The 115,343-nt window shown below is 63.5% G+C and carries 97 protein-coding genes, 1 tRNA gene, 1 pseudogene and 4 riboswitches (2 of these 103 only partly in view); of the genes and pseudogenes, 60 read left to right on the forward strand and 39 right to left on the reverse strand.

The features are described from left to right. A protein-coding gene (locus tag QEH68_RS05055; RefSeq protein WP_280627023.1) for a hypothetical protein crosses the window boundary here: on the forward strand, positions 1-165 show its final stretch. The gene continues 381 nt to the left of window position 1, outside the view; the window shows 165 of its 546 coding nt (coding positions 382-546); its start codon lies off the left edge, out of view; its stop codon occupies positions 163-165. 93 nt (positions 166-258) lie between these two features. Here the strand turns inward: QEH68_RS05055 and QEH68_RS05060 are convergent, their stop codons facing one another. Continuing rightward, positions 259-1,797, reverse strand: a complete 1,539-nt coding sequence (locus tag QEH68_RS05060) for an APC family permease (protein ID WP_280627025.1) — start codon at positions 1,795-1,797, stop codon at positions 259-261. A 12-nt stretch (positions 1,798-1,809) separates the two neighbouring features. Beyond that, positions 1,810-1,959: pseudogene (locus QEH68_RS05065) on the reverse strand (agmatine deiminase family protein); the annotation flags it as partial. Between the two features lie 281 nt (positions 1,960-2,240). On the opposite strand from QEH68_RS05065, the gene QEH68_RS05070 reads away from it, so the two are divergent. Further along, on the forward strand, positions 2,241-3,581 hold the full coding sequence (locus QEH68_RS05070; RefSeq protein WP_280627027.1) for an HNH endonuclease signature motif containing protein: 1,341 nt from the start codon (positions 2,241-2,243) through the stop codon (positions 3,579-3,581). Positions 3,582-3,650: 69 nt separating this feature from the next. Here QEH68_RS05070 and map read toward each other — a convergent pair whose 3' ends face one another. Beyond that, a complete protein-coding gene (gene map / locus QEH68_RS05075) occupies positions 3,651-4,430 on the reverse strand; it encodes a type I methionyl aminopeptidase (protein ID WP_280627029.1) in 780 nt (259 codons plus the stop codon). A gap of 68 nt (positions 4,431-4,498) precedes the next feature. Between map and QEH68_RS05080 the strand changes: the two genes are divergently transcribed. After that, a complete protein-coding gene (locus tag QEH68_RS05080) occupies positions 4,499-4,801 on the forward strand; it encodes a helix-turn-helix transcriptional regulator (RefSeq protein WP_280627031.1) in 303 nt (100 codons plus the stop codon). 18 nt (positions 4,802-4,819) lie between these two features. Here the strand turns inward: QEH68_RS05080 and QEH68_RS05085 are convergent, their stop codons facing one another. Further along, a complete protein-coding gene (locus tag QEH68_RS05085; RefSeq protein WP_280627033.1) occupies positions 4,820-5,401 on the reverse strand; it encodes an XRE family transcriptional regulator in 582 nt (193 codons plus the stop codon). A 129-nt stretch (positions 5,402-5,530) separates the two neighbouring features. Here QEH68_RS05085 and QEH68_RS05090 point away from each other — a divergent pair, with 129 nt between their 5' ends. Then, positions 5,531-6,511, forward strand: a complete 981-nt coding sequence (locus tag QEH68_RS05090; RefSeq protein WP_280627977.1) for an NAD(P)/FAD-dependent oxidoreductase — start codon at positions 5,531-5,533, stop codon at positions 6,509-6,511. Between the two features lie 113 nt (positions 6,512-6,624). Beyond that, positions 6,625-6,849, forward strand: coding sequence for a hypothetical protein (locus QEH68_RS05095; RefSeq protein ID WP_280627035.1), 225 nt, complete (start codon positions 6,625-6,627; stop codon positions 6,847-6,849). A 109-nt stretch (positions 6,850-6,958) separates the two neighbouring features. Here QEH68_RS05095 and QEH68_RS05100 read toward each other — a convergent pair whose 3' ends face one another. Continuing rightward, the gene (locus QEH68_RS05100; RefSeq protein WP_280627037.1) at positions 6,959-8,182 is read right to left on the reverse strand and encodes an amidohydrolase; all 1,224 of its coding nucleotides are present in this window, start codon (positions 8,180-8,182) and stop codon (positions 6,959-6,961) included. A gap of 90 nt (positions 8,183-8,272) precedes the next feature. On the opposite strand from QEH68_RS05100, the gene QEH68_RS05105 reads away from it, so the two are divergent. Next, positions 8,273-8,932: a cyclodeaminase/cyclohydrolase family protein gene (locus tag QEH68_RS05105; RefSeq protein ID WP_280627038.1), complete on the forward strand. Its 660-nt coding sequence runs from the start codon at positions 8,273-8,275 to the stop codon at positions 8,930-8,932. A gap of 99 nt (positions 8,933-9,031) precedes the next feature. Here the strand turns inward: QEH68_RS05105 and QEH68_RS05110 are convergent, their stop codons facing one another. Next, positions 9,032-10,582, reverse strand: coding sequence for an MFS transporter (locus QEH68_RS05110; protein ID WP_280627039.1), 1,551 nt, complete (start codon positions 10,580-10,582; stop codon positions 9,032-9,034). A 72-nt stretch (positions 10,583-10,654) separates the two neighbouring features. Between QEH68_RS05110 and QEH68_RS05115 the strand changes: the two genes are divergently transcribed. The 9 genes from QEH68_RS05115 (at position 10,655) to QEH68_RS05155 (ending at position 22,712) form a co-directional block, all read left to right on the forward strand. Further along, positions 10,655-11,194, forward strand: a complete 540-nt coding sequence (locus tag QEH68_RS05115; protein WP_280627041.1) for a TetR/AcrR family transcriptional regulator — start codon at positions 10,655-10,657, stop codon at positions 11,192-11,194. Positions 11,195-11,286: 92 nt separating this feature from the next. Further along, positions 11,287-11,384, forward strand: a riboswitch (glycine riboswitch). Positions 11,385-11,565: 181 nt separating this feature from the next. Further along, positions 11,566-14,412 carry an aminomethyl-transferring glycine dehydrogenase gene (gcvP, locus tag QEH68_RS05120; RefSeq protein WP_280627044.1) on the forward strand — a complete coding sequence of 949 codons (2,847 nt, stop codon included), beginning with the start codon at positions 11,566-11,568 and terminating at the stop codon, positions 14,410-14,412. 11 nt (positions 14,413-14,423) lie between these two features. Beyond that, positions 14,424-15,557, forward strand: a complete 1,134-nt coding sequence (gene gcvT / locus QEH68_RS05125; RefSeq protein WP_280627046.1) for a glycine cleavage system aminomethyltransferase GcvT — start codon at positions 14,424-14,426, stop codon at positions 15,555-15,557. Positions 15,558-15,677: 120 nt separating this feature from the next. Further along, the gene (gcvH, locus tag QEH68_RS05130; protein WP_280627048.1) at positions 15,678-16,064 is read left to right on the forward strand and encodes a glycine cleavage system protein GcvH; all 387 of its coding nucleotides are present in this window, start codon (positions 15,678-15,680) and stop codon (positions 16,062-16,064) included. A gap of 222 nt (positions 16,065-16,286) precedes the next feature. Beyond that, positions 16,287-17,699 carry an L-serine ammonia-lyase gene (locus tag QEH68_RS05135; protein WP_280627050.1) on the forward strand — a complete coding sequence of 471 codons (1,413 nt, stop codon included), beginning with the start codon at positions 16,287-16,289 and terminating at the stop codon, positions 17,697-17,699. Positions 17,700-17,737: 38 nt separating this feature from the next. After that, positions 17,738-18,559 carry a DNA/RNA non-specific endonuclease gene (locus tag QEH68_RS05140; RefSeq protein WP_280627051.1) on the forward strand — a complete coding sequence of 274 codons (822 nt, stop codon included), beginning with the start codon at positions 17,738-17,740 and terminating at the stop codon, positions 18,557-18,559. A gap of 118 nt (positions 18,560-18,677) precedes the next feature. Then, positions 18,678-19,766, forward strand: coding sequence for a peptidoglycan bridge formation glycyltransferase FemA/FemB family protein (locus tag QEH68_RS05145; protein ID WP_280627052.1), 1,089 nt, complete (start codon positions 18,678-18,680; stop codon positions 19,764-19,766). 114 nt (positions 19,767-19,880) lie between these two features. After that, positions 19,881-21,197 carry a peptidoglycan bridge formation glycyltransferase FemA/FemB family protein gene (locus QEH68_RS05150; protein WP_280627978.1) on the forward strand — a complete coding sequence of 439 codons (1,317 nt, stop codon included), beginning with the start codon at positions 19,881-19,883 and terminating at the stop codon, positions 21,195-21,197. A gap of 27 nt (positions 21,198-21,224) precedes the next feature. Further along, positions 21,225-22,712: a threonine/serine exporter family protein gene (locus QEH68_RS05155; protein ID WP_207596559.1), complete on the forward strand. Its 1,488-nt coding sequence runs from the start codon at positions 21,225-21,227 to the stop codon at positions 22,710-22,712. 77 nt (positions 22,713-22,789) lie between these two features. Here the strand turns inward: QEH68_RS05155 and QEH68_RS05160 are convergent, their stop codons facing one another. Both QEH68_RS05160 and QEH68_RS05165 read right to left on the reverse strand, forming a co-directional pair. Further along, the gene (locus tag QEH68_RS05160; protein WP_207596560.1) at positions 22,790-23,629 is read right to left on the reverse strand and encodes a siderophore-interacting protein; all 840 of its coding nucleotides are present in this window, start codon (positions 23,627-23,629) and stop codon (positions 22,790-22,792) included. A gap of 52 nt (positions 23,630-23,681) precedes the next feature. Beyond that, positions 23,682-24,452, reverse strand: coding sequence for a uracil-DNA glycosylase (locus QEH68_RS05165; protein ID WP_280627056.1), 771 nt, complete (start codon positions 24,450-24,452; stop codon positions 23,682-23,684). A gap of 129 nt (positions 24,453-24,581) precedes the next feature. Between QEH68_RS05165 and QEH68_RS05170 the strand changes: the two genes are divergently transcribed. From QEH68_RS05170 to QEH68_RS05190, 5 genes are all read left to right on the forward strand, one after another. Next, positions 24,582-24,893 (forward strand): DUF3263 domain-containing protein, encoded by a 312-nt coding sequence (locus QEH68_RS05170; protein ID WP_198318448.1) that lies wholly within the window; start codon positions 24,582-24,584, stop codon positions 24,891-24,893. Between the two features lie 49 nt (positions 24,894-24,942). Then, entirely contained in the window at positions 24,943-25,551 is a 609-nt protein-coding gene (locus QEH68_RS05175) for a LytR C-terminal domain-containing protein (protein ID WP_207596562.1), read from the forward strand. 172 nt (positions 25,552-25,723) lie between these two features. Next, positions 25,724-25,927: a cold-shock protein gene (locus QEH68_RS05180; protein ID WP_011773737.1), complete on the forward strand. Its 204-nt coding sequence runs from the start codon at positions 25,724-25,726 to the stop codon at positions 25,925-25,927. A gap of 323 nt (positions 25,928-26,250) precedes the next feature. Continuing rightward, positions 26,251-27,876 carry a chaperonin GroEL gene (gene groL / locus QEH68_RS05185; RefSeq protein ID WP_089593895.1) on the forward strand — a complete coding sequence of 542 codons (1,626 nt, stop codon included), beginning with the start codon at positions 26,251-26,253 and terminating at the stop codon, positions 27,874-27,876. Between the two features lie 147 nt (positions 27,877-28,023). Next, entirely contained in the window at positions 28,024-29,106 is a 1,083-nt protein-coding gene (locus tag QEH68_RS05190; RefSeq protein WP_280627070.1) for a ribonuclease HI family protein, read from the forward strand. A 105-nt stretch (positions 29,107-29,211) separates the two neighbouring features. Here QEH68_RS05190 and QEH68_RS05195 read toward each other — a convergent pair whose 3' ends face one another. From QEH68_RS05195 to QEH68_RS05210, 4 genes are all read right to left on the reverse strand, one after another. Continuing rightward, entirely contained in the window at positions 29,212-29,502 is a 291-nt protein-coding gene (locus tag QEH68_RS05195; protein WP_207596565.1) for a WXG100 family type VII secretion target, read from the reverse strand. Between the two features lie 182 nt (positions 29,503-29,684). Next, positions 29,685-31,148 carry a HAMP domain-containing sensor histidine kinase gene (locus tag QEH68_RS05200; protein ID WP_280627072.1) on the reverse strand — a complete coding sequence of 488 codons (1,464 nt, stop codon included), beginning with the start codon at positions 31,146-31,148 and terminating at the stop codon, positions 29,685-29,687. A 2-nt stretch (positions 31,149-31,150) separates the two neighbouring features. Beyond that, positions 31,151-31,861: a response regulator transcription factor gene (locus tag QEH68_RS05205; protein ID WP_026543233.1), complete on the reverse strand. Its 711-nt coding sequence runs from the start codon at positions 31,859-31,861 to the stop codon at positions 31,151-31,153. A gap of 68 nt (positions 31,862-31,929) precedes the next feature. Then, positions 31,930-32,565, reverse strand: coding sequence for a LysE/ArgO family amino acid transporter (locus QEH68_RS05210; RefSeq protein ID WP_280627074.1), 636 nt, complete (start codon positions 32,563-32,565; stop codon positions 31,930-31,932). A gap of 68 nt (positions 32,566-32,633) precedes the next feature. Between QEH68_RS05210 and QEH68_RS05215 the strand changes: the two genes are divergently transcribed. Then, positions 32,634-33,557: a LysR family transcriptional regulator ArgP gene (locus tag QEH68_RS05215; RefSeq protein WP_207596568.1), complete on the forward strand. Its 924-nt coding sequence runs from the start codon at positions 32,634-32,636 to the stop codon at positions 33,555-33,557. A gap of 69 nt (positions 33,558-33,626) precedes the next feature. Beyond that, a complete protein-coding gene (locus QEH68_RS05220) occupies positions 33,627-33,851 on the forward strand; it encodes a hypothetical protein (RefSeq protein WP_280627076.1) in 225 nt (74 codons plus the stop codon). A gap of 16 nt (positions 33,852-33,867) precedes the next feature. Here QEH68_RS05220 and QEH68_RS05225 read toward each other — a convergent pair whose 3' ends face one another. The 5 genes from QEH68_RS05225 to QEH68_RS05245 all read right to left on the reverse strand — a co-directional run bounded on the left by QEH68_RS05225 (position 33,868) and on the right by QEH68_RS05245 (position 41,152). Beyond that, positions 33,868-36,033, reverse strand: coding sequence for a multicopper oxidase family protein (locus QEH68_RS05225; RefSeq protein WP_280627078.1), 2,166 nt, complete (start codon positions 36,031-36,033; stop codon positions 33,868-33,870). A 12-nt stretch (positions 36,034-36,045) separates the two neighbouring features. Beyond that, positions 36,046-36,519 carry a hypothetical protein gene (locus QEH68_RS05230; protein WP_207596571.1) on the reverse strand — a complete coding sequence of 158 codons (474 nt, stop codon included), beginning with the start codon at positions 36,517-36,519 and terminating at the stop codon, positions 36,046-36,048. Positions 36,520-36,720: 201 nt separating this feature from the next. Next, positions 36,721-38,379, reverse strand: a complete 1,659-nt coding sequence (locus tag QEH68_RS05235; protein WP_280627080.1) for a DNA repair helicase XPB — start codon at positions 38,377-38,379, stop codon at positions 36,721-36,723. Between the two features lie 38 nt (positions 38,380-38,417). Further along, positions 38,418-40,883: a helicase-associated domain-containing protein gene (locus tag QEH68_RS05240; protein WP_280627082.1), complete on the reverse strand. Its 2,466-nt coding sequence runs from the start codon at positions 40,881-40,883 to the stop codon at positions 38,418-38,420. Between the two features lie 53 nt (positions 40,884-40,936). Next, the gene (locus QEH68_RS05245) at positions 40,937-41,152 is read right to left on the reverse strand and encodes a hypothetical protein (protein ID WP_207596574.1); all 216 of its coding nucleotides are present in this window, start codon (positions 41,150-41,152) and stop codon (positions 40,937-40,939) included. 249 nt (positions 41,153-41,401) lie between these two features. On the opposite strand from QEH68_RS05245, the gene QEH68_RS05250 reads away from it, so the two are divergent. Genes QEH68_RS05250 through QEH68_RS05260 form a run of 3 tightly spaced genes read left to right on the forward strand, consistent with a single transcriptional unit; the run spans position 41,402 to position 43,762 of the window. Further along, a complete protein-coding gene (locus QEH68_RS05250; protein WP_089593906.1) occupies positions 41,402-41,785 on the forward strand; it encodes a cold shock domain-containing protein in 384 nt (127 codons plus the stop codon). A gap of 8 nt (positions 41,786-41,793) precedes the next feature. Next, positions 41,794-42,405 carry a DUF3027 domain-containing protein gene (locus tag QEH68_RS05255; RefSeq protein WP_280627084.1) on the forward strand — a complete coding sequence of 204 codons (612 nt, stop codon included), beginning with the start codon at positions 41,794-41,796 and terminating at the stop codon, positions 42,403-42,405. A 43-nt stretch (positions 42,406-42,448) separates the two neighbouring features. After that, a complete protein-coding gene (locus QEH68_RS05260) occupies positions 42,449-43,762 on the forward strand; it encodes an MFS transporter (RefSeq protein WP_280627086.1) in 1,314 nt (437 codons plus the stop codon). An 83-nt stretch (positions 43,763-43,845) separates the two neighbouring features. Here QEH68_RS05260 and serC read toward each other — a convergent pair whose 3' ends face one another. Beyond that, complete coding sequence (gene serC, locus QEH68_RS05265; RefSeq protein ID WP_280627088.1) at positions 43,846-44,976, reverse strand: phosphoserine transaminase; 1,131 nt, start codon at positions 44,974-44,976, stop codon at positions 43,846-43,848. Positions 44,977-45,268: 292 nt separating this feature from the next. On the opposite strand from serC, the gene QEH68_RS05270 reads away from it, so the two are divergent. The 10 genes from QEH68_RS05270 (at position 45,269) to QEH68_RS05315 (ending at position 58,651) form a co-directional block, all read left to right on the forward strand. Continuing rightward, positions 45,269-45,964, forward strand: coding sequence for a metal-dependent transcriptional regulator (locus QEH68_RS05270; protein WP_207596578.1), 696 nt, complete (start codon positions 45,269-45,271; stop codon positions 45,962-45,964). Positions 45,965-46,148: 184 nt separating this feature from the next. Continuing rightward, a riboswitch (cyclic di-AMP (ydaO/yuaA leader) is annotated at positions 46,149-46,389 on the forward strand. A gap of 4 nt (positions 46,390-46,393) precedes the next feature. Continuing rightward, complete coding sequence (locus tag QEH68_RS05275; RefSeq protein WP_207596579.1) at positions 46,394-47,224, forward strand: M23 family metallopeptidase; 831 nt, start codon at positions 46,394-46,396, stop codon at positions 47,222-47,224. A gap of 125 nt (positions 47,225-47,349) precedes the next feature. Beyond that, positions 47,350-47,531, forward strand: a riboswitch (cyclic di-AMP (ydaO/yuaA leader). A 4-nt stretch (positions 47,532-47,535) separates the two neighbouring features. Next, positions 47,536-48,282 carry a C40 family peptidase gene (locus QEH68_RS05280; protein WP_242703539.1) on the forward strand — a complete coding sequence of 249 codons (747 nt, stop codon included), beginning with the start codon at positions 47,536-47,538 and terminating at the stop codon, positions 48,280-48,282. 99 nt (positions 48,283-48,381) lie between these two features. Then, positions 48,382-49,155, forward strand: coding sequence for an NlpC/P60 family protein (locus QEH68_RS05285; RefSeq protein ID WP_280627091.1), 774 nt, complete (start codon positions 48,382-48,384; stop codon positions 49,153-49,155). 253 nt (positions 49,156-49,408) lie between these two features. After that, entirely contained in the window at positions 49,409-49,909 is a 501-nt protein-coding gene (locus QEH68_RS05290; RefSeq protein ID WP_024819811.1) for an HNH endonuclease, read from the forward strand. Positions 49,910-49,951: 42 nt separating this feature from the next. Further along, positions 49,952-50,857 carry an NTP transferase domain-containing protein gene (locus QEH68_RS05295; RefSeq protein WP_280627095.1) on the forward strand — a complete coding sequence of 302 codons (906 nt, stop codon included), beginning with the start codon at positions 49,952-49,954 and terminating at the stop codon, positions 50,855-50,857. Further along, positions 50,854-52,212 (forward strand): molybdopterin molybdotransferase MoeA, encoded by a 1,359-nt coding sequence (locus QEH68_RS05300; protein WP_207596583.1) that lies wholly within the window; start codon positions 50,854-50,856, stop codon positions 52,210-52,212. The genes QEH68_RS05295 and QEH68_RS05300 overlap by 4 nt, the downstream gene beginning before the upstream one ends. Before the next feature lie 65 nt (positions 52,213-52,277). Continuing rightward, a complete protein-coding gene (locus QEH68_RS05305) occupies positions 52,278-54,584 on the forward strand; it encodes an FdhF/YdeP family oxidoreductase (protein ID WP_280627097.1) in 2,307 nt (768 codons plus the stop codon). Position 54,585: 1 nt separating this feature from the next. Beyond that, entirely contained in the window at positions 54,586-55,497 is a 912-nt protein-coding gene (gene fdhD / locus QEH68_RS05310) for a formate dehydrogenase accessory sulfurtransferase FdhD (protein WP_280627099.1), read from the forward strand. A 124-nt stretch (positions 55,498-55,621) separates the two neighbouring features. After that, positions 55,622-58,651 carry a glycoside hydrolase family 38 C-terminal domain-containing protein gene (locus QEH68_RS05315; protein ID WP_280627100.1) on the forward strand — a complete coding sequence of 1,010 codons (3,030 nt, stop codon included), beginning with the start codon at positions 55,622-55,624 and terminating at the stop codon, positions 58,649-58,651. Positions 58,652-58,732: 81 nt separating this feature from the next. On the opposite strand, the gene QEH68_RS05320 is transcribed toward QEH68_RS05315, so the two are convergent. The 7 genes from QEH68_RS05320 to QEH68_RS05350 all read right to left on the reverse strand — a co-directional run bounded on the left by QEH68_RS05320 (position 58,733) and on the right by QEH68_RS05350 (position 64,623). Next, positions 58,733-59,773 (reverse strand): hypothetical protein, encoded by a 1,041-nt coding sequence (locus QEH68_RS05320; protein ID WP_280627102.1) that lies wholly within the window; start codon positions 59,771-59,773, stop codon positions 58,733-58,735. 3 nt (positions 59,774-59,776) lie between these two features. Beyond that, positions 59,777-60,685 carry a hypothetical protein gene (locus QEH68_RS05325; RefSeq protein WP_280627103.1) on the reverse strand — a complete coding sequence of 303 codons (909 nt, stop codon included), beginning with the start codon at positions 60,683-60,685 and terminating at the stop codon, positions 59,777-59,779. Positions 60,686-60,699: 14 nt separating this feature from the next. Continuing rightward, positions 60,700-61,494: an amino acid ABC transporter ATP-binding protein gene (locus tag QEH68_RS05330; protein WP_280627105.1), complete on the reverse strand. Its 795-nt coding sequence runs from the start codon at positions 61,492-61,494 to the stop codon at positions 60,700-60,702. Beyond that, on the reverse strand, positions 61,481-62,140 hold the full coding sequence (locus QEH68_RS05335) for an amino acid ABC transporter permease (RefSeq protein WP_207596590.1): 660 nt from the start codon (positions 62,138-62,140) through the stop codon (positions 61,481-61,483). The genes QEH68_RS05330 and QEH68_RS05335 overlap by 14 nt, the downstream gene beginning before the upstream one ends. Continuing rightward, positions 62,141-62,956: an amino acid ABC transporter substrate-binding protein gene (locus QEH68_RS05340; RefSeq protein ID WP_207596591.1), complete on the reverse strand. Its 816-nt coding sequence runs from the start codon at positions 62,954-62,956 to the stop codon at positions 62,141-62,143. A 240-nt stretch (positions 62,957-63,196) separates the two neighbouring features. Continuing rightward, complete coding sequence (locus QEH68_RS05345; protein ID WP_207596592.1) at positions 63,197-63,904, reverse strand: hypothetical protein; 708 nt, start codon at positions 63,902-63,904, stop codon at positions 63,197-63,199. Beyond that, on the reverse strand, positions 63,901-64,623 hold the full coding sequence (locus QEH68_RS05350; protein ID WP_207596593.1) for a hypothetical protein: 723 nt from the start codon (positions 64,621-64,623) through the stop codon (positions 63,901-63,903). The genes QEH68_RS05345 and QEH68_RS05350 overlap by 4 nt, the downstream gene beginning before the upstream one ends. Before the next feature lie 209 nt (positions 64,624-64,832). Between QEH68_RS05350 and QEH68_RS05355 the strand changes: the two genes are divergently transcribed. Together QEH68_RS05355 and QEH68_RS05360 are read left to right on the forward strand one after the other, a co-directional pair. After that, entirely contained in the window at positions 64,833-66,500 is a 1,668-nt protein-coding gene (locus QEH68_RS05355) for an ABC-F family ATP-binding cassette domain-containing protein (protein ID WP_207596594.1), read from the forward strand. Beyond that, positions 66,497-68,410, forward strand: a complete 1,914-nt coding sequence (locus QEH68_RS05360; RefSeq protein WP_207596595.1) for an ABC transporter ATP-binding protein — start codon at positions 66,497-66,499, stop codon at positions 68,408-68,410. The genes QEH68_RS05355 and QEH68_RS05360 overlap by 4 nt, the downstream gene beginning before the upstream one ends. A gap of 6 nt (positions 68,411-68,416) precedes the next feature. Here QEH68_RS05360 and QEH68_RS05365 read toward each other — a convergent pair whose 3' ends face one another. The 3 genes from QEH68_RS05365 to QEH68_RS05375 form a co-directional block, all read right to left on the reverse strand. Next, positions 68,417-68,815 (reverse strand): NUDIX domain-containing protein, encoded by a 399-nt coding sequence (locus QEH68_RS05365; protein WP_280627111.1) that lies wholly within the window; start codon positions 68,813-68,815, stop codon positions 68,417-68,419. Continuing rightward, complete coding sequence (locus QEH68_RS05370; RefSeq protein ID WP_280627113.1) at positions 68,812-69,270, reverse strand: DUF6314 family protein; 459 nt, start codon at positions 69,268-69,270, stop codon at positions 68,812-68,814. The genes QEH68_RS05365 and QEH68_RS05370 overlap by 4 nt, the downstream gene beginning before the upstream one ends. A gap of 1 nt (position 69,271) precedes the next feature. Next, positions 69,272-69,344 (reverse strand) — tRNA-Arg (locus tag QEH68_RS05375). A 108-nt stretch (positions 69,345-69,452) separates the two neighbouring features. On the opposite strand from QEH68_RS05375, the gene QEH68_RS05380 reads away from it, so the two are divergent. Further along, the gene (locus QEH68_RS05380) at positions 69,453-70,274 is read left to right on the forward strand and encodes a hypothetical protein (RefSeq protein WP_207596598.1); all 822 of its coding nucleotides are present in this window, start codon (positions 69,453-69,455) and stop codon (positions 70,272-70,274) included. A gap of 40 nt (positions 70,275-70,314) precedes the next feature. Here QEH68_RS05380 and QEH68_RS05385 read toward each other — a convergent pair whose 3' ends face one another. Then, on the reverse strand, positions 70,315-70,941 hold the full coding sequence (locus QEH68_RS05385; RefSeq protein WP_207596599.1) for a hypothetical protein: 627 nt from the start codon (positions 70,939-70,941) through the stop codon (positions 70,315-70,317). Between the two features lie 33 nt (positions 70,942-70,974). Here QEH68_RS05385 and QEH68_RS05390 point away from each other — a divergent pair, with 33 nt between their 5' ends. From QEH68_RS05390 to sucD, 6 genes are all read left to right on the forward strand, one after another. Further along, a complete protein-coding gene (locus QEH68_RS05390) occupies positions 70,975-71,820 on the forward strand; it encodes an inositol monophosphatase family protein (protein WP_207596600.1) in 846 nt (281 codons plus the stop codon). A gap of 88 nt (positions 71,821-71,908) precedes the next feature. Then, positions 71,909-74,452: a DNA helicase PcrA gene (gene pcrA / locus QEH68_RS05395; protein WP_280627116.1), complete on the forward strand. Its 2,544-nt coding sequence runs from the start codon at positions 71,909-71,911 to the stop codon at positions 74,450-74,452. A 137-nt stretch (positions 74,453-74,589) separates the two neighbouring features. After that, a complete protein-coding gene (locus tag QEH68_RS05400; RefSeq protein WP_280627118.1) occupies positions 74,590-76,032 on the forward strand; it encodes a putative Ig domain-containing protein in 1,443 nt (480 codons plus the stop codon). A gap of 22 nt (positions 76,033-76,054) precedes the next feature. Next, complete coding sequence (locus QEH68_RS05405) at positions 76,055-76,744, forward strand: hypothetical protein (protein WP_280627120.1); 690 nt, start codon at positions 76,055-76,057, stop codon at positions 76,742-76,744. 264 nt (positions 76,745-77,008) lie between these two features. Next, on the forward strand, positions 77,009-78,178 hold the full coding sequence (sucC, locus tag QEH68_RS05410; protein ID WP_089593935.1) for an ADP-forming succinate--CoA ligase subunit beta: 1,170 nt from the start codon (positions 77,009-77,011) through the stop codon (positions 78,176-78,178). A gap of 12 nt (positions 78,179-78,190) precedes the next feature. After that, a complete protein-coding gene (gene sucD, locus QEH68_RS05415; protein ID WP_090820359.1) occupies positions 78,191-79,093 on the forward strand; it encodes a succinate--CoA ligase subunit alpha in 903 nt (300 codons plus the stop codon). Positions 79,094-79,265: 172 nt separating this feature from the next. On the opposite strand, the gene QEH68_RS05420 is transcribed toward sucD, so the two are convergent. Next, positions 79,266-82,187, reverse strand: coding sequence for a chitobiase/beta-hexosaminidase C-terminal domain-containing protein (locus tag QEH68_RS05420; RefSeq protein ID WP_280627124.1), 2,922 nt, complete (start codon positions 82,185-82,187; stop codon positions 79,266-79,268). 120 nt (positions 82,188-82,307) lie between these two features. Continuing rightward, complete coding sequence (locus QEH68_RS05425) at positions 82,308-83,102, reverse strand: gamma-glutamyl-gamma-aminobutyrate hydrolase family protein (protein ID WP_280627129.1); 795 nt, start codon at positions 83,100-83,102, stop codon at positions 82,308-82,310. Between the two features lie 74 nt (positions 83,103-83,176). Here QEH68_RS05425 and QEH68_RS05430 point away from each other — a divergent pair, with 74 nt between their 5' ends. After that, a complete protein-coding gene (locus QEH68_RS05430) occupies positions 83,177-84,316 on the forward strand; it encodes an LOG family protein (protein ID WP_280627131.1) in 1,140 nt (379 codons plus the stop codon). Between the two features lie 7 nt (positions 84,317-84,323). Here QEH68_RS05430 and QEH68_RS05435 read toward each other — a convergent pair whose 3' ends face one another. The 3 genes from QEH68_RS05435 to QEH68_RS05445 all read right to left on the reverse strand — a co-directional run bounded on the left by QEH68_RS05435 (position 84,324) and on the right by QEH68_RS05445 (position 87,534). Then, complete coding sequence (locus QEH68_RS05435) at positions 84,324-85,346, reverse strand: matrixin family metalloprotease (protein ID WP_280627133.1); 1,023 nt, start codon at positions 85,344-85,346, stop codon at positions 84,324-84,326. Between the two features lie 31 nt (positions 85,347-85,377). Beyond that, positions 85,378-86,277 (reverse strand): matrixin family metalloprotease, encoded by a 900-nt coding sequence (locus QEH68_RS05440; protein WP_280627135.1) that lies wholly within the window; start codon positions 86,275-86,277, stop codon positions 85,378-85,380. An 84-nt stretch (positions 86,278-86,361) separates the two neighbouring features. Beyond that, complete coding sequence (locus QEH68_RS05445; protein ID WP_207596609.1) at positions 86,362-87,534, reverse strand: VIT1/CCC1 transporter family protein; 1,173 nt, start codon at positions 87,532-87,534, stop codon at positions 86,362-86,364. A 232-nt stretch (positions 87,535-87,766) separates the two neighbouring features. On the opposite strand from QEH68_RS05445, the gene QEH68_RS05450 reads away from it, so the two are divergent. Beyond that, a complete protein-coding gene (locus QEH68_RS05450) occupies positions 87,767-87,958 on the forward strand; it encodes a hypothetical protein (RefSeq protein WP_207596610.1) in 192 nt (63 codons plus the stop codon). On the opposite strand, the gene QEH68_RS05455 is transcribed toward QEH68_RS05450, so the two are convergent. Further along, positions 87,955-88,254: a hypothetical protein gene (locus tag QEH68_RS05455; protein ID WP_207596611.1), complete on the reverse strand. Its 300-nt coding sequence runs from the start codon at positions 88,252-88,254 to the stop codon at positions 87,955-87,957. The two genes, QEH68_RS05450 and QEH68_RS05455, sit on opposite strands and share 4 nt — an antisense overlap. Positions 88,255-88,270: 16 nt before the next feature. Continuing rightward, positions 88,271-88,390, reverse strand: a riboswitch (SAM riboswitch). 127 nt (positions 88,391-88,517) lie between these two features. Further along, positions 88,518-90,053, reverse strand: a complete 1,536-nt coding sequence (locus QEH68_RS05460) for a sodium:solute symporter (protein ID WP_280627140.1) — start codon at positions 90,051-90,053, stop codon at positions 88,518-88,520. A gap of 267 nt (positions 90,054-90,320) precedes the next feature. Between QEH68_RS05460 and QEH68_RS05465 the strand changes: the two genes are divergently transcribed. Next, positions 90,321-90,896, forward strand: a complete 576-nt coding sequence (locus tag QEH68_RS05465; protein ID WP_207596613.1) for a cupin domain-containing protein — start codon at positions 90,321-90,323, stop codon at positions 90,894-90,896. A 26-nt stretch (positions 90,897-90,922) separates the two neighbouring features. Here the strand turns inward: QEH68_RS05465 and QEH68_RS05470 are convergent, their stop codons facing one another. Further along, entirely contained in the window at positions 90,923-92,896 is a 1,974-nt protein-coding gene (locus QEH68_RS05470; RefSeq protein WP_280627146.1) for an amino acid transporter, read from the reverse strand. Between the two features lie 221 nt (positions 92,897-93,117). On the opposite strand from QEH68_RS05470, the gene speB reads away from it, so the two are divergent. Both speB and QEH68_RS05480 read left to right on the forward strand, forming a co-directional pair. After that, positions 93,118-94,179, forward strand: coding sequence for an agmatinase (gene speB / locus QEH68_RS05475; protein ID WP_207596615.1), 1,062 nt, complete (start codon positions 93,118-93,120; stop codon positions 94,177-94,179). Continuing rightward, on the forward strand, positions 94,176-95,879 hold the full coding sequence (locus QEH68_RS05480) for a thiamine pyrophosphate-binding protein (RefSeq protein ID WP_207596616.1): 1,704 nt from the start codon (positions 94,176-94,178) through the stop codon (positions 95,877-95,879). The genes speB and QEH68_RS05480 overlap by 4 nt, the downstream gene beginning before the upstream one ends. Before the next feature lie 62 nt (positions 95,880-95,941). Here the strand turns inward: QEH68_RS05480 and QEH68_RS05485 are convergent, their stop codons facing one another. After that, positions 95,942-97,276: an MFS transporter gene (locus tag QEH68_RS05485; protein ID WP_280627152.1), complete on the reverse strand. Its 1,335-nt coding sequence runs from the start codon at positions 97,274-97,276 to the stop codon at positions 95,942-95,944. A gap of 34 nt (positions 97,277-97,310) precedes the next feature. Further along, positions 97,311-98,339: an MBL fold metallo-hydrolase gene (locus QEH68_RS05490; RefSeq protein WP_280627153.1), complete on the reverse strand. Its 1,029-nt coding sequence runs from the start codon at positions 98,337-98,339 to the stop codon at positions 97,311-97,313. Between the two features lie 94 nt (positions 98,340-98,433). Between QEH68_RS05490 and QEH68_RS05495 the strand changes: the two genes are divergently transcribed. The 11 genes from QEH68_RS05495 to QEH68_RS05545 form a co-directional block, all read left to right on the forward strand. After that, a complete protein-coding gene (locus tag QEH68_RS05495; protein WP_280627155.1) occupies positions 98,434-99,333 on the forward strand; it encodes a LysR family transcriptional regulator in 900 nt (299 codons plus the stop codon). Between the two features lie 83 nt (positions 99,334-99,416). Beyond that, a complete protein-coding gene (locus tag QEH68_RS05500) occupies positions 99,417-99,899 on the forward strand; it encodes a MarR family transcriptional regulator (protein WP_207596617.1) in 483 nt (160 codons plus the stop codon). An 8-nt stretch (positions 99,900-99,907) separates the two neighbouring features. Further along, positions 99,908-102,019, forward strand: a complete 2,112-nt coding sequence (locus QEH68_RS05505) for an MFS transporter (protein ID WP_280627158.1) — start codon at positions 99,908-99,910, stop codon at positions 102,017-102,019. Between the two features lie 256 nt (positions 102,020-102,275). After that, entirely contained in the window at positions 102,276-104,009 is a 1,734-nt protein-coding gene (locus QEH68_RS05510; protein ID WP_207596619.1) for an ABC transporter ATP-binding protein, read from the forward strand. Further along, positions 104,006-106,084 (forward strand): ABC transporter ATP-binding protein, encoded by a 2,079-nt coding sequence (locus QEH68_RS05515; RefSeq protein ID WP_280627159.1) that lies wholly within the window; start codon positions 104,006-104,008, stop codon positions 106,082-106,084. The genes QEH68_RS05510 and QEH68_RS05515 overlap by 4 nt, the downstream gene beginning before the upstream one ends. A 74-nt stretch (positions 106,085-106,158) precedes the next feature. Beyond that, positions 106,159-106,575: a thioesterase family protein gene (locus QEH68_RS05520; protein ID WP_207597491.1), complete on the forward strand. Its 417-nt coding sequence runs from the start codon at positions 106,159-106,161 to the stop codon at positions 106,573-106,575. Between the two features lie 9 nt (positions 106,576-106,584). Beyond that, entirely contained in the window at positions 106,585-107,349 is a 765-nt protein-coding gene (locus QEH68_RS05525; RefSeq protein WP_280627161.1) for a copper homeostasis protein CutC, read from the forward strand. A gap of 102 nt (positions 107,350-107,451) precedes the next feature. Beyond that, positions 107,452-110,559 carry a glycoside hydrolase domain-containing protein gene (locus tag QEH68_RS05530; RefSeq protein ID WP_280627163.1) on the forward strand — a complete coding sequence of 1,036 codons (3,108 nt, stop codon included), beginning with the start codon at positions 107,452-107,454 and terminating at the stop codon, positions 110,557-110,559. Between the two features lies 1 nt (position 110,560). Continuing rightward, complete coding sequence (locus QEH68_RS05535; protein WP_280627165.1) at positions 110,561-112,495, forward strand: DUF5107 domain-containing protein; 1,935 nt, start codon at positions 110,561-110,563, stop codon at positions 112,493-112,495. 88 nt (positions 112,496-112,583) lie between these two features. Next, a complete protein-coding gene (locus tag QEH68_RS05540; RefSeq protein WP_207596622.1) occupies positions 112,584-113,186 on the forward strand; it encodes a DUF1349 domain-containing protein in 603 nt (200 codons plus the stop codon). A 73-nt stretch (positions 113,187-113,259) separates the two neighbouring features. Further along, positions 113,260-115,343: the 5' portion of an AAA family ATPase gene (locus QEH68_RS05545; protein WP_280627168.1), read on the forward strand. Its footprint extends 151 nt past the window's final position; the window shows 2,084 of its 2,235 coding nt (coding positions 1-2,084); its start codon is at positions 113,260-113,262; its stop codon lies off the right edge, out of view.

The following is a 115,343-nucleotide window of genomic DNA, read 5'->3' on the forward strand; positions in this document are numbered from 1 at the left end:
GTCTCCGGTTATCAGACCTTCCGCCAGGTGGTTTATGCCGGCAGCTTTGAGGGCACCACGAGCATTGGGCTGGGTGTCCGTGCCCGGCTTCCGTTCAGGGTCTTCACCTTGGACGGGCCCGACGGCGGCTCCCGCTTGGTAGTGGACGTCGCCCATCGCTGGTGATTGAAGCCGCGGGTCGCCGAGAATGTACGAAAGCGGCCAGTTCGCCGGAACTTTCCGGGCGAACTGGCCGCTTTTCAGCGTTTTCGACGCTCGTTATTCAGGCACCACCAAAGCCGGGGTATCCTTCCGGATTGTCTCGCCGCGGAAGAACCCGGGCCGGACGCGGGACATGATCAGCATGACAACGGCGCCCAATACCAGGATGCCGATGCCGAGGACGAATACCAGTCCCACCCCGAAGATCTCCGAGCCACTGCCAAACTCCGGAGCCCAGCTGTCCACTGCGGTCTGCAGGAACACCACGAACAGGCCTACGCCACCAATCAACGGGCATACGAGCCGCAGGAAGAAGTTCCGGGCATTGGCGAACAGGCTGTTCCGGAAGTACCAAACACAGGCGATGGCGGTGAGCCCGTAGTAGAAGCAGATCATCAGGCCCAGGGCCAGGATGGTGTCGTTCAGGACGTTCTCACTGATCACGTGCATCACCGCGTAGAAGCCCGCGGACAGGACGCCGGCCGCGACGGTGGCGAAGCCCGGCGTCGAGAACTTCTTGCTCATGTGGCTGAAGCGTTCCGGCAGGGCCCCGTAGTGCGCCATGGCCAGCAGGCTGCGGGACGGCGACGTGAAGGTGGACTGCAGGGACGCCGCGGAGCTGGAGAGCACGGCGAGGGACATGAGGATTGCGAACGGGCCCATTACGGGTGAGGCGAGTGCGGTGAAAACGTTTGCGTGGTTTTCCTCGTTGTTCAGGCCGATTCCTGTGTCACCCACGCCGGCGAACATCATGGTGGCGATGGTGACCAGCAGGTAGATGCCCAGGACTATGACGGCCGTGAGAGTGCCCGCAAGTCCGGCGGTCTTCTTGCCGTTGGCGGTTTCCTCGTTCACGGTCAGGCAGACATCCCAGCCCCAGTAGACGAAGATCGACAACGAGATGCCGGCTGCGATCTGGCCAAAGGTTTCGATCTTGGTGACGTCGAACCAGTCCCAGCTGAAGGGAACAGCGGTCTCTGACGTGGACCAGTTGGCGAAGGCCATGCCCACGAAAAGTCCAAGGACCAGCAGTTGGAAGCCCACCAAGCCGTACTGCACAATCTTGGTGGTGTGCAGGCCCCGGTAGCTGATCCAGACGGCCAAGGCCACGAATACGAAGCACGTGGCGACGTTAAGGAGCTTGTTGGAGGCGAGATCGGCGAGCTCCGGTGAGCCGGTGGCCTGCGCCAGGAACAGGTAGAAGAAGTCCACGGCGACGCCCGCCAGGTTGGACAGGACAATGATATTGGCCGCGAGCAGGCCCCAGCCACCCATCCAGCCCACCCAGGGGCCGAACGCTTTGGTGACCCAGGTGAACGTGGTGCCGCTGTCCGGGGAGTCTGCGTTAAGTTCCCGGTACGCGAGCGACACCAGGATCATCGGGATAAAGCCGATCAGGAAGATCACGGGCAGTTGCAGCCCCACTTCGTTGACCGTAGGGCCAAGGGCGCCCGTCAGCGTATACGCCGGGGCGATGGTTGAAATGCCAAGAACGACGACGGCGAGGAGCCCCAACTGCCCCGTCTTCAGTCCCTTGCCGCTGATGTCGTGCGACGTTGCAGCGTCACTGCCGCTGCGGCGGATTGTCTGGCTCATAAGAGGCCCTTTCTAGATGGCCGAAGGCTGTTGCTGCGTGATGCAGTGCATGCCGCCGCCCCGGGTGAAGAGTTCGCGCGTGTCAACACCGATCACGCGGCGTCCGGGGTACGGGTCGGCAAGATTGCGGAGCGCTTTCCCGTCCGTGGGGTCGTTGAAACTGTTGGGAACTTGGAGGATCGCGGGGTACGTGTCCCGGGCTCGACGCCGACCCGGGAATGGGGACTTCGAGGCAGGCAGGTTTCAATCATGGCGGCATGTACTCCGGTGAGACGACAGTCACTAAATGAATAGCGTTCATTTAGTATGGCGCGAGTCACTCCCAAAGCGCAAGGCGCAAACCGAATGGCTTCCAATCGTGACTGGCGTACGGTCCCGGGAACGGGTGGTTCGCCGGGGTGGGCGGGGGTAATAATGTCGGTGCCTCTTGCGAGAGTTGGGGTATGAAGCAGATCCGGGACGGGCAAGCGAGGGCGGCGGTCTCTGCTGTGCCTCTTCCAGCTCTGTCCCGGGTGCTGGCTCAGGCCGGCAGTTCAGTTCAGCCCAGCACTGTCAGCGGTGACCTGATCGATCAGTTGCGGGTGTTGGAGGAGATGAAGTCAGCCATCTCCGGTTTGCAGGCGCAGATTGCTGTGGCGTTTGATCTGGCGCAGCGGGCTGAACAGGCCGAGGCCGGAGTCCCTGCGGCGGAGCGTGGCAAGGGCGTGGGTGCGCAGGTGGCGTTGGCGCGGCGGGAATCACCGAACCGGGGCTCGAGGTTGTTGGGCCTTGCCAAGGCCCTGGTGATGGAGATGCCACACACGCTGGCGGCGTTGAACAAGGGCCTGTTGAACGAGTGGCGGGCCACACTGCTCGTAAAGGAAACAGCCTGCCTCAGTGTTGAGGACCGGGCCGCGGTGGATGAGGAACTCGCTCCCGATGCCGGGACTTTCGAGGGTTTCGGTGACCGGGCCCTGGTCGCTGCCGTGAAGGCCGCCGCCTACCGGCGCGATCCTCGGTCGGTGGCTCAACGGGCCAGCCACGCCGCGAGCGAACGGATGGTGAGTCTGCGCCCGGCACCGGACACCATGACGTATCTGACCGCGCTGCTCCCGGTCGCCCAAGGGGTGGCGGTGTATGCGGCGTTGACCCAGTCCGCTGATGCTGCCCGTTCCAGTGGTGATCCCCGGGGCCGTGGGCAGGGCATGGCCGACACCCTGGTCGAACGTGTCACCGGCACCCGGGCCGGGTTTACGGGCATCAACCTGGACCTCGTCATGACCGACCGCACCCTCTTTCAGGGAGGCAGCGAACCGGCCAGGCTGCAGGGCTACGGCATCGTCCCCGCGGAATGGGCCAGAACCCTGATCGGCGCTGAAGAGACACACGGCCGGGCCGGGACGAAAGCCGCGATAGGGCCGGGTCGGGACTTCGCGGTCTGGGTCCGGCGGCTCTACACCGCGCCCGGCAGCGGGGAACTGCTGGCCATGGACTCCAAAGCCCGGCTCTTCCCACACCGACACCGGCGATTCATCCAAACCCGGGACCATACCTGCCGCACCCCGTACTGCGACGCGCCCATCCGGCACATCGACCACATCGTGCCCTGGCACTCCGGCGGAACCACCACCCTGGACAACGCCGCAGGGCTCTGCGAAGCGTGCAACCACACCAAGGAAAACCCCGGCTGGAACGCCACACCCCTGCCCGCAGACACCCACACCCTGCACATCAGCACACCCACCGGACACACCTACCACTCCAAAGCCCCACCACTCCCCGGACACCGACCCTCCAGAACATGATCCAGAGGTGTCGGAACCCGGATGGGGATCCGATGGGCCTTTTAGCTCCCGCCGCTGGGCCGTTTTCGGCTAGGAAGCCAGCGTCGGCAGAGTGAGGATTTCGGCTTCACCATCGGTGATGGCGACGGTGTGCTCGCTGTGCGCCGTGCGGCAGCCTGTTGCGCTTCGAAGCGTCCAGCCGTCGGCGTCTGTGACCAATTGTGCGGTGTCTGCCATCACCCAGGGCTCCAAAGCGAGCAGCAAGCCGGGGCGGAGTTTGTATCCGCGGCCGGGCCGTCCCATGTTGGGAACGTGGGGATCCTGATGCATGGTTGACCCGATGCCGTGGCCACCGAACTCGGTGTTGACGGGGTAGCCGGCGTCGCTGAGGACCGACCCGATGGCATAGGAGATGTCTCCGATGCGGGCTCCTGGCCGGGCGGCCGCAATCCCGGCTCGCAGGGCGCGTTCGGTGGCCTCAATCATCGCAACGCTCTCCGAGGGCTTGGATTCACCCACAATGAAGCTGATCGCCGAGTCGGCTGCGATTCCATCTTTCAAGACAGCCAGATCGAGGGTCAGCAGGTCGCCGTCGGCCAGTGCGTAGTTTCGGGGGAGGCCGTGCAGGACGGCGTCGTTGACACCTGTGCAGATGTAGTGGCCGAACGGTCCGCGGCCGAAGGAAGGAGCGTAGTCGACATAGCAGGAGACGGCCCCGGCTTCGAGGATCATGGACTTGGCCCAGCGGTCGATATCCAGGAGATTTGTGCCCACTGTTGCCCGGCGCTTCAGCGTCTGCAGGATGTTGGCAACCAGCGCGCCTGCCTCTTTTGCCCGGTCCAGTTCGGTGGGGCTCAGGATCTCAATCATGCGGCACCTTTCTCGTGTATGACCAATAACTATCCCGGCCATATTATCCCGGTATTACAATTGGAGCCATGGTCAGGTTGCCGCTAACACCCGCAGAGGCCGAGCGTGGACAGCGTCTCGGTGCGCTCTTGCGTCGCGCCCGGGGTGAACGCTCAATGCTCGAGATCGCCCTTGATGCCCGGGTCTCCCCGGAAACGCTCCGGAAGATCGAGTCCGGCAGGGTGGCTACTCCCGCCTTCCCCACGGTGGCCGCGATTGCCGACGTCCTTGGGTTGTCCCTTGATGAGGTGTGGTCAGAGATCAACCGCCCTGCGCCCGATGCTGAGCCGGTGGCTTCGCGCCGAAACGCTCGGGAATGGCTTGCCTCCTAGTCCCAAAGGGGGCCCTTCCTATCGTTTGGGTCGTGCCCGCACGTGAAGGCGTTCGCCTTGTTGGCCGAACAGGGTAAGGAGCTCGACGGGCTCCGACGTGGCACTGGCAAACCAGTGCGGAGTTCTGGTATCGAATTCCGCCACCTCGCCCGGCTTGAGGACAAAGTCGTTCTCGCCCAACACCAGCCGGAGCTTGCCGTTGAGGACATACACCCAGTCGTAGCCCTCATGTGATTGCGGCGTCGGGGTCTCTTTGCCCGTCCCACTCCTAAGGACCATTTTGAACGCCTGGATTCCACCGGGGCGTCGGGTCAAGGGAACGGCGGTTCCCCACTCGTGAACGTGCGGCTTGAGGTGAATGCGGGGATCACCTGTTTGCGGCGCGTCAATCAATTCTTCGAGGGGGACTTGATGCAGCCTCGCTATGGGGAGAAGAAGTTCAAGTGTTGGCTTGCGTTGGCCCGATTCCAACCTGGACAGCGTGCTGACGGAAATGCCCGTCCCTTCCGAGGCTTCTGCGAGGGTCACGTTGCGCTGGGTCCGCAATGCGCGCAGGCGAGGGCCGACGGCATCGAGCATGGTGCTGAAATCGGTAGTCATGCCCACAGTTTGCCATATTGGCAAACTTCCTTGCTGATTGATTCAACTGTGGCCAACCATGGAAGAAGCGGCGAAGGGCCGCTGGATACGCCTGGAGGCACAGTGAGCGAAGAAGTAACAGACCGTCAGATGGCCGGGGAGTACGACGTCGTTGTGGTGGGAGGTGGCGCAGCTGGGTTAAGTGCCGCCGTGACGCTGGGCAGGGCCTTGCGGTCCGTCCTCGTCATCGACGCCGGAGAGCCCCGGAACGCGCCCGCCGCCGGGGTTCACGGATTCCTTTCCCGGGACGGAATCGACCCGCGGGAACTACTGGAACTGGGCCGGACCGAAGCCCGGCACTACGGGGCGGAGATCGTGGAGGGCGTAGCCGTGGCGGCACGTTCGACGGCGGACCCCACCAACGGAGCGGAACCCGCCTTCGAGGTGGAGTTGGCAGACGGCCGGACCACGGGTGCCCGCCGCTTGTTGGTCACCACGGGTTTGACGGACGTGCTCCCGGACATAGAGGGCATCCGGGAACGGTGGGGCCGCGATGTCCTGCATTGTCCCTACTGCCATGGCTGGGAGGTCCGGAACAAGGCTATTGGAATTCTGGGCTCAGGACCGATGGCTTTGCATCAGACACTGCTGTTCCGTCAATGGAGCCCCAACGTCACGCTTTTCCTCAATGACGTGGTGGAGCCAACGGAAGAAGAATGGGAACAACTTGCTGCCCGTTCCATCACTGTGGTGGAAGGCAAAGTCCAAGCGCTGGCAGTCACTGACGACGTGTTGAGCGGTGTTGTCCTGGCTACGGGCAAAGTGATCCCCATGGAAGCTGTGGTAACCGGACCGCGTTTGGAGGCCCGGTCCACTGTGCTCGAGTCTTTGGGAGTTCCGTCGGTGGAGCACCCCATGGGCGTAGGAAGGCACGTGGAAGTGAATCCCATGGGCGGCGCCACATCGGTGCCAGGTGTCTGGGCAGCGGGAAACGTCGCGGATCTCATGGGGCAGGTCATGGCTTCTGCAGCGTCAGGAGTTATGGCAGGGGCTGCCATCAATGCCGATCTCATAATGGAGGAGACCAAAGCGGCTGTGCGGGCAGCGCATCAGGCATCTCTATCCCACTAGGTCGGATGCAGCCGCGGCCGCACAGTGATCCATCCGATCACAAAGCACAAAACCATCGACGTGCAGGCCCCGCCAGAGGACGATTAAGGGACAGCCGTTAAAGGAGGTTGGGTATGTGCTACGCGTACTACGACGACTTCGAGCGGCGCACGAAGAAGGACTCCGCGCGCAGGCCCGAGACGCATACGTCTGACGCAAAGTCTGATGCAAAGAAGGAAGCAGCTCCGACGGAGAGCCGTCAACGGACGGAAGGAACGTTGTGGACTTTCCTGGCCCGCCGTCGCAAGGAATCGGAGGTTCCGGAACGGACGATGCACCGCATCCGCGAGAAAGTCTAGGCATTCATTGTCACGGTCAAGGAAGCTGCACTTGCTCGAAGCAAAAGGGTGAAGGCGCTGCGCTCGCAGCGCCTTCACCCTTTTGGCTGCTGGTTTGGTGGCTGAAGCCTTATGACGGAGCGGCCAGGAACTCCCGGGCAGCCGTCACCAGGGCTTCCGTTCCTCGTGTCAGCGTTGGCTGGATAACCGGCGCAAAGTATGGCGAGTGATTCGACGGAATGTCCTCGGGCAGGCGACCTGTTGAGGCGAACTCCTTGAACAAGGCAGGCTCGGCGCCACCCAGGAACCAGAACACCAGCGGAGCACCGGCAGCCTTGGCCAGGACTCCCACGTCCTCGCTGCCGGACACGGGCCCGGGGTCGATAATCTGTGTTTCACCAAACTTTGCCTTGAACGCTGCCGACACCCTCCCGGTGGCAGCTTCGTCGTTGACTGTCAGCGGGAACCGTTCTTCGAAGTGGATTTCCGGTTCCTTGGGAGCCCCTGAAGCTGTGGCTTCCCCCTTGGCAATACGCTCAATTGAACCGAGGATCTTATCCCTCGTTGCCTCGTTGAAAGTGCGGACGCTGAGGCCCAGGGTTGCCGTTTCCGGGATGATGTTGTTCTTGGTGCCTGAGTGAATCTGCCCAACGCTTACCACTGCGGAGTCACTGGCTGCCAGTTCACGCGAGACGATGCCCTGCAACCTGACAGTGGTTGCAGCAGCCATCAATACCGGATCAATAGTGGTCTCCGGGCGCGATCCGTGGCCCCCTCGTCCATGCAAAGTGATGTTGAGGGAATCAGCGGACGCCATGGTGACGCCGGGCCGCATGCCGAACCATCCGGCAGGGAAAGGGGCCACATGCTGGCCCATGACGACGTCGGGTTTCGGGACCACGTCATACAACCCGTCGGCAACCATGGTTTCTGCCCCGCCGCCCCATTCTTCTGCCGGTTGGAAGAGGGCTATCAGGGTGCCTTGCCACTCATCACGCTGCGAGGCCAGGACCTCCACTGCGCCAACCAGGCAGCTCACGTGCACGTCATGGCCGCAAGCGTGCATGACCGGCATGTCCTTGCCCTCATGATCAACACCTACGGCCGTACTTGCGTAGTCCAAACCCGTTGCTTCCTTGACCGGCAACGCATCCATGTCCGCCCTGAGCATCACCACCGGTCCGGGCCCATTGACCAGGACACCAACAACCCCGGTCTTTCCGATATTGCGGTGAACCGTGAAGCCGAGGTCTTCAAGATAACCAGCGGCGATCCCGGCGGTTCGGGTTTCCTGGAAGGACAATTCGGGATGGGCGTGCAGGTCCTTGTAAAGCTTTTCGAGGTCAATGGTCATGAGTCAGCCCTTTTCGTTCGACGCCTGGATCTGGCCAGTGTATCCAGCCCAAAGCTGCAAACGCTGGGAAGCACCTGCACACTGGATGGCATGAAAGATTCTGAATCAGTCACCACTCAGCAATCCACCGTTGAAGAGTGGACCAAGTCCTTGGCGGAATCCACCGGTTCCCCGGGCGGGGGTGCCGGGACCGGGGTCATGCTCTCCATTGCCGCCTCGTTGACATCCATGGTGGCCGGATACACCGAGGCGGAAGAGGCCCAGCGCGAACAGCTCGGTGACATCCACGCCCGGGCCCACGCTCTCCGCCAAGCCGCGCTTGAACTAGCCGACGACGACGCGTCCGCCTCCAACGCTTTCGGTGCCGCCTTCCGCCTCGACCCCGGTCCGGAACGGGACGCAGCGATCCATCAGGCCTCCGTCGATGCTGCCAAGGCTTCAGCCGTCCTGGGCGAGCGCGCCATCAACGCCATCGAAGACCTGGGCTGGCTCGCTTCCAACGGGAACCCTGCGTTGATCGCCGATGTCGTTGTGGGCTTTGGAGCCCTCCGTGCAGCCATAGCGGGAGCTCGAACCAACGTTAGCTTTGACCTCGGGTCGCTGACCTCCGCCGGCACCACGCTCCAGGAAGTCAGGGAACAGCATCCAAAGCTGTGGAATACGGTGACCCGACTCAGCGACGCCCTCGACAGGATCGACGAACTGACTGCCGCCGTCGACAAAAAAGCGGTGCCGACCGAAGCTGTCTAGCTTCAGTCGGCACCGCGTTTCCTACTGCGCCTTCGGCGCTGTACCTGCTACTGCGCCTTCGGCGCTGTACCTGCTACTGGGCCTTCGGCGCTGTGCCCGCTACTGCGCCTTCGGCACACGCCGGAGCACGACGGCGGCGAGCACTGCCGCGCCGGCCATCAGGACCAGCCCAATCGCCGCAGTGATGTGGACGCCGGACTCGAAAGCTGTCCGGGCGGCGACTGTCAACGCTTCCGACAATGGCGCCGGGAGTGCGGCTGCCGCATCAACAGCACCGGCGAGGGTTTCCCCTGACTTCCCGGCGGCTTGTGAGGAGACGCCGTCCGGAATGATGAGGTTGTGCTGGTAGGAAGCCGTGAGGATCGAGCCGAGCACGGCCGTCCCCAAGAGCGAACCCAGCTCGTAGCCGGTCTCGGAAATGGCTGAGGCGGCGCCGGACTTGTCGGCAGGTACTGAGGCCAGGATGAGGTCGTTGGAGATGGTCTCCGCAGCACCCACGCCCACGGCGAGAACGGTCAGGGCTGACAGCAGGAATATCGGGCCGCTGCCGTGGTCGCCCACCACCACAATCAAGTAACCGATGGCGCTGAGCGTCAGACCAGCAGCGACAACGAAGCCGGGCCGGACACGCTTGACCAGCGGCACCACCAGCAGGCCTGCGATGACTGTTGCCAGGAGGGCAGGAATCATGGCGATGCCTGCCTCCATGGGGGACTGTCCTTCAACCAGCTGCAGGTGCTGGGCGAAGAAGTAGATGAAGCCCGTCATGGAGAACAAGGACAGCACGTTTGCCACGATTGCCGTGCTGAACACCTTGTTCTTGAACAAAGCGACGTCCAGCATGGGGTTTTCGATCCGCTGCTGGCGGCGAACGAACAGGATGCCCATCACCAGGCCGAAGCCCATGAAAGCTGCAGCCGACGCTCCGAAGCCGTGAACTGCGAATTCCTTAATGCCGTAGACGAACGGGGCCATGGTGACCACGGACAGGACAATGCTCTTCACGTCCACGCGGCCAGGATTGGCGTCCTTGGACTCGGGAATCAGGACCCGGCCGAAGGCCAGAAGCGGCAGGAGCAGGAACGCTGCCACCAGGAAGACGGCACCCCACCAGAAGTGCTCCACCAGCCAGCCGCCGAAGATCGGGCCGAGCGCCGCACCACCGGAGAAGCCGGCAGCCCACACAGCGATCGCAAGCCGCCGGCGGTTGGGATCGGTGAAGATGTTCCGGATCAGGGACAGTGTTGAGGGCATCAGCATGGCGCCGAAGACACCAAGGCCCGCGCGTCCGGCAATGAGCCATTCAGCGGAAGGCGCGAATGCCGTAGCAGCCGAAACCGCTGCGAACCCCGTGCTGCCGATCAGCAGCAGCCGCCGTCGTCCGATTCTGTCACCGAGGTTGCCCATGGAGACGAGCAGTGCGGCGAGGACCAGGGGATAGGCGTCAACAATCCACAGCAGCTGAACGCCGCCCACGTCCAGGGATCGGGCGATCTCGGGCAGGGCGAAGGTGAGCGCGGTGTTGTCGACGGCCACCAGCAGCACCGGGAACATCAGGAGTGCCAGTGCCGTCCAATCGCGCCACGGTGCTGCCTGGCCCATATCGGGACGAGCGGAACGGGGTGCTTGGGTTGAGGACGGCGAGTACATGTCATTTACTATACCGTCCAGACGGTACAGTTTCAAATACAACCCGGCGAGCCTTTAGGGAATGATGGACGCATGCCACGAAAACCAGTTGCCCGGGACGCCGTCCTGGATGCTTTCGAAGCCCTCCTCATCGAGGTGGGGGAGCGAGCTGCCACGCTCGACGCCGTTGCCAAGCGCGCAGGGGTGTCCAAAGGTGGGCTGCTCTACCACTTCCCCAATAAGGAAGCACTGATCACGGCCCTGCTTGAACGGCTGGATCTCTTGGCCGACGAGGACACGGAGCTGATGAAGGCGTCGCCCGATGGTTCCGCCGCCTACTTCATTCGCTCCTCGCTCTGGGCGGACACGCCGATGGACCGGGCTTTTGTTGCCGTCACCAGATTGGCTGAAGTGGCCCACGAGGAAACGCGTCGCAGATTCGCCGCCATTCAACAGCGGTGGCTGGACGTGCTCGCCGAGGACGTCGGCCCAGAGGTTGCCAAGGCAGTCAGTTACATGGGTGACGGGCTCTATTTCAACGCGATGTTCGAGGGCGGGCAAGAGGGCGGCAATGTCGGGCGGGAGGCCGACGTCGAAATCCTGCTCAGTGTCCTCGAGCGGCTGAGGAAGTAACGGGCAGTCCATTTGCGGCGGCGACCGTGACGTAGGACAATTAACCCCTGTGGCCTGCCCTGATCGGGGTCATACATAACTGAAAATGCCTTTGATCTGCGGCGGGAGAGTCCTGCAAGCATGTGATGCAGGCGCCGTAGGAGCAAACCCTCCCCAGGAATCTCTCAGGCCCACGCACCGCCGCGGCGAGGCAACTCTGGAAAGCAGCAGGCATTCTGCCCACCTCAAGGGTGAAAGAGTGCTGTGCTCACCGACGGTGCAAGCGATGGTTGTTCACGCAACGCGCGGAAACTCTCAGGTCCAATACAGAGCGGGGAGGAACCCAGCCGCTGTGGCGTACCCAAACGCCGCCCAAGTAATGGAGTTCCTTCGTGACGGTTAGTTCTGCCTCCACCACCTTCGTTGATCGGCATATTGGCGCCCGCCGCCAAGCCGACATTGAGACCATGCTCAAGTCCGTCGGCTACGACACCGTTGATTCGCTGGTGGACACCGCCGTCCCGAACGACATCCGGCAGGACGTCGCCCTCACCCTGCAGAACGCTTTGAGCGAAGTTGAGGTTCTGGCCGAGCTCCGCAAGCTTGCGTCCAAGAACAAGACCGCTGTCCAGATGATCGGCCAGGGCTACTTCGATACCGTGACGCCGCCGGTGATCCGCCGTAACATCCTTGAGTCCCCGGCCTGGTACACCGCCTATACCCCGTACCAGCCGGAAATCTCCCAAGGCCGTCTCGAGGCTCTCCTGAACTTCCAGACCATGGTCCAGGATCTGGTTGGCCTCCCGATCGCCAACGCCTCCCTGCTGGACGAAGCCACGGCCGTGGCCGAGGCCGTCCTGATGATGCGCAGGGCCAATAAGAACGCAGGTGCACGGGATGGCAAGACCGTCCTCGACGCAGACTGCCTCCCGCAGACCATCGCCATTGTGAAGGGCCGCGCTGAGGCTCTCGGCTTTGAGGTCGAGGTTGCTGACCTCTCGCTCGGTCTCCCGGAAGGTGACATCAACGGAGTCGTCCTCCAGCAGCCCGGTGTTTCCGGCCGCGTCTTCGATCACTCAGCTGTGATCGCCGAGGCCAAGGAGCGTGGCGCGCTGGTGACGGTCGCTGCCGACCTCCTGTCCCTCACTCTCATCACCCCTCCGGGCGAGCAGGGCGCGGACATCGCCGTTGGATCCGCGCAGCGTCTGGGTGTTCCGCTGTTCTTCGGCGGCCCGCACGCCGCCTACATGGCGGTCCAAAAGGGCCTGGAGCGTTCCATGCCGGGCCGTCTGGTGGGCGTTTCCAAGGACGACGCCGGTGTCCCCGCCTACCGCTTGGCGCTGCAGACCCGCGAGCAGCACATCCGCCGCGAGAAGGCCACGTCCAACATCTGTACCGCGCAGGCGCTGCTGGCCATCGTGGCCTCGATGTACGCCGTTTACCACGGCCCCGAGGGCCTCAAGGCGATCGCTGAAACCGCGCACGGCCACGCCCGCACCCTGGCAGCGTCACTGAAGGCTGCTGGCGTCGAGGTCCTGCACGGATCCTTCTTCGACACCATCACCGTCCGCGTTCCCGGCAAGGCAGGCGAGATCGTCGCCGCCGCCGAGGCCAAGGGCATCAACCTGCGCGGCGTCGACGCTGACACGGTTGGCATCTCTGTTGATGAAACCACTACGTCCGAGATTGTCGGCGGTCTCCTTGATGTCTTCGGAGCTTCGCTTTCCGAAGCCGCTGAAGGCTTCGCTCTTGAGGCTTCCGTGGAGCGCACCAGCGACTTCCTGCAGCATCCGGTATTCAATACGCATCGTTCCGAGACGCAGCTGTTGCGCTATATCCGCAAGCTCTCGGACCGGGACCTTGCTCTGGACCGCACCATGATCCCGCTGGGTTCCTGCACCATGAAGCTGAACGCCACCGCTGAAATGGAAGCCATTTCCTGGCCGGAGTTTGCCTCCATCCACCCGTTCGCTCCGGATTCCCAGACCGAGGGCTGGCGTGAACTCATCACCGACCTTGAGGCGCAGCTGACCGAGATCACCGGATATGACCAGGTCTCCATTCAGCCGAACGCCGGTTCCCAGGGTGAACTGGCAGGTCTGCTGGCGATCCGCGGCTACCACCTGTCCCGCGGCGACGAGCAGCGCAATGTTTGCCTCATCCCCGCTTCTGCCCACGGCACCAACGCTGCCTCGGCAGTGCTGGCCGGCATGAAGGTGGTAGTTGTTGCTACGGCGCCTGACGGCACCATCGACCACGTTGACCTCAAGAACAAGATCGAAGCGCACCGGGATGCCCTCTCGGCCATCATGATCACCTACCCCTCCACGCACGGCGTGTACGACGCCGACGTCCGCGAGGTCTGCGACGCCATCCACGAGGCCGGCGGCCAGGTCTACATTGATGGCGCAAACCTCAATGCACTCGTTGGCCTTGCACAGCCGGGCAAGTTCGGCGGCGACGTGTCCCACCTGAACCTGCACAAGACCTTCTGCATCCCGCACGGCGGCGGCGGACCGGGCGTGGGCCCGGTTGCTGCCAAGGCACACCTCGCACCGTTCATGCCAGGCGATGCAGCCTCCTGGACCGAGGGCAACGACGTCCCGATCTCCGCATCCCGCTTCGGTTCCGCCGGTGTCCTGCCTATTTCCTGGGCCTACGTGAAGCTCATGGGTGGCCAGGGACTGACGGAAGCAACCAAGTCGGCCCTGCTAGCTGCAAACTACATCGCATCCCGTCTCAACGACCACTTCCCGGTGCTTTACACCGGCGAAGGCGGACTCGTGGCCCACGAGTGCATCCTGGACCTTCGTGAACTGACGGCCAAGACCGGCGTCACCGCTGAGGACGTGGCCAAGCGCCTGATCGACTTCGGCTTCCACGCCCCCACCCTGGCGTTCCCGGTTGCCGGCACGTTGATGGTGGAGCCGACGGAGTCCGAGGACCTCGTGGAGATCGACCGCTTCATCGAAGCCATGATCACCATCCGCAAGGAAATCGACCAGGTTGCCCACGGCGAATTCACGGTAGAGAACTCGCCGCTGCGCAAGGCACCCCACACGGCTGCTGCCGTCGTAAGTTCTGATTGGGACCGGGCGTACCCGCGCGAGCAGGCCGCCTTCCCGGTCCACCACCTCAAGCAGGACAAGTACTTCCCGCCCGTCGGCCGCATCGACGGCGCAGCCGGTGACCGCAACCTGGTCTGCTCGTGCCCGCCGATCGAAGATTTTGAGAACTAAGGACTGACTCCATGTCTGAGAACTACACCGCGCTCTACGAAGAGCACAAGAAGCTCGGCGCGTCCTTCACCGACTTCGGTGGCTGGCAGATGCCGCTGAAGTACTCGTCCGAGTTGGCCGAGCACCACGCAGTCCGCAAGTCCGCGGGCTTGTTCGATCTCTCCCACATGGGTGAAGTCTGGGTCACCGGTCCAGAGGCCGCAGCGTTCCTTGACTACGCGCTGGTGGGGAAGATCTCCGCCATGGCTGTGGGCAAGGCCAAATACTCGCTGATCTGCCAGGAAGACGGCGGCATCATCGATGACCTCATCACGTACCGGCGGGGTGACCAGAAGTTCCTGGTGGTTCCGAACGCCGGCAATGCTGCGGTTGTTGCTTCAGCACTGCTGGAACGCGCCGCCGGGTTCGACGTCGTTGTTGAAGACGCTTCCGCGGAGACCTCGTTGATTGCTGTTCAGGGGCCGCTGGCCGAAGCGATCCTCCTCCGCCTTGTGCCGGCTGAACAGCACGCACTGGTCACTGAACTGAAGTACTACGCGGCGGTTGATGTCCCGTTCACGGTCGACGGCGGCACTCAGGAACTCCTGCTGGCCCGCACCGGCTACACCGGCGAAGACGGTTTTGAGATCTTCGTTGCCAACGACTCCGCAGCCGCCCTCTGGCAGGCCATCGCCGACGCCGCTGAAGAAGGCGAACTTACCCCGGCAGGCCTCGCTTCCCGCGATTCCCTCCGCCTCGAAGCCGGCATGCCCCTCTACGGCAACGAGCTCTCCCGTGAAGGCAACCCCTTCGCAGCAGGGCTCGGGCCCGTGGTGGCTCTGTCCAAGGAAGGCGACTTCGTTGGCAAGGACGCACTCGCGGCGTTGAAGGCCGACGGTGCCGGCTCCACCAGCGGGCGCAAGCTCGTTGGCCTCAAGGGCCTGGGGCGTCGCGCCGGACGCGGACACTACCCGGTCCTCAAGGACGGCGCAGTGGTTGGCGAAGTCACGTCCGGCCAGCCGAGCCCGACGCTCGGTTACCCGGTAGCGTTGGCCTATGTCGACGTCGAGCATTCAGAGCTTGGTACCGCCCTGGACATTGACCTGCGCGGTAAGAGCGAGCCGTTCGAAGTCGTCGCGCTGCCGTTCTACAAGCGCCAAAAATAAGCCGGGTCTGCCTGCCAGCCCTTCGTGAGCCGCTAAGGTGCTGGGGGCCACCTGCCGAAGTATTCGGGGCCTTATCTCCGACCCAGCCATAGTTTTGACCAACCATAGTAAGGAAACAGAATGCCCAAAGTAGCGCCCGAACTTCAGTACTCCGACGAGCACGAGTGGGTCTCCCGCGGCGAAGGAAACCTCGTGTCCGTTGGCATCTCCGAGGTTGCCACCGACGCACTGGGTGACATTGTGTATGTTGACCTCCCCGAGGTTGGTTCTTCCGTGACCGCCGGCGAGACCTGCGGCGAAGTTGAGTCCACCAAGTCCGTCTCGGACCTGTACTCGCCCGTTACCGGTGAGGTCACCGAGATCAACGACGCTGTTGTCGGCGACCCCGCCCTGATCAACAATGACCCCTATGGTGCCGGTTGGCTCTTCAAGGTCGCTGCTGAGTCCGACGGCCCGCTGCTCTCGGCCGAGGAATACGCCTCCAAGAATGGCGGAGACCTCTCCTAGGTTCCTCCAATCGGGGAATGCCGCCCGTTCCATGGGGCAACCCAGGCACGCATCCAGTGGCGTAGCGTGGGAATGTAGTAACTGAATAATTTGCGACGCCGGGTTGCCGCCTTTGGGGGCCATCCGGCGTCGTGCTTCGGTCGATCTCCGCCACAAGCGGGGGAGGCCATCCGGCAGGACCATCTGCCGGACCGTTTCAAACTGTATTAAGGAATCCCGACCATGGCTGTTGGTGTTTTCGATCTTTTTTCCGTGGGTATTGGCCCGTCGAGCTCCCATACTGTGGGACCGATGCGCGCTGCTGCTGTGTTCGCCGGTGAGCTGAAGGACGCTGGTGTCCTGAGCTCGGTGGCCTCGTTGCGGGTTGATCTGTACGGCTCGTTGGCTGCGACGGGACGTGGCCACGGGACCATGACTGCCACACTGTTGGGCTTGGAGGGGTACCACCCCGAGCTCATTCTGCCTGATGAGGTGGAAGCGCGGTTGGCCGCTATCGCGGAGACGGGGAAGCTCAACCTGGCCGGTGCGTCCGGTGAAGGTGTGGAGCTGCCGTATGCGGTGGAGGATATGGTGTTGCATCCGTTGACGGTGTTGCCGCGGCATACGAACGGGATGAAGTTCGCCGTGGCCGACGCTGAGGGAAACACCTTGCGGGAGGCGACGTTCTTTTCGGTCGGTGGCGGGTTCATTGTCCGGGAGGGTGAGGAGAACGCTGCACAGCAGGAGTTGGAGGAGTCGAAGAAGGAGTTGCCGTTGCCGTTCCGGACGGCGGCGGAGTTGTTGGGCCGGTGTGCGTCCAAGGGTTTGGGGATCAGCGACATCATGTTCATCAACGAGCGGGCGTCCCGGTCGGAGGAGGAGATCCGGGAGGGTTTGCTGCATATCTGGCATGTGATGGAAGCCTGTGTTGAAACGAGTTTGAAGCGTGAGGGTGTGTTGCCCGGTGGGTTGAGGGTCCGGCGTCGTGCTCCTGACTGGTTGGAGCGGCTGCTGAAGGAGGACAAGGACCGGAACGATCCGAAGTATTGGCAGGAGTGGGTGAACCTGATCGCCCTGGCCGTCAATGAGGAGAACGCCTCGGGTGGCCGGGTGGTCACGGCGCCGACCAATGGTGCTGCGGGGATCATTCCGGCGGTGCTGTATTACGCGTTGAATTATGCCCCGGGCATGGATCAGGCCTCCCAGGAGGATCGGGATGATGTGGTGGTGAAGTTCCTGCTCACTGCCGGTGCTGTGGGTGTGTTGTACAAGGAACAGGCCTCCATTTCGGGGGCTGAGGTGGGCTGCCAGGGTGAGGTGGGGTCGGCGTCGTCGATGGCTGCTGCCGGGTTGGCTGAGGTGATGGGTGGTACGCCGGGTCAGGTGGAGAACGCCGCGGAGATCGCGATGGAACACAACCTGGGGCTGACGTGTGATCCGATCGGCGGGTTGGTGCAGATTCCGTGTATTGAGCGGAACGCGATCGCGGCGGCGAAGGCTATCAACGCCGCGAAGATGGCGTTGTGGGGTGATGGGACGCACCGGGTGTCCCTGGATGAGGTGATCGTGACCATGCGGGAAACGGGCAAGGACATGTCCCATAAGTACAAGGAAACCGCGATGGGCGGCCTCGCCGTCAACGTCGTCGAATGCTGAGTCTGTTTACTGTCAGTGCCTAGTGCCATGCTGTATCCATGAGCGGGGGATACGACAGGGATTTTTTGCGGGCACGCCTCGAGCTGCCCAGTCCGTCGGCAACGACGATTCTTTTGGACTACGTCCACTTCTCCGTGCGTTTCCGGGCTGCCCGGAAACTCGCGGCGATCGTGGGGGTCAACATTCACGGCAAGGAACTGAACCCACTGGCCCGTGAGGGCACCTGGCATTTCGACGACAGGATTCCCAGGGAACAGCAGGCAGGCCCGGACGTCTACAAGAACAACGCGTTCGACCGCGGCCACTTGGTGAGACGCCTGGACCCGGTGTGGGGAGATGCGGCCACGGCCAAGAAAGCCAACCAGGACACGTTTGCATTCACCAACGCTGCGCCGCAGGTGGATGACTTCAACCAAGGCAAAGAGCTGTGGGTGGGCCTCGAGGATCACGTGCTGAGCCATGCCGATGCCCACGACGCCAAGCTCAGTGTTTTCACCGGGCCCGTCTTCCTTGACGATGATCAGCCATACCGGGGCGTTCAGATCCCGCGAAAGTTCTGGAAGATCGCGGCCTGGACCAACGACGCCAAGCTGGCCGCCGTGGGGTTCGTCCTTGACCAGTCGCCGCTGCTGGGCAAAGTGGAACTGAAGAGGGCCATCAACCAGAAGCTTCTGGAGGGGGAGCCACCTCCACTGGGACCGTTCCGGACTTTCCAGGTTCCTATTGGTCAGATAGCAGACCTGACAGGACTGAGCCTCAGCAGGCTCACCAACGCGGACCGGCTCGTCAGCGGCCAGCGGGAACTGGGCAGGCAGCCGAAGGCGATCCAGCTGGATAGCGCGGACCAGATCAGGTTGTAGGCAACCTCAGGACTGTGGGTTTGCCCGTCAACCAACAGATTTTTCCCGGCCCGATAGACTTGGGGCTGCATGTCCGCATGCGCACCACGCTTTTGAACACTGCACCAAACCCCTGAGATTGGACACGGCCACCTTGCGAGAATTTACCGCCCGCTTTGCCACCGCCGAGGAAATCGACAACTGGGACAAGCACGTCACGGCCAATCCGAACGGCGGCAACATGCTGCAGTCGGACGCCTACGCCGCCGTCAAGGACGGCAACGGCTGGCTGGTCCGCCGCCTGGTGGTGGAGACCGCCGATTACACCAGCTACAACCTGCTCCTGGAGAAGAAGTTCCCGGTCCTGGGCCGGCTTTGGTACCTGATCAAGGGGCCGGACGCTGCCGCCGTGGATGACATCAGCCCCTTGCTCAAGGCCATCTCCACCCTGGCCAAGGAGCAGAAGATGAACGTCTTCACCATCAAGATCGAGCCGGACATCGTTGAATCGCCAGAGGTTGCAGCACAACTCAAGGCCGCAGGACTGGTCAAGGCGCCCAACATCCAGTCCAACGATTCCACCGCGCTGTTGGACATCTCGGCGCCCGCCAACGAGGTCCTCCGCAGCATTTCCTCGCGCGCCCGGAATGCGGTCCGCAGGGCGCAGCGCGAAGGCTGCGAGGTTGTGCAGGGAGAGCCCGGCGAGGACAGCTATCGCAAGCTTTACGCCCTCATGCGGAACACCATGGACGCTAAAGGCGCCATGCCACTGCGGAGCTACGAGTACTACGCAAAGTTTTGGGAAGAGTTCTGCAGCCGGGGCCAGGGCCACTTCTTCTTCGTCTACGAGGATGGGGCACCGAGCGTGGGGGCTTTCGTCATCAACTACGGCTCCAAGGCCACCTACAAGGACGGCGGATCCACCCAGAACCGCAAGCAGTACGGCGACTCACATCTGGTCCAGTGGGCAGCGATCCAGCGCATGCAGGAGCTCGGCTGCGTGGAGTACGACTTCTGCGGTACGCCGCCTGCCGCAAGGATTAAGGACAAGAGCCACCCGCTCTACGGCCTTGGATCGTTCAAGACAAGCTTCACCAAAACCGTCACGGACTTTGTGGGCTGCTACGACCTCGTCCTGGGACCTGTCCGCTACAAACTTTGGCTCAAGGGTGCGGAACGCATCTTCCGCCGACTCGAGACCATGCGCACCGGCGGCCAGTTCTACTGACGGCCACCGCAGCCCGCAAGCCAAGCAACTTCAGGCCCGCCCCTGCCACCAACGGGTGCAAATCTACATTTAGGTGAGGAAATTTCTTTGACTCCGATTGAGGCTGGAACCGCCATGGAATTCGTGATTCTCAGTGACGCTGATTTCGAGACCTTTGCCAAGGGACACCCACAGGGAAGCTTCATCCAGTCCATGGACCTCACGCGATTCCAGCGTGCCCGTGGCCAGGAAGTGGAACTCTTCGGGGTCATGCAGGGCGGCAGCCTGATCGCTGCGGGAAAACTCGTCTACTCGTCCAACCGCCTGGGCTACAAGATCGTAGACTGCGCCAAGGGACCACTGATGGACTACAGCGACCCCACAGTGGTGCGCTTCGTCGTCGAGCAGTTGAAAAAGCATGCAGCCTCGAAGAAGGCCGCTGAACTGCGGATCTCACCCAACATCCGGTACATCGCGCGCGACGAAGAGGGCGCAGAGCACCCCGAGGTGGAGGACAACCGTCCCCTGCTGAAGGAATTCGAGGGTTTGGGCTTCAAGCACCAAGGCTTCGACATGAACTTCGCCAACATCAACTGGATGTTCGTCAAACAGCTCAACGGGATTGCTGATTCCGAAGAGCTCATCATGGGCATGAACTACCGCACCCGCAAGGCCATCCGTAAAGCCGAGAAGAACGGTGTGTACCTGGAACAGGCCACGCTGGAAACGCTGGATGAGTTCTACGACGCGCTGAGTACCGCTGGAGATGAGAAGGGCTTCACGTACCGCGAACGCGAGTACTACGAGCAACTGCTCCGCAACACTTCGGACGAGTTCACCAAGCTCATGATGGCCAAGATCAACATCCCTGAGTACCGGGCGTCCATCACGGAACGGCTGGAGGCTGAATCAAAGACCCTCGCAGACCTCAAGCGTGAAGTCGAAGAGACTGGCAGCAAGAAAAAGGCCAACCGCGTCAAGGTAGTCCAGGACCTCGTGGACAGCTATGAGCGCAGCCTCAAGGACATCGAACGCTTCCCTGACTCCGTAGGCGTGGCCACTGTGGCTGCCATCCACTTCGCATGCTCGGGCGACGAACTGGTGTGCGTCATTGGCGGCACCGTGCAGGACTATATCTACTTCAATGGCGCTACGTCCCTGTACTGGGGCATGATGCTCCACGCGCTCAACAACGGATACTCGCGCTACAACTTCTACGGCACGTTTGGCATCCAAGGCCAGGACGAGACCGGGCACGGCGGTTACGAATTCAAGAAGGGATTCGGGGGCGAGGTGGTCCAGCTGGTGGGGGACTTCGTTGCACCGGTGAACCCGCTCATCTTCAACGCCTACCGCGTGGTCAGGAAGCTTGCAGGGGCTGCCCAGACAGTACTGGGACGATTGCCACTGGAGAAATTGCCGGTAGTAGGAAAATTTCGGAGGAACCGCTAATCACACAAGCCAAGGGAGGATCACCGCGTGACTGAACGCCCCGACGGGTCCGCCAGCAGGCCCCATACTGACGGGTTGCCCAAAACCCAGCCGCTCAGGCCATCCCAGGTCCGGCAAAACGTCAACGCCAAGCGTATGCTCATGCGTCTTGTCCAAGGTGACAGCCCGCCCACGGCGCCCATGAACATCGTGGACCGTTTGGCGGGAAGCCCTTATGCCAACCCCACCATCCAGGTAGTGGGAGTGGATGCTTCGGCCCGCAAAACCATCGACTTCGCCCTGCATCTGGCGGAGGTCATGTTCCGTTATGGAGCGGGCGCCCTTGAAGTTGAGACGAGCATGATCGCGGTGACGGCTGCCCTGGGCCTGAAGAACGTCGAAGTGGACATCACCAACCAGTCGGTGGCCATCAACTACGCTCCCAAGGACCAGACGCCCATCACGCTGCTGCGTGTTGTTCGATCCTGGACCAACAACTACGCCGGCTTGGCGCAGGTGCACCAGCTGGTGACTGACATAGTTGCCGGGGGAGTGGGCCGCGATGAAGCCGTACGCCGCTTGAACGAAATCATCCGCAGCGCCAAGCCTTTCCCGCGCTGGATGGTCACGATTGCCTTCGGCATCTTCTCCGCAGTTTTCGTGGGCGTCCTGGGAGGTGGCCTGGGCGCGTCCGCGGTGGCCTTCTGCTCCAATATCCTGATCAGCCTGCTCTCACGCCAGCTTGCACGGTGGCGGACAGCGGACTTCTTCAACACCATGGCGTGCGCGTTCCTGGTCACCTTTATCGCGCTGATGCTGAGGTGGGCGGGTGTGGACATTGCTCCGTCCATTGTGGTTGCCGGCGGAATCCTGCTGTTGCTGCCAACGGGTCGACTTGTCTCGTCTGTCCAAGATGCGATCAACGGCTTCCCGGTGACGGCGGCCGGCCGATTCCTTTCCACGGCGCTGACGTTCGGTGCCATCGTGGCAGGTATCGGCGTCGCCGTGGTGGTCGGAACACTGATTGGCAGCGAGGTCCTGGACGTCACGGACACCTTCCCCGATGCGTATCCCTTGTGGGGTCAGGCGATCCTGATCGCGATCGCGGTGGTGGCCATCGGTGTCACCGAACAAACGCAACTGCGCCTGTTGTTCCCGACGGCGGCAGTGGGCATCGTGGGCTTCTTCGTTCTGTGGGGGGCTGGGGCCGCCGGGCTCGGCGATCGCCTGTCACCCGCGGTTGCCGCGGTGGTCATTGGCCTGCTGGGACGTGTGGTGGCGCTCAAACTCGGAGCACCGCAGCTGGTGGTTGCGGTTCCGGCCGCGTTGATCCTGCTTCCCGGCCTCACCATATTCCGGTCAATGTATGTTTTGACCGTCGAAGAGGGAGACATTCTGCTCGGTGCGGGTGGCATGCTGAACGCCGGGGCGATTGTCCTTGGTGTGGCTGCGGGCATCGTGCTCGGCGACAACCTCGCCCGGCCATTGACCAAGGGCCTGTCCAGCAACGAGCGGCGCAGGGTCCGCAGGCGATAAGTGGAACACTACGAACGGCGCTGCCATGAGGCGGCGCCGTTCGTGTTTTAAGTGCTGAAGTTGTACCTGGGCCGAACCTAGATCTGTCCGACCGGAAGCTTCTTCTCCGCTTGGAACACTTCTTCGACGCGACCCTGTGCCCAGTAGCCGGACAGTGACACCTGGGAACGCTCCAATCCCCGCTGGACGAAGAAGATTTCACGGAGGCCCTTCATGTAACCCCGCTCACCGTGGGCGAAAACGTCCACCCGGCCGGGCAGCCATTCAGTGGTGCGCAGGGCTTCGAGCAGCAAGTCACTGGAGCCCGCGGGTACCCCGTTGCGCTGCAGCCAGTGCAGCTTCACGCCGGCGGGGGCGGAGATCGGCAGGATGTCGGCCTCATTGTCCACTTCCAGGAACACCGTTCCGCGGGCATCAGGGGCAAGAGCCTCCACGCATGCTGCAATGGCCGGGATCGCGGCGTCGTCGCCGGCGAACAAGTACCAGTCGGCGTCGGGGGCCGGGTTGTAGGCACCGCCAGGTCCTGTGAAGACCAACGAGTCGCCGGGTTCTGCTGCGGCCGCCCAAGGGCCTGCCAGCCCTTCGTCGCCGTGCACCACGAAGTCGATGGCCAGTTCCTGGGCTTCAAGGTCCACCCAGCGGATGGTGTAGGTCCTGGTGTGCGGCCACAGCTCCCGTGGCATGGTCTCGCGGATGGCCCACAGGTCCAGCGGAAGCTCGTACTCGACGCCCGGCTGGGGGAAGACGATCTTGACGTAGCGGTCCACGTACTGGTTGTTCGTGTAGTCACTGAACCCTGGTCCGCCGGCCACGATCCGCACCATATGCGGTGAAAGGCGTTCATTCCGCAGGACTGTCAGGTTGACCTGCGGGCGGGTTGTACGGGTGGCGGACGAAGTCACGGGGAGAGCAGACATATAGGTAAGCCTAAGCTAATTTCCTGCAAGTCCGCTGGGGATGAGTCAAAGGTTATAAGACGGGCAGTTCCCAGTTGATGGGTTCGGCGCCCTGTTCCACCAGCAGCTCGTTGCTGCGGCTGAAGGGTTTGGAGCCGAAGAATCCCCGGGAGGCCGAGAGGGGACTGGGATGGACCGACACGATGGACGGTGCTCCATCCAGCAGTGGCAGGACGCCCTCGGCGTCTTTGCCCCAGAGGATGGCAACCAACGGGCTGCGCCGCCCCGCACCGTCCGTACGGCGGGCGACGGCGGTGACTGCCGCCGTCGTGATGGCCTCCCAGCCTTTGCCGCGATGCGAGCCGGCAGCTCCGGCGGTGACGCTGAGGACACGGTTCAGCAGGAGGACGCCCTGGCCCGTCCAGGCGCTGAGGTCGCCATGGACCCGGGGAGGTAACCCGAGGTCGTCGTGCAGTTCCCGGTAGATATTGGCGAGGCTGCGCGGGATGGGCCGCGTCTGTGGGGAGACTGCAAAGGAGAGCCCGACGGCGTGTCCCGGCGTGGGGTAGGGGTCTTGGCCCAGAATCAGTATTTTGACATCTGCCAGCGGCTGCTGGAAGGCGCGCAGAAGGTGGCCGGCCTGCGGAAGGACGTGGGTACCGTTCTTGGCTTGGGTCGCGACGAAGTCCAAGGCGCTTCGCAGCTCCCCTTCCACGGGCCGCAGTGCATCGGCCCAGTCGGGGGCCATCAGGTGTTCCAGTGGGCGGTCAGGGAGCTCGGCAAAACCTGTTTGGTCCAGGTTGTCCGGCTCAAGGTCAAAGAGTGCATCCTCGCCATTCACCACGCCATTGTCTCCCGCGCAATCCCGGACCGGCGAATGACAGCGTTGTTATTCGCCCGTAACATAGGGGTAGGACATTTTCCCCAACACGCGTCGAAGGAGTGTGCCGTGGCAGAACCAGCACCGGAACCGATGGCGCCGCAGTCAACAGGGTTTGCCCTTGCAGACCTTGCGGCCGGGATCCGCAGTGACTCTCCGCTCAGCGAACGGGACCAGCAGATGCTGGCCCTGGAACGGCAGTGGTGGAAGTACTCAGGGGCCAAGGAACAGGCCATCCGTGAGCTGTTCGATCTCTCGGCAACACACTATTACCAGATCCTCAACGCGCTGATAGATACCGAAGACGCGTTGGCCCACGATCCCATGCTCGTCAAGAGATTGCGTAGACTACGTACGTCCCGCCAGCGTGCGCGGACGGCACGTCGCTTGGGGTCCGACGCGTAAATCGCCAGGCTGATCTGTCAGCAGCAACCAGCAAGGACAACGCTTCACCATGACCAAATATGCCAAGGACGAATTCGACCAGGTCCCGCAGAACACCTCGCGGCAGGGCGTTCACCGGGACGCCCAGGAAACCACACGCCCCACGTTGTGGCCGGTCCTGACTGTTGGGGCTGTGGCCCTGGTTTTGGGGTTGGTGGCCTTCCTGGTCCTTCCGAACCTCGGCGTGGTGGCTCCCAATGCCGCGCCCAGCGTCTCGACGCCGGCGCCGCAGCAGACTGATTCGTCGCCGTCGGCGGCACCGGGCGAATCCAGCAGTGCACCGTCCGCTTCCAGCGAGCCGACACCCTCAGAGAGCCCCTCCGCAACGCCGTCCTCCGCACCGGTGGACAAGTCCACCCCGGTTGCCGTGTACAACGGTGCCGGCACCGCTGGCTTGGCTGGCCGCGTGGCCGGTCTGGTGGAAGCCGACGGCTGGACACTCAGCACCGTGGGCAACTGGGGCGGCCTGCCGCAGCAGACATCCGTGATCTTCTACAACGCGCCTGAGCAGAAGGTCAACGCCGAGGCGTTGGGCACCTTGTTGGGCATCCAGACGATCCTTGAGTCGCCCGAGGTGCAGCAGCAGTTGGTGGTTGTAGCAGGACCTGGCTACCAGTAAACCCTCGGCCTTCCCGGTGGGTCTGAAGCCCCAACCCGGTTAAGCCTCAATAACAAAAGTGATGCCCCGGGCCTCCATGGGAGCGCCGGCAGAGTGACTGTGGTTACAGTGGATTGATTCCGGTACGGAGATCCCGGCAACCGGTCTTGGCTACTGCGAAAGTGTGGGCATCATGGCATTGGGAACCGTCAAATGGTTCAACGCCGAAAAAGGCTACGGATTCATCACTGTGGATGAGTCGGGTGACGACGTCTTTGTACACTGGTCCGCCATCCAAATGGACGGCTTCCGCGCCCTTGAAGAGGGCCAGCGGGTTGAGTTTGAACTGGGGGAGGGGCAAAAGGGTCCGCAAGCCGAAGGTGTGCGCGTCGCATAGCTTCTTGCAGGTTTTCGCTCCCTCTCCGTCAGCCCTCGGCTGAAAGCCCTTTGTTTATAGAGCAAAGTGGCATCTCTGCTTGCACTCTCCCCGGTCGAGTGCTAATTATTGATTTAGCACTCCTATGGTTCGACTGCTAAGTCCAGGCCGGGTTACCCCGGCGTTGGGCGGCATTCGTTCCAGCGGAGGATCAAGAAACACCTTGGTGGGGTGAGGTCCGGAGCGCGGGGCATACAGAGGCTGCGAGCGAAAGACCGTCCGTCGCGGGCACCCCATCTGACAGGTACCTTCTTAACGACTGTCCCGAAAGGACTACCGCCGTTATGGCCAAGATCATTGCATTTGATGAAGAGGCACGCCGCGGCCTCGAGCGGGGCCTGAACATCCTCGCAGACGCCGTCAAGGTCACCCTCGGCCCGCGTGGACGCAACGTCGTCCTCGAAAAGAAGTGGGGCGCCCCCACGATCACCAACGATGGTGTTTCCATCGCCAAGGAGATCGAACTGGACGACCCTTACGAGAAGATCGGTGCAGAACTGGTCAAGGAAGTTGCCAAGAAGACGGATGACGTCGCTGGCGACGGTACTACCACTGCAACCGTCCTCGCCCAGGCACTGGTGAAGGAAGGCCTGCGCAACGTTGCCGCCGGCGCCGACCCGCTGTCCCTCAAGCGCGGCATCGAGAAGGCTGTTGAGGCAGTCATCAGCGAACTGCTGGCCTCCGCCAAGGAGATCGAAACCAAGGAAGAGATCGCCGCTACGGCTTCCATCTCCGCCGGTGACCCGGAAATCGGCAGCCTCATCGCCGAAGCCCTGGACAAGGTGGGCAAGGAAGGCGTCATCACGGTCGAGGAATCCAACACCTTCGGCCTGGAGCTCGAGCTCACCGAGGGCATGCGCTTCGACAAGGGCTACATCTCCGCTTACTTCGTCACCGACGCAGAGCGCCAGGAAACGGTCCTCGAAGACCCGTACATCCTGATCGTCAACTCCAAGATCTCCAACGTGAAGGAACTCGTCACGGTTCTGGAGAAGGTCATGCAGTCCAACAAGCCGCTGCTGATCATTGCCGAAGACATCGAGGGCGAAGCCCTGGCCACCCTGATCGTCAACAAGATCCGTGGCACCTTCAAGTCTGTCGCCGTCAAGGCTCCGGGCTTCGGTGACCGCCGCAAGGCGCAGCTGGCCGACATCGCCATCCTCACCGGTGGCCAGGTCATCTCCGAAGAAGTTGGCCTCAAGCTCGAAAACGCCGGCCTGGAACTCCTCGGCACCGCCCGCAAGGTTGTTGTCACCAAGGACGAGACCACCATCGTTGAAGGTGCCGGCGACGCCGAGCAGATCGCAGGCCGTGTGGCCCAGATCCGCGCCGAGATCGAGAACTCCGACTCCGACTACGACCGAGAGAAGCTGCAGGAGCGCCTGGCCAAGCTGGCCGGCGGCGTTGCAGTCATCAAGGCCGGTGCCGCAACCGAAGTTGAGCTCAAGGAACGCAAGCACCGCATTGAGGACGCAGTCCGCAACGCCAAGGCTGCTGTTGAAGAAGGCATCGTTGCCGGTGGTGGCGTAGCCCTCATCCAGGCCGGCGCCAAGGCATTCGCCAACCTCACCCTCCAGGGTGACGAGGCAACGGGTGCCAACATCGTCAAGGTTGCCATCGACGCTCCGCTGAAGCAGATCGCCTTCAACGCCGGCCTCGAGCCCGGCGTTGTGGTGGACAAGGTTCGCGGCCTGCCTTCCGGCCACGGCCTGAACGCTGCCACGGGCGTCTACGAAGACCTTCTGGCTGCCGGTGTGAACGACCCCGTAAAGGTCACCCGCTCGGCTCTCCAGAACGCTGCTTCCATCGCTGGTCTGTTCCTGACCACCGAGGCTGTAGTTGCCGACAAGCCTGAGAAGAACGCTCCGGCCGCCGGCGGCGACGACATGGGCGGCATGGGCGGCTTCTAAGCCCCCACGCTGTAGCAATGCAGCGCCCAAGCGTCACGCTTTAGAGCAGGCGACGGCGGTCCCCACCTGGTGGGGGCCGCCGTTTTGCTGTGTGGTGGGGCTCCTATCACGGATTCAGTGTCGGTGGGGTCTGGCAGGATTAAGGTCATGACGATTATTGCTGCCGCCGATGGGTCCGCCCTCGGCAATCCTGGGCCGGCCGGTTGGGCCTGGTACGTTGATGACTCCTGTTGGCGCGCAGGAGGTTGGCCGCACGGCACCAACAACCAGGGTGAACTCATGGCCGTCCTGGATCTGTTCCGTTCCACGGCACATGTGCCGGAGGAGGACTTGCTGATCCTCTGCGACAGCCAGTACGTCATCAACTGCATCAGCAAGTGGATGCCGGGATGGAAGCGCAAAGGCTGGCGTAAAGCCGACGGCAAGCCTGTGCTGAACGTGGACCTCCTCAAGGACATCGACCAGGCGATAGTTGGCCGAAAGTACAAATTCGAATGGGTCAAAGGGCACGCCGGACATGACCTCAACGAGGCTGCCGATGAGCGTGCACGCGCCGCAGCCACGGCCTACCAGCAGGGTGTCGCGCACCGCAGCGGCCCTGGGTTCCCTGGCGCCCCGGGGCTGGGAGACGCGAAAGAACGGGACCAGGCGCAGCTGCAGTCGGCCCCTCTGGAACAAACACGCAGCCGGGCTGCAGAGCCCGTGGTTGCACGGGCAGCGGCTGCCTCTTCGGGGTCGGCGAACGTTCCCGGAGCAACAGTTGGTTCCGCTCCATCGAAGGCCGAACGCAGCACCCGCCCCCATTTTGAGCCAACACTCTTTGGCGAGGCCGGGATCTTTGGCCAGCCTGATCTCTTCAGCGAACTCGAGGATGCTTCCACCCAGGAGCTCTCCGCCGAGGAGACGGTGCTGGCCTTGGAACGGGAACTCCTGCGGCCCGACGTTCGTGCTGACATTGGCAGGATCGGCGTGCTGCTCCACCCCGACTTCGCCGAGATTGGCAGTTCGGGACGGTTCTGGACCCGGGACGCCATGATGATGGCTTTGGAAGAGGAACCCGGCGAACCCACTGACCTGGAGCTGCTCAGTGCGGACCGTCTCAGCGAGAACACTATCCTGCTGAACTATCGCAGCCTCGCCCACACGGGTTCAGCGCTGCGGAGCTCCGTTTGGATGTTGGACCGTGGCCAATGGCGGCTCCGGTTCCACCAGGGGACCTTAGAGAGCTAGGGACTCCGGAGAGCCAAGGACTCTGACCCGCAAACTCATGACCTGCAGGGCCGGCATGCACAGGGGGAAGACAGCCGGCCCCGCAGGAGCTCATGGGTGGGATCGTTAGTAGGCGAAGCGCTGGGTGTTTCCCTGCTCCACCTCGGAGTAACTCGCTGCGGCCGAGGACAGTGCCAGGTTGATGGATGCCAGCGAGGCTTCAACTTTGCCCTGGGTGATGGACCATTCAAGGACCAATGACTGGAAGTTGGTGGCGGCAGATCCGCGCCACGTTGCCTCGAGTTCGTCCAGTCCCCGTTTCATGGCCAGCACATCAGAGCTGATGCGATCCACGGTTCCTTTGACAGTGGCCGACTTGAGCTGAAGCAGCTCGGTATCGACGGAAATGACGCTCATGGGTGGTGCCTTTCGACGAAGATGTTCCGCAGGATGCGGTGGGATGCGTGGGCCACACCATTGAGCCTAGGCACCCGCCTGCAGCCCCGGAACGCAGCTTTGCCGCTATGTGGACAACTGCCGGATGACACAGTTATGTGGACAAACAGCGCACATCAGACGACTGTGAACCCGGGACGGCACTAGCTGGATACCAGCTCGGCCGGCTCCTCATGGAACGGAAGGCTGACCACCATAGTGGCCCCGCCGCCGTCGGTCTCCGTGACCCGCACGGTACCGCCGTGGGAGCCCACGATGGCGGCAACAATCGCCAGACCCAGTCCGCTGCCACCGGTCTCCCGGGTGCGCGACGTATCCGCGCGGTAGAACCGTTCGAAGATCTTGTTGGTTTCCGCATCAGGAATACCCGGCCCGTGATCGCGGATCTCTATCACCGAGAACGAGCCCTCAGGCGTAGTTCGAACGCCGACGGCAAGTTCGATGGGGCTTCCGTCTGGTGTGTACCTCAACGCGTTGCCCACCAGGTTCCCAATGACTTGGCGCAGTTTGGCTTCGTCGCCTTGGACAGGAGCAGCAGTGGGGGAGGCGCCGTCGAGTCCTGTGAGCGTGATGCTCCGGTCCCCGGAGGAGGCCTTGGTGTCCACCATGGCGTCGTGGGCGAGGAGTTGCAGGTCCACGGGCTTGAGTTGAAGCGGCCGCTGCTCGTCCAAGCGGGCCAGCATCAACAGGTCTTCCACCATGGAGCCCATGCGCTTGGCTTCGCTTTCGATTCTGCCCATGGCCATCGCGATGTCTTCCTGCGACGTCAGGGCGCCGTGGCGGTAGAGCTCCGAGAAGCCACGGATGGTCACCAAGGGCGTGCGCAGTTCATGGGAAGCATCCGCCGCGAAGCGACGCATCCGCCCCTCGGAAGCCGCACGGGCCGCAAAGGAGGCCTCAATGTGCGCGAGCATGGCGTTCAGCGAACCGCCGAGCCTGCCGACTTCGGTGTGGGGATTGTCGATGTCCACACGCCGGGAGAGATCTCCCGCAGCGATGGCAGCAGCCGTCTTTTCCACCTTGGCCAAGGGGCGGAAGGACCGGGCCACAGTCCAGGTGGCGATGAAGAAGGCCAGTACCAGCGTCAACAGACCTACGCCTACCACTACCAGGACAGCGTGCTCCATCACTTTGTCCACCGGGGTGAGCGGCAGCCCGATGATGACCACGCCGTTTTGTCCATTGGCCACCACACCTACAGCTACTACACGCCAGTTGGTGCCTGCTGTGCCTCTGACCTGGAAGGGGGTATTGCCACGCTGTTTGGCCTCGGTCGAGGTGATGTTGGAGATTGCGGGACGGTCAGTCTGGCTGCCGCCGAACGGGTACGGATCAAGCCCGGGGACATACAGCGTCAGCGAGTAGTCCGTGGGCACGGCGGAGTCGTTGGGCGCGGTGGGGTTGGGCTGGGTCAACTTGTCAAAGGATTGTTGGTCCTGCGCCAGCGCTACCGCAGCCTTGAGTTTGTCGTCCACCTGGCCTTGCAGGTAGCTCTTGACGAGCGTCAGCGTTCCCGCGCCTGTTGCCGCCAGGGCCAACAGGAGCAGGCCCATGATGATGGCGACGAGCTGCGACCGCAGGGACGCCGATTTCCAGCGTTGCAGCAAGGTCAGCGCTTCTCTGCCGTTCGCAGCACGTAGCCCACGCCGCGCTTGGTCTGGATCAGGGCGGCGGCATCGGGATCGATGTCCACTTTGCGGCGCAGGTAGGAAATATAGGACTCAACGATCGACGCGTCACCGTTGAAGTCGTATTCCCAGACGTGGTCCAGGATCTGGGCCTTGGAAAGCACACGGTTGGGGTTCAGCATGAGGTAGCGCAGGAGCTTGAACTCGGTGGGGGACAACTCGATCACGGTGCCGCCGCGGCGGACCTCGTGGGCGTCGTCGTCGAGTTCAAGATCGTCGACGCGGATTACGGCGTCGTCATCTTCCAGCGGTTGGGTGCGGCGGAGGACTGCCCGGATTCGCGCCACTACTTCGTCGAGGCTGAAGGGTTTGGTGACATAGTCATCGCCGCCGACGGTCAGGCCTGTGACTTTGTCCTCGGTGTCGTCCTTCGCGGTGAGGAACAGGACGGGGAAGTGCTTGCCTGCGGCGCGGAGGCGACGCGTTACCGTGAAGCCATCCATGTCAGGGAGCATGACGTCCAGGACGGCGAGGTCCGGTGCGTGGAGGTCGGCCGCGGCGAGGGCTTCTCGGCCATTGGACGCGGCAACGACCTCGAAACCTGCAAAACGCAGGGACGTGGAGAGCAGCTCGCGGATGTTGGGTTCGTCATCGACGACAAGGAGCTTGGCTTCGGGGCCGTTCTTTTTCATGACATCCATGATGCTCCCAGAAACTGGGAGTTATCTGGACGCTGCATGTGAGCGGACTGCGTGGCTGGTTACGCCCCCAGTGCCAAGCCCGCCCCCAACGCCACCATGGTCACGGCGATGCCGCCGTCCAGGAACCGCCACGACAGGGGCTTTGCAAAGAAGCCGCGGAGAAAGCGGGCACCGAAACCCAGGGAGCAGAACCAGAGGATGCTGCCCAGCATGGCACCGGCCCCAAACCACCATTGCTGGGGCGTGCCCTGCGCGCTGGCTATTGAACCCAACAGGGCGATGTCCAGGTAGACGTGCGGGTTGAGCCAGGTCAGCGCCAGGACGGTGGTGACGGCTGCCGCGAGGCCGCGTTTCGCGCCGCCGTCGTGGGCTGATCCCTCGCTTGGAGTCAGCGATTGCGGACGCAATGCGCGCTTGGCGGCCATCAGGCCATACGTCACCAGGAATGCGGCACCCACATAGCGGAGGACGACGACGGCGGCAGGGGCTGCCGTAATAAGGGCACCGGTGCCAAGGACGCCGGCAGCGATCAGTATGGCGTCGGACAATGCGCAGACGGCCACGATGGGGACGATGTGCTCGCCGCGGATACCTTGTCGCAGCACGAACGCATTCTGCGCGCCGATGGCGACAATAAGGGCAAGGCCTGTGGCCAGGCCGAGGCCTGCGGAGTGGAAGAAGTCGATAAAGGTCACTCTTCGAAACTACGGTTCGGCCCATGTTTAGACCAGCTAATGATTCTGATGCCACGTAAGATTCCCTTATGCCCCAGTTTCCTTCCGAACAGTTGCTGACCTTTGCCACCGTCCTTTCCGAAGGGACGCTCGATGCAGCAGCGCGACTCCTGCACATCACGCCCTCAGCGGTGTCCCAGAGATTGAAGGCCTTGGAGCAATCTGCGGGTCGTGTCCTGCTGCAGCGGAGCAACCCGGCCAAAGCCACCGAAGCGGGCGAGGTGGTTCTCCGCTTGGCCCGACAGGTGGCGCAGCTCGAAGCGGATGCAGGAAGGGAACTCGGGCTGGGTGCGGACGGGGCGCAGCTCGCCGTGCCCATTGTGGTCAACGCGGACTCGCTGGCGGTGTGGTTCCTGCAGGCGCTGGCCGGCGTCCCCGACGATCTCAACGTCACGTTCGACCTCCACCGGGATGATGAACAGCATTCAACGTCCCTGCTGCGCTCGGGTACAGTCATGGCTGCGGTGACGGCGACCCCCGAGCCCGTGCAGGGGTGCCGTGTGGAAAGCCTGGGTATCATGCGCTACCGCGCCGTCGCAGCGCCGGACTACGTGGACCGGTGGTTCCCTGATTTCCCCCGAGGACTGGACGGAGAAGCCCTCAATGCAGCCCCTACGGTGGATTTCGACCGTAAGGACACCTACCAGTGGGCCTTTGTGCAGTCGTGGCCGGGGGCAGCCGGAAAACCAGTTACGGAAGGGCGCGGGCCCCGCCACTATGTTCCGGCCTCCCACGATTTCGGTGACGCGATCCGGCTTGGCCTGGGTTGGGGTCTGATCCCGGAGGTCCAATGCGGCCCCGATATTGCCGACGGCCGCCTCATTGAACTTGCCCCGGAGAGACCTTTTGATGTCCCACTCTATTGGCAGCGCTGGAAGACGGCTTCCAGGGTATTGGACGTTCTCAGCGATACGGTGCGTGAAGTATCCGCGCGGTACCTCAGCGCCGCCTGAACGAGGCGAAATCCGAACACGCCCAAGGATGCTTCCAAAAATGTCAGTGCCCCGTTCCACACTTAAAACATGGCAAACACAGCAGCTCCAGTCAGCATCCACCAGCATCAGGACACGGCGGACATCGAGTTCCACGTGACCTACCTCGACAGCGAGACGGGCAGGGTCAGGCGTGAGGACTTCCACGACCTCACAGCCGCCGAGCGCTTCTCCAGTGCCCAGCTTCGTGACGAGAATTGCTGGGCAGTCGTGGACCGCGTCACCGTCCAGCACACCCGCCGGATGGTTGCTTAGGCGCGGCACGCCTGCATTATTCAGGCCGGTTCCCCGAATGGCCGCCATGGACAAACGGCGATGACACGCCTTGGTACTTCAGCAGCATCATCATTCCTTCAGCTGCATGATCCAGGTTGTGGCAGTGGTCCATCCAGATCCCGGGGTTATCGGCGTGCAGCAGCAGCTCCCACACTTCGCCTGGCAGTACATCGACGGTGTCCAGGACAAGTGGCGACCCCGTCGGTACTACACCGTTCCTGCTGAGCACTTGGACATGGTGGCCGTGGGGATGCATCGGGTGGGGGTCCGCGGTGCGGTTCACCACCGTCACTTTCACGGTGTCACCCAGAGCCACATCGATGGACGGAACCAGCGGGTACGCCGCCCCGTTGACCGTAAAGGCGTAGCGCGGGATGCCGTTGACAAAGCGGAACTGCCGATCCAGCACAACCACCTCTTCCCGGGTGATGGCCACGCCATCTGAACCAGCCTTCTTGCCAACCAATGGTTTGCCATATTCCAGCAGGTCGAGCACAGGGGTGGTGTTGAAGACACCCGTCGGGGCTTTCCCAGGAACGCTCATCTCAGCCGCGCCCGACCCCGGGACACCCGATGGAGCTATCACAACAACAGCGCTGGACGCGGAGTCGGAGCGAAGAGCCACGGGCCGGTCCGTCATGGTGAAGGCGATGTCCACCCTGCCACCCGCCCCCAGGCGCACCAGCTTGCCGGACACCTCGCCAGGTTGGTTCACCTCGGTCCCGTCCACCGCCACCGCCCTGAAGGACGTCCCCTCCACGAGGTAGCGCTGCGGCAGGGAATCGGTGTTGATGAGCCGCATCCTGACGCTCGATCCCGGCGCGGCCGAGTACATGCTCTTGCGGTCTGAGGAGCCCAGCAACCCCAGACCGCTGAGGTCGTGACCGGCCACCACGATGTCCATTTCTGCGCGGGACACTGTGGGATCGTGCACGACGAAGGCGCCGTAGAGGCCCTTGCGGACCCCCTCGGCTGAGTCCTGGTGGGTGTGATACCAGTAGGTGCCGGCTTGGGCGGCCGTAAAGCGATAGGTCATGGACTGCCCGGGCATCACCGCATCCTGGGTTGCACCGGCTACTCCGTCCATGGCATTGGGGACGTCGTACCCGTGCCAGTGCAGGGTGACACCGGCAGCCACATCACGATTTTTGAGCTCCACCTCCATCACCTCGCCCAACGTGGCTTCCAATGCGGGGCCCGGAAGGCTGCCGAACGTCCAGGCTTCCGTGCGCTGGCCGGACGGCAGCGTCACCTGCTCCACCCGGGCCGTGAGTTCATAGCGCCGCACCACGGGATTGGCAGGGGACTCGCCCAATAGGCTGGTCACGGGCGTCGGATCCGCAAGGGTGGCGTTGCCACCCTCATGATGCCCAACGGCGGCCGCGATCACCGCACCGTCCGCTGACCGGCTCCCCAGCCAAGCAAAGACTCCGGAGCCCAAAGCGGTGCACGCCATGAGCCCGGCTACCGCGGCAGCCGCCGTCGGACGCCTGCCCCTTGGGGGAGGGCCGCTGATTAGATCCTCAGGTCCTGGCGCAACGCCGCCCTCAACTCCGCTTTTTAACCGGTTGAGGCGGCGGGGGCTGGGGCGGTGGGGTGTGAACAGCGCGAGCTTGGCCAGCAGCACCGTCAAAGCCATCAGCGACAGCAGCACCGCGAGGCTCCACGGTGCCGGGAAGGGGCCGAGGATGAACGTCAGGGCGAGGGAAGCCACAGCCGATGCCGCTGCTGCCACCATGGCCAGGACCGTCCACTCCCGGGACCAGGCCGTTTTTCCCCGGCCCGGGCGTGCCGGTTTTGTCCCATCAAGTGAGGAGCCGGTGTTCCGCCTCCTCAGCAAGTACGGAACACCGGCCAGCGCGGCCCAAGCCGCGGGGATGGCGGTCAGAGGCAGGTTGATGGTTGTGCGTTCGCTGGCAAACCACCAACTCCCGGCCACCAAAGCAGGAAGTAAGGCATAACGCGCCACTGTCAGTGCGACGGCGGCAACCACCACCAGCACGCCCAAGCCGGCTGCCCGTGACGTGGCCATATCGCGGTTGGTGGTGGACCTGGTTGAGGAAGCAGTCAACCAAACAGTCAACCAAACAGCGGTGATCCAGGCGCCGGCCGAGAGGACGGACAACACCAGGTCAACCGCCAGCAGCTGTGAGGTGGTCACAGCTGCCGCTGGTCAGGCTGTGGTGGGCGACGTTGAAGCATCCGGGGATGCAGCTTTGGGAGGCAGCGGTTGTGGGTTGAGGGCTGCCGCCCGGGCGCGGTTGAACAGCCAATACGACATGAAGATCATCATCACGCCGACGATGGGGTGGATTGAGACCACCCACGAGCCCGCCGGGGTGATGAATTCCGGCGAAGAACCGGTCAGCATGCCGCCGATGATGAAAATGAACAACTGGAGCCACGTCAGCAGGAAAATGCCTGCAGCCAACCAGATCGTCCGGGATCCCATCCGGGCAATGGCAGCGACGATGGCGGCCAGCAGTGCTGAATAGCGGAGTACGTACTGACCGTTCACCGCGTGGTAGACGCCCGCTTCACGCTGGGCTTCGATGGTGTTCTGGAAATGGAAGTATCCGGCGAAGAACAGCTGTGCGAGTGCTGACAGCAGGACGATCGCGGAGAGGACCAAGAGGGCTTTGCGCATGGGGAATCCTCTGGTGGAATTTCTCAGATTCTTCTAGGCCTTCGAACCGCCGGCTCCCTGGCTGCGGGCTTCCCCCACCGCCGACGGCTGGCCGCCTGGATGCCTGGACCGGGGGCAACCATTAAGGGCGGAGAGCTTCACTTGGAATCGTAAAGTTGCTGGAGATGAATAGCAAGGGTTTGCCGCTTCACGCCAGCGCTTTTACTGTTCCTGCCCCACATCCTTGCCCACATCATTGGCATCCATGATCCGGTAGGCGTAGCCCTGTTCGGCCAGGAAACGCTGCCGTTTGGCAGCGAAATCCTGGTCCAGGGTGTCACGGGCCACCAACGAATAGAAGCGGGCAGCGCGGCCGTCCTGCTTGGGACGCAGGAGCCGGCCCAGCCGCTGTGCCTCTTCCTGGCGTGAGCCGAACGAGCCCGACACCTGGATGGCCACTGACGCTTCCGGAAGGTCGATGGAGAAGTTGGCCACCTTGGACACCACCAACGTGTGGATCTCACCCTTGCGGAAGGCGTCAAAAAGTTTCTGCCGTGCTTTGACGGTGGTTTCGCCCTTGATCAGGGGAGCGTCCAAGCGCTCGGCGATCTCATCCAACTGGTCGATGTACTGGCCGATCACCAGCAGCTGTTCGCCTTTGTGGACCGCTACGAGGTCTTCCACCAACTTGGTCTTGGTTTCCGAGGTTGCGCAGAGCCTGTACTTGTCCGCGTCATCGGCCATGGCGTAGGCCACCCGTTCGTCGCGGGGCAGATCCACGCGGACTTCCACGCAGTCTGCAGGTGCGATGTAGCCCTGCGCTTCGATGTCCTTCCACGGTGCGTCATACCGCTTGGGCCCAATGAGGCTGAAGACCTCACCCTCACGGCCGTCTTCCCGAACCAAGGTGGCCGTGAGGCCAAGGCGGCGCCGGGCCTGGAGGTCGGCGGTCATGCGGAAGATCGGGGCGGGCAGAAGGTGGACTTCGTCGTAAATGATGAGTCCCCAGTCGTGCCCGTCCACGAGCTCCAGGTGCGGATACAGCCCGCCGCGCTTGGTGGTGAGGACCTGGTAGGTGGCGATGGTGACAGGGCGGACTTCCTTGACGGCTCCGGAATATTCGCCGATCTCGTCTTCGGTCAGGGAGGTCCGCTTGAGCAGCTCATCCTTCCACTGGCGGGCAGAGACGGTGTTGGTGACCAGGATCAGCGTGGTGGTGGAGGACGTCGCCATTGCGGCCGCACCCACCAGCGTCTTACCGGCACCGCAGGGGAGTACGACGACGCCGCTGCCGCCGGCCCAGAAGTTCTCCGTAGCCAGCTTTTGGTACGGGCGCAGCTGCCAGCCACTCTCGTCCAGCATGATCAGGTGGGGCTGCCCATCCACGTACCCGGCCAGGTCCTCGGCCGGCCAGCCGAGTTTGAGCAGCAGCTGCTTCAATTGGCCCCGCTGCGAGGAGTGCACCACCACGGTTTCGCCATCGATTCTGGGCCCCAGCAGGGGAGCGATCTTCTTGGCACGGATGACTTCCTCAAGCACGGGGTAGTCGTCGGTGCGCATCACCAGCCCGTGCTGGGCATCTTTCTCCAGGCGCAGCCGCCCGTAGCGGGACATGGTCTCTGCGATGTCGATCAGCAGGGCGTGTGGCACGGGGAAGCGGGAGTACTTCAGCAAGGTGTCCAGCACCTGCTCGGCGTCCAGCCCCGCGGCCCGCGCGTTCCAGAGGCCCAATGGTGTCAGCCGGTAGCTGTGCATGTGCTCGGGGGCGCGTTCCAACTCTGCAAAGGCCGCGATCGCGTGCCGGGCCTCGGTAGCGAGCTCGTGGTCCACTTCCAGCAGGATGGTCTTGTCACTTTGTACGATCAGCGGACCGTCGGTCACTGTTGAATCCTCACTTGCGCAGCATCACGGCGCGGTTTTCATGAACGCAGTTCGCCTGCGGGTTCCACATCGATGATCCGGTGGATGGACAATACCCGTTCGGTGTCCTTCGCGGGGTCGAACACCCTGACACGTCCACCGGAGACGGATACAGGAACAACGGTTTCAGTGTTGGCATTCCCCAGGCTGTCCACCACATTCATGGTGACGGCCTGTTTGAGCCGGATGGCCGTTTGCAGGGTCTCCAGGCCAAGCTGCGTGGACGCTTCGCCCGCCGCTTCGGACCGCACTCCGCGGTGCTGCCGAAGAACCGACAACTGTGCATCAACGTCGTCGTCCGGGGGAGCCGTCCGCGGCGCGGTGTAGACAGGGCGGGCACTGCCCGGCACCGCTGTTGTCCGTTTGAAACGCACGACGGCGGGCTCGGCCTCTTGCACGGCCGGGGAAAGTCCCAGCTCGCGCAGCACTCGTGCGGCTTCCCGGGGGCTGGCTGAGGATGTCAGGACAGTCGGTGCGATGCGCACCAGGCTCAATGCCGATGTACGGGCCTCGCGCAGCAAATCGGTGATGGCAGTTTCGTCATCGCTTTGGATGAAGCTGGCACTGGTGCCGATCCGCAAGCGGCCATGCCGGGACGCCGTGTCCTGGACAAGGTACGCCAAGGGCTGCGGCACGTCCGTGGCCGAGTGCTCCCGAAGGAATGCCAACAGCGATTCCGCATCTTGTCCGGCGTCGAGCGCCCTGCGGATGGTGGCAGCAGAGAAACGGTAGATGGACGCTGGACCCTGGCCCTCGGCGTCTGCCATCAACAGCAGTGTCTCACTCAGTTCCGGAGCCAGGTAGCCGGGGGCCACGGCGGTGAGGTCGGCCTGCAGGAGGATGTGGTTCACTGCGGCGGGCAAATGCTCGCCGAGGATGGTCATGGCCTGTTCGGGTTGGCCCTCGGCAATGGCCGCACCCAACTGCGTCAACGCCCCGGAGCCCATCAGGCCCAGGAGCGTGGCTTCCTCAAGAATGCCGCGGACCAGTGAACTGAACCGCCGGGACATCCGCGGCTGCGACCATTCAGCCCGCTGCAGGACGGCCCTGGCGTCCAGGACGGGCGCTTTCCCATCCGGAGCGGCGGCTTCGGCCGTGAGTTCGTGCAGGATCTCGAGGACGCGTCGTCGGACCACCGGGGCATCAGGCCGCTGCGCTTCCGCGGACAAGGCATTGATGGTGGTCCCGGCGGCGCCCTGATGGGAGGCCGACGACGCGGGACCGGTAAGGGGCTGGCCCACCAGAGAAGGTGCACGCTCGCTGGCCAGCCAGGCATTGACCAGCCAAAGCCACTGTTCCTGCCTGGGGAGGTTGAGCCACTCCAGCGACGGCGGCTGCACCCACGTGGAGCTGTCCACGTCCAGGCGGAGCAGCCCGGCCATGGCGCACAACTCCAAGAGGACGGCGGTTTCATGGACGCCCATGCGGATGGACTCGGCAAGGCGCCGCAGTTCGCGCACACCCACACCACCGCTCCGGAGGGTGGCCAGGGGTTGTTCCCGCACAGCGAACAGCAGCTCGCCGGTCAGCCGCAGGATCTCCGCGATGGCCCCCATGGCAGCGTTGCGGCGCAGGGCAGCACTGGTGTGGCCCAACTCGGGAACCGGTGGCGAGAGTGTGAAGTCATCCACAATGGCGCCGCCGCGAAGCGCAAGGCCCACACTGTGGGGCAGTTCCACGTGGCCGGCGTCCAAGGGGACCAGCAAGCCACGCGCCAACAGCCAGTCGATGGGCCCGACGTCGTGGCTTTCGTGGGTGACCGACGCCCGCCGCTGTGCCTGGGGTACTGCGCCCATGGCCCAACTGCCGAATTTATCCAGCAGGCCGACGGTCCGGTCCGGCGCGGTGGCCAGGATGGCGCGCAGGTTCTCCGGTGTTGACGTCCAGCGCTGCAGGGCGAGCGCGGCATCCATGGGAGTGCTGGCGGGGTGGATGCCGGCGCCGCTTTGATGGAGTTCGGCTACCAACTGCACTACCCGCTGGGCAAAGGCCGGCTGCAGCCGAACCAGTTCCGTGTAACTCCTGCCAAGGCCTGCCGGGTAGATGCCGATGACATCCTTCAGGCTGCCCACAGGAAGGTAGAAACGCTGCCGGGAGGAGGTGGCCGGTGATCCGGCGGGTGGATCGGCACGGTGGATGAGGGCCAGCTCCTGCAGCTTGGCAAGGATCGGGTCCAGCGCCGAAAGAGTGGAGCCGGCAATGACTTTCTTCAGGCCGGCTGCTGAAATGCTGTGGCCTGTATCGGCGTTGGTACACAGATGCAGTGTCTCCAGGACCTGCATTTCGGGCTTGTTCAGCCGTTCCAGGGCCCGTTGCACACTGACACGGGCGCTTGCCCTTGCTGCCAGGGCCGCGAAGTCCGGCGCCATGGGGGAGATCAAGTCCGGTCGCGCAGCAAACAAGGCCCGCAGCGAATCGTCGCTGCGCGCTTCCAGTTCCTTGCTGAGCGCGCGAATGAGGGACATCAATCCAACGTTACCGCCCCTGGGCCGCTGGTGCCTGCCGGCAGCTCAGATGGTTATTGCCGACGGCGCTGGCGGACAGCGTCCAATACCAGGACCACTGCCAGCATGAATGCAGCGGGCAAGCCGTAAAGGGCAGTCGACGTAATCCATACCGGGGCCGTTCCGCTGTTGTAAGCGATTGCCATGACGGCACCGACGGCGGCCAAGGAGGCCACAGCGATCACGGCGGCGATGATCATGAGGGGGCGGCGGTAACCCGGGGAAGTCATGTCCCCAACGCTAGCAGCAGCGCCGGCACGGGAGGTATTGCTGCGTCATTGCCGCCCTTTGGGTGCAGCTCCTGCCCTCTGTGATCGCGGCGTGACCGCGGCAAGGCGGGAATAGCGGGCCGGGCAGGATAACCTTGAAGGAACAGACCAACACGGACCGGGCTGTCACCCTCGATCCCGCAGAACCCTGCGGATGCGGTGTCTGGCCCGACGTGTCTCCCACAGCAAGAAACGAAGAAGGTTGATTACGTGCCTACCGGCAAGGTCAAGTGGTATGACAAGGAAAAAGGCTTCGGATTCCTCGCGGCTGAGGACGGCCAGGAAGTTTTCCTGCCCAAGACGTCCCTGCCTGCGGGCGTAACGGAGCTCAAGGCTGGAACCCGAGTGGAGTTCGGCGTGGCCGATGGCCGCCGCGGAGCACAGGCACTGGGGTTGCGCGTCCTGGAAAAGACGCCTTCCCTTGCCAAGGCCAAGCGGATGAACGCCAAGGACCTCGCCCCTATGGTGCAGGACCTTGTGACGGTTCTGGACAACCTTTCCGGTTCGTTGTCCTCCGGCAAATACCCGGACGGCAACAAGGCCAAGGCCATCAGCCTGGCGCTGCGCAAGGTTGCCGACGAGCTGGAAGCCTAGGACCGGCCATGACATCGGAATCCGCACAGGAAACAAAGGCCGGAAGGGGCGCCCAGGCAAACCCTGCAGCCGGCCCTGACGCTGCCCGGGCTCCTGGCATCGGGGAAGCCCCCGCGCGGAAGCCGGTTGCGGACAAGCCGCGCGCCGGTTTGCCCGTGTGGCGCACCGGCAAGCCGGATGCCTTCCTCGCTGCCGCCGTCGAGGTTGCCCGTGAGGCAGTGGAGGGCATTGCCAACCCTGGCGAAGTCGGGGCACACCTCGGTGCCAAGTCGGAGGGTGACCGTGTGGTGACCCACCTGTTTGAATCCAGGCTTGCCGGTTACGGCGGGTGGCAGTGGTACGCCGTGGTGACCCGCAACTCGCGGTCCAAGATCGTCACGGTGAGCGAGCTTGGCCTGCTGCCCTCCGAGGACTCCATCCTGGCGCCCGAGTGGGTTCCGTGGGCCAAGCGTGTCCGTCCCGAGGACGAGACGCCGTTGGTGGAGGAAACCGTGGAGGACGTCACGGAAGAGTCCGTGCAGGCGGACGAAGACGAGGCGACTGAGCCCGCTGAGGATGCCGACGACGCGGACGAGTCCGACGATCCTGACGATGACCACGACGAAGCCGGGGCTGAATAAGCATTGCGGAAACCCGGGGTGACCAAAGTAGGGGCGGACGCTGATGTCCACCTTTAGGTCACTCGGAATCCTCAACTACCGCATCTGGTTTTTCGGTGCCCTGATCTCCAACATCGGCACGTGGATGCAACGTACCGCGCAGGACTGGTTGGTCTTTGACCACCTGACCGCGCACGACGCCGGAGCCATGGGTATTACCTTGGCCCTCCAACTGGGTCCGCAGCTGTTCCTTGCCCCCTGGGCCGGGCTGTTGGCCGACCGCTACAGCCGGCGGAAACTGCTCCTTATCACCTTGGTAGCCATGGCGCTCCTGAGTACGGGCCTGGGCATCCTGGTGTTGCTGGGGGTGGCTGAACTTTGGCACGTCTATGTCTTCGCGTTGCTGCTGGGCATCGTGACGGCCCTGGACGCTCCCGTCCGCCAGACTTTCGTCTCCGAGCTGGTTACCGACGAATACCTGCCCAACGCCGTTGCCCTCAACAGTGCCTCCTTCAATGTGGCCCGGATGATCGGACCGGCCGTCTCCGGCGTGCTGACGGTGGTGGTGGGGCCCGGCTGGGTGTTCCTTATCAACACTGTGTCCTTTGTTGCCATGCTCTGGGCGCTGAAGCTCATTCCGGCGTCCTCGCTCCGGGTCCAGCCCCGGGCTGCGGCGGGCAAAGGGCGGATCCGCGAGGGCCTGCGCTACGTCCGCAACAGACCCGACATCCAGGTGGTCCTGGCAGCCGTCTTCATTGTGGGCACCTTTGGGCTCAACTTTCCCCTCTTCATTGCCGCGATGGTGGGCACCCAGTTCGGGATGGACGCCGGCGCTTTTGGACTGCTGAATTCGGTCATGGCCATCGGATCCGTGACGGGTGCCCTGCTGGCTGCCCGACGCGGTCGGCCCCGCCTGCGGCTGATCTTCATTGCCGCCGGGGGATTCGGCGTCGCCAGCGCGTTGGCGGCACTGGCCCCCAACGCCATGCTCTTCGGACTGGCCCTGGTTCCCTGTGGCCTGTTCGCCCTGACACTGATCACCAGCGCCAACGGCTACGTGCAGTCCACCACCGAAGCTGTCATGCGCGGGCGGGTCATGTCCTTGTACATGGCCATCTTCATGGGTGGCACTCCCATCGGGGCGCCGCTGGTGGGGTGGGTGGCCAATGTTGGCGGGCCGCGGTGGGCCGTGGGCGTTGCAGCGTTGGCCGGCGTCAGCGCCGCCGTCGTGGGCTTGGCCTGGATCATCCGGGCAAAGCAGCTGCGGCTGCGTTTCGACCGCCGTGCCCGTGGCCTGCGCCATTTCCGGGTGGAGTCGTTGCTGGCCCGCCCGGTCACCGACGAGGACGACGACGGCGGCCCGGGGCCGGTTCGTTAGTCAGGCCCTCGAGGGCCGTGGTGTTAAACGGCAGCGGCGCCGTCCGGAACATTCCGAACGACGCCGACTGACAGCCTGTGGTGCTACTTCTTCAGTTCGCCAACCACGTAGTCGATGCTGGCAAGCAGGGCGGAAACGTCGTCCGGTTCAATGGCGACAAACGTCGCGATGCGCAGCTGGTTGCGGCCAAGCTTGCGGTACGGCTCGGTGTCCACCACACCGTTGGCGCGCAGGACCTTGGCGATGGCTGCGGCATCAATGGAGTCGTCGAAGTCGATGGTAGCGATGACGTTGGAGCGGTCTTCGGCGTTGGTGACGAACGGCGTCGCGTACTCCGAGGCCTCGGCCCAGGAGTAGATGCGGTTGGCGGAGTCCGCCGTGCGCTTGCTGGCGAAATCCAGGCCACCGTTGCTGTTGAGCCACTGCACCTGGGCGTCCAGGGTGACCAACGTGGACAGGGAAGGCGTGTTGTACGTCTGGTTCAGCTTGGAGTTGTCGATAGCCGTCTGCAGGTCCAGGAAGTCCGGGATCCAGCGGTCGCTCGCCTTGATCCGTGCCGCACGCTCCAGTGCGGCGGGGGAGAAGAGGCCCAGCCAGAGACCACCATCGGAGGCGAAGTTCTTCTGCGGTGCGAAGTAGTAGACGTCAGACTCTGAGACGTCGACATCCAGCCCGCCGGCAGCAGACGTGGCGTCCACCAGGACGAGGGCGCCTTCGTCAGCCCCCTCGACGCGCTTGACGGGGGCAGCCACGCCGGTTGACGTTTCATTCTGGGGCCAGGCGTAGACGTCAACGCCGGCTTCGGCCTGTGCCACCGGGCGGGTGCCGGGTTCGGACTTGATGATGGAGGAAGCATCAAGGAACGGCGCCTTGTTGGTGGCAGCAGCGAATTTCGAACCGAATTCACCGAAGGAGAGGTGCTGTGCTTTCTTCTCTACCAGGCCGAATGCGGCGACATCCCAGAATGCCGTGGAACCGCCGACGCCGAGGACAACTTCGTATCCTTCGGGTGCACGGAAGAACTGGCTGAGGCCCTCCCGGACCGAACCCACAAGGTTCTTGACCGGAGCTTGGCGGTGGGACGTGCCAAGGATGGTGGACGACGCGGCAGACAGGGCCTCGATCTGTTCCGGACGGACCTTGGACGGTCCTGCGCCGAAGCGTCCGTCCTTGGGCAGCAGATCGGCGGGAATGGTGATGCTGTTGTCGCTCACGTGTGGCTCCAATGGGTATCGGCTAGAGATGGGTCGTGGCAGGTGGCATCAGCTGCCCCTTCGACACCCCAATTCTGCCTGACCCGGCGCGGAGGCAGGAACCTGTGGCCGTCATAGTCCGCCACGTGGAACGCAGGCCCACCATATGCGACCGGAATTATCCAGAGTAATTCCAAATAAGCTAGGCTGGTGGTTGGCGTTCATGGGGCGGCGGTGTACACCGCCCACCCGGCAAGGGACGCGGTACGGTGGAGATTACGCAAGGAACTGCGTTCGAGGAGAGCTGAGCTGGATGACGGATCTGATCGATACCACTGAGATGTATCTTCGGACCATTTTGGAGCTTGAAGAAGAGAACATTGTGGCTCTCAGGGCCCGCATCGCCGAGCGGCTGCGGCACTCCGGACCCACTGTTTCCCAGACCATCGGACGCATGGAGCGCGATGGCTTGGTGATTGTTTCCAATGACCGTCACCTGGAACTGACCGAAGCGGGGCGGAAACGCGCCACCGAGGTGATGCGAAAGCACCGCCTCGCCGAGCGTCTCCTGGCTGATGTCATTGGCTTGGACTGGGCCTATGTCCATGACGAAGCCTGCCGCTGGGAACACGTGATGAGCGAGCGCGTGGAGCGCCGGCTGTACGAACTCCTGGAGCACCCCACCGAATCCCCATATGGCAACCCCATCCCGGGCCTTGAAGCCCTCGGTGGCCTTGCCAGCCAGCCGTTTCCCCGCCTCGACGTCAACCTCCTGCAGGCCATGGACGGCTATGCACCGGATTCCCGGGTGGCAGTTACCCGCCTTGCGGAGCCCATCCAGGTTGAGCCTGAACTCCTTACCCAGCTGGATGAGGGTGGTATCCGCCCCGGCGCGGCCGTCTCGCTGGAGCGTGTAGGCGAGTACATTTCAGTCCGGGTCCCCGGCATTGAGGGTGCACTGGAACTTCCGCCCGAGGTGGCGGCGCACGTCTTCGTCTCCGTCGGCTGAGGCACCCTTCCCTTCACCCGGTGTCATATCTCACTTTTGAGCTCCAAGCGCGCGTGTGACCTGCAGTTTTTCAGGATTAGTGATAAGGGGCAGCCGCGCCACGCCTGTTCCTGTTGATAACGAATTTATTACTGCGAGCCTTAATCGCCTATAGTTATCTACTAGCGCTGATACCAAAGCGTTACCTGTTCCGGAGCCGAGCTCTGCCAGCGGAACAGGTGTGCCATCCACCACTGGCAGAGGCGGGGGAACCACAAGCGGCTGTCTAAAGAAGCAGCCTTGGGGTGAAGTCCGCAGCAGAAGTGCCCATTACGCAAGTCCCTCTTGGGATACCTGTGTGCCGTGAGCGCTTCGTGCGGACCGGGTCTTTGAACTCTCTGACCCGAATCCGACAGCTAACTTCGCAGGCTTTTTAGAGAGGAACAGAGTTTGACAACGCAGAACGTCAGGGGCCGCCGCCGCGCGTCCGGCCCCGCTGCTGAGCTGCGGCCAGCCCGCGTCGTATCGGAGATCCGGCCACGCGACACCGAACGCCAGGTGCGTCGCCGCAAGAGCCCGTTGCGCCAGGTTGCCGATTTCGCCGCAGCCAGTGGTGTAGGGCAAAAGGCCGGAGTTGCGCTTGCCGCCACCGGACTTGCCCTGACTGTCGGTCTGCCGGCCACCAGCCCGGTCATGGCAACCTCGGAATCCGGTCAGACCGAGTCGGCCCTGGCCGTCACCGGGGGCAGCCAGCCCGAGGTTTCCGCCGCTGCATCAGCCAAGATCGACTTCAGCCGTGCTGCGGTAGCTACCGCCGCCGACCCCGACGGCAAGCTGAAGCAGCTGCTCAGTGCGCAGTCCGCCGACAGCATCCAGCGTGCCTCGTCCACGGGCACCATGGCCAGCCCCCTGGACACCCTGACCACGGCTTCCCCGTTCGGCTACCGCATCAGCCCCCTCACAGGTGGTGCCGGTGACTTCCACCGCGGCCAGGACTTCGTGGCCCAGTGCGGCACCGCCGTCCATGCCGCGGCCAGTGGCAAGGTCACCTTTGCCGGATGGCACGAGTACGGCGGAGGGAACCGCGTGGTGGTAGACCACGGCAACGGCCTTGAGACCACGTACAACCACTTGTCGTCCTTCACCGTCAAAGTAGGCCAGACGGTCAGCCGCGGCGACACTGTAGCGCTGAGCGGCACCACGGGCGCCTCCACCGGCTGCCACCTCCACTTTGAAGTACAGGTCAACGGTGAAGTTGTTGACCCCATGGGCTGGCTCTAAGTCCAGTTGATGGTTGTCTCTCGCATTCGTGACACACCCCGTGACCTGAATGTGACATTCGCGTTCAACTGTTGTACCGTACAAAGCGCATCGGCTTTTTAGGGGGCCGGTGCACTTGAGTGGATTGCCTAGCTCTGCCACCACTCGAGGTCCGTTCGCATAAATCGTCTGGCAGGGGCGGGGGAACCACTTCTGGTCTTCGCAAGAAGGCCTTGGGGTTAAGTCGCAAAGCTTCCTTGAAGCAGCGTGGCCGGATGACTCCCATCCGAATCCGACAGCTCACCTCGCAGGCATTGGGAGAGGCTACCTTCGTGTCATCACGCACTACCCCTGCGCGCCACCGCGCCGAATCGGTTCGTACGAACCCCTTGAACACGCTTTCCAAGGCTGTTTCATCCAACGCCGGTACCGTTGGCCGTCAGGCCGTCGTACTGGCAGCAGCCTCAGGCCTCGTCCTCAGTGTCGGTCTGCCGGCCCAGGCAGCGGACACCGACGTTTCCAAGTCGGAAGCCTCCAGCACCCAGCAGATGGTCACCACTGCGGTAGTCACCGCAGAGCCCACCGCCACCGTTTCCTTCGAGAGCCCCGTAGTGGCCACCAAGGAAGCTCCCAAGGTTGTGCAGCGCGCTTCGCAGACCACCCAGCGCACCGCGGCCAACGGCAACCAGGCCACCGCAGGCGCCGTGACTGCGAAGTCGTCCGAAGCCAAGGATGCTGCTTCCAGCGCCGCCGCTTCCGGCCTCGCCGCGATCGCCTACACCGGAATCGGCCACCCTTACGTTTGGGGCGGCACCACGCCCAACGGATGGGACTGCTCCGGCTTCACCCAGTGGGTCTACGCCCAGGCCGGCATCAGCATCCCGCGCGTCAACGCCTGGACGGCCATGAAGCCCACCAGCACTCCTGTCCCCGGTGACCTGGTCATGCAGAACGGTGGAGCACACGTAGGCATCTACGTTGGCAACGGCATGATGATCAGCGCATTGAACCCGGGACAGGGCACGCTCCTGCACTCGGCTGCCTCCACGGGCACGTCCTCCTTCTTTACCCTCCGCTAGAAACAATCCGGTTCGGGGTTCGCCAGCATGCCCCCAAGTGCTGGCGCGCCAATGAGCCGCGTGTACCCCAACTGCACGCGGATACGAAAAGAGAAAACCATGACCAGTGCATCCAAGGTTGCACGGCATCGCGCTGAGGCCCCCAAGACCAGCTCGCTTGCCGTGATCGCCAAGGCCGTCAGTGAAAACGCCGGCGGCGTCGGCCGCCAGGCGGCTGTTATTGCCGCAGCTTCAGGCCTGGTCCTGACCGGCAGTGTTGCTGCCAACGCGGCCGACACCACCGTGGACCGTGAGTCCACCGCGACGTCCACCCTTGACGTCCAGTCGGTAGTCCAGGCCACCATCGCTGCGGACTCCACCGTTGCCATCTCCTACGAGCGCCCCGTGGTCACCACGGTGCAGGCTCCGGCCCCCGTAGAGAAGAAGGCTCCTGCGAAGGCAGAAACCAAGAAGGCAGCAGAAAGCACGGCAACTGCTGGCAACGCCACACTGGCCGTCAACACCGCGGCTCCTGAGGCAAAGGCTCCGGCCGCTGCAAGTGGCTTGGGTGCTGCAATTGCCGCTGCCGCCTATGCGCAGCTCGGCGTCACCCAGGACTGCACCATGCTGGTAACCAACTCCCTGGCAGCTGTTGGCATCAACTTCCACGACTGGCCGGCCGGCTACCTCTCCCTCGGCCGCACGGTCAGCGCAGCGGAAGCGAAGCCGGGCGACCTCGCCTACTACGCCAACGGCGGTCTGGCCGGACAGGCCCACATCGCTGTATACGTCGGCAACGGCCAGGCAGTCCACGGTGGATGGAACGGATCCACCACGGCACTGTTCAGCGTCAACGTAGGCTCCGGCCCGGTTTTCATCCGCGTGAACGGCTGATCCAGCCTTTGGTTTTGACAGCAACACCCCGCAGGCTCAGGCCGGCGGGGTGTTCTGCTTTTAAGGGACGGATTCGGCTCCACGCCTCTTAACCTCGCATGAACTCTTGGCGACACTGCACGGGAAACGACGGAAAAATTCGTTGATACGGCATATGAGTGCTTACCCTTATCTTGTCGATCCACAGCCCGTACAAGCAGAGGGCAGCCGGCCCTCGTGCCCCTGACGGGTGCGGCCGTGAAGAGGTACGTGCATGCGCACACTCGTTCTGAATGCTGGATATGAACCGCTGGCGGTAATAACATTCCGCCGGGCGCTGGTCCTTGTGTTGACTGGGAAAGCTAGCGTAGTGGCCGAAGGCGACGAGCCTGTCGTCGGGCCACAGGAGATTCTCGGACGCCCCTCCGTGATCCTCCTTAACCGCTACATCCGTCCCCGGTACAACAGGATTACCGCCGTGAGCCGACGCGGGGTCCTTCGCCGCGACGGCCATCGCTGCGCCTACTGCGGGAAAACAGCCCACACCATAGACCACGTCCACCCCAAATCCAGGGGCGGCGCGGATTCCTGGGAAAACCTGGTCGCGGCGTGTCTGAAATGCAACAACGCCAAGAGCGACCACACGCTGGCTGAAATGGGTTGGAAACTCCGTTTCACGCCTGGAGTGCCCCAGGGAACCATGTGGCAGATCAAAGAACTCGAGAAACCTGCGCCGGACTGGGACCCGTTCCTGTTGCCGGAATCCGCCGCCTGATCGATTTCTGCTGAACTCCGGCCGCCCCGGTAATCTGGGCGAATGGAGTTCAATGCCGTGATTCTGGCGGGTGGCAGGGCCACCCGCCTCGGTGGCGTGCCCAAGCCGTCGTTGATGTACGACGGCGGGACGCTCCTTTCGCACGCCCTGCAGGCGGCCCGGGGTGCGTCAGCTGTGGTGGTGGTAGGTCCTGACGCTTCAGAAACGGGCGGTGAGCCGTTACCGGTCGAGGTGCTGCGGGCCCGGGAGGAACCGGCATTTGCGGGTCCGGCCGCTGCTATTGCTGCCGGGTTGGCGGCGATGAAGGACAACGGAAACAACGCTCCCTGGACGCTCGTCCTGGCATGCGATATGCCGCACGTGTCCCGTGGCGTTTCGTTCCTCTGGAAAGCCCTGGAGGCCCACGCGGGGGTGGACGGTGCCATGGCTGTCTCGGCCGATGGCCGGAAGCAGCCCCTCCTTGGTGCCTACGGCACCAGTGCCCTCGAACGGGAAGTGGCTCAAGCTTCCGAAGGTTCCGGGTTAACGAACGCTTCAGTGTTCCGCCTGCTTGCTAGGCTGAACCTGCTGGAAGTAGCCGTCCCCCCAGGCTCCACGGATGACGTGGATACATGGGAGGACGCTGCGGCCCTGGGCATTGACTACAAGTTGGAGGCGGACGTGAAGAGCCAGGAAGAGACGCTCGAGGAATGGTGCCGCACACTGCTGCAGGCATTCGAGCTTGAAGGCGTTGAAGTGGACGTAAATGAAGTGCTCGCTGTTGCCGGAGTGGCGGCGCACTCAGTGGTGCGCCCCGCAGCGCCCTTGACCACCTTCATTGCCGGCTACGCGGCGGGCATGGCCCGCGGCATTGGCCAGGCAAGCGATGATGCGTCCATGAATGCCGCCTTGGAACTGGCCCGCAAAGTTGCCAAGGAGTACTCGGAGTCCGAGGCTGACGCCGAATGACGGAGGCCCCCGCCGAGGGCCATCACGCGGCACACACCTGGCAGGAGGCCCGGCAGCGGGCGTTCGATTGTGCCGCTCCCATCCCTCCGGCTCCTGTCCCGCTCAGGTCAGCCCTCGGCCGCACCCTCGCTGCCGATGCCCGGGCGGTGCAGGATATGCCGCACTACGCTTCCTCAGCCATGGATGGGTGGGCCGTCAACGGAAGCGGTCCGTGGATCCTGAGTGAACCGGGCCAGAGGCTTGCTCCCCACCAAGCAAGTCCCATTGTGACGGGCGGGCTGATTCCGCCGGGTGCCAAGGCAGTTCTTCGCAGCGAGAGCGGCGTCATAACCACCGACGACGACGGCCTTCCGGTCCTTGCACTGGGCGGAACCGCCAAACCCGGCGAACCCCGCAACGGCCAGCACATCCGTAAAGCCGCAGAAGAGGCGGCGGCGGGGGAGGTCTTGCTTACTGCCGGAACCGTGCTCAACCCGGCCCACATCGCTTTGGCTGCGCTGGCCGGTCTGGACCAGCTGGAGGTCCTCGGCAAGCCGCTGGTCAGGTTTCTGCTGACGGGCTCCGAGGTTGTGGCACAAGGGGTTCCGCTGCCCGGACAAGTGCGTGATACTTTCGGCCCGCAATTGGGCGCTGTGGTGGAGCTCCTTGGTGGCATCGCAGGAGAGCAGCTCAGGGTGGGCGACAACTATGAAGAATGGATTTCCGCACTCCAGGACACCGAACCGGCGCTGGACGAGCTGACAGCGGATGACCCTTACCAGGAAACTGAGCCCCCGGCGGACGTCGTCATCACTACCGGCGGGACCGGTCGGTCCGGGACTGACCACTTCAGGCGGGCCGTGGCTGAACTCGGCGGCCGGCTGTTGATCGACGGCATTGCCATGCGCCCCGGTCATCCTGCCGTGCTGGCTGAACTGCCCGATGGCCGTTTTGTGCTGGGCCTGCCGGGAAATCCACTTGCCGCGATGATGGCGCTGTTAACGGTGGGTGCGCCGTTGCTGGCGGCTTTGGGTCATCGGCAGCTGGACGGGGTAGGTGAAGTTCCTTGCGGCGCCATGATCGACGCGGATCCCGGCCGGACCCGCCTGATGCCGTTCAAGCTGGTGTATGGCCTGGCATCGCCGGCGCAGCACACGGGTCCCGGGATGATGCGGGGCCTGGCCGGCGCGGACGGGGTCATGGTGGTACCGCCCCACGGAGTCCAACTGGGCGAGCTGGTCCCGGCGTTTGCCTTGCCGTGGGGCAAACCGTTGCCCGCGCCCAAGTCCGCGGAAGACAAGCCTCGCAAGGCCCCGGCGCGGCAGGCAAAGAAGACTCCCTCCGGCCCGGTGGACTGGAGCGCGCTGGACGCCTGAGTGCTGGACTCCGGAGCACTGCAGCGAACCAGGTGAGGGTGCTAACAAAGTGCAATGATGGACTTATGAACAGGCATGCTCCCGAACAGGACATCAATGAAGATGACCTGCAAATCCACCCACCCAAACAAGCCGCTGCCGGCCTCAAGGCTGTCACGGTGGCTCTTGAACGCGGTTACGCCCAGGCCGGAGTGGCCCGCACGGTCCGTTCCATGCTCAGGGTCAACCAGCACGACGGCTTCGATTGCCCGGGATGCGCCTGGCCCGAATCCATTACCGGCAGGCGCAGCCCCGCCGAGTTCTGCGAGAACGGCGCGAAGGCGATTGCCGAGGAAAGCACCACCCGCACTGTGGGCGCGGAATTTTGGGCGAAACACTCCCTGGCTGACCTCGAAGACAAGACCGAATACTGGCTGGGGAGCCAGGGAAGGTTGTCCGAGCCCGTGGTCATCAAGCCCGGGGATACACACTATTCGCCCATCAGCTGGACCGAGGCCTTCGCGCTGATCGGCGAGCACATCAACGCCACCACGCCGGACAAATGCGTTTTCTACACCTCCGGCCGTACGGCCAACGAGACCGCTTTCATGTATCAGTTGTTCGCCCGGAGCCTGGGCACCAACAACCTGCCCGACTGCTCCAACATGTGCCACGAATCCTCCGGCAGCGCACTGAACCCCACCATTGGAATCGGCAAGGGCACGGTCTCGCTGGAGGATATCCACCACGCCGAACTGGTCCTGGTGGTGGGCCAGAACCCGGGAACCAACCATCCCCGGATGCTGTCCGCACTGCGGGATTGCAAGAACAACGGCGGGAAGATCATCGCCGTCAACCCGCTTCCCGAGGCAGGCCTGCTGAACTTCAAGGACCCGCAGTCCCTCAACGGCGTCATTGGCGGCGGCACCACCATCGCGGACGAATTCCTGCAGATCAAGGTCGGTGGCGACCTCGCGCTGTTCCAGGCGCTGGGCCACCTGCTCCTGGAAGAAGAGCAGCGCAACCCGGGCACCGTCGTCGACCATTCCTTTATTGAGGGGCAGACCGAAGGTTTCGCCGCGTACAAGGAAGCACGTTCAGTCCTGGACTGGGAAGAGACCGGGCGCGCCACTGGCCTGACGCGTGCAGAGATCACCAAGGCCGCGGAAATGATGGCCGCGTCCAAGGCCACCATCATCTGTTGGGCCCTTGGACTGACCCAGCAGCCACACTCGGTGGATACCTTGCGCGAGATCATTAATCTGCTGCTGCTCCAAGGGAACTTCGGCAAGCGCGGTGCCGGAGCCTGCCCCGTCCGCGGGCACTCAAATGTGCAGGGCGACCGCACGATGGGGATCTGGGAGAAACCCAAGGAGCCGTTCCTGGCTGCGTTGGACAAGGAATTCGGCTTCCACATGCCGCGAGACCACGGCTATGACTCCGTGGAGACCCAACACGCCCTGGAGAAGGGCGAAGTGGATGTTTTCGTCTCCATGGGTGGGAATTTCGCTGCGGCCGGCTCGGATACGGCAGCCTTGGAAGAAGGGTTGAAGAGGGCAGGGCTGACGGTCCACATCTCCACCAAACCCAACCGTGCCCACGTGGTCCACGGCAAGACCTCCCTGATCCTGCCCACCCTGGGCCGGACGGACACTGACGACAAACACCCTAAAGGCAAGCAGTTCCTGTCCGTGGAAGACTCCATGTCCGTCATCCACAAGACGCAGGGGAGGCTGGAGCCGGTCTCTGAGCACCTCCTGAGTGAGCCTGTGATCGTAGCCCGGATGGCGCAAGCCACCCTGGGTGATGACCACAGCGTGGACTGGCGGTCCATGGCCGAGGACTACGACGTGATCCGGGACCACATCTCCAGGGTCATTCCCGGTTTTGAGGACTTCAACGCCCGGGTTCGGACCAAGAACGGCTTCGTGCTGCCCAACCCGCCCCGGGACACGCGGACCTTCGCCACGGACATCGGCAAGGGACGTTTCTCCGTGCGGCCACTTGAGTACCTCGAAGCGCCGCCGGGCCACTTGATCCTCCAGACCGTCCGCAGCCACGACCAGTACAACACCACGTTCTACGGTTTGGATGACCGGTATCGCGGCGTTTCGGAGGGGCGGCGGGTCATCCTGGTCCACCCGGATGACCTGAAGGAGCTGGGCTTCGAGGACCGGGACCTGGTGGATGTCATCTCCACCTTCGCGGGAACGGAACGGCGGGCCGACAAGTTCCGGCTCATCGGATACCCCACGGCCAAGGGCTGCGCCGCTGCGTACTTCCCGGAGGCCAACGCCCTGGTCCACCGCGAACTGGTGGCCAGGGAATCCAACACCCCCGGCTATAAGGCCATGACAGTTCACTTCGTCAAGCATGTGGAGAACGGAGCCTGATATGGGACGCGTGACCCAACGCCGCAAGGTGCATAAGTTTGTCCTGGACGGCTCACCGCAGGCGCTGGAGCATCCTGTCCGATACAAGGAAGATGTACTGGCCGTGGAGGAGCCCCTGGAGATCCGCTTGGGGGAGATGTCCTTCTCCGTGACCATGCGGACCCCCGGGGACGACTTCGACCTCGTGGCCGGATTCCTCGTCTCGGAAGGGATCATCTGGGAGCCCGCCCAACTGATCTCTGAGCGATTCTGCGCTGGGGAGAACGAAGACGGTGTGCAGACCTTCAACGTGGTGGACGCTCAACTCCGGCCTGACGTGGTGCGGCCCGATACCGGCCGGAACGTCTACACCTCCAGTTCCTGTGGAATCTGCGGGACGGACTCCATCGAAGCTGTCCGCAAGTCCTCCCATCACAGTCCGCGCGAGGACAACGTCACGGTGCCGGTCCGCGCCTTGGCCGCCCTGCCGGACCGTCTCCGGGAGGCGCAAGCGGTCTTTGACAAAACGGGCGGTGTGCACGCTGCCGGACTCTTCAGGATTCACGACGACGGAACCACCGAGCTGCTCTGCCTGCGCGAAGATGTTGGCAGGCACAACGCGGTGGACAAGGTAGTGGGCTGGGCTTTGCGGGCGGGCATGCTGCCGCTGAGAGGGACAGTCCTCCAGGTCTCCGGCAGGGCGTCCTTTGAATTGGTCCAGAAGGCTGCCATGGCGGGTATTCCAGTACTCTCTGCGGTCAGCGCACCGTCAAGCCTCGCAGCTGAACTCGCTGAAGAAACGGGGATTACGCTGGCAGGGTTCAGCCGGGGGCATAGTCTCAATGTCTATGCCGGCCGGGACAGGATCCTCGCAGAACCGCCCCCGGCAGATGCGCTGCCCGTAGGGGATAGCCGTCAATCACTTGGCTATTAGGCTGGAACAAAGTAGATTTTATCCATCGATTGGAAGCGCGGCGAGCCCAGAATCGCCGTCTGAACCTGCACGCCTGGTGCGTGTACCAAGCGTGAAATCCAGCTAAAGCCCAAAGGGGAATTAATTGCACGACGACCGCCGGATCACTGAACAGCGCCTCGATCGATTCGTTCGGGAACGCATTCTTCCGGCCATTTACGGGAGAGCCTTACCGCTGCAGCTCAGCAGCTGGGATGTTCCCGGCGAGCCCGTGCCGGCGGCAGAGGCTGTGCGCCAGCTCTTCACCCCGCAGGAGCACGGCGCCCCGTGGGGAAAGGCCTGGAGCACCAAGTGGCTCCACCTGCAGGGTGAAGTCCCGCAGGACTGGGGTATGGCTGAATCCACGTCGGTGGAAATCATCGTGGACCTCGGCTTCAACAGCGACGTCCCCGGGTTCCAGTGCGAAGGCACCGCCTGGCGCGCCGACGGCAGCATCATCAAGGCGATCTCGCCCCGGAACTATCACGTCCCCGTCAAACTGCTTGGCGGCGGACACTCCGTGGATTTTTATGTTGAAGCTGCGGCGAACCCGGACGTTGCCCAGGGGTGGTCCTTTGCTCCCACTCCGCTGGGAGACAAAGCGACGTCCGGCGACGAGCCCCGCTACCGCCTGGGCCGCATCGCCATGGCAGAGCTGAACGAGACGGTGTGGGAACTCAACCAGGACATCTGGACACTGAGCGGACTCATGCATGAACTTCCCATGGAACTTCCCCGCCGCCATGAAATCCTGCGGGCGCTGGAACGGATGCTGGACATCATGGACCCGGACGACGTCGCTGGAACTGCTGCGGCCGGTCGCGAAGCGTTGAAGGAAGTGCTGGGCCGGCCCGCTTATGCTTCCGCCCACCAGCTCCTGGCTACGGGCCATGCCCACATCGACTCCGCATGGTTGTGGCCTGTCCGCGAGACCATCCGTAAATGTGCCCGGACGTTCTCCAACGTGGTGGCACTCATGGACGAGGATCCTGACTTTGTGTTCTCCTGCTCCTCGGCCCAGCAGATGGCGTGGATCAAGGAGTACTTCCCTGAGCTCTTTGTCCGGATCCGGGAGAAGGTCAAGGCCGGTCAGTTCATCCCCGTGGGCGGCATGTGGGTGGAATCGGATACCAACATGCCCGGAGGCGAGGCCATGGCCCGCCAGTTCGTGGAGGGCAAGAGCTTCTTCCTGAAGGAATTCGACGTCGAATGCCAGGAGGCCTGGCTGCCGGACTCCTTCGGCTACTCCGGTGCCATCCCGCAGATCGTGAAGGAGGCCGGTTCCCGTTGGTTCCTGACACAGAAGATTTCCTGGAACAAGGTCAACCGGATGCCGCACCATACCTTCACCTGGGAGGGCATTGACGGAACCCGGCTGTTCACGCATTTCCCGCCGGTGGATACGTACAACGCTGAACTGCACGGCCGCGAACTGGCCCACGCGGAACGCAACTACCGCGAACACGGCCGCGGAACCATGTCACTGGTGCCGTTCGGTTATGGCGACGGCGGTGGCGGACCCACGCGTGAAATGGTGGCCGCCGCGCACCGCACTGCAGACCTTGAAGGTTCGCCGAAGGTCCGGATGGGCACTGCCAAGGACTTCTTCACCAAGGCCGAGGCGGAGTACACCAACCTTCCGGTCTGGGTGGGCGAGATGTACCTGGAAATGCACCGCGGAACCTACACCAGCCAGGCCAAGACCAAGCGAGGCAACCGCCGCAGCGAACACCTGCTGCGCGAGGCCGAGCTGTGGTGCTCCACCGCCGCCGTCCGTCTCGGTGCGGACTACACATATCCCCAGGCCGAGCTGAAGCGGCTCTGGCAACTGGTGCTCCTGCAGCAGTTCCACGACATCCTGCCGGGCAGCTCCATCGCCTGGGTCCACCAGGACGCCGAGCGCAACTATGAGGCCATCTCCCGTGACCTTGAGGCCATCATCAGCCATGCCGCCCAGGCTCTGGTGGGGACCGGCAGCACGGGCTACCTGCTCAACGCAGCCCCGCATCCGCGCAGCGGCGTGCCGGCTCTGGCAATAGCCGAAGCCGATGGACCCGGCGACGATGTCCAGGTGGAGGAATACGGCGGCGGCTTCGTGCTGGACAACGGCATCATCCGTGCGGTTCTGGACGGCAACGGCCTGCTCACCTCCTTGGTGGACCATGCCGGCGGCCGCGACGCCATAGCCCCCGGGCAGTCCGGCAACCTGCTGGAGCTGTTCCGGGATACCCCCAATGAATGGGACGCGTGGGACATCGAAGAGTTCTATCGCCGGAACGTCACCCAGCTGACCCAAGCGGACACCATCGACCTCGAGCGCACGCCGCGTGGCGCCGTCGTGGTGGTCCAACGGAAGGTGGGCGCCTCCACCATCACCCAGCGCATCACGCTCGACGCCGGTGCCAAGTCCCTGGGGATCTCTACCACGGTGGACTGGCAGGAACGCGAAAAGATGCTGAAGATCGCCTTCCCGCTGGACGTCAGGGCGGATCGTTCGGCGTCCGAGACACAGTTCGGCCACGTCTTCCGGCCGACCCACACCAACACGTCCTGGGAAGCCGCCAAGTTCGAAATTTGCGCGCACCGCTGGATCCACGTCGCAGAACCAGGCTATGGAGTTGCCGTCAGCAACTCCTCCAGCTACGGACACGATGTCACCAGGGCGGTCCGCACCGATGGCGGAACGACGACGACGGTCCGCACCTCGCTGCTGCGCTCGGCCCGGTTCCCGGACCCTGAAGCCGACAGGGGAGAACACACCTTGGAGGTTTCCATCCGGCCCGGCGCTGAAATCGCCGATGCCGTGGAAGAGGGCTACCGCACCAACCTGAAGCCACGGTTCGTGACCGGTGGGCACCCCGTGGAGCCGCTGGTTTCGGTCTCGAACCCGGCCATTGTGGTGGAAGCCGTGAAGCTGGCCGAGGACGGATCCGGCGACGTGATCGTCCGGCTCTACGAATCGCTGGGGGAGCGCTCAGCTGCCACGGTACGGCCCGGATTTGAGGTAGTTGGTGCCACTGCCACCGACCTGCTGGAACGCGTTGCAGAGGCGCCTGGAGTGACGGTGGGGGAACGCTCGGAGGTGGAGCTGGTGCTTCGGCCGTTCCAACTGGTGACCCTGCGCTTCACACGCTGACCCGGAATACAGTAGAACGCCGGCGGCCTTGCACGGGAAATCGTGCAAGGCCGCCGGCGTTTGTGGTGGTGGCGCGGTGGGTTATTCGACCAATTCGACGTCCACTGCATCCTTCAGAATCTGAACCCGCAAGGGGATCACGGCGTCGTAGCTCTTGATTTCGTCGGCGATCCTCTTTGAGAAGACTTCCTCCACCAAGACGGGCATGTCCTTGACGCCGGACAGATACCGTTTGGCGGCAAAATCGAACTCCGAGCGGTTGTACCTGATCCTTGCGTTGAGGACCTTCAGTTCGTCGGCAATCTTGAGGAACTCCTCGTCGGAGGCGTTGCGTGCGGTGGCATCATCGGTCTTTTGGACCATTTGATCCTTGAGCCGGACGAATTCGTTGTAGTTCTCTTCCGATTTCGCCGTGATCTCCGCATTGGATTCGAGCTGCGCGACGCTGTTGTCAAAGGTGCGGGCAAATTCGACATAGGCCACATTCTTTGATTGCTTGAGTTGGTTCGCAGCTTCCCTGCAGGGGGCCGCGGCCTGGCTGAGCAAGGTTTGGCGTTCCCTCAAGGTTGAGGCCTTGGAACCGACGAACAAACCGTTGCATCCTGCGCCGTCAGCCCGGAAAAGGCCTTCAAACTCCGGGTAGGACTCCACCAGGCCTTCCATATGGTCAACGAAGCCACCGTACGAGCCGCCAAGTTGCCCGACGGCGATGCCGACCCCGTCTTCCTTCGAAGAGTGGGCATCCTGGACGTTCTTCAGTGCTGTCCGGGCAGCCTCCACCGCGCGTTGGAACTCCTCGCGCTCCGTGGAGGAATTCTTCTCAGCTTCCTCCTGCGAAGCCGGGGCATTCCGCGCCTTCTTGTACGCCGCGAGATACGCATTGGCCGCAGGCTGAAGCTTGCTCCGGGCGTCCACCAGGGCGGAGACATGCTGGTCCTTCAGCGTCTGCAGGCTTTCCTTGCGTTGTTTGCCGGAGATTTGGGTCACCGCCACGACAGCCGCTGCGGCCACCAGCAGCAGGACAACGACACTGGAGACCAGGATGAGGGCCAGCTTGCGCTTCTTGGGCGCCGGCTGCTGTGCGGGGTCCGGTTGAGGCGTGGGTCCGGGTTCGATCGTCATGGCCTATTCCCCGTCCTTGCCTGAAGCATCAAACTGGTCCGTGCGTTTCCTGAGGGCACTTTCAAAGGCCTTGTTGGACTGGTTGGCATTGTTGATGAGCTGGGTGTATTTCTCTTTCGCGGTGCCCTCATACTTCGTTTCGGCGGTTTTGAGGGCGTCGTTGATCTCCAGCATGGCGAGTCCGGCCAGCGTGCGTTTGGCGGTGCGTTCGAAGTCGTCCTTGGCATCCAGGACTTCCTGCTGTTTGTCCCGCTGTCCGCGGATAATGCCTTCAACCGATGTCAGGAGTTCGGTGGTATCGGCATCGGTGCCGTCTTTGGCCGCGCCGACGGCGGTAAGGCAGGCGTCAGCGCCCTTGACGTAGTCTTCGGAATACGTCTCGCTGCCAACGTTCAGGGACGAATGCAGCGGAGCGCATGGCCCACCGACGGACTGGGTGACCTTGGCGGTGTTGACCGCCAATTGGTCGTTGTAGGCGATGACGGCCCCGTAGTTTTCCTTGAAACGATTGTAGGCCTCGCTGATTTCCTGCTCCTGCACCGCTGGTGATGAACCCATCCGGTCAAGGCGATCCCGGTTTATCCCGGACTCGCGTTTCAGGAGGTCACCATCCTGGCTGAGGACAGTGTCCTGTGCCTCTTGCCCGGCAGTTTCGGACATCACGTTCGTCAGCCGGACCGAAAAGCGGGTGACCAGTGGATCGTAGAGGTTCATCGAGTTGTCCAGAATGGCGCGTTCCTTGTCCAAGCGGACAACATCTGCGCGCTGAACGCCTGTCGGGCGGGAAAGGACAAACCACGTGCCAAGCCCTCCAGCCACAACGGCGGCGGCAACAATTGCGGCAATGATGACGGCACGCCGGGACTTCCTGCGCCCCGGTTCGGCTTCTGTATCCAAAGTCTTTTCCCCCATTTTCCTTGAGTCTCCTAGACGTCGTGCTGGAGCCGTTTCACAAAAAGCTTGGTCCGTTCCTGCGTGGGCGCACGCAGGACCTCGGCAGCAGGACCTCGTTCCACCACCACACCGCCGTCCATGAAGATGACCTCGTCCGCTACGTGTTGGGCGAAGGCGAGCTCGTGGGTCACGATCACCATGGTCCAGCCTTCCTCGGCGAGTTCCTTGATAACACCCAGGACTTCCCCCACCAGTTCCGGGTCCAACGCAGAGGTCGGTTCGTCGAACAGCAGCAGTTGGGGCTTAAGCGCCAGCGCCCTGACGATGCCTACACGTTGCTGCTGGCCACCGGAGAGTTCAAAAGGGTAGGCGTCGCGTTTATCTGCCAGGCCCACGCGTTCCAAGAGCCGTTCTGCCTCCGCGATGGCCTCGGCCCGTGGCCTCTTCTGGACCTGGATGGGGCCCTCGGTGATGTTCTTCAGGACCGTCATGTGCGGGAACAGGTTGTAGTGCTGGAAGACCATGGCGCTGCGGTCACGCAAGGCGGCAAGATCCTTCTTGCCAACCTTCGCGCCGAAGTCGATGGCGAGTTCACCTCCGCCGTCGCTGTCCCCGAAGGTGACCGTGCCGCCGTCGGGAATTTCAAGGCCGTTAAGCGATCGCAGGACGGTGGTCTTCCCGGATCCCGATGGCCCGATCAAGGCCACCACCTGGCCGCGGCGGATATCGACATCGATGTCGCGCAGCACCACGTTGCTGCCGAATGCCTTGGCGAGGCTGCGGGCCTTCAGGACTGATGTGGAGTGTGGTTCGTTAGTGGGCGACATAGCGGTCCAATCTCCTTTCCACGGCGGACTGCCCCGTGGAAAGGACCAGGCAAATGACCCAGTAGACCAGGGCCGCCTGCAGGTACAGGGTCATGAACTCCTGGCTGAAAGCAGCGATCTGCTGGGCATTGCGGAAGAGTTCGGTGACCAGGATCAGCGACGCGAGGGAGGTGTCTTTCACCAGCGAAATGAAGGTGTTGGACAACGGCGGTACTGACACCCTGGCAGCTTGGGGGAGGATGATGCGCACCAGCGTCTGCGGCCTGGACATGCCGATGGTGTGGCCTGCTTCCCATTGGCCCTTGGGCACGGACAAAATGGCTGCCCGGATGATTTCGGCGGCGTAACCGCCCACGTTCAACGAGAACGCGATGATGGCACTCGGCCAGGGATCAAGCCGGATGCCAATGCTGGGGAGGCCGAAGAAGATCACGAAGAGTTGCACCAGCAGGGGAGTGCCGCGGATGACCGATACGTAGAACCGGCCGATTCCGGACAGCAGCCAGTTGGGGCTCAGCCGCAACAGGGCAACAACCAACGCCAGAACCAGCCCGAAGGCGAATGAAGCGAGCGTCAGGGGAATGGTGCCCGTCACGGCGCCTGTGATGATCGGCCCGAAGGAACTCCATATGAGGTCCCAGTTCATCTATTTGGTGACGTCCGCGCCGAAGTACTTCTCGGAGATCTTTGCCATGGTTCCATCTGCCTGGAGGTCGGCCAGGGCCTTGTCCACGGCCGCCGTGAGTTCCGTTGAACCCTTGCGGAAGACGAACGCGCTTTCGGTCTTCTCGGGCGCTTCGGCCGCGACCTTCAGACCGGAGTCAGGGGTGTTCTTGGCGTAGTCCAGGTACGTGAGCTTGTCATTCACGGTCGCGTCCACGCGGCCCTGCTGGACCAGCGTGGCGGACTGTGCCCACCCTTCCACTGCCTGCACATTGGCGCCGGCTTCCACGGCCATTTTGTAGAAGTTGCTGGTCAGCGACTGGGCGGTGGTCTTGCCTTTGAGGTCCGCGAAACTGTTGATGCCGGTGTTGTCCGACTTGGTCACCACGACGCCTGTGGAGATGGTGTACGGAGTGGAGAACTCGTACTTGGCCTTGCGTTCGTCGTTGATGGAAATCTGGTTGGCGATGGTGTCGAAGCGCTTGGAGTCCAAGCCGGCAAAGATGCCATCAAACTGTGTCTCCTGGAACGTTGCCTTCACGCCGAGCTTTCCGGCCACAGCCTGTGCGATCTCGACATCGAAACCTGTGAGGTCCCCGGCGCCCTCTGCATGGAAGCTGAAGGGGCGGTAGGTGCCCTCGGTGGCGATGACCAACTCACCCTTGGACTTGACGTCCGAAAGGGAGGTGTCTCCGCCTGACTGAGCGGGAGTTGAACCCCCACCGCACGCTGTGAGCGCTAGGGCGGCCGAGGCCAGAGTGGCGGCAATGACGGAGCGGCGGGTGCGAAGGCTGTTCATGGAGCCATCTTAGCCACCGTAAGGAGCCTTGCTGGGAGTGGGACCGCTGATGCCCGCACCAAGGGCGTTAAAAAGGCTGAGTGGGGGCGGTCCCCAACAGCCCGCCACCACTCATCCCCCCAATTGTGATCGCATGGGCGCCACATCCACCGGAAACCCGTTCTCTGATTCCGGTGTCAGGCTGCAAACCGTGTTCACACATTCATGATTGTGCCACGATCTAATGCTTTTGTGAAAGTCTTACGCTGCGAGACGTTGTTTTCTTCGCGAATAGGCCTTGGAGAACCAGATTCCGGCCAGGCCAATGCACGTGGACATGGCTGCCGAGTAGTTGATGAGGACCCTTAGCCATGCCTCGGAAAAGGGGATCAACGGGAAAAGTTGGGACAGCAGGAGCAGGCTCAATCCCAGGAGCAGCAACGCCGAAGCTACCCGGAGCAGCACAGGGGCCGCGCTCACCACGGTCCGCCAGATCGCGGGCACCAAGCAGGCCGCTACGAATCCCGGGTAGAAGCGCCCCATGAACGCATAGGCCTCCAGGGACGGCCCCCAGGTCAGTCCGCTCATGCCCGCTGAGGACCCTCGCGTGTCCGTGATGACGAAGAAGTAGACGGTAAGGATTGCCACGATGGCCCCGACACAAAGACCAACGGGACCCCGGATGGCACGGACGGCAGAGGGCGAACCGAACGCGGTGGCGATCTTGATGCCCATGAGGAAGAACGTGGCATACAGGAGGAAGCGCAGGATCAGGTTCCCGACGTTTATTCCGCCAAGCCAGCCGTCAAGGACCAGGTAGGGCGCTTCGATGCTGATGAAAATGCTCAACGAGATCAGGGAGAAGATGTAGAACACCACACGGTTCTCGCCCCGCAATGCGCTGGGGATCCGTGCGACCGTGACAGCCAGACATACAACCAGCGTCACCCAAGGCAGGACAGCCGTCATCCTAGGTTCTCCCAAATTCTTTCGGTACGTTCGTGGTCTTGTTCCTGGCGCTTCAAAGTCTTGCCCAGTGCCAGGAGCCGTTCGCCGGCCAGGGTAACCAGCGAGCTTTGGGTCATTCGGTCCAGGGCTTCCCGGCGGGCATTCGGTGGCCACCCGGCCTCGGCCTCAGTGATCAGCCCGCCAGCTACCAGTCCTCCGGCGGGTCCGACGCCGGCAGCCCGGGAAGTGGCGATGGCCAGTTCCGGCGGCAGCCTGTTGGCCGTCAGATGGGCCGAGAAGTTCTGCGGCGCAATCCCGGTGGCTTCGCTGACGCGGTGCCGCAACTCGCCGTCGTCGATCGCGTCTACCCAGTTCCGCACCGACGTAGGGTGCGGAGGTTCGGAAAGCAGGGCCGCAGGGGCAGCGCTTGGCTCGCTGCGTTCCACCACTGCCCGCAGCAGATCGATCGTGGCGACCTGGCTGACCAGTTCACAGGGCGTCGGGGGCACCGGGCCACCCCTGAGGTCGGCGTAAAGGTCAAACGTCGACAGGGCCTGCACCGGATCCACCTGGAATCCGCGGCTGATGCTCACCAGCGTGGACTCGGCAACCTTGCCACGGACCAGTTGCTGGGCCAGCGTTGTCCGTTTGATGCCGGCGATCCTGCAGACATCAGCCGTGCTGGCATCGGGCGCGACGCCGTGAAGCCAGCGCTGGAACGCCTTGGACGGTAAGGGCATGGGGAACTTTCCGGGACGGGTCGCGGGGGAGGACATGAGAAAGCCGCACGTGGGAGTACGAAACGATTTTACGCCGACGCCACATTGAATTATGCTTGATGCTTGAACCCGTTGGTCCGTACACCCCCCAAGTCCGGACCAACGGGTTTTTCCATGCCTGCGGGAATCGCGGCCTGAGTTCCTGCGTTTCCCTGCTGGAGGATAGACACATGACAGCAACCTTGGTGGCCAAGGATCTTGCCGGTGGCCACGGCCATCGCACCCTTTTTTCCGACCTTTCCCTGACCGTTGCGCCCGGCGACGTTGTGGGCGTCGTGGGGGCGAACGGCGCCGGAAAGTCCACGCTGCTTCGCATCCTGGCCGGCGTGGACCAGTCGCAAGCGGGCAGCGTCAGCCTGGCGCCGTCGGACGCGTTTGTGGGCTGGCTGCCCCAGGAGCACGAGCGCACTGCGGGGGAGACCATCGCTGCCTACATTGCGCGCCGGACGGGGTGCGCCCAGGCCACTGTGGAGATGGAAACAACTGCCGAGGCCCTCGGCTCCGGGGCTCCGGGGTCCGATGACGCGTACTCCTTGGCCTTCGACCGCTGGATGGCCTCCGGGGCAGCGGACCTTGAGGACCGCATTCCGGCTGTGCTGTCCGATCTCGGTCTGGAACTTGGCGCCGACGCCCTCATGACAGGGCTCTCCGGTGGGCAGGCAGCACGCGTGGCTTTGGCCGCGCTGCTGCTCAGCCGCTTCGATGTCGTCCTCCTGGACGAACCCACCAACGATCTCGACCTTGACGGCCTTGCCCGTCTTGAAGCTTTTGTTCAGGGCCTGCGGGGCGGCGCTGTCCTGGTGTCCCACGACCGCGAATTCCTGGCCCGCTGCGTCACCACTGTGGTGGAGTTGGACCTCGCGCAGAACTCCGTGGCCGTGTATGACGGCGGCTACGAGGCGTTCCTCGAAGAGCGCGCCGTGGCCAAGCGCCACGCCCGTGAACGCTACGACGAATTCGCCAACACCAAAGCAGACCTCATCTCCCGTGCGCGCACCCAGCGCGAATGGAGTTCCCAGGGCGTCCGGAACGCCATGAAAAAGAACCCGGACAACGACAAGATCCGTCGCGCCGCAAGCAGCGAATCGTCCGAGAAGCAGGCCCAGAAGGTCCGGCAGATGGAGTCGCGCATTGCCCGCCTCACCGAGGTGGAGGAACCGCGCAAGGAGTGGCAGCTGCAGTTCAGCATCGGCCAGGCACCCCGCTCAAGCGCCGTCGTCGCGACCTTGCGGGACGTCGTCGCGCGCCAAGGTGACTTCACGTTGGGACCGGTGAACCTCCAACTCAACGGCGGCGAACGCATCGGCATCACAGGACCCAACGGCGCCGGTAAATCGACACTGCTGCGCCTGTTGCTTGGAACGCAGGAACCGGACGACGGCGATGCCTCCATGGGTGCCTCCGTCGCCGTCGGCGAGATTGACCAAGCACGTGGACTGCTCGACGGCGGGCAGCCGCTTGGCGACGCCGTCGAAGCCGTGCTGGTGGACTGGAACAGCGCCGATGTCCGGACGCTCCTGGCCAAGTTCGGGCTGAAGGCCGACCACACCTCGCGCACGGTGGATTCGTTGTCCCCAGGGGAGCGGACACGTGCGGCCCTTGCGCTGCTGCAGGCCCGTGGCGTGAACCTGCTGGTACTGGACGAGCCCACCAACCACCTGGACCTCCCGGCGATCGAGCAACTCGAAGAGGCGCTGGAACACTACGAGGGCGCACTCCTGCTGGTCACCCACGATCGCCGGCTGCTGGAAAACGTGCGCCTCGATTCACGCTGGCACCTCAACAACGGACAGGTCCAGGAACTGCACCACACCCCCAGCCAGGAGAAGCAACCATGAGCATGGACCGCGTGGCCTGGAGCTCGCTGTACAACATCACCACTGCCAAGAGCGGATCCAAGCCGTTCTCCAAGGAAACCCTGAAGCGGGTCATGGCCTTCGCCGCACCGCACAAGGGCAAGCTCATCGCCTTCGTGATCGCTTCCATCGCAGGTGCTTTCCTGGCTGTCGCCACGCCCGTGCTGGCAGGCCAGGTGGTTGATGCCATCATCGCCAACGCCGGGGTGGGGACGGTCATTTGGCTTGCGGTCCTGATCGCCATCGTCGCCGTAGGTGAAGCCGGTGTGGGGCTGGTGACCCGCTGGCTGTCCTCCATCATTGGCGAGGGCGTCATTGTGGACCTCCGCACCCGCGTGTTCGACCACGTTCAGCGCATGCCTATCGCCTTCTTTACGAGAACCCGGACGGGCGCGCTGGTCAGCCGCCTCAACAACGATGTCATCGGGGCGCAGTCCGCCTTCGCCGGCACGCTGTCCGGCGTCGTCAGCAACGTGGTGGCTTTGGTCCTGACCCTGGTGGTCATGTTGAACACCTCCTGGCTGGTCACTGTGCTGGCCATGGTGTTGCTGCCGATCTTCCTGATCCCGGCCCGGCGCATGGGCTCCAAACTGGCCGACCTCCGCCGTGAAGCTGCCGCACACAACGCCGCCATGGGCACACAAATGACCGAAAGGTTCTCTGCCCCGGGCGCCACGTTGGTGAAGCTGTTCGGCCGCCCGGATGAAGAGTCCCGTGAATTTGCTGAGCGGGCAGGCCGGGTCCGGGACATCGGAATCCGGACCGCCATGCTCCAGTTCACGTTTGTCACGGCCCTGACGCTGGTATCGGCGCTCGCCTTGGCCCTGGTCTATGGCCTGGGCGGTTGGCTGGCGCTCGGCGGGCAGCTTGCCCCGGGCGATGTTGTGGTCCTGGCGCTCCTTCTCACCCGGCTTTACGCCCCACTGACAGCCCTGTCCAATGCCCGGGTGGAAATCATGAGCGCATTGGTCAGTTTCGAGCGGGTCTTTGAAATCCTTGACCTGAAGCCGCTGATCACTCAGAAGCCCGACGCAGTGGCTGTTCCGACCGGGCCGGTTGCTGTGGAATTCGACGACGTCCGGTTCTCCTACCCCTCCGCCGAAAAGGTATCGCTGGCTTCCCTGGAGGACGTTGCCACCTTGGATACCCGCGGCGGGGAGGAAGTCCTGCACGGGGTCAGCTTCCGGGTTGAACCCGGACAGACCGTAGCCCTGGTGGGTTCCTCGGGCGCCGGCAAGTCCACCGTGGCCCAACTGCTCTCACGCTTGTACGACGTCGACTCCGGCGCGGTGCGCCTGGGCGGACAACAGCCAGGAGCCGGTGTGGACGTTCGCGACCTCAGTTTCGATTCCCTCCGGGACACCATGGGCATGGTGACCCAGGACGGGCACCTGTTCCACGAAACCATCGCCTCCAACCTGCGCCTCGCCCGGCCCGATGCCACCGAAGAGGACATGTGGGATGTGCTCCGGCGGGCACGCCTGGAGCCGATGATCCGGTCCTTGCCCGATGGCCTCGAAACCGTGGTGGGAGAGCGCGGCTACCGGCTGTCCGGCGGCGAACGCCAACGGCTCACCATTGCCCGCCTGCTCATCAAGCAGCCCCGCGTAGTGATTCTCGATGAAGCCACAGCAGCGCTGGACTCCACCAACGAGGCCGCCGTCCAGGCGGCCCTGGGTGAGGCACTCGAGGGGCGTACCGCCGTCGTGATTGCGCACCGGTTGTCCACCATCCGTGCGGCCGACGCCATTCTGGTGGTGGAAGACGGCAGGATCGTGGAGCGTGGCACGCACACCGAACTGCTGGCCGCGGACGGACGTTACGCCGAGCTGTACCAAACGCAGTTCGCTGAGGCCACGGCGGTGGCGCAGGAAGCTGTCCCGGAGCTGTAGGGCTTTTTACGTGAGCAGCGGGATGATGTGATCCGTCAGCAGCGGCGCCAGATCGCTGGGCAAAGGTCCGTTGAGGTCCAGCCAGCGGATCTCGGCGATCTCCGCTGAGGGGTGCGCTTCCCAGGTTCCAGGGGCTGTGAAAACGGTGGCCTCGATGGTGGTCGCCGCTTCGTTGGCAGCGACCGCAAGCCAGACGCCCAGCGGCTGGAGCAAGTGCGGTGCTACCTCGATGCCCACTTCTTCATGCAGTTCCCGCGACGCTGCTTCAGCCGCCGTTTCGCCGGGCTCCGGCTTACCGCCAGGATGCATGAACTTGTTTGTGCCACGCTTCCGGACGGTCAACAGTTGGCCATCCTGGTTGTAGACGCAGACGGCGCTCACCACGATCAGGTCTGTGCCGGTCACACTTGCCTCCTGGCATCGAGGCGGACCAGGTGCGATTCCAACAGGAGATCCTTCGCCGGTCCGTGGACATCCCACGTGAAGCTGAACGAATCCGGGCCCCGGTAGATGTAGTTGACGCGGTAATCGTCGGGATCGCACCAGTGCTTGTCCTGATGTCCCTGCTCAGAGAAGCTCATGACGTGGAATGGCCTGCCGTCGGGAAAGAACACGTCCATCGAATCCGCTGTGGCGCCTGGTTTGAGGAAATATTCGCGGAAAGCCGGGCCGGAATGCGAAGGCCAGTGCATGGTTCCGTCTTCGCGGTAGTCCAGTCCGCCGTCGGGATTCAAGGAATAGCGCACGACGCCGGTAAAGGTACCGTTGGTGCCTGAGGCGCGGTCCAGGAGGGTTCGCTCCACACTCCAGCTGCCGGCCAGGTAGGCCTGCAAGTCCTGGGTGGGGTGCTGGTGATTCAAGTGCCCTCGATTGGAATCGAACCAACGACACCGGCTTTAGGAGAGCCGTGCTCTATCCACTGAGCTACGAGGGCCTGTATGTCCATGGCTCTGAATCCCACTGCTGGAGCTCAGGGGCCCGGACACGACTACAAGCATACAAGCTGCCGGGGCGCTGCCCGAACACCGCTAGGCTGGCGAGCATGACAGGGCCTTCCACTGCACCGGCGCAGGCCGGATCGTTCTTTCCCGACCTCCGTAACATCCGGGCCAACATCGGCGGGTGGGCGCAGCTGAGCGTCGTCCAGTACTTCGTGGCCGAGGCTGCCGTGATCCAGGCGTGGGCGGGTCCCGAGCCCTACAGCCGGGCCACCGGATACATCAGCGACCTCGGAGCAGTGTCCTGCGGTGTGTACGAGGACCGGGCCGTGTGCTCGCCGTTGCATGTGCTGATGAATGCCTCGTTCGTGGTGCAGGGACTGGCCCTGGTGCTGGGTGCGTTGTTCCTGACCGCGGGGCTTCTGTGCGTCGCGGCAAAGCCGGGTGTGGCGGCCCGCCGGTTCCGGTCCGTTGCGGGTGGGGCCGGAGTTGGTAGGACTGGGGCGGGTGGCGCTGGGTCCGTTCCGGCCCGCGTGCTGACCGTGCCGTGGATCCTGGCTGTGGCCATCCGTGTCCTCACCGGAGTGGCCGGCGTCGGAACCGTCATTGTCGGCCTGGTGCCCGAAGACCTCGGCTCGCCCTGGCATTTTGCGGGTGCACTGATGTTCTTCATCGGTGGTGGTTTCGCGCTGCTGCTGTTGGGCATCCTGTGGTTCCGGCAGACACCGATGAGCTGGTTCCTTGGGGCGTGCGGCCTGATCTGTATCGGTGCGCTTATTATCGGCGGGCTCACCGGGATGGAGGTGCCCTTGCCCGGGCTCTTGGAGCGGTTCATGGGGTATCCGGTGACCATAGGGCTGGCTGCCGCCGGTTTGGTCATCGCGCAGCGGGTGCACACGGAACGGAAAGCGGCACGGTTGCGGTAACCAGGGGTGCGCCGGGCGCGGACCAAGCACCGGCGGATTGTCAGGAGGGCTGTGCGCTCTTCCGTCCCAGGAAGACAGCCAGCACGCCGCACCCGAGGCTGACCAGGAACAGTACCCACGACGCGATGGTGAGGCCGGAAGCCAAAGCCACCGATCCGGCGTCGGGCGCGTCCGAAGCCAGCATCGAATCGATGGCGACGTTGGACCACAGATGGGCCACGGCGAACAGCATCGGAGCCGCCCACATGGCCCAACGCCATGACTTCCGGGCCACGTTGGTGCCGATGAGCAGGAGCCAGCTGAAGCCGAAAATCAGGGGAAACAAAGTGCCTGCGGTCTTGTGTACGTAGTTCAGCTGGCCGCGCGCGGATTCGTCCATGGCCGCGCGGAGCTGACTGACGTATTCCTGCGAGAATCCGCCGATCAATGAATCCGGCATGGCCAAGCCGCCTGAGAGCTGGGTCATCTGGTTCAACGTCAGCAGGTGCAGATACCAGAACAGGAACAAGCTGGCCACCACGCCCGCGATCACAATGAGCTTGGAGTTGCTCTGCGCCTTCTGCGGGGTGCGTTGGGTGGTGGTGTTGATCACGGGAGGCAGCGTGTGATCAGGAACCACTGCCTTTGCTCCGTGCTTCTTGATGCGTTGGGCTGGTGTCTTGGCCATGTCATTCATTATCCCGCCACATAAGCTGGAACCATGACCACCGGCAGGCACACAGCAACTGAACTCGATCCAACACTGAATGACTACCAACTGGCCAGCGCGCTGGTCCGTGAGGCAGGCCAGTTGGCGCTGCTCATGCGGATGGGCGGCCTGCAGGGCGAACGCAAGACCTCGGTGTCCGACGTCGTCACTGCAGCCGATCACGCAGCCGAGGCGTACGTTCTGGAACAGTTGCGGCGCTGCCGGCCGGAGGATGGCATCCTCGGCGAAGAAGGTGCGTCCGTGGCGGGAACGAGCGGCCGAACCTGGGTGATTGACCCCGTGGACGGCACCTATAACTTCCTGCACGGATCCACCTATTGGTGCTCGGCGATCGCCCTCAAGCGGGACGGCTCCGACCATGGAACCAACCCCGTAGCCGATCCGGACGTGCTGCTCGGCGCCATTTACCAGCCCGAACTGGACAAGCTGTGGCTCGGCGGGGAAGAACACCCCGCCACGTTGAACGGCGAACCGATCTCCGGCTCGGGTGACCGTGCCGTGGGTGAAATCAGCGCTGCCACCTATATTCACCCCACCTGGCTGGCAGATCCCCGCGCGGCAATGCCTTGGCACGCCGCTGCGGTCACCGCGGCGTCCCTGCGCATGTTCGGCTCGGGTTCGTGCGACCTCGGCCGCGTAGCCGACGGCGAACTCGGCTGCTGGTTCCAACACAGCTGCCCGGAATGGGACTGGTTGCCCGGAAAAGCGATCGTCCGCGCAGCAGGCGGGGACACCGCCGTCGTGAAGGTCAACGGACTGAACTGGTTCGTCGCTGGAGGCCCGACGGCGGTGCGCGGGTTGAGCGCCGCGCTGGCCTCGGTTCCCCAGTTTGCTTAGTCGCTGAGGCGTTTGCAGCGTCGCTGGGCGAGGGCCGACTACCCGGCGCCTTATTGTGTCGGGGCCACCGCCTAGACTGGTAGGCACCATGGATATGTTGTTTGACCCCTACGCAGACGGACCCTTCAAAGCAGGCACCAAAGCCGCAGTCAAGGCTGCCCCGGAGCTTTCCCACTCAGGGGGAGGCGCTGCCGGTGCCCGCCTCCAAGGGGGCAGCAGCGGGTCGTCGGACACTGCTGACGGGCCGGCGTCGGGAGGATGGGGCAACACCGGAGGGTCGGGACTTCCGTCTGCCGATGCACTCCTGCAGGGGCTGAACCCGCAGCAGGAAGAAGCCGTCAAGCACGCCGGCAGCCCCTTGCTGATTGTGGCCGGTGCGGGATCCGGCAAAACACGTGTCCTCAGTAACAGGATCGCCTACCTGATCGCCACCAAGCGCGCCCACCACGGGGAAATCCTGGCCATCACCTTCACCAACAAAGCGGCAGCGGAAATGCGGGAACGCATCGAAGCCTTGGTTGGCGGCAGGGCCAAGGCCATGTGGATCTCCACGTTCCACTCCTCCTGTGTCCGCATCCTGCGCAGGGAAGCCACCACGGTGGGTCTGAACTCGAACTTCTCCATCTACGACTCCGCGGACTCCCTGCGTCTGATCACCCTGGTAGCCAAGAACCTGGACCTTGATCCCAAGAAGTTCGCGCCCAAAGCCATCCAGCACAAGATCTCAGCGCTCAAAAATGAGCTGATCGACGCTGATTCCTACGCGTCGTCGGCGAACTACAACGACCCTTTCGACACCGCCGTGGCGGAAGTCTTCAAGGGGTACACGCAGCGCCTCCGCCAAGCCAACGCCATGGACTTCGACGACCTCATTGCCGAGACCGTTTACATGTTCCGGGCTTTCCCTGCGCTCGCTGAGTCTTACCGGCGCCGCTTCCGGAATGTCCTGGTGGATGAGTACCAGGACACCAACCATGCCCAGTACGCCCTGGTCAGGGAAATCGTGGGCGTAGGCACCGACACCAACGTCCAGCCCAGCGAGTTGACCGTGGTGGGCGACTCCGACCAGTCCATCTATGCTTTCCGCGGTGCGGATATCCGCAATATCGTGGAGTTCGAGGCCGATTACCCCAATGCCCGGACCATCAAGCTTGAGCAAAACTACCGCTCCACCCAGAACATCCTCAGCGCCGCCAACTCGGTGATCTCGCGGAACCCCAACCGCCAGGAAAAGCGCTTGTGGACCGCCGAGGGCGATGGCGAGAAGATCGTTGGCTATGTGGGCGAGAACGAACACGATGAAGCCCAGTTCATCGCGAAGGAAATCGACCGCCTGCAGGACGAGGAAAACCTGCGGCCCGGCGACGTCGCCATCTTCTACCGGACCAATGCCCAGTCACGCTCCATAGAAGATGTGTTGGTCCGGGTGGGCTTGCCGTACAAAGTGGTGGGCGGCACCCGCTTCTATGAGCGCAAGGAAATCAAGGACGCCCTGGCCTACTTGCGCGTCCTGGTGAACCCGGACGACGACGTCAACCTGCGCCGTATCCTCAACGAACCCAAGCGCGGGATCGGTGACCGGGCCGAAGGCGCCGTTGCTGCCCTGGCGGAACGCGAGCGGTCCTCCTTCATGGCGGCAGCCCGCCGCGCAGACCAAGCGCCCGGAATGGCCAGCCGTTCGGTCAACCTGGTCCTCGGTTTCGTGAAGCTGATGGATGACCTCGCCGAGGTCGCGTCAGGTTCCGGTGCCGCTGCCGCGCTGGAAGCCGTCCTGGAACAAACCGGCTATCTTGCGGGGCTGCGCGCCAGCACTGATCCGCAGGACGAATCCCGGGTGGAGAACCTCGCCGAACTCGTGGCCGTGGTCCGCGAGTACGAACGCGACAACCCCGAAGGTTCCCTGGGGGAGTTCCTGGAGCAGGTGTCCCTGGTAGCGGACGCCGACCAGATTCCCGATGCTCCCGGCGCTGACATCGATGCCGCCGTGGCCGAGGCCAAGCGCATGGGCGTGGTCACTTTGATGACCCTGCACACCGCCAAGGGCTTGGAGTTCCCGGTGGTCTTCCTGACCGGCATGGAGCACGGGATCTTCCCGCACCAGCGCTCAGCCACGGACCCCAAGGAACTCGCTGAAGAACGCAGGCTCGCCTACGTGGGCCTCACCCGCGCCCGCAAGCGGCTCTACGTCACGCGATCCGAAGTCCGCAGCATGTGGGGCCAAAGCCAGTACAACCCTGCCAGCCAGTTCCTCGAAGAAATACCCTCCGAACTGGTGGAGTGGAAGCGCGAAGGCATGAGCCGCCAGGCGGGCGGTTGGGGCAGCGCCCCCATCGGCTCCAATCGTTATGGCGGATCGTTCTGGGGAGCGGGCACCTCACGCGGTGCTGCCGCCAGCCCCACTGCAGGGTTCGACGCCGACGTTCCTGCCGCCGTCGCACGCAACAGGGTCCAGCCGCAAAAGGAAGTCATTTCCGTGGTGGTGGGGGACAAGGTCAACCACACGAGCTTCGGCAATGGTGTGGTGTTGGGTGTCGAAGGCGCCGGCGATAAGACAGTGGCCAAGGTGAAGTTCGACGTCGGCGAGAAGCGCCTGCTGTTGCGCTACGCGCCGCTGACCAAACTGGATGCTTAAGCTTCGCAGGGTGCCGTACCCATTGTCCTGATCACCTTCCCGGCCTAGACTGACCGGGCGTTGCACTGGGGCCACCGTCTGTTTGCTGCCCCACCTTGCAACGCCAAAAGGTTGTATTCCTGTGGGGGAGGACGCGCGTGGGCGCTTTTGCTGGGGAACGTCGATTATTGGCTAAGGCCGGGAGGCTGCTGCTGGCTGGGGCCGTGGTGAGCGCCATGGCGCTCCAGTTCGCTCCTCCTGGGACAGCCGATGCGGAGCCGTCAGCGTCGTCCAGCGAGCCGGCAGCAACTGCCAGTCCGACGTCTACCGGCAGTGCCACTCCCAGCCCCACAGCGAGCCCGACGGCCAGTCCGACGCCGACAGCAACCGCGAGCCCCTCAGCTCCCGACGCTTCGCTGGCGACCCCGTCACCAACCGCCAGCCCTGCAGAAGCCCAGGCACCCGCCGTCGAAAAGGCCGTCATCGAGGCGACAGCCCCGTTGTCGGTCAAGATCAGCGAGGACCTCGCTTTCGTGGGCAAACCGTTTGAGGCTCAGCTCCAGGTTGTTGGCGGGACCGCCCCGTACACCGTTGTGGCGACCGATGTCCCGGCAGGTTTGGTTTTCGACTCCGCGACCCTGAGCTTCACAGGAACACCTACAGAGCTGTACAGCCCATCGCCGTCGGTCACGGTTTCAGACTCATCGGATCCCCAACAAACACTGACTGAACAGATAAACATCGACGTCAAAAGCTACTACCCGCCGAGCGTCTACGTGTCGGATGCCGAGCTGCTGCCGGGCATGGGCACGTTCGACGACGGTGTGGTGGGGTGGCACTACGACGAGTTCCTTCAGTACTCCGGGGTAGACCGTGAGCACGCCCGGATCTCATTGGTCTCGGGGCAACTTCCCCCGGGCCTTGAGCTCCGCGAAGCATCGGTTTCCGGAGTGCCGACCACTGCGGGTACCTATGGATTTATCCTTCGTGTCCAAGACCGCTTCGGTTCCTCGGACAGGACGTCCAGCATCATCGTCCATGCCTTGGGAATGCAGACCACTGGATTCGACGTTCCGCCGGCTGTCTTGGGCGAGCCCTACTCGGCCAAGATCGCAGAGGCAACCGGGGGAGTAGCCCCCTACGTCTTCGGCTATTCCACGCGGAGGCACTTTGCCGGTGGTCTGTCGTCGAGCGATCCCGGGCCAGAGGGTTTGGAGGTGGATGCGAACGGATTCCTTACGGGGATACCCACCCGCGTTGGCAGTTTCAGTATCGCTGTGTGGGTCCGCGACTCCGATCAGCTGAAGCAGCGCATTTTCTGGACGACCGTGACGGTCCTGGCCACCCGGCCACCCGCGGAGAACCCGCCGGCGCCGGCAGTTCCAGCACCTCCGGCGGCGGTGACACCGGCAGGAGCGGTGGTCCCGGCGTCGGGCGCTGAACTTACCAGCGCGGACCTTACCGGCGTTGAACTCGCGGCGACCGGCTTGGAGTCCGGACGCCTGAACGCCACGCTGTGGGCTGCCGTGGGTCTGCTGGCTGCGGGCGCTGCCCTGACGGCGATCAACAGCCTCAGGCGCCGGCGAAGCAGCCCGGTGTGAGGCAACCGGCATAATTGGTGGCATGCGACGGACTGTTTTGGGGATTCTTGCTGCCGCGCTCTTGGTCTTGACCACAGGGTGTTCCTTCGCCACGGAGGATCCGGACTACGTCCCTCCGGCCCCGTTGGCGCCCCTGGAGCAACTGAAACAGGTTCCCGTCACCGAGCAGACCACCCTGTCCGCAGGCGAGGATGTCACCGCCTTCGTCACCAAGGACCGCACCATCGTGTGCGCCCTGACATCCGCAAGGGGTGGCCACCTGAACTTGCCCTACGAGGCCAATTCCTACTCGGACGCCGCCAACAACAAGTTCGCCGTAGTCCCTGTGGCTCATTGCGAACTGGCCAAGTATGCCAAGCCGGACCTGGCCGACATCGCCGACGACTGCGCCGGAACGGGCCTGGGCTACCTCGGAGGCACGGCCCTCCTCTCGCCGGACAAAGCCGTCTACGGCTCATGTCGTTCCGGCGTAACACAAATGGAGTCGGAGTTTGGGCCCAAAGGCAGCCGCAACGGGCCCATCTCCAAGCTGCGGGAGTTGGCCGATGGGCAGAACATCGAGCGCAACGGGCTGCGCTGCTCTGCCTACAACAGCGGTGTTGCCTGCGGAAACGTCTCCGGTGGCGTGGCTTTCTTCGTGACTCCCGAGGGGTACCAACTGATTTCCGACGGCGGCAAAACAGTCACGGGGAACCTGAAACAGGCCCGCTGAGGCCGGACGGACGGGCGGCGAAAGGCCCAAAAACCGCGCCATTCTGCGGTTTTTCTACAGGAGATAGAAGTGTAAGGTTACTCACTTAACAGGTAGTGTGTAGCTGGCGGGACTCCTCATAGGGCTAAAGTTCCGAGAGGACCTTACGCAATGTGACCGGCTTCAATCCTGGTTGTTACCGCGTACTTTCCGCAGCTGGCTATCGCGGTCATCGCGGTTCCCGGCTGAACAGAAAACTACTTCGACGTAGAAGGACACTAAACCGTGGACCTGTTTGAATATCAGGCGCGCGATATGTTCGAAGCGCACGGTGTACCCGTGCTCGCCGGCATCGTGGCGCACACTCCTGAAGAAGCAAAGGCAGCTGCCGAGAAGATCGGCGGCGTAACTGTCGTCAAGGCACAGGTTAAGGTTGGTGGCCGCGGCAAGGCTGGCGGCGTCAAGGTTGCCAAGACTGCCGAAGAGGCACTTGAGCACTCCACCAACATCCTGGGCATGGACATCAAGGGCCACACCGTCAACAAGGTGATGATCGCCCAGGGTGCTGACATCGCCGAGGAATTCTACTTCTCGGTCCTCCTGGACCGCGCCAACCGCAACTACCTGGCCATGTGCTCGGTAGAGGGCGGCATGGAAATCGAGCAGCTTGCTGTCGAGCGTCCCGAGGCCCTGGCCAAGATCGCCATCGACCCCGCTGTGGGCATCGACCAGGCAAAGGCTGACGAGATCGTCGCAGCTGCAGGTTTCGCTGAAGAACTGCGCGGCAAAGTCGCCGACGTCATTCTGAAGCTGTGGGACGTCTTCAAGAAGGAAGACGCAACCCTGGTTGAGGTCAACCCGCTGGTCCGCACCGGCGCAGGCGAGATCGTCGCCCTCGACGGCAAGGTCTCCCTGGACGAGAACGCTGACTTCCGCCACGTGCACCACGCCACGCTGGAAGACAAGGACGCAGCTGACCCGCTCGAGGCCAAGGCCAAAGCCCAGGACCTCAACTACGTCAAGCTGGACGGCGAAGTAGGCATCATCGGCAACGGCGCCGGTCTCGTGATGTCCACCCTCGACGTCGTCGCTTACGCAGGTGAGAACCACGGCAACGTCAAGCCCGCCAACTTCCTGGACATCGGCGGTGGAGCTTCCGCCGAGGTCATGGCCAACGGTCTGGACGTCATCCTTGGCGATTCCCAGGTCAAGAGCGTGTTCGTGAACGTCTTCGGTGGCATCACTGCGTGTGACGCCGTGGCAAAGGGCATCGTGGGTGCACTTGCTGAGCTTGGTTCCTCCGCGAACAAGCCGCTGGTAGTCCGCCTCGACGGCAACAACGTTGAGGAAGGCCGCCGCATCCTGACCGAGGCCAACCACCCGCTGGTAACCCTGGCCGCCACCATGGACGAGGGCGCCGACAAGGCTGCCGAGCTCGCCAACGCAGCTAAGTAAAGGGACGCGACAATGTCTATCTACCTCAACAAAGACTCCAAGGTCATCGTTCAGGGCATCACCGGCGGCGAAGGCACCAAGCACACCGCCCTGATGCTCAAGGCGGGCACCAACATTGTTGGTGGCGTCAACGCCCGCAAGGCCGGCACCACGGTCCTGCACGGCGACAAGGAAATCAACGTCTTCGGCACCGTCAAGGAAGCCATCGCTGAAACCGGCGCAGACGTCTCCATCGTCTTCGTCCCGCCGGCATTCACCAAGGACGCCGTTGTTGAAGCCATCGAAGCCGGCATCGGCCTCGTTGTGGTCATCACAGAAGGCGTTCCGGTTCAGGATTCCGCCGAATTCTGGGCACTGGCCCAGTCCAAGGTTGACGCTGACGGCAAGCAGATCACCCGCATCATCGGGCCGAACTGCCCCGGCATCATCACCCCGGGCGAAGCCCTGGTGGGCATCACCCCGGCGAACATCACGGGCAAGGGCCCCATCGGCCTCGTGTCCAAGTCCGGTACCCTGACCTACCAGATGATGTATGAACTCCGCGACCTCGGCTTCTCCACCGCGATTGGTATCGGTGGCGACCCCATCATCGGCACCACGCACATCGACGCCCTGGCTGCGTTCGAAGCTGACCCCGAGACCAAGGCAATCGTCATGATCGGCGAAATCGGTGGCGACGCTGAAGAGCGGGCAGCCGACTTCATCAAGGCCAACGTCACCAAGCCGGTTGTGGGCTACGTTGCCGGCTTCACGGCTCCCGAGGGCAAGACCATGGGCCACGCAGGCGCCATCGTGTCCGGCTCCGCTGGCACCGCACAGGCCAAGAAGGAAGCTCTCGAAGCTGCCGGTGTGAAGGTCGGCAAGACGCCGTCCGAGACCGCCAAGCTGCTGCGCGAAGTTTTCGCAACGCTCTAGGTTTATCGCCGAAAGGCACCTGAAGTACGACGACGGCCCGGCGCCTTCCCCACGGAAGGTACCGGGCCGTCGTCGCGCTTTAAGCGATGGTCTTTCCACGTGCTGGACATGGCTGACGCGGGCCGAAGAGTCTGGGGGAAAACTCCGACCCGCGCCAGGTTCATGGGGCCGGCTAGGCGATGACTTTCATGGCCTGCCAGCCGGTGCCGAGGCTGATCGGCGGTACGCTGCTGAACGTTCCGCCTCCCGATCCGGGATACAGCCACAAGGTGTCTCCGATGCGGCCTACGACGTCGTTCTTGCCGTCGCCGTCAAGGTCCCGCGGCCCGGCCATCGCAGTGCGGGTTCCCCAGCCCGTGCCGATCTGCGTCCACTGCAGCCAGCCCCCGGAACCATTTCCCGGATACAGCCATAATGCGCCTGTGTCGGTCCGCCGCGCCAGTACATCTCCCTTGCCGTCGCCGTTGAAATCACCGGTGCTGAAGATGGCATTCATGACGTCCCAGCCCCAGCCGACCGTGTAGGGCGTCCGCTGTCCTCCGGTGCCGTTTCCTTCGTACAAGCGGAGCTCGCCGTTGCTTCGACGGCCGATGAAATCAGGGATGCCATCGCCGCTGAAGTCGCCGGGGGAGAAGAGCTGCGTCATGGTGCTCCAGCCCGTGCTGACCTGGGTACGTGCCCCGAAGCTGCCTGCACCGTCGCCGGGGTAGAACCAGAGGATGTCACCCGCCCGTGCCAGGAGGTCGGGCTTGCCGTCCTTGTTGAAGTCGCCGGGGGTGACGGTGTCCGTGATGGTGGACCAGGCTGGTGCGGCCAGCGCGATCTTCCTGGGGTCCAGTCCGCCGGATCCGTTGCCGGGGTAGAGATACAGGTTCCCGGCGGTATCGGCGGCCAGTACGTCAGCGCGGCCGTCACCGTCGTAGTCATGGGCCGACGGCGGTCCCGCTGCAGGCACGGTGTAGGTCTGCGTCCCCACAGCCGAGGTGTTGCCGGCGGTATCTACGCCGATGTACTTGAGCACCAGTGTGGAGCTGCCCATGACGATCGGATTGGCGGCGTTGTACTTGATGTTGGTGGCTGACTCCGTGGCCGTGGGCGTACTGCCATTAGTGGTGTAGTAGATGGCGGCAGGCTCATTGGCGGACAGTGCGATGGTGGCTCCACTGGCCAAGGCCCGGCCGGTGGGGTTGGCCGTCACAGTGGGGGCCGCAGTGTCCGGTGGCACGGTGTAAGTCTGGGTGGCCACCTCGGAAACGTTGCCCGCGGTATCCCTGGCGAAGTACTTCAACGTCATCGGGCCGGGACCGTTGAAGGGGATCGCCGTGGTGTAGGAAAGCCCGGCCGTCAGCGGATCGGTACCGTCTGTGGTGTATCGGATATCGGCGGGCTCGTTCGCGGACAGTGTGATGGTGGTGCCCGGAGCATACTGGCCACCCACCGGGTTGGCGGTCACCACGGGCTTGATGACATCCGGGCCCGTGGAGTAGGTCTGCGTGACCACAGCGGAGGCGTTGTTCGCGCTGTCCACGGCGAAGTACTTCAGGGTCAGCGGGCCGCTCAACGTCAGTGGAGCGGTGTACTTGCTGCTGGCCGTCGTGGGAGTGCTTCCATTGGTGGTGTAGTAAATGGTGGATGTTTCATTGGCGGTCAGGGTGATGGACTGGCCCACCGCGTAGGTTCCACCCGGGGGTGCCGCGGTGACGACGGGGGCCACGGTGTCCGCGCCAAGGTAGGCCTCAAATTCGGCCAACCCGGCGTTGGTGGTGCCGGTACTGACTGAGGTGATGTTGAGCCGTACCGAGCTCACTGTCTTGGCAGGAAACTTGATGGTGAGCCCCGATCCGTTATTGGGCAGGGACGGGACCGCCACAGTGCTTCCATCCGAGAACTGCAGGTTCCCGCCGGTGATCTGATCCGTCAGGAGGGGGCGGTCGGACAGGGTGACCGCATTGATGGTCCGGGTGGGGGTGAAATTGTATTGGATCCAGCTGCCGGCCTTCTCCCCGGCGGAGACCCATTCACGCGTGGCATCCATTGGAGTGCCCCAGTGGTAACCGTCACGGACCTTTTCGGGGCTCTGCGCTGCAGCCTTCTGCGACGACGCCGTGACGGTGGTACCTGCCGATTTAGCGGCGTTGCCCACCCACTCGATGGCCGTAATGTACTGCCGTTTCAGCCACTCGTCGTAGGGGGAATCCGGACAGCCCTCGCCGGGACTGCTGCAGACGTACATGTCGAAATCAGCGAACCGCACAAAGGTGTCCACCTTGGCGGTGAGCTCAGCCCCGGTCACGTTCTGGGCGTATTCATCAATGACATAGGCGTCGTAGGCCATGGACGTGTGCGGTCCGGTGTAGCTGCGGGTGGCAAGCTGGGCAAATTTTGCGGTGGCCCAGTGGTCGCTGTGGTCGTACGGGCTGGTGAAGTTCCCGGTCCAGTCCTGGGTGCGGAAGGTGGTGGGCTGGAAGTTCGCCACGAGGCGGTTCAACGCTGACTGGAACTGGGACTTGGTGAAGGTTGCGGCGTTGTCCACCGGGCGTATGGAGGACAGCCGGCCGTCCCAGAGTTTGAGGATGCTCTGGCTGTTGTAGGCTGCGCTGCCCAAGCCATTGGGGAAGCCGTCCGGAAGCCGCATGTACACCACGGAGATGTTCGGGGCGCCGTTGAGGGTCCGCAGGGTCAGCGGGCGTCCCGGGACGCCGGCATCGGAGGTAGTCCAACTGTTGGAGACCCCGGCCATCTTGGCGTAGCTGGCCTGGATCCCTGATTCGAGGCTGCGCCAGTAGGTGGCTCCCTCTCCGGCCTCGCCGGCGGTGGCGAACACCGTTTGGACGCAGCGCTTCGCCTGAATGTCGCGCATAAAGTCCGGGCTGAGGAAGAGCAGGTCATCGTCGGTGTGCGCCACGATCTGCATGGCGCCGCCGGTGCCCGCGCACGGCGGTTCAGCAGCAGCGGCGGGAGCTGCGGTGGTGAGGGCGAATCCGCCTACGACCAACGCGGGCCCCAGGAGAAGGCCCAGAAGGCGTTTGGTGAGAGAAGGGCGGCTAATCTGAAGGAGAGGACGACTGGCGTATTTTGGACGGTCCACAACCATGCTCCTTTGAGCAGATGTTGGGCCCCCCAGCCGGCAAACTTACGACGCCCCCCCGGACGTCTATGAATGAAGTTGGTACTGGCTGTACTTCCGACGGAACTGAAAGCGATGCAGTGAGAGTTACTGTAGCCCAACTGCGGGAGCGTGAATAGAGTGCCGGCAAACGTCCACGAACTTCTTGAAGGGCAGCAACCGCTCCGCATCGGGAATGACGGACGCCTCGGGATGCCACTGCACGGAGGCTACCCACCGGGTGGGATCCTCCAAGGCCTCCACCGTCCCGTCTTCGGCGATGGCCGTGACCACCAGGCCCTCGCCCACCCTGTCCACCGCCTGGTGGTGCCCGGAAGCAATCTTGATGGTGGTCCCCCCGGGAGCTCCATAGAGTGCCGCCGCTTTGGATCCAGCCGTGAGGCGAACGTCATGCCAAGCCCACTCGCCGGCCGCGGGATCGTGTGGATCCAGGCCACTGTGGGTTACCGAGGTAGGGGCCATGTCCTGAATCAGCGTTCCGCCGTACAACACGTTCAACAACTGGTGGCCGCGGCAGACACCCAGCAGCGGCAGGCCGGCGTCGATGGTTGCCCGGGCAACATCCACGTCCAAATGGTCCTGCTCCTGGTTCACGTCGTACAGCGAATCCTCGGGATCCTGGCCGTACAAGCGGGGATCAATGTCGCCGCCTCCCGGCAGCAGCACGCCGTCGAGCATCTGCATTTCGGCAGCCAGGCGGCCGGCGCTGTCTGCCGACACCGGCGTCAGCAGCACCGGCTGCGCACCGGCCTCGCGCAACAGGTCCACGATGAAGGTGAAAAGTCGATTGGCTTCGCCCACCCGGGCATCGGGGGTGTCCGAACTGCTAAGACGGATCGGAACACCGATACGCGGACGGGCAGCAACTTCTGAACTCTTCATGTTTCATGATGCACTGGACAGCAGCCCGGGGCGCAAACGCCCGCGTCACGGTCCGTCGATACTACGCTGAAACCATGAATCGCACCGGAGCCCTGAACCCGAGCCCGCGGACACTCGACATAGAAAGCGTGGTCCAGTTCCGCCATCTGGTAACCGCAGGAGCCGGGACCATGAATGGCTGGCACGCGCAGTCGCTGGACCTGCGTGGCCACGCACGGGAGCTCAAGTCCATGGATGCCCAGGGCGCGATCTTTCTGGGGTGCACCTTCGACGACGGCGTGGAAGAGAGCCTGCGTCGCCGTGGCGCGCTGATCTTTCCCAAGCTTCGCGGTGTACCGTTCGATCCCTACCGGAACAGCCTCTACACAGCAGGGGAGCTCTACCAGGACATCTCCGCCACTGAGTACGAGTCAACCCTCGACGCCCTGGTCTACCAGTGGAGTATCCTCCCCGGGCAGCGGGGAAGCCTGGACGCCACCCTGGCCGCGGCCCTGCACGACCACGCAATCGGCGATGCCCTGGACGAACTCCTGGACCACGGGGCACTTTCCGGGACCCAAGTAGTGGGTGTCATGGGTGGACACGCCGCCCAGCGCGGCACCAGCGACTTCGCCGACGCCGCCCGGTTGGGCCGGCTGCTCGCCCAATCAGGATTTGCCGTCGCCACCGGCGGGGGACCCGGGGCCATGGAGGCGGCCAACCTGGGTGCCTACTTGAGTGGAACGTCCGACGCCGATGCTGAGGCCGCGCTGGAAAGCCTCGCCGGAGTGCCGGGGTTCAGACCCTCGGTGACGGCTTGGGCACGGCAAGCAGCCGCCGTCGTCGAACGTCATCCGGAAGGCACACCGACCCTGGGGATTCCCACCTGGTTCTACGGCCACGAGCCTCCCAATTTATTCGCCACACATGTTGCCAAGTACTTCGCCAATGCCGTCAGGGAAGCCATCCTGCTGGAGCTGTGCACTGGCGGGATCGTCTTCCTTCCGGGCGCCGCTGGAACGGTGCAGGAGATCTTCCAGGACGCCTGCGAGAACTACTACGGAGCGCCCGAAACCATCAGCCCCATGGTGCTGGTGGGACGTGAACACTGGGAACGGACACTCCCGGCCTGGCCCATGCTGCAGAGCCTGGCCGCGGGAAAACCCATGGAGGAGAAGATCTTCCTGGTGGACACCGTGGAAGAAGCGCTCGCAGTGGTGGCCGGCCAGGCGTGAGGCGCGGCTAGAAGTCCTTGCTGCAGGGACCCGAGCCGAGTTGGGCCAGGCCGGTCCTGTCACCGGCAGCGTACTGGCGGACCCAGGACGCCTGGTCGAACATCAGTTGCCGGGGATCGTCCACGTGGTCAAGGCCCAACAGGTGTCCCAGCTCATGCATGATCACCGCTACGCCGATCTCCTTGCCCTCGGAGGTGTCCACGATGCCGGCGAACTGCGGGGCGTCCAAGGACACCGTACCGGTGACATAGGCCTTGTAGCCGTCGCTCAGGCCAATAGAGGAGCTCCCGCCCAGGCCCACGGTTTGGCCGGTCAGGCGCGGCACCTGCTCCGGAGTGCTCCACGCAATCAGGACGGGCGCCCATCGGTCACCGTATCTGGCGGGCTGGTATCCCTGCCTGTTGGTGGAGGGGACCTCGGAACTGGGGCCGTCGTAGACGAACTTCAATCCGGTGGCCACGCTGGCTTGGCGAATGGCCTCTTCCACCAGTGGTTGCCAGGACGGATCCCCGAGATCGGCGTTCACCACGTAGTGGATGGGCCTGCACGGGGAGTAGGCCAGGGGAGTGCCGTCCTCCTTGACGGCAAGGAACTTGTACGAGGTACTGGTCCGGTTCACCGGTGCCGGAGTTCCCAGTGGCGCATCGGCTTCTTCCAGGCCGGGCACAGGCTCTTGGCGCTGCCCGAACGGGACCAACCCGGGCCGGGGTGCCTGGCTTTGCGAGGCGGATGAGCCGTACAGGAACCGCTGCAGGTCGCCGCTGAAATACGCCCCCGCGCACACCAGTCCGAGGATGCCCAGGAAGAACAGGATCGCGGCGATGCTGCTGTGCTTGACCGGCGGTGCCGGTGCCGGTGGCAGCGTGGCCCCGGGTCGGTAGGGGCCATGCGGAGGACCATGCGGGCGAAGGGGATCGGGGTCCTGCCACTGGGGCGACCCGTTAGGTTCCATGGAACCCCCTGACGTGGAGGCCGCGACGGGAGGTGGGGCGCCGCCGTCGACCGTAGCCGCCAGCATAAGTCCGGACACGCCGGGAGTCCATGGCCCCCCGAACCGGCTGTCAGATGTCCTTGCGGCAGGGGGCCGAGGCAAGGAGGTGCAGTCCGGTCAGGTCGCCGGCCGCAAGGCCGTCAGGGGCGCCGATTTCCGGGTACATGAGTTGGACCGGGTCATCAACATGGTCCAGGCCCATGACGTGCCCCAACTCGTGCTGCATGACGGCGAGGACGTAGTCGGCGCCTTCGGGATCAGCAAGGAGTTCGGCGACCTGCGGGGTGTCCAGCTCCAGGCTGCCCGTGATGTAGCTTTTGGGTCCATTGTTCAGCGAGTACATGGTGCTGCCGCCCGTACCAATGACTTTGTCCGCCAAAGCCGGTGCTGCCTCCGGCGTGGTCCACGAAATCAGCAGGGGCGCCCATCGGTCGCCGTACTTGGCCGGTTGGTATGGCTCCCGTCGGTCTACCGGCAACTCGTCGGTGGTCCCGTCGTTGACGAACTGGATTCCTGAAGCTGCGGAGACGTTCGCGATCGCTGCCTCCAGCAGTGCATCGGAACCTTCCGGCGCGGACCCTTCGTTCACCACGTAGTGCAGCGGGCGGCATGGCGAGTACCCCACCGGAGTGCCGTCGTCGTTGGTAGCCAGGAACTTATACGACTCGTTGGTAGTCTCCGGCACCTTCGGCGAGGCCAGCGGGGCGTCCGCCTCCTCAAATCCGGGCGGCGGGGCGTCTGCTGCACGTGCTGGCGCCGTCTGCTTCTGCCCGGGTGTCCCGTCGTGCGCGGCACCAGGGACGCTCACACCCGGGAAAAGGGCGGTGATCCGCGGGTCTCCATGCAGGAATCCGCTGACCAACACTGCCACCACAGCGGCAATTCCGGCCATGAGCACGCCACGGAGAATGCGCCAGGCCGTGCCGGTACGCCGGTGCTTTGGCGCACGCGTTTCCCGCTCCGAGTCCACGGTTCTCCATTCCTCACGCCCTGGCCACGCGGGGCAGCGCGGAGGACGAACCAACATTACGGGCTGCGGGGGGAACCGTCCAAACTAGACGATGGTTGCCCCGAACACCAGGCCCAGCCCGTACGTGGCGGCAGCCGCTGCAAGGCCGATCGCGAGCTGGCGCAGCCCGCGGCTCAGCGGCGAGGTCCCGGACAGCAAGCCCACGACGGCGCCGGTCGCCAAGAGCGCGATGCCCACCAGCACACCGGCCACCATCAAGGCGGCAAAGCCCGTCATGCCGAAGATGAAGGGCAGGATGGGAACGATGGCACCGGACGCGAAGAAGCAGAAGCTGGACATCGCTGCGCCCCATGCCGAACCGACGGATTCGTGCTCGTCGGTGGCAGGTTTCTCGGGCTGCAAGGAGAGGCTGGGATCGCAGTCGCAGCTGAACAGGCCCATTCGCTCTGCGGCGCGATGCTCAGCGGCCTCGCGCGTCATGCCGCGGGCAAGGTAGACCAGCACCAATTCGTTGTGTTCGATGTCCAACGACGGTGCTGCCGTGAGAGTGGCTTGGGTGGGCAGCGTCGCGTTGAGCAGTTCCCGCTGGGAGCGGACAGAGACGTACTCGCCGGCGCCCATGGACAGTGCGCCCGCCAAAAGACCTGCCACACCGCTCATCAGCACCACCGGACTGGGTACGCCGGTGGCGGCCATGCCCATGACCAGCGAAAGGTTGCTCACCAGGCCGTCGTTGGCGCCGAAGACCGCGGCACGGAAGGTCCCGGAGAGCCGGTTCCGACCACGGGTAGCCAGGCCCCTGACCACCTCTTCGTGGATCTGTTCGTCAGCCACCATGGCGGGTGTTGCCGCGGGTTCGGAGCCGTAGGGGGAGCGGCCTTCTGCGCGTTGGGCCAGGGCCAGTACAAAGACCGACCCGAAGTTGCGGGCCAGGAATCCCAGGAACTGGCTGCGGGCTGACGCGGCCTTGGGCATTCCGGCGTGCTCACCCAGGAGCTTGAGCCAGTGGGCCTCGTGCCGGCCTTCGGCCTCGGCCAGGGCCAGCAGGATTTGGCGTTCTTCGCCGTCGCGCCTCTGGGCGAGTTCGCGGTAGACAGCGGCCTCGGCGCGCTCGTCGGCGAGGTACTGACGCCACCGGCGGATGTCGGCGTGCGAGGGCGCCGCGGGTTCCGTTCCGACGTTCTCGAGGGCTGCCGATTCCGGGGTGGGGTCCGGAGCTGGGCTCGACGAACCGGGGGATTCCTGGTGCTGTTGCACTTTCTCTCCTGTGCTGGGTGGGGTAGTTGCGGCCCCATTGCACGCCCCACTGTACCGCTTATCTGCGCGGTTTTTTGGCTGGTATTCCTCACTTGGAATGTTCGGCGCACCGTAATTTCCGGCCGTCCTTGACCCCCGACTTAGCCGGTGCTCAGATGGAAGGACAGGGGCGGGGGCCCACCCCGCACACGTTCAACAGGGCTTGAGCGGCCCACGAGACGGAGGTTGCACCATGAACACCACCGAATCACACGCCAACTACCCGGAACGGACCACCATTGAGTCAGATCCGGCCTATGACTACGCCGAGGACCAGGAAGTGGACGAGGCCTGGGTGGAAGAAGTGGACGCCCCCGAGGACGACGAACGTGTGGTCCCCATCGACGAGACCGAGGAATTCCGCGAAGCAGACGAGGAAATCTAGGCGGGCTCCTCGTGGCTGAGTGTGTAGTGAAGCTGCACGCCGGCGCGTTTGCCGGCCGCCGCAACAGTCACGGTTAGGGTTCTCGACGCATCACACCAAAGGGTCGGCCGGACCGCTCGGGCCAACGCCTGCGCGATCAGGTGCGGTTGGGGATGTCCGAACCGCATGGTTCCGGCCTTGGCAGTGATGGTCACCGTGCCCAGGAAGAGGTCGACGGCGGGAATCACCGCGACTGTGTGGGTGGCTGTTGTTGCCGGGGTACTGGTAGCCGGGGTGGTATCGCCTTGGTACGGCAAGGGACTGCTCCTTGGGGGAGTGCTCTTGCCCGCTCGGTTGTCTCTGGTCCGGGACGGGCCGCTTCCTCATCCGAACCACCCGTGAACATGGGGTTGGTGTGTGGCCAGTCGGAGCTTGGCACCACATCTCTTGAAGCTGGGACCACCTTACCGCACGGCTGTCCAGCAAGTTGGGGCGCCCTCTTCCCGGGGACAAAACAACGGCGGCGCCACCCCGGAAAGGGGAGGCGCCGCCGTCGAATTTTGCTCTGTTGCTTGCAGCGCTACTTGTGGCTGCTGACCGGGTGGGCCTCAGGCGGGAGTTCCTCAGAGACGGCACCGGCAACGCGCTTGTCCCAGGCCTCGCGGACTGCGGGATCAGTGGGCGGGGTGAGCAGTGAAATCACTACGTAGGCGATGAACGAAGCGGCGAGACCGTAGTAGATCGGTTCGTTGGCGTAGACGCCGTCCGCGCTCGGAATGACACCCAGGGCGAAGAGGATCAGCAGGGTCAGTGTCAGCACCGATCCAACTGCCATGGACCATGCAGCGGCGATGCCCGTGCCGCGCTTCCACACCAAACCGCCCAGGATTGCGACCAGGAGGCCACCCACCAGGATGTCGTAGGCGATGGTGAGGGCAATCACCACGTCCTGAGCCGCCATGGAAATCAGTACTGCCACGATGCCGAGTCCAAGAACCCAGTAGCGGTTGGCTTTGACGTCGTGCTCGGGGTTTTCGCTGTCATCGGTGTTGATGTTCTTGCCGAACCAGCTGGCCACGAACGGGACAACGTCCGCACGTGCCACCGTGGCTGCGGCGATCAGGGCGCCGGAAGCGGTGGACATCATGGCCGCAACAGCCGCGGCCATGACCAGGCCGCCGATGCCGACAGGCAGGATGTGGGTTGCCACCTCGGCGTAAACAACGTCCTTGCCGAGGTTGGTGACATCGATGTCCGGCAGTGCCACCCGGGCGGCCAAGCCGATCAGGGCGCCGGCGATGCCGTAGAGGATGCAGTAGACGCCGGCCGTGGCGCCGCCCCAACGGGCAACGGCGGGGGTCTTGGCAGTGAAGACGCGCTGCCAGATGTCCTGACCGATCAGGAGGCCCAGTGTGTAGACCACGAAGTACGTGATGATGGTCTGGGCGCCGATGCCATCGATCTGGAAGAAGGTGTCATCGAGGCGCTCACGGATGCCGTCCATGCCGCCGGCAGCGTTCAGGACGAACGGGAGCATCAGGAAGAAGATACCGACGGTCTTGATGATGAACTGAACCTGGTCGGCCAGCGTGATGGACCACATGCCGCCAATGGTGGAGTAAACCAGGACGATCGCGCCGCCAACGGCGATGGCAAGCCAGCGTTCCCAGTCGAAGAGCACCACGAAGATGGTGGCGTAGGCGCCGGTGGAAGTAGCGCAGAGCATGAGCGTGTACGCCAGCATGACGATGCCGGAGGTCTGCGTGGCCCTGCTGCCGTAGCGAAGGCTCAGCATCTGGGAGACCGTGTAGATCTTCAGGCGCTGGATGGTACCGGCGAACAGGAGGCTGAGCAGCAGAACGCCTGCGCCGATGGCCACTACCAGCCACATGCCGGAGATGCCGAACTTGTAGCCGAGGCCGACGCCGCCCACGGTGGAAGCGCCACCGAGGACCACAGCGGCCATGGTGCCGGTGTAAAGGAACGGTCCCAGGCGGCGGCCAGCCACCAGGAAGTCGCTGTTGTTCTTGGTGCGGGACTTGCCCCACCAGCCGAATGCCAGCATGGCGAGCAGGTACACCACCACGATTGCGATGTTTATAGCCGAAGATTCCATGAGCGGTCCTTGGAGCTGATGCACGGAGGTTGGGGTTTTCGACGATACTCCTGCGAAGCGTCGAAGTCTCTGTGCTGATGGTTGGAGATTGGGGAAGGTGTTGTGTGCCTCACAGACAACACTTGTTGCCTATGAGGATATGTTGTGATCGGAGTAACAGTCAAGATGCTTTAGTCACGGTTCCGCCGGTTCTGGTCCTGTTGGCTCGTCTCCCGGCTACTATTGCTCCAATGACAGGGCCAGATGACAGGCCTGAAAGGTTCGTGAATGAAGGCTCTCCCCGTTGAACCGAGCAATGTTCCCGTTGCCATCGGTTCCAGAATCCGCGCAGCCCGGCAGGCGCAGCGCCTCACCATTGAGCAGGTGGCTGATGCCACCGGGCTGACCAAGGGCTTCCTCAGCCGCGTGGAGCGTGACCTGACGTCGCCGTCGGTCGCTTCACTGGTCACCCTGTGCCAGGTGTTGTCGGTCTCTGTGGGTGACTTGTTCGCCGCCCCGGAGACGCACCTGACCAAGCGCGACGACGGCCCCCGCATCTCCCTGGGTGGCCAAGGCATCGTGGAGCGGTTGCTGACGGCCCGCTCCGAGCGCAGGCTCCAGATTTTGCAGGCCACCATAGAGCCGCGGGGCCGCGGGGAGAACGAGCTCTACGCCGTGGACTGCGACGTCGATGTCCTGCACGTGATCAAGGGCAGGATCAAGCTCATTCTGACCAACGAGGCGTACGACCTCGAAGAAGGGGACACGCTCTCCTTCCCCGGCCGCGAACCGCACACGTGGATCAACCCCACGGACGAGACCGTCGAGGTGCTATGGGTGTTGGTGCCGGCGGCGAGCCGCTAGTTTTTCTCCCCGCGCCGCTGAGGCGGTCAGCCCACGTGCACCCACGGCCGACGGGTGATGTCCGGCTCGGCTTCCCTCAGCACTTCCCGGGTCACCGGCGCGATCTCGCCTTCGCCGAAGAAGAGGAACTTGCTGAGGTTTGAAATCGGGTTGCCCTCGGTCCAGCGGAAGTAGATGTGGGGCATGAATCCAGTGACGTCCCGGATGTGGAGCAGCACGGCCGCCACAGTATTGGGGACGTTGTTGCTGTGTACTTCAAGGATCTTGAAACCGTGCCGGATCTTGCCCACAACCTGGAGTTCCTGTTCGAAGTCCGAGCTGTCATCCACAATGACCTCGATGAAGACGGCGTCGCAGTCGACGGGCAGGTGGCTGGCCTGCTGGGCGTGCTGTAGCTTCTCGCGGTACCTGCTGGCGCTGAGGTGTTTGGGTTCATGCGCGATGATCCGGACGGGTCCCTCGGAAGCATTGGCGGTGAATTCCAGGGCTTTCTCGTCCATTTTGATGTGGGTGGCCCGGAGCTCGAAGGCGCGCCGCATGCGGGAGATGAAGCTGACCACCATGATGCCCAGGATGAAGAGTGCCGCGATCTTCAGGCCGTCAGGACGCTCGATCGAGTTGACCACTGTGGTGTAGATGAAGACGAGGGAGATGATTCCGAAGCCGATGAACTGGCCACGTTGCTTCTTGCGGCGTGCGGACAGTGTGACTGCGATGGAAGCAGAGGTGATCAGGACCAGTACGCCGGTGGCATACGCGCCACCCTGGGCGTTGACGTCAGCCTGGAAGATGATGGTGACGATGAAGGCGATCACGGTGAACACCAGGACCAACGGGCGCAGTGCCCGGGCCCAGGCGGGGGCCATGCCGTAGCGGGGCAGGTATCGCGGAACGAGGTTCAGCAGCCCGGCCATGGCGGACGCTCCGGCGAACCAGAGGATGGCGATGGTGCTGACGTCGTAGACGGTGCCGAAGCCGTCGCCGAGGAACTTGTGGGCAAGGTAGGCGAGCGCGCGGCCCTCTGCTTTGCCACCGTCCTGGAACTCGGCGGCTGGAATCAGCATGACGGTGGTGAAGCTGGAGGTGATGAGGAACGAGCTCATGATGATGGCGGCCGTGGTGAGGAGCTTGTGGGCGCCCTTGATCCGGCCTGAGGGGTTTGCTTCGGTGTCTGTGGCGTGCCCCTTGATCTGGGGCATGACGGCCACGCCGGTTTCAAATCCGGAGAGTCCCAGTGCCAGGCGTGGGAAGACCAGAAGGGCCAGGGCGATCATCATGATGGGGTCGCCGTGGGAGGTGGTGAGTGCGGTCCACCAGTCGGTAATGACTCCGGCTTCGGTGAAGAGGTGGGTCATGGATACGACGATGACCACAAGGTTCAGTGCCAGGAACGCTGCCACCAGTACCACTGCCACATTGATGGCTTCCTTGAATCCGCGAAGGAAGACCACACCCAGCCCGGCGATCAAAGCCAGTGTAATGACAACGTGCTGGCCTTCCAGGAAGTGCGGCGCGAAGGGGTTCTCGATCAAGTGTGCTGTGGCGTCGGCAGCTGAGAGCGTGATGGTGATCATGAAGTCCGTGGCGGCGAATCCCAGGAGGGCCAGGACAAAGAGCTTGCCGCCCCAGCGGGGGAGGAGTCGTTCCAGCATGGCAATGGAGCCTTCGCCGCGAGGACTCTCGCGGGCCACGCGCCGGTAGACGGGCAGTGCGCCGGCCAGGGTTGCCAGCACCAGGAGCAGGGTGGCCAAGGGGGACAGCAGGCCCGCTGCCAGTGCGGCGATGGCGGGCTGGTAGCCGAGCGTGGAGAAGTAGTCCAGGCCGGTGAGGCACATGACCTTCCACCAGGCTTGCGGCTTGTGGGCGTCCGACGGGCGGCCGTGGGGGCCTTGCCTCTTGCCCGAGGTGTCCGGCATTCCTTCCAGCAGCCAGGGCTTGAGCTTGAAGGAGTTCTTTGGCCGGTTGGCCGGATCGGCCGGAGGCCTCGACAAGGTTGTCACTGTGTCCTTTCGTGCAGCACGGTGCTGCTTCCGCAAGGAGCGTATGGCCGCTTTTGACGCCGGGACCCCGGTTTTTATGGAATCTTTACGCCCACTGTGACCGGCATCTCATGAAGCGCGCCATCAAAATCAATTTGTAAACAGGTGATGCATATTAGGCAACTTTGAGTGTATGATGGGTGTCACAGTTATCCCAGCTATCCACTAAGGAGTGGCGCATTTTGGAAGAGCTCCGTATTGAGGCCAACGGCAACCTTGGTCCCATCGATTCGTCCCGCATCCCGCGCTATGCCGGTGCCGCCACCTATGCCCGTCTGCCCCGCCTGGATCAGGTCTCCAAAGCCGACGTCACGGTAGTTGGCGTTCCCTTTGACTCCGGCGTCTCTTACCGCCCCGGCGCGCGCTTCGGCGCCAACCACGTACGCGAGGCCAGCCGCCTGCTCCGCCCGTACAACCCCGCCTGGGACGTGAGCCCGTTCGAGAACATCCAGGTTGCCGACGCCGGCGACATGGCCGTGAACCCGTTCAACATCAACGAGGCCATCGAAACCGTCCAGCAGAACGCCCTGGACCTCACGGCCAACGGCAGCAAGCTGGTCACCCTGGGTGGCGACCACACCATTGCCCTGCCCCTCCTCCGCGCAGCCGCGGAGCGCGCCGGTGAGCCGATCGCCATGCTTCACTTCGACGCACACCTGGACACCTGGGACACCTACTTCGGCGCCGAGTACACGCACGGCACGCCCTTCCGGCGAGCCGTCGAGGAAGGCATCCTGGACACCGAAGCCATCAGCCACGTGGGTACCCGCGGCCCGCTGTACGGCAAGAAGGACCTTGACGACGACCACCGCTTCGGCTTTGGAATCGTCACCTCCGCAGACGTCTACTACCAGGGCGTGCTGGAAACTGTGGCCAAGATCCGTGACCGCATCGGCAACCGTCCGCTGTACATCTCCGTCGATATCGACGTCCTGGACCCGGCCCACGCCCCGGGTACCGGCACCCCCGAGGCCGGTGGCATCACCAGCCGCGAACTCCTCGAAATCATCCGTGGCTTCCGCGGCATGAACCTCGTCGGTGCGGACATCGTGGAAGTCGCCCCGGCGTATGACCACGCAGAAATTACCGGTGTGGCAGGCAGCCACGTAGCCTACGAGCTCGTGACCCTCATGGCCGACAACGCCGTCGAAGGTGACCGCCAAGGTGCCCCGAACGGTTATGCACAGCAGGCACTGGGCGCCCGCATCGCAGAGCTCGCCAAGGCAACGGGAGACCAGCGATGATTGATTTTGATCCCGGCACGGCAGCGCCCACCAAGGGGACCAACCAGCGCAATGGCGGGGACCTCGTCGTCGAGACCCTTGAAGCGCTGGGTGCGAAAACCGTTTTCGGTATTCCAGGCCAGCACGCACTGGGTCTTTTTGACGCCATGGGCCGCGGCAACCTCCACTTCGTCTCCTCCCGCGTCGAGAACAACTCGGCGTTCGCTGCCGACGGCTACTCCCGCGCCACCGGCGAGGTAGGTGTGCTGTTCCTGTCCACCGGTCCGGGCGCGTTGACGTCCCTGGCAGGTTTGCAGGAGGCCTACGCCACGGGCGTTCCCATGGTGGTTGTCGCCAGCCAGATCCCGCTCGACGGCCTGGGCGCACGCCGCAAGGGCATGCTGCACCAGCTTGATGACCAGAAGGCTTCGGCCGCGAATGTCACCAAGAGCCAGCGACTGATCCAGCACGCCTCCGGTATCCCGTCGGCCATCCAGGACGCCTGGACTGAAGCGATTTCCTCGCCGCAGGGTCCGGTCTGGATCGAAATCCCGCAGAATGTCCTGCTGGACCCGATCATGGTGCCCCCGGTCGAGGACGCCCTCGCCGAGGCATTCGACAACCCGCCCCGCGTCGAGCTGATCCGCGAGGCCGTGAAGTGGCTTTCGACGGCGGAACGTCCGGCGATCATCGCAGGCGGCGGTACACGCCGTGGCCGTGCTGAGAAGTCGCTGCTCTCCATCGCCGAACAGCTCCGTGCTCCGGTCATCTGCACTCCGGGCGGCAACGGTGCGTTCCCGTGGACCCATGAGCTGTCCCTGCAGTCATGGATCGAGGACCGGTACATGACCGACGTCCTGGAAGACGCCGACGTCCTCATTGTGATCGGCTCGTCGCTGGGCGAAGTGACATCCAACTACTTCACGTTCGAACCCCGCGGCCGCATCATCCAGATCGACGCCGAACCCCGTGTCCTCGAATCCAACAGGCCGGGCCTGGGCATCCGTGCCGACGCCGGCCAGGCCCTCGCAGCACTGGACGAAGCCCTCGCGGCGGCAGGGGCCGCGGACAAGGTGACGCGATCCTGGCACGGCACCAGCCCGGAAGACGTAGTCAAGGATTCCCTGGCCAAAGTCAAGGCCCGCCTGGAATCCCAGGACCTTGCCAAGGAACTGAAGTTCATGTCGGACATCCGCGAGGCCGTCCCGGCCGACATGCAGACGTTCTGGGACATGACCATTTCCGCTTATTGGGGCTGGAGCTGCTGGGACGCCCGGCAGGGCCAGTTCCACTCCGCCCAAGGCGCCGGTGGCCTCGGCTACGGTTTCCCGGCTGCCATCGGTGGTGCCGTCGGGTTGGAGACCACGGGCAAACCGAGTCGTGTGCTCGCTGTATCCGGTGACGGCTCGTCCATGTATTCCATCTCCGAGCTCGCCACGGCCAAGCAGCACAACGTCCCGGTCACCTGGTTGATCGTGGACGACGGCGGTTACGGCATCCTCCGTGAGTACATGGTGGGCGCTTTCGGTCAGGCCACGGCCACCGAGCTCGCGCGCCCGGACTTCGTGAAGCTTGCCGAGTCCTTCGGTGTCCCGGCACGCCGGGTAGCACCGGAAGAAGTGGGGGACGCGCTCAAGGCCTCCTTCGAAGCGGACGGACCCAACGTCGTCGTGGTTGAAACATTGCTGAAGATGTTCGGCCCCACGCATTTGGACGACTAAACATCCCAAAGCAGCCAGCCCCCGCACGGTGATCCGTGCGGGGGCTGGCTGTTTAAGGACACTTAGTCGAGTTCGCGATGGGTGCCCTCGGGAGTCAGTTTCACTGCAACTACTGCAGCGAGCATCGTGGCGATCCAGAAAATCGCGATGAGCCACAGTCCACCGCCGGCCGCGAGGCTCAGGCCTGCGACGATCATGGGTGTGAAGCCGGCACCCACCATCGAGGCACCTTGATACGCCAGCGAAGCGCCTGTGTAGCGGTTGCGGGTGGGAAATTGTTCGGCCACGTAGGCGGCGATAGGACCGTAGAGGAAGCCTTGCACCAAGCCGTTTCCCAGCACGATCGCCAGGGCAAATGCCCACAGTTCGCCGTTGTCGATGAGCAGCAGGATGGGGTAAGCAAGAACGGCACCCAAGAGGGATGCGCCGATGAGGACCCGACGCCGGCCAATCCTGTCGCTGAGTCGCGCCGAGTAGAAGCAGATAATCAAGGTAAGCAACGCTGCGAACGCTTTGATGTTCAGCACACCGTTCTTGTCGGCACCGTTCTCCACGGCTACCGATACGCCCCATACCGTGGTCATCGATTGGCAAACGTAGAAGGCAGTGGTGGCGAGCAAACCGAGCACCACGGCGCGGCGGTTGTTTTTGAGCACATCCAGCAGAGGCACCCGCCGCTTGGCTCCCTCTGCTTCAAGTTTCTGGAAAGCAGGTGTTTCGGACACTTTGAGGCGGATGACCATGCCCACCGCGATCAGCGCGGCACTGAGCAGGAACGGTACCCGCCAACCCCAAGTCAGGAAATCGTCGCCGGACAATGCTGCGAACAGGGACAGTGCGAGGGTGCCAAGGATGGCTCCTGCGGGTCCGCCGGCGTTGGCGAAAGCCGCAGCGTAGCCGCGGTGTTTCTTGGGTGCGTGTTCGATGGCCATCAGCGCAGCGCCACCCCATTCGCCGCCCACCGCCACGCCTTGGACCAGCCGGAGGACCACAAGCGCAAGGGGTGCCGCAATCCCGATCTGGGCTGTGGTGGGCAGCAAACCGATCATGGTGGTGCCGAAGCCCATGATGAGCATGGAGAGGACCAGCATCTTCTTGCGGCCCAGCCTGTCCCCGAAGTGTCCGAAGATCAGGCCACCAAGGGGGCGGGCTACGTACCCGACGGCGAGGGTGACGAAGGATGCGAAGAGGGCAAAGCCGGGGCCAAGATTTGCGAAAAAGACCTTGTTGAAAACGAGGCTGGCGGCAGTCGCGTAGAGCATGAAGTCGTAGTACTCGATTGCACTGCCGATGAAGCTGGACGCCAGGATGCGGCGCATGTCCTTGGACTTCATGGAGTTTTCAGGCACACCGCCGGGTGCTTCAGGGAGGGTGTCCTGGGATGGTGCTGAGCTCATGTGGTTCCTCAGTTCCGGGGATGGGGTTCGCGCATCAGCGCTGGCGCGCGAACGGAATGACGTCGAGATCGTTGGGAACGGTGAATCTTCCGGTGAAGTGCTCTGCGGCTTCGAGCCACACGGACGTGGAGGCGTGCCCGGGTACCAAGTGATGCAGGGCAAGGTGCTTGGCGCCGGCGGCATCTGCCAGCTTGGCTGCCTCGCGGACACTGGTGTGGGACTTGTAGTGGTGGTCGCGGGCGGCACGGCTGCCGTCGTCGGTCTTATCGGCGTACAGCGATTCCACCCAGTCGAAGTCGATGGCCTCGTGCAGCAGCAGGTCCGTGCCGTGGGCCAGGGTGATCATGTTTTCCGTATAGGCAGTGTCACCGGAGATGGTCACGGAACCTTCTGCAGTATCGAAGCGGAAGGCGAAGGCCGGCGCCACTGGAGGATGTTCCACCAGGATGGCGGTCACTGTTACCAACTCGTCGCGGTAAATCTCGAACGGTTCCATGTCCGGCGTCGGGTTGTTGTTGGGGTGGTAGCCGGTTTGTGCAGGTATCCGGATGTCTTCGGCTTTGAAGATGTCCAGGGGGCTGGGCCGCAGGCTGTCCAGGATGCGGTCATTGAGGTCCGTGGCGTGAGCGGCCATCAATTGCTCGAACATCTGCCGGGTGCCCGGCGTTGGGTTCTCCGGCGCCAAAGGAAGAAGATCGACGACGGCGCGTGGCGACACCGGGGGCAGCTCACCACGATTTCCGGGTCCAATGATTCTCACCGGGTTGTGGGCGCGGTCTGCGAGGGCGTACAGGCCAAAGATGCCGAGGCCGGCCAGATCATAGACGTGGTCCGAGTGGAGGTGGGTGATGAAGAGCGCCCTCAAATCTTTGAGCTCCAGGCCGGACTGGCTTAGCCTGCGTCCGGCGCCTTGGCCGAAGTCCACCAGGTAGAAGGCCTCTCCGACCACCACTGCGGTGGCTATTCCGGTGCGCTCACCGGAATCCGCTGCCGCCCACCATCTGGGCCCGCCAGCAGTTCCCAGGGTGACGATATGGGGCTTCAGGGATGACGTCAGTGTCACGAGTGTCTCCTTCGACGATGGCTTTCCTCCAGTGTGGCCCGGCTCACTGCGCTTGTATAATCAATCAATTCAAAGAAGTTCATAAGGAGAACTGATGGCAGAGTTCACCCTGCGCCAACTCGAGTATTTTGTGGCGGTGCTCGATCACGGCTCGCTCACCAGGGCTGCGAGTGAAAGCAATGTTTCCCAGGCCGCCGCCTCAATGGCGATCGCCCAGTTGGAGAAAAGCCTCGGCCTGGACCTGCTCATCCGGACCCGCGCGAAGAGGGTGGAGCCTACGCCGGCGGGACTTGAGCTGGGCGTCCGTGCCCGGCGAATCCTCGGGGAAACGGCGGATCTGCAGGCCGGGGCGCTGATGCGGTCCCATGAAGAGATGCGCGGCCGGGTGTCCATTGGCTGCATGGTGGCAATCTCGCCCCGGGTGATCCCGGAACTCATTGGCTATTTCGCCGAGAAGTGGCCTGAGGTGGAACTCGACTTCGTGGAGGGCGCTGCCGAAGACCTGCAGAAGGCGGTGGGGGAGGGCGAGTTGGACCTTGCCTTTGTTTACTCCCTTCAGGTGGTGCCGGGCGTGGATGTGGTCAAGGTAGTGGAATCGCGTCCGCAGTTCATGCTGGCTGCAAGCCACCCGTTGGCAGGAAGGGCATCGCTAAGTTTCGCCGACCTTGCCAGCGAGGATGTCATCCTCTTCAACGTGCCGCCCAGTGCCGAGCGGGTCACGGCCATGTTCCTCTCGGCGGGCATTGAGCCGAGGGTCCGCTGGAAAAGCCTGGTGGCGCAGACCATCCGCGGCGTGGTGGCCAGTGGAAGGGCCATCTCCGTGACTCACGCGTGGCCGGGGGTCGCGCCTGTTTACGCGGACGCCAAAGTTGCCCTGGTGCCTATTGAGGATGATCTCCCTGAGAGTTGGCTTGTGGCGGCTGTGCCCCCGGGAATCAAGCGGCCACGCAGGGTGGATGAGGTCATTGAGGCGGCGATCCACCTGGCCGGCTAAGCCGTCTTGCTCATCTTTAGTTTCCCAAAGCAATCAATCTGAGTTATAGTTGCTTTAGGCAAACAAAAAGAGGGGTGTTTTCCATGTCCGTCGGTTCGGCCACGGCAACAGATCTTGTTCATCAAATTTTCGACCTCCAGCGCACCCTACGTTGCGTGGTGACCGCCCACATGGCCCGCGTTCCAGACGTCGGAATGGCGCTCCAAGGGGTCATGCGGTTCATTGGCGAGGGGGAGGCCCGGGCTACCCAACTGGCCACACGCCTGGGCGTCAGCGCTCCGGTCCTGAGCAGGCATGTCACCGAGCTTGAGGACCTTGGCTTTGTGGTGCGGCGACCGGATCCTGCGGATGGCAGGGCCCAACTCCTCGCCCTGACAGAAAGTGGCGCGGCCAAGCTGCGCGAATTCGAAGAACAACGCAGCGTGAGACTGCGGGATTACCTGGCGGATTGGAGCGAGGCAGACGCCCTCGAGGCCTCCCAGGTCATCAACAAACTCACTGTGTCCCTCAAGGACTCAATCCGGGCAACGGCGGCCGGCTCCATCACAACACACCAGACAGCTTAGGAGCCACCATGGCCACACCAGCAGTTCAGAACACCAAGGCGGTGGACGCCCCAGTGAGCCCCGCGGCCAGCAAGGCCGCCGCGCCCATGACCCACCGGCAGATCATGGAAGCCCTCACCGGGCTCCTTGCAGCCTTCTTCACGGCGATCCTCAGCAGCACCATTGTTGCCAACGCCCTGCCCACCATCATGTCCGAGCTCAAGGGCACGCAGACCGACTTCGCCTGGGTCATTACCGCCGCGCTGCTTGCGAACGCGGCCACCACGCCCATCTGGGGCAAACTCGCTGACCTCTTCGACAAGAAGCTGTTGGTCCAGCTGAGCATCATCATCTTCGTGGCCGGCTCGGTGATGGCGGGCCTGTCCGAAACCATCCCGCTGCTGCTGACCGCCCGCGTCATCCAAGGTGTGGCGATGGGTGGCCTCACCGCCTTGGCGCAAGCCATTATCGGTTCGATGATCCCGCCGCGCGATCGTGGCAAGTACTCCGGTTACATGGGCGCCGTCATGGCTGTAGGCACCGCGGGTGGCCCGCTGCTGGGTGGATTCATCGTTGACAGCCCGCTCGGCTGGCGCTGGACGTTCTTCGTCTGCGTACCGCTGGCCGTCGTCGCACTCATCCTGCTCCAGGTGACCCTGAAGATCCAGCACATCAAACGCCCCGCCAAGATCGACTGGCTCGGTTCCATCCTGCTGACCTCCGGCGTGAGCCTGCTCCTGATCTGGGTTTCCTTCGCAGGCAACCCGGACTACTACGACTGGTTCTCCTGGCAGTCGGCCCTCATGGTGGGTGGCGGCGTTGCCCTGTTGGCCGTCCTGGTGTTCGTGGAAACCAAGGTTGCACAGCCGATCATTCCGCTGAAGATCATCTCCGAGCGCACCACGGCATTGGCCATTGTTGCCTCGGTTGCCGTCGGCATCGCCATGTTCGGTTCCTCTACCTTTCTGGGCCAGTACTTCCAGGTTGCCCGCGGTGCTACGCCCACAGAGGCGGGCCTGCTGACGCTTCCGATGATCGCCGGCAACCTGATTGGTTCGGTCGCATCCGGCATCCTGATCAGCCGCTTCGGTAAGTGGAAGAGGTTCCTGATCGCCGGCTCCGTCCTGCTGATCGGCGGGCTGGCGTTTGCTGGAACCATGGACCACACCACGGAACTGTGGATCGTGGCGATCTACACGGGCGTCTTTGGCCTGGGCCTTGGCATGCTGATGCAGAACCTGGTGCTGGCCGTGCAGAACACGGTCCAGGCCAAGGACATCGGAACGGCCAGTGCTTCGGTGGCGTTCTTCCGCTCGGTCGGTGGCGCGATCGGTGTCTCCGTCCTGGGTGCCATCATGTCCACCCATGTGAAAGACCTGGCCGTTGAAGGCATGGCGGCTGCGGGTATTCCTGTCCAGGGCGGTGCCTCCGGTGCCAGCATGGACCTGGCCGATATGCCCGCCCCCGTCGCCGACATCATGAGGGCTGCCTATGGCGACGCGACTGCCCAGATCTTCCTGATCTCCGCGATCATCAGCGTCGTGGCACTCCTGGCAGTGCTCTTCATCAAGGAACGGCCGCTGCGCCGAACCGTGGATGCAGCTCCGGAGAAGGAACTTGTTGCGACGGCCTCCTCGGACGCCGGGATGTCCCTGGACACGGCGTCGATGGACGCGCTGAAGGCGGAGGATCTGAAGGCTGACGGTCTGAACGCTGACGACGACGGCGCCGGCACCCTGGGTGCCGGGCGTCAGGTTCCGGTGGGCGAACGTCAGGTTCCGCACACCGAACGCACTACCTCCAGTCCGGACTCCGGCTCCGACCTGGATCTTGAGTTCGCCAGGATCCTTACGCAGGAACGCCCGCATGCGGGAAATGACGTGAGGGAAGTGCAGGAGCAACTGTCACGCACCCAGTACGTCCTGGCCGAACAGCAGTTGCAGCTGAGCCGTGCCAACGTAGAACTGCAGGCGAGGTTGCGGGAGCAGCAGGCCATCGCTGAACAGCAGGCCAGCACCGCCGAGGAACTCGCAGCAATCCGAAAGGAACTGAAGCGGGAACGCCGGCAGCAGGAACGGATGGCGTTACTGCTTCTCCAAGGCGTGGAAGCGCGTCCGGACCACGGCAAGCACGCAGGCTGACACCGCCGGGCTGAAGAGAGGCGGACGGAAGCGCCGGCTGGGATTCCAGCCGGCGCTTTTTTGCTGTCTCCGGGCCTCTGGTGCCGGCTGCCGTCCGGTCTCCTGCGACACGGCAAATACTCCGCTGGGATGATCTTTTCCGTAGGTTGTTTCGCCCGGGCAACGGATTTCGTAGAGTAGGGAGGCTAATACTGTCAGCCCTTGCTGCAACACTTCTCTTATCTCATTCGCGCACTTTTTCTAAGGACCCGTGGGCATGCTTGTCACCCTTATACGGCGCTATTCCAAGCCGTATTTGCCGCAGATTGTGGCCGTGCTGATCTTTCAGCTGGCGTCCACCATCGCCACGCTCTATCTCCCCAGCCTCAACGCCAGAATCATTGATGAGGGAGTGTCCCGAGGCGACACCGATTTCATCTGGCAGACGGGTGCGCTCATGCTCGCCGTCGCCCTTGGGCAGGTGCTCACTGCCATCGTCGCCGTGTACTTCGGCTCCCGCGTTGCCATGGCGATCGGTCGGGATTTGCGCCGCAGCGTCTTCCGTCAGGTGAGTAGTTTCTCCGCCCAGGATGTCAACAAGTTTGGTGCTCCCACACTGATTACGCGTGGAACCAATGATGTCCAGCAGGTTCAGATGTTGGTGCTCATGGGCCTGAACTTCATGGTGTCCACGCCTATTATGTGCGTTGGCGGCATCATTATGGCGCTCCGCGAGGACCTCAACCTCTCCTGGCTCGTGTGGGTTTCCGTTCCCGTCCTGGTAGCGGTTGTGGGCTACCTTGTGGTCCGGCTCATGCCGCTTTTCCGCTCCATGCAGACCAAGATCGATGCCATCAACGGCGTGCTGCGGGAGCAGATCATCGGTATCCGGGTGGTTCGCGCTTTTGTGCGTGAACCCCACGAGGCCAAGCGCTTCGGCGATGCCAATGACGACCTCACAGCTGTATCCGTGAAAATCGGCAACCTGTTTGTGCTGATGTTCCCGGCCATCGGCATGATCCTCCACCTCTCCACTGCTGCCGTTCTCTGGTTCGGCGGCCAGCGCGTGGACTCCGGCGAGATGCAGGTGGGTGCGCTCACGGCATTCCTCCAGTACCTGCTGCAGATCCTGATGGCCGTCATGATGGGCACGTTCATGGCCATGATGATCCCCCGCGCGTCGGTTTGTGCAGACCGCATCGGCGAGGTTCTCGATGTCGAGCCGTCCATCCACAACCCCAGTTCGCCGGTGGTTCCCGCAGAGAAGAAGGGACGCGTCGAATTCCGGGACGTCACCTTCAAGTACCCCGGTGCCGAGGCTCCGGTGCTGAGCAACATTTCCTTCACTGCTGAGCCGGGCAAGACCCTGGCCATCATTGGTTCCACGGGTGCCGGCAAGACCACCCTGGTTTCGCTGCTGCCGCGACTTTACGATGTCGCCTCCGGCGAAGTACTGCTCGACGGCGTCCCCGTCACCAACATGGATGCCTCAGAGATCACCAGCCGGGTATCGGCCGTTCCGCAGAAGCCGTATCTGTTCTCCGGAACCATCGAGCACAACCTGCGCTTTGGCAAACCGGACGCCACTGACGAGGAACTCTGGGATGCCTTGGAAACCGCCCAAGCCAAGGGCTTCGTGGAGGAAAAGTCTTCGGGCCTGAACAGGCGCATCGCCCAGGGCGGAACCAACGTCTCCGGTGGACAACGCCAGAGACTCTCGATTGCCCGTGCCTTGGTGACGAAACCCAACGTCTACCTGTTCGATGACTCATTCTCTGCCTTGGACGTCGCTACGGACGCCCGGCTCCGAAAGGCCCTGAAGGCCAAAACCCGGGATGCGACGGTCATTATTGTGGCCCAACGTGTCTCCACCATCGCGGACGCGGACGAGATCCTTGTGCTGGATAACGGCAGGATCGTTGACCGCGGAACGCACGACGAACTGCTTGAGACGTCACCCACGTACCAGGAAATCGTTGAATCCCAGCTGAGCGTGGAGGAAGTGGCATGAGCGAGCAGGACCAGCAGAAGAAGCGCGGCTGGGCTGCCAAAGCACAGGCCGCAAAGGATGCCAAGGCTACAGCCGAGGCTGAAGCAGCAACCGAAGCACTTGACGACGACGACTTCGTCGAAGAGGAATACGTCCCTTCAGAAGCCGATGGCGGCATGTTCGGCGATGTCCCGGCAAAGAAGGCCAAGGACTTCTGGCCGTCCGCCAAGCGACTCATGGGCTTGCTCAAGCCCGAGGCCGTTGGCGTGTACATCGTGATCGGGCTCGTCATCGTCTCGGTGGTCCTTAACGTGATCGCCCCCAAGGTCCTGGGCAATGCCATGGACGTCATTTTCGGGGGCGTCATGGGCAAGCAGATCCCTGAGGGCGTCTCCAAAGAGCAGTTCGTGGAACTTATGCGCCAGCAGGGCGAGGGCAACTTTGCGGACATGGTCTCCAAGATGGAGCTCACCAACGGGATCGACTTCCCCAAGCTGACGTTCCTGATTTCGATCGTGCTCCTCATGTACTTTGTAGCCAACATCTTCCTGTGGGCCCAGGGGTGGTTGCTCAACAGGATCGTCATGCGGGTCATCAAGAAGCTCCGCAACGACGTCCAGGCCAAGCTCAACCGGCTTCCGTTGAACTACTTCGACACCCGCCAGCGCGGTGACATCCTGTCCCGCGTCACCAACGACGTCGACAACGTCCAGCAAGGCCTCCAGCAGGCGTTCTCCCAGTTGGTCAGCTCGGTGCTCACGGTCCTTGGCATCACGGTCATGATGTTCATCGTGTCCTGGGAGTTGGCGCTGATTGCTTTGATCGCCCTGCCGTTGTCCGGCATCGTGGCAGGTGTTATTGGTGCCCGCAGCCAGAAACTCTTCGCGGCACAGTGGAAGAACACCGGCGCATTGAACGGCCAGATCGAAGAATCGTTCTCCGGCCACGACCTCGTGAAGGTCTTCGGGCGCGATGCCGACATGCTGGAGCGTTTCGACGACAAGAACGAGGAACTCTACAAGGCCTCCTTCGGTGCGCAGTTCGTGTCCGGCGTCATCTTCCCCGCCATGAACTTCGTGTCCTACCTGTCCTACGTCGGCATCGCCGTGGTGGGTGGCCTCCGGGTTGCGTCGGGCTCCATGAGCCTAGGCGACGCCACGGCATTCATCCAGTACTCGCGTGAGTTCACCCAGCCCCTGGGCCAGATCGCCGGTATGGCGAACATGCTCCAGTCCGGCGTGGCCTCTGCCGAGCGCGTCTTCGAGTTCCTTGATGCTGATGAAGAAGTCGAAGAAAACGGCACACGTCACCTGCCTTCCAAGACCGATGGTCACGTTGAGTTCGAGCACGTCTCGTTCAGCTACGTGGAGGACAAGCCGCTCATTGAGGACCTGTCCTTCGCGGCTGAACCTGGCCACACGGTGGCGATCGTAGGACCCACGGGTGCCGGCAAGACCACCTTGGTGAACCTCGTGATGCGCTTCTACGAGCTCAACGCCGGCCGGATCACCTTGGATGGCGTGGACATCAAGGACCTCACCCGTTCCGAGCTCCGATCCAAGGTGGGCATGGTGTTGCAGGATGCCTGGCTCTTCGGCGGGACCATCTACGACAACATCAAGTACGGCAACCTGGACGCTACAGAGGAGCAGATCATGGAGGCGGCCAAGGCCACCTACGTGGACCGCTTCGTCCGTGCACTTCCTGACGGCTACCAGACGATCATTGACGAAGAAGGAAACAACGTCAGCGCTGGTGAGAAGCAGCTGATCACGATCGCCCGGGCCTTCGTCTCCGATCCCTCGTTGCTGATCCTTGACGAAGCCACCAGCTCCGTGGATACCCGCACCGAACTGCTGCTGCAGAAGGCCATGGCTGCCCTCCGCACGGACCGGACGAGCTTCGTGATCGCCCACCGCCTCTCCACCATCCGGGACGCTGACACCATTTTGGTCATGGAGAACGGCAAGATCGTGGAGCAGGGCAACCACACCCAACTGCTCGCCCTCCAAGGCGCGTACTACCGGTTGTACATGTCGCAGTTCGCCGGCGAGGAAGAGACCGCTGTGAATGATTCGACGGCGGTGCACAGCTGAGTACCGATTCATTGAAGACCGGGCAACCTGCACGGGATTCCCTTGCACCCCAGCGCATTGAGGTCCTTGTACCCATGCGCTGGGGTGACATGGACGCTTATGGACACATCAACAATGTGCAGATCGTTCGCATGTTGGAGGAGGCCCGCATCGCAGCCTTCGGGCCTCCCCGCGGCGCGGGACTTCCCGGCGTAGAGCCTCCGGCTGCCCTGTTCAACGACGTTGAAGAAGGCATCATGACACTCGTGGTCGAGCACAAGGTCCGGTATGTCCGGACCTTGGAGTACCGCAACATTCCGGCTGTCGTGGAGATCTGGGTTGGTGCCGTCAAAGGCGCAAGCTTCGATCTTCACTACGTCATCAAGGACCCTGTTACGCGGGAGGATTGCGTCAAGGCCACCACGCACTTGGCGTTCGTTGCCGAGGACACCGGCCGGGTCCTCAGGCTCACTCCCGGGCAGAAGGAAAAGTTGGAGCGGTACCGCGCGTAGAGTTTCAGCATGAAACTTGAAATTGCCGTGGTCAGTGCAGCCGGTGCGGGTACCGCTGCCGCTGAGGGAGCCCACCGGGTGGAGCTCTGCAGCAGCCTGGAACTGGGTGGCATCACGCCCAGCCAGGGGCTCATGGAAGCCAGCATGGAGCACGTTGACGGCCGTCTGGAGATCCATCCGTTGATTCGCTCCAGGCCCGGCGACTTCCGGTACTCAGCCTCGGACGTGGACACGATGGTCCATGAGATCCGCCACCTTCTGGCGCAGGGTGCCCATGGGGTGGTGGTGGGGGCGCTGACTCCGTCCGGAGATTTGGACGTTCACACGATCCAGCGCCTGGTGGAGGCCGCCAGGGCGGCCAACCCCGGAGCCCAGCTGACCTTTCACCGGGCCATCGATCAATCCAAGGAACCGTTGGCCGTGCTGGAGCAGCTTGTTGAGCTGGGCTTCACCAGGGTCCTGACGTCCGGACACGAAGCCACCGCTGGTGCGGGTCTGAAGACCTTGGCTGCAATGGCAGAACGGTCCGGGGGTGCTGTGGAAATCATGGCTGGTGGAGGATTGACCCTTGAAGACATCCCTGCCATGCACGCCGCGGGCCTGTCCGCCGTTCACTTGTCCGCCAAGAAGACGGTATCCACCCTCGGGGATGGTGCCATCTCCCTTGGCGCCCAGGATGGGACAGACCCCACTGCCTACACCGTCACCGACCGCGAAGTGGTTCGGGCAGCAAAGGCGATGGTGAACGCGCTGGATCTGGCCGCCGCAGGATAACCCGGACGTCCACCGTCTTGGGGCAGAAATCCCAGTAAGTACGCATCGCAATAACCCTTTACGAGCCCTCTGAAGGCCGGGATGATGTAAGGATTCACCAACGTGGTGAAAAGCCCCGGACGCTACCCTTCAGGAGTCCCAGCGATGCCGCTGCCCACGCCGGTTTCACCGGCCGTCACGTCCCCACCCATCATCACCCCAAGCAACAGGACAACAGGCCACCCGGAGGTGGAATGTGGCCTGGGGGCATGGGACAAGCTGCTCTATGGAAACCACCGATTCGTCGTGGAAGTTGTGGAAGCCCCCCACGGCGCGGGTCAGGCCCACAGGGTGGTCCTCCCATGGCGTCGACAGGACAAGGACCCGGCGTCGGTGGACGTCATCGTCGTCTCGGAAAGGACCGGTTCCAGGGTCCGGAACGTGATCGTGGAAGTGGCCACCCGTGAGTCCGGAAGCATCGTTTTCGAAGCGATCGACGGCCACGGGATTTATTTCTTCTATTACTTGCCTTACGCCATGCTGGGGAAGCCCCACTACCCCCAAGCTGAGTACCTCCCGCATCGTCCATCGGCAGAGCCTGGGTGGGCCGCCGGCGTCGTGCCTTCACCGTGGTGGCAGGCGGCTGACGCCGAACATCCGGACAACGAACTACCCCAGGCAACCGTCCTCCGCTATGAAGCCGCCAGCGGACGCGACTCCTTCGCTCCGATGAACTTCACGGCCCGGGCGGACGAGGTGGAAGTACTCAACACCAGACATCCGGGCGAGGCTTTCCTGCTTTTCCCCGAGGACCGGCTGAATCCGGTCTCCATGCAAGGGGATCTGCCGGCGCATTGGGTCATCAATGGACCGCAGCGGAGCTTCCACGCGAGTGCAGAACCGGGGGAGGACTACGTGGTCCAGGTAGGCCTCTACGCGCTGGAGGATCTGCACGGCGTGAGGGTCGACGTCACCTCGTCGGCCGGCGGTCATTGCCTCAACACCGATGGCGTAGACCGTCTTGGGAAGCCGTGGCACACCAGCCTGGCTGTTCCGGCCGGGCAGGTGCAGGCGCTGTATGTGATTCTGCCTGTCCCCCAGGAAAGAGCCGGAACCACTCTGGAAGCGTTGCTGAGGGTCACTGCCGCCGGCCAAGCGGCCCAAGAGGTTGAGGTCAGGCTGGACGTGGCCGCCGACAGCGGTGCGGACCCGGCGGTTGCCGCCGGCGGCTTCGGCGATCCCCGTTTGCTGCGCCGCTTGGCGTGGCTGGATTCGCGGGTGGCCCAGGATGCGGAGCTCGTCAGGCCTTTCACGGCCATCACGCTGGACCGATCCAGCAGGACGTTGGGGATTCTGGGCAGGTCCCTGCGGTTGGCGGAGTCGGGACTCCCTGCGCAGGTGACGTCGACCTTCACCGCCGCCGTGACCGCAACGGACGGTCCCGACGTCGAGCTCTTCAGTGGCCCGATACGCCTGGACGTCGACGGCATCGAATGGAGCTATGCACCAATAGCCTTCAGGGAGGAGGGGCCAGCCCGGATCTCGTGGCGATCCACGTGGACGGGGCTGAAGGAGGCCAAGGCCGTGCTGGCTCTGGAGCTGAACGGTGTGCTCGACGCCGAAGGAGCGGTTTCGTACTCGCTGCGGCTCAGTCCCGGGGGAACCACGGACGTAAACGACGTCGGCCTGCAGCTTGAGTTTCAAGAGGCTGCGGTTCCGCTCGCGATGGGCCTGGGACTTCCCGGCGGGCGGCGTCCGGAGTCCTTGGACTGGACGTGGGACGTGGCGACGAAGAACCAGGATGCGCTATGGCTCGGGAACGTGAACGTGGGGATACAGGTGGCCCTTCGGGATGGGAGCTACGAGCGGCCTCTGAACACCAATTTCTACCGGGAAAAGCCGTTGGTGGAACCGGTGTCCTGGGCCAATCGGCAGGAGGCAGGCGGCGAAAGCACAGTCCGCGGCGGGGTTACCCTCCGGACCGGCGGGGGCTGCGTGACACTGAACGCCTCCAGCGGCGCCCGGACGCTCGCGGCGAACGAGCCACTGGACTTCAACTTCCGTCTGCTCCTGACGCCGTTCAAACCACTCCAACCCGGCCACCACTTGGCCAAGCGCTACTTCCACCAACCTGCGGACCCGGCGGACATCGCAGCGGCCGGAGCCACGGTGGTCAATGTCCACCACGCCACGGCACCGGCTCCCTATATCAACGACCCCCTGCTGACCGGCGGCTCGTTGCGGATGTACATCGCCGAATGCCACCGGAACGGACTGAAAGCCAAGGTGTACAACACGGTCCGCGAGCTCACGTTCCACAGCCCCGAGCTGCTCCCGCTGCTGCAACTGGACCACGAGATCTTCAGCGACGGCCCGGGCAAGGGACACATCTGGCTCCAGGAGCACGCCGGGGACGGCTACGTGTCCGCCTGGTTCGCTCCTAACGTGGAGGACATTGCTGTCGTGACCACGGGGGAGTCCCGGTGGGAGAACTTCTACGTTCGCAGTGTGCAGGAGCTGGCCAGCGGCGAGGATGGGATCGACGGCATCTATCTTGACGACATTGCCTATGACCGCCACGCGATGCTTCGTGTCCGCAAGGTCCTGGAGAGGGCCTGCCAAGCCAGGGGCGTGGACGGTCCGGAGATAGACCTTCACTCGGCCAACCAGTTCACTGCCCACGACGGGTACGCGTCCTCTGCCAATCTGTACATGGAGCAGTTGCCCTATGTGGACAGGCTCTGGCTGGGGGAGTATTTCGACTACGACACCACCGATCCCGAATATTGGCTGGTGGAACTGTCCGGCATTCCGTTCGGGCTCATGGGCGAGATGCTGGAGGGCGGCGGCAATCCGTGGCGGGGAATGGTGTTCGGCATGACCGGCCGGGCACCCGCCGTCGACAACCGGCCGCTCTGGGAATTCTGGTCCGAAACCGGGCTGGAGCACGCCCACATGCAGGGGTTCTGGGACCCGCAATCTCCCGTGCGGTCCAGCCATCCGGACATCCGGGCCACCACCTGGCTCACGGAACGCGGAATGGTGGTGGCGCTGGCTTCCTGGGCCAGGCACACTGAACACGTGAGGTTGCTGTTCGACGACGTCGCTGCCGCCACCAGCCGCATCATCGCCCCGGCGATCCCCGGTTTCCAACCCGCCGCGAGCTATGCGCCCGGCGATTCCATCACCCTTGATCCGCAGCGCGGCCTCCTCCTCACGATCGGATACTGACGTGGCCACCACCACCAGCTCGAACCTCACCGTCACCACCATTACCCTGACCATGGCCGAGCTCGGTCCGCTCAACCCGTTGCCCGTGGTAGCCGCCGAGCTTGACCAGCCCTACACCGTGGGCGAAGGCGTCCCGGAGGAACTCCAGGCGTCGGCCCGCTATGGTGTGGTGCCCAACGTCTACCCGTATCTCATGCAGGACGGGTACAGCCGCGACGCGGCACCCCGGGAGGTCCCCGCCGTCGTGCTTGAAAACAGCAAGCTCAAGGTGACAGTCCTCCCGTCCCTGGGCGGGCGCATCTGGGAGCTGCTGGACAAAGCGACGGGCAAACAGCTCCTCCACACCCACGACGCCCCGCAGCTGGCCAACATCGCGCTGCGCAAGGCGTGGTTCGCGGGCGGGCTGGAATGGAACATCGGTACCCGCGGCCATTCGCCCACAAGTTGCGATCCGCTGCACACCGCGATCGTGCACACCCCGGGCGGGAAGCACATCCTGCGGATGTGGGAGTTCGAACGGCTGCGGGAAGTGGTGTTCCAAGTGGACATCTGGTTGCCGGAAGACTCAGCCGTTTTGTTCGCCGCCGTCCGGCTGCGGAACCCCAACGACCATGACGTTCCCATGTATTGGTGGAGCAACGCCGCCATCCCGGAAACGGCCGGCACCCGCGTGATCGCGCCGGCGGGCGAAGCCTACGGCAGCGACTACACCACGGACATCACCCGCGTCCGGCCCACCAGCCACGAAGGCTATGACGGCACGTGGCTGGTCAACAGCCCGCACGCGGCTGACTTTTTCTTCGACATCGACCCCTCCGAGCGGCGTTGGGTTGTGGCCGCAGACGACGACGGCGATGGGCTGGCGATGCTGTCAACGGACCTCCTGAGGGGAAAGAAGCTCTTCGTGTGGGGCCAGGGCCAAGGTGGGAAACGGTGGCAGGAGTGGTTGAGCCCCGGTGCCGGGCCTTATGCCGAGATCCAGGCTGGGTTGGCCCAGACGCAGTTTGAACACCTGGTGATGCCAGCCGGCGCGGAGTGGGCGTGGGTAGAGGCGTACGGGAACGGGCATCTGGATCCGGACGCGTCGCATGGCACCGACTGGGACGCCGCGGTGGCACACGCCGGCGAACGTTTGGAGCAGCTTCTGCCGCACGACGTACTCGAAGCGATGCTTCCCGCAGCCATTGCCGACGCCAACGTCCCACCGTCGACAATGCTGCTGCACGGCAGCGGCTGGGGCGTGGCAGAGCGTGCGCGCCGCCTGAAAACAGGCAGGGCGTGGATCGATGAGACCGGAACCCCTTTCGTGGATGAGAGCGTCACAGGGGAGCAGGAGCCCTGGCTTGGGCTACTGCAAGGAAAAGCGTTCGACGGCGCGCCCAGCTTCGTCGCCGGGGCGGACTGGGAGGAGTTGCTGGCACGGCAGGACAGCCCTGGCGCGAAACTGCATCTGGCCACCATGAGGCACGCCCGGCAGGACCTGGAGGGTGCGACGGCTGCCTACAGCGAGGTGCTGGCCACGGACGCCACGCCGGGGACAAAGGCGCTCGCACATCGTGGGCTGGGATTGGCGCTGCTCGCCGGCGGCCAGGACACGGAAGGGCTCGCCGAGCTCAGGAACGGCGTGGACAGCGACCCTTCAAACGCAGCCTTGCTGACCGAAGCCGTCACTCTCAGCATCCGGCACGGTGACCCGTCCATGGCGCTGGAACTGAGTGCATCGGCGCCCAAGGAGGGGACCGGCGTCGGACGTTTGCGGTTCCTGAGGGCCTTGGCGCTTGCACGAACCGGAAATTCGGGGGAGGCGGCCGCGATCCTGCGTGAGGGCGTGGAGATTCCGGACCTACGTGAAGGTGAAGACGCCATCGCGGCCCTGTGGGAAGAAGTCTGCCAGGACGAGCCTGTTCCGGCTCCTTACCAATTCGGGATGCACTGACCCCTGCCCCGGTGTGGCCTCCCGCACATCCGGGTCAATGAATGAAAGCGTGTTCTGGACGAATCAGCGACGACGAACGGAGCACGGATTGATCCCCGAAATACCAGGACTGCCGCAGATGGAGTGGACGTCTTCGCCTGGACACGTGAGCTACGACGAGGCGGAGGGGACGCTGACGCTCACGGCAGCTCCCGGCGTCGATTGGACCAACGATTCCCTGGGCGGGGAGCCGCAGCATGCGGCCACGGCGCTGGGCTTCAGGGCGCCGGCGGCTTTCTCGCTCTCGGCCCGGGTTCTGGTGGCCTCGCCCAGGACAACGTTCGACGCCGGCGTGTTGACGTTGTGGGCGGACAGCGATCATTGGGCCAAGCTCTGCTTCGAGTACTCGCCGCAAGGGGAAGCCATGGTGGTCAGCGTGGTCACCAACGGATATTCCGACGATTCCAACGGCCCGCTGGTTACGGCGCCTTGGATCTATTTGCGGGTCAGCAGGGTTGGTCCAGCGTGGGCGTTCCACTCATCAGCCGATGGCAGGGAATGGTCTTTTGTCCGCCTGTTCAGGTTGGATTCGGACAAACCCGTGCACGTCGGGTTCATGTCGCAGGCGCCCATGGGAGAGAGCTGCGAGGCGCGTTTTGACGCCATCGAATGGACGGAAGAACCTCCGGCAGATTTGCGCGACGGAAGTTAGCCCGGGTCAAACGGGTGGAGCGGCTGCCTGTGGATATCCAGATGCTTGGGTAAACCAAACAAGGTAAGTTGGCATGGTGATTCCATCCGTGAAACCTGCCATTGACCGCGCCCCCGGAGTCTCCAAGGAGATCGAGGACGCGGCCTGGTATGTGCTCGGTCCGGCGCTGCAGGGGAGACCTTCGGCGCTGGACGGCCGGACACTGACGTGGACAGCGGATGCCGCCGGTGAGCTGCTGGAACGGCTTGAGCGTGGGGTGGAAGATTCCAAAGCTCCCATGATGACCAATCTTCGGCAGAACCTGGAAGGCGCGTCGCGTGAGGCCAAGTTGCTGGCTGTGGAATTGCTGTTCCTGCAGTCGCTGCCGCTCGCGCACGAGGTCAAGTCCCTCAGGGTGAAGCGTGCCCGTGTTGCCGAGGCCGCGTCCTGGGTTGAGCCGGCCATTGAGCTGCCTGAAGAACTCTACGAGGGCATGACGGACCATGGAGTCATCCGTGACCGTACGGCGGAGTTCAACTGGACCATCTGGGATCACTTGAAGTGGCTGTGCCGCTTTGTGGCCCACGTGGACCGCCAGAGCACAGCCACCATCAATCAGGCTCTTGAGGACCCGCTGAAGTTCCACGAACTCGCAGCCGCAACACCCGAAGACCAACCTGCCCTGCGCCGCAGCATCGAGTACCTGGTGTGGCCCAGTTATTTTGAGCCCGTGGTGGCCGATGTAGAGCGCCAGGAGATCCGGGACGCCTTTGCTTCGCTCGTGGGCGGAGCCAAGGGTGACTCGGACGAGGACATCACTGCGGATATCCACCGCATCCGCCTGCACCTGGACGAACAAGCCGGGCAGCGCATCGACTGGTACGCCCGCCAACTGGTGAGCCAATGGCGCAAAGTGGGAGATCCAGGTCGTCGCTCCTGGCTCCTGCGCACCCATCACGATAATGCGGACCTCTTGGCTGCCTGGGTAGCCGAAGAGAAGGCCACCTTGGATGTGGAACACCTGCGGACCCTGACGGCAGGCGTTACTGCAGGCGTGGTCCAGCACGCCGTGGACGAGGACTACAAACACCTTGGCTATGTGGAACGCGAGGATACCAAGACCGCCGTCTTTGCCTTCCTGACGGTGATGAAACCGGGTGATCTCACGCTCTACCAGCATGCGGGCAGGGTCCGGGTTGGCGTTGTCCTGGGCGAGCCCGAACACCACGAGGACAACCGCCGCATCCGCCGCAAGGTCCGCTGGTTCGATGACAGTTACGCCATCCCCGAACTTCCGCGGCATGCCCAGCGTCAACTGTCCACGCCCGGGATCCTGGTGGATGTCACCAGGGTCATCCAGGCCCTGCAGGAACTGCTCCCGGTAGAAGCCGAAACCGACGGCGAGGACGAGGCCCCGCCCACCGCCGTCGTCGAGGTTGTCCAACAAGGTTTCCGGCCCCTGACCGAAGAGTTCGCAGCGTCCCTGCACATGGACCTCGAACCCCTCAAGGAGATCGCGGAGCTGCTGGAGGAGAACCGGCAGTTGGTTCTCTATGGTCCTCCGGGAACCGGTAAGACGTACCTCGCCAAACACCTTGCCGCCGAGCTCGCGGGCGATCACACCGATGAACGGGTGAAGCTGGTCCAGTTCCACCCGTCGTATGCCTACGAGGACTTCTTCGAGGGCTACCGCCCGGACAAGACCGACGACGGCCAGGTCTCCTTCAAGCTCGTGGCGGGACCCTTGCGCCGGCTCGCGGAGGAAGCCGCCAAACCGGAAAACGCGCATAAGCCGTACTTCCTCATCATCGACGAAATGAACCGCGCCAACCTGGCCAAGGTTTTCGGTGAGCTGTACTTCCTGCTTGAGTACCGGGACGACCGCATTTACCTGCAATACAGCCCCAATGAGCCGTTCAGCTTGCCTGACAACCTCTACATCATCGGCACCATGAACACCGCTGACCGTTCCATCGCCATGATGGATGCGGCCATCCGCCGCCGTTTCGCGTTCATCGAGCTGCACCCCAAGGAGGAACCGATCCGCGGCACGTTGCGCCGGTTCCTAGAAGCGCGGGGGCTGGACACGCTCAACGCGGACCTGCTGGATGCGCTCAACGACGCGATTGACGACTGGGACCGGGACCTGATGATCGGGCCGTCGTATTTCATGAAGAA

It is taken from the genome of Paenarthrobacter sp. OM7, from assembly GCF_029873575.1.
Taxonomy (GTDB): domain Bacteria; phylum Actinomycetota; class Actinomycetes; order Actinomycetales; family Micrococcaceae; genus Arthrobacter.

What these genes read in the sequence shown, in the direction of transcription:
- QEH68_RS05215 (WP_207596568.1), top strand. Translation starts at nt 32,634, where the DNA reads ATGCCCCAGTTTCCTTCCGAACAGTTGCTGACCTTTGCCACCGTCCTT.
- QEH68_RS05420 (WP_280627124.1), bottom strand. Translation starts at nt 82,187, where the DNA reads ATGGTTGTGGACCGTCCAAAATACGCCAGTCGTCCTCTCCTTCAGATT.
- QEH68_RS05500 (WP_207596617.1), top strand. Translation starts at nt 99,417, where the DNA reads ATGTCCGTCGGTTCGGCCACGGCAACAGATCTTGTTCATCAAATTTTC.
- QEH68_RS05295 (WP_280627095.1), top strand. Translation starts at nt 49,952, where the DNA reads ATGGAGTTCAATGCCGTGATTCTGGCGGGTGGCAGGGCCACCCGCCTC.
- groL (WP_089593895.1), top strand. Translation starts at nt 26,251, where the DNA reads ATGGCCAAGATCATTGCATTTGATGAAGAGGCACGCCGCGGCCTCGAG.
- QEH68_RS05150 (WP_280627978.1), top strand. Translation starts at nt 19,881, where the DNA reads ATGGAATTCGTGATTCTCAGTGACGCTGATTTCGAGACCTTTGCCAAG.
- QEH68_RS05110 (WP_280627039.1), bottom strand. Translation starts at nt 10,582, where the DNA reads ATGTACTCGCCGTCCTCAACCCAAGCACCCCGTTCCGCTCGTCCCGAT.
- QEH68_RS05115 (WP_280627041.1), top strand. Translation starts at nt 10,655, where the DNA reads ATGCCACGAAAACCAGTTGCCCGGGACGCCGTCCTGGATGCTTTCGAA.
- QEH68_RS05140 (WP_280627051.1), top strand. Translation starts at nt 17,738, where the DNA reads ATGAGCGGGGGATACGACAGGGATTTTTTGCGGGCACGCCTCGAGCTG.
- gcvH (WP_280627048.1), top strand. Translation starts at nt 15,678, where the DNA reads ATGCCCAAAGTAGCGCCCGAACTTCAGTACTCCGACGAGCACGAGTGG.
- QEH68_RS05135 (WP_280627050.1), top strand. Translation starts at nt 16,287, where the DNA reads ATGGCTGTTGGTGTTTTCGATCTTTTTTCCGTGGGTATTGGCCCGTCG.
- QEH68_RS05255 (WP_280627084.1), top strand. Translation starts at nt 41,794, where the DNA reads ATGACATCGGAATCCGCACAGGAAACAAAGGCCGGAAGGGGCGCCCAG.
- QEH68_RS05230 (WP_207596571.1), bottom strand. Translation starts at nt 36,519, where the DNA reads ATGCGCAAAGCCCTCTTGGTCCTCTCCGCGATCGTCCTGCTGTCAGCA.
- QEH68_RS05360 (WP_207596595.1), top strand. Translation starts at nt 66,497, where the DNA reads ATGAGCATGGACCGCGTGGCCTGGAGCTCGCTGTACAACATCACCACT.
- QEH68_RS05460 (WP_280627140.1), bottom strand. Translation starts at nt 90,053, where the DNA reads ATGGAATCTTCGGCTATAAACATCGCAATCGTGGTGGTGTACCTGCTC.
- QEH68_RS05285 (WP_280627091.1), top strand. Translation starts at nt 48,382, where the DNA reads ATGACCAGTGCATCCAAGGTTGCACGGCATCGCGCTGAGGCCCCCAAG.
- QEH68_RS05335 (WP_207596590.1), bottom strand. Translation starts at nt 62,140, where the DNA reads ATGAACTGGGACCTCATATGGAGTTCCTTCGGGCCGATCATCACAGGC.
- QEH68_RS05425 (WP_280627129.1), bottom strand. Translation starts at nt 83,102, where the DNA reads ATGAAGAGTTCAGAAGTTGCTGCCCGTCCGCGTATCGGTGTTCCGATC.
- QEH68_RS05100 (WP_280627037.1), bottom strand. Translation starts at nt 8,182, where the DNA reads ATGACCATTGACCTCGAAAAGCTTTACAAGGACCTGCACGCCCATCCC.
- QEH68_RS05320 (WP_280627102.1), bottom strand. Translation starts at nt 59,773, where the DNA reads ATGACGATCGAACCCGGACCCACGCCTCAACCGGACCCCGCACAGCAG.
- QEH68_RS05485 (WP_280627152.1), bottom strand. Translation starts at nt 97,276, where the DNA reads ATGAGCTCAGCACCATCCCAGGACACCCTCCCTGAAGCACCCGGCGGT.
- QEH68_RS05355 (WP_207596594.1), top strand. Translation starts at nt 64,833, where the DNA reads ATGACAGCAACCTTGGTGGCCAAGGATCTTGCCGGTGGCCACGGCCAT.
- QEH68_RS05180 (WP_011773737.1), top strand. Translation starts at nt 25,724, where the DNA reads ATGGCATTGGGAACCGTCAAATGGTTCAACGCCGAAAAAGGCTACGGA.
- QEH68_RS05450 (WP_207596610.1), top strand. Translation starts at nt 87,767, where the DNA reads ATGAACACCACCGAATCACACGCCAACTACCCGGAACGGACCACCATT.
- QEH68_RS05170 (WP_198318448.1), top strand. Translation starts at nt 24,582, where the DNA reads ATGGCGCCGCAGTCAACAGGGTTTGCCCTTGCAGACCTTGCGGCCGGG.
- QEH68_RS05270 (WP_207596578.1), top strand. Translation starts at nt 45,269, where the DNA reads ATGACGGATCTGATCGATACCACTGAGATGTATCTTCGGACCATTTTG.
- QEH68_RS05380 (WP_207596598.1), top strand. Translation starts at nt 69,453, where the DNA reads ATGACAGGGCCTTCCACTGCACCGGCGCAGGCCGGATCGTTCTTTCCC.
- pcrA (WP_280627116.1), top strand. Translation starts at nt 71,909, where the DNA reads ATGGATATGTTGTTTGACCCCTACGCAGACGGACCCTTCAAAGCAGGC.
- QEH68_RS05330 (WP_280627105.1), bottom strand. Translation starts at nt 61,494, where the DNA reads ATGTCGCCCACTAACGAACCACACTCCACATCAGTCCTGAAGGCCCGC.
- QEH68_RS05495 (WP_280627155.1), top strand. Translation starts at nt 98,434, where the DNA reads ATGGCAGAGTTCACCCTGCGCCAACTCGAGTATTTTGTGGCGGTGCTC.
- QEH68_RS05505 (WP_280627158.1), top strand. Translation starts at nt 99,908, where the DNA reads ATGGCCACACCAGCAGTTCAGAACACCAAGGCGGTGGACGCCCCAGTG.
- QEH68_RS05105 (WP_280627038.1), top strand. Translation starts at nt 8,273, where the DNA reads ATGAAAGATTCTGAATCAGTCACCACTCAGCAATCCACCGTTGAAGAG.
- fdhD (WP_280627099.1), top strand. Translation starts at nt 54,586, where the DNA reads ATGGGACGCGTGACCCAACGCCGCAAGGTGCATAAGTTTGTCCTGGAC.
- QEH68_RS05390 (WP_207596600.1), top strand. Translation starts at nt 70,975, where the DNA reads ATGACCACCGGCAGGCACACAGCAACTGAACTCGATCCAACACTGAAT.
- map (WP_280627029.1), bottom strand. Translation starts at nt 4,430, where the DNA reads ATGATTGAGATCCTGAGCCCCACCGAACTGGACCGGGCAAAAGAGGCA.
- QEH68_RS05510 (WP_207596619.1), top strand. Translation starts at nt 102,276, where the DNA reads ATGCTTGTCACCCTTATACGGCGCTATTCCAAGCCGTATTTGCCGCAG.
- sucD (WP_090820359.1), top strand. Translation starts at nt 78,191, where the DNA reads ATGTCTATCTACCTCAACAAAGACTCCAAGGTCATCGTTCAGGGCATC.
- QEH68_RS05245 (WP_207596574.1), bottom strand. Translation starts at nt 41,152, where the DNA reads ATGACTTCCCCGGGTTACCGCCGCCCCCTCATGATCATCGCCGCCGTG.
- QEH68_RS05325 (WP_280627103.1), bottom strand. Translation starts at nt 60,685, where the DNA reads ATGGGGGAAAAGACTTTGGATACAGAAGCCGAACCGGGGCGCAGGAAG.
- gcvT (WP_280627046.1), top strand. Translation starts at nt 14,424, where the DNA reads ATGTCTGAGAACTACACCGCGCTCTACGAAGAGCACAAGAAGCTCGGC.
- QEH68_RS05405 (WP_280627120.1), top strand. Translation starts at nt 76,055, where the DNA reads ATGCGACGGACTGTTTTGGGGATTCTTGCTGCCGCGCTCTTGGTCTTG.
- QEH68_RS05085 (WP_280627033.1), bottom strand. Translation starts at nt 5,401, where the DNA reads ATGACTACCGATTTCAGCACCATGCTCGATGCCGTCGGCCCTCGCCTG.
- QEH68_RS05205 (WP_026543233.1), bottom strand. Translation starts at nt 31,861, where the DNA reads ATGAAAAAGAACGGCCCCGAAGCCAAGCTCCTTGTCGTCGATGACGAA.
- QEH68_RS05520 (WP_207597491.1), top strand. Translation starts at nt 106,159, where the DNA reads ATGCGCTGGGGTGACATGGACGCTTATGGACACATCAACAATGTGCAG.
- QEH68_RS05305 (WP_280627097.1), top strand. Translation starts at nt 52,278, where the DNA reads ATGAACAGGCATGCTCCCGAACAGGACATCAATGAAGATGACCTGCAA.
- QEH68_RS05090 (WP_280627977.1), top strand. Translation starts at nt 5,531, where the DNA reads ATGGCCGGGGAGTACGACGTCGTTGTGGTGGGAGGTGGCGCAGCTGGG.
- QEH68_RS05060 (WP_280627025.1), bottom strand. Translation starts at nt 1,797, where the DNA reads ATGAGCCAGACAATCCGCCGCAGCGGCAGTGACGCTGCAACGTCGCAC.
- QEH68_RS05465 (WP_207596613.1), top strand. Translation starts at nt 90,321, where the DNA reads ATGAAGGCTCTCCCCGTTGAACCGAGCAATGTTCCCGTTGCCATCGGT.
- QEH68_RS05525 (WP_280627161.1), top strand. Translation starts at nt 106,585, where the DNA reads ATGAAACTTGAAATTGCCGTGGTCAGTGCAGCCGGTGCGGGTACCGCT.
- QEH68_RS05080 (WP_280627031.1), top strand. Translation starts at nt 4,499, where the DNA reads ATGGTCAGGTTGCCGCTAACACCCGCAGAGGCCGAGCGTGGACAGCGT.
- QEH68_RS05160 (WP_207596560.1), bottom strand. Translation starts at nt 23,629, where the DNA reads ATGTCTGCTCTCCCCGTGACTTCGTCCGCCACCCGTACAACCCGCCCG.
- QEH68_RS05095 (WP_280627035.1), top strand. Translation starts at nt 6,625, where the DNA reads ATGTGCTACGCGTACTACGACGACTTCGAGCGGCGCACGAAGAAGGAC.
- QEH68_RS05175 (WP_207596562.1), top strand. Translation starts at nt 24,943, where the DNA reads ATGACCAAATATGCCAAGGACGAATTCGACCAGGTCCCGCAGAACACC.
- QEH68_RS05350 (WP_207596593.1), bottom strand. Translation starts at nt 64,623, where the DNA reads ATGCCCTTACCGTCCAAGGCGTTCCAGCGCTGGCTTCACGGCGTCGCG.
- QEH68_RS05345 (WP_207596592.1), bottom strand. Translation starts at nt 63,904, where the DNA reads ATGACGGCTGTCCTGCCTTGGGTGACGCTGGTTGTATGTCTGGCTGTC.
- QEH68_RS05480 (WP_207596616.1), top strand. Translation starts at nt 94,176, where the DNA reads ATGATTGATTTTGATCCCGGCACGGCAGCGCCCACCAAGGGGACCAAC.
- QEH68_RS05070 (WP_280627027.1), top strand. Translation starts at nt 2,241, where the DNA reads ATGAAGCAGATCCGGGACGGGCAAGCGAGGGCGGCGGTCTCTGCTGTG.
- QEH68_RS05290 (WP_024819811.1), top strand. Translation starts at nt 49,409, where the DNA reads ATGCGCACACTCGTTCTGAATGCTGGATATGAACCGCTGGCGGTAATA.
- QEH68_RS05260 (WP_280627086.1), top strand. Translation starts at nt 42,449, where the DNA reads ATGTCCACCTTTAGGTCACTCGGAATCCTCAACTACCGCATCTGGTTT.
- QEH68_RS05340 (WP_207596591.1), bottom strand. Translation starts at nt 62,956, where the DNA reads ATGAACAGCCTTCGCACCCGCCGCTCCGTCATTGCCGCCACTCTGGCC.
- QEH68_RS05385 (WP_207596599.1), bottom strand. Translation starts at nt 70,941, where the DNA reads ATGGCCAAGACACCAGCCCAACGCATCAAGAAGCACGGAGCAAAGGCA.
- QEH68_RS05220 (WP_280627076.1), top strand. Translation starts at nt 33,627, where the DNA reads ATGGCAAACACAGCAGCTCCAGTCAGCATCCACCAGCATCAGGACACG.
- QEH68_RS05240 (WP_280627082.1), bottom strand. Translation starts at nt 40,883, where the DNA reads ATGTCCCTCATTCGCGCGCTCAGCAAGGAACTGGAAGCGCGCAGCGAC.
- QEH68_RS05515 (WP_280627159.1), top strand. Translation starts at nt 104,006, where the DNA reads ATGAGCGAGCAGGACCAGCAGAAGAAGCGCGGCTGGGCTGCCAAAGCA.
- QEH68_RS05195 (WP_207596565.1), bottom strand. Translation starts at nt 29,502, where the DNA reads ATGAGCGTCATTTCCGTCGATACCGAGCTGCTTCAGCTCAAGTCGGCC.
- QEH68_RS05190 (WP_280627070.1), top strand. Translation starts at nt 28,024, where the DNA reads ATGACGATTATTGCTGCCGCCGATGGGTCCGCCCTCGGCAATCCTGGG.
- QEH68_RS05300 (WP_207596583.1), top strand. Translation starts at nt 50,854, where the DNA reads ATGACGGAGGCCCCCGCCGAGGGCCATCACGCGGCACACACCTGGCAG.
- QEH68_RS05430 (WP_280627131.1), top strand. Translation starts at nt 83,177, where the DNA reads ATGAATCGCACCGGAGCCCTGAACCCGAGCCCGCGGACACTCGACATA.